This window comes from Aromatoleum toluolicum (assembly GCF_012911005.2).
GTDB lineage: Bacteria > Pseudomonadota > Gammaproteobacteria > Burkholderiales > Rhodocyclaceae > Aromatoleum > Aromatoleum toluolicum.
Map to the genome: position 1 here is coordinate 1 of NZ_WTVS01000002.1, position 111,346 is coordinate 111,346.

Sequence of the window (111,346 nt, forward strand, 5' to 3'; positions counted from 1 at the left end):
GTCCCTGGCCGCCCCACTCGACAGAAGGCTCAGGCGTTGTCCTTGATTGTCGCAGTCGCCCCGTTTTCCTTCACGCTGGCGATGCCGGCGTCGCGGGAGGCTGCGGACGGATACATCTGGCTCGTACCGATGACCTGGCTATTGGCCGCCTTCAGATTGAAGAACTCCTTCCCGGCAGACGACGTCTTCCGTTCATAGCGCTCATCGTTCCCGCAGTTGGCCTGCACCGATGCGATTCCGTTCTCCGCAGAACCCTTGGCCTTATACAGCTCGCTAGTGAGAATCGTCTCGCCGTTACCTGCCTTGAGAACAAAGCGAAACTGCCCATCGCTACTCTTGCTCAGTTCGAACCAACCCGCCATTCGGATGCTCCCCTTGTTGAACAAAGAATATGCACTATTACGCAGTGATCACGCGGCAAAGACCAAACGTTCAAAGCCGTAACATTTGGCTACAGCAGCTCGCGCGGAATATTTCCGCCGTTGTCCGCCAAGCGCTGCAGGACAGTCTTGTGCAGCCAGATGTTCATCTGCGCGGAGTCACCCATCTTGTCTGCCGGGCAGCCAAGCTCGGTTGCGAGCTCCTTCCGTGCGGCAAGACTGCTGTCCAGGCCAAGCAGCTTCATGAGGTCGACGATCGAGACCTTCCAGTTGAGCGCCTGAGGATTCGCGGCTGAAAGTGCCTCAAGCTTCGCTACGACGTCGACCTGTGATATCGCAGCAGGGGTTGCGGACGCTGAAGGCGCGGGCTGCGCTCCAGCGCTTGTCGAGGCCGGGGCGGCCGAACCTGCGGGGGTTGGTGCGTCATCGCCGAACCCCAACTTCGCGAGGATGCTGCTGAAAAGTCCCATGACGACTCCTTTAGGATGACCCGCCGACCGCGGGATGCCGTCGGCAACACTTCACCATACCGCAAATTCGATACGCATTGTTCATCCGCGCCGTCCGATGCTCACGGTGAGAAGCCGGGGCAAGCGTATGAAATTTGGTGACGGACCAGGATTCGCACGCATCATTGCTTTCCTTCAATGTCGGCCTCGTACCTCTCCAGCCGGTCCATCACCACACGGTTGCCCCTGTATTTCGCTTTCAAATCTCGAAGGGCCTGATCCGAGCCCTTGCAGTAATGAAGCAACTGGGCGGCAATGAAATCTCGCCGTTCCAACTCTTCGCTCGAGGCCCCCTCGGGCCAAGGCTCCGCGCGGAAATGCTCACACGCGTCGCGGCGCCCGATGTACTCGGAGACCTCCGTTGGGAATATCTCGCTCGCGAGTGCGCTCCTGCCAAAAGGACACTGATCGCCACAGGAAATTGTTTCGTCATGTTTCACCTCACGTGAAACCGATCCGACTACACCGCTTCCCCCACAGGACGAAGATCAGTGACGGCCACAACATGGTGAGCTCCAGCCGGAGAACGACGAACAGACTATTCAACTGCTCGACTGCTCGGCTGGCGCGACGCTTCAACGACTTCCTGCGGAACCGGCTCGACCAGCAATGCTCGCAGACCGCGAACCAATGCTGCCAGTTCAGGAGAGAGCGCTGCATGTGGAGATGAAAGAAGTTGGCGAAGGACTTCGGCAACATCCTGGCCGAGACGAGCGTTGTCGGTAAAGATTAACTTGAAAAGGGTTGAATTCAGCTGGAGTTGAGCAGATACCATTTTTTCCAGATAGGCAACGCGGCCTTCGAGTGATTCTGCCATTCTCTTATCCTTTAAAAGAAGCGTACGCGGGAAGACATTCTGATTCGAATGCGTCGCGCTAATTTACGGACGACCAACGTTTGCGCCCACGCGAAGGCCCGCACGGGCGGGCCACATCCAGTTCATGATTACGCGGAGCTATTTACCAACCTCATATCGCAGCTCAACCATGCCAACCCCCATCTGGCGAACTGAGACAAGGCGCAGGATTGGGCTGAGAACTCGGCGCGGAAACACTTGCTTGCCTCTGCCCAGGGTCACTGAGCCGATCTGGATGATCAGCTCATCCAGAAGCCCTGCATCATGAAACTGTCCCGCCAAGTCTCCACCCCCACAATCCAGATATTTTTTTCCCCGGCGGCCACGCGCATCTCATTGTGAATCTCGCGCACATCACCTTTCACAAATCTAATGTCTGAACCTTCAACTGCCGGCATAACGCGACTGGTGAACACCCAGACAGGCTGGGTGTACGGCCAAGGTGATCCAGTCTCGGCTGCAACCTTGTCGGCATTGCGGACGATCCATTCGTAGGTGGCGGCCCCCATTGCCAGTGCGCCGACTTCCGCAATGAAACTCGGGTAGCTGGAGTCATTCAGATCCGCAAGAGGGAACAGCCACTCCAACGAGTCATCCTCGGTGGCGATAAATCCATCAAGACTTGATGCGGTGTAGTACTGGGTCTTCATGACATCGATAACCTCTCGTAAGGTGTCGACTGCCTATGGTTTGCACTCTCCGGACGGCGCAGCGTTTCGCGTAGGCTGCAATAGCTTGTCTGGAAGCACGCTGTTCTTGATCAAGATTCAACCCTTCTCGAAAGAAAAGCAACGACTACAAGAAAAACCGCAAGGCCCCAAAGGACGTAAGCCTGTCATTGCAGCACGAGGTACGTGAATGCAATCTCGTATGCTCAGGACAGACGGCCGCGGTATGGCGGAATGTCTGGAGAGAACCATTGAACGACCCCGAGCGGCAAGAAGACCAGAGCGAGCCCTAGGGCCTGTTTATCATTACGACTCACCCTCTGACATGCAGGTGATGAACTTGTATGTGAGATAGCCGGGAATGCCCATTAGCACAGCCAGCGAATAGCGACCAAACGGCCCTGTCAAACCGAACAGATAAGACAGTTGGCCAGCGATAAGCCATGCGGCGATTGCAAGACCAAGCCATTCATTTCGAGTGAAAGGTGAGGAATTTGAAGGCGACATTTCCTACGGTCTCACGTCAGAATTCACCGTCCTGACGCGCCTTGCCGCGCCAGTTCCAGTGGGATGATGGGTTGAGGCTCATTTGGTTACGAGTTCTACTGCCCGCTGTAGTAGCTGAGTCGCCTTAGATAGGACTGGCCCCGCCATAGCATCTTGTTGCAGAACGGCGAATGGCCCCTCGCCGAAATAGAGGCCGTCAGAAACGAGAAATGTGATTCGGACGTTTCCCGCCCTCGGTGGTGGAAGCCGTTGCCTATCCCAAGGTCCGATCTTGTTGACGATCGGTTGAGAGACAGAAAGCAACTCTTTCGCCATACCCTCGACCGGGTTTCCCTGGCCTTCGAAGATTGCCAGTTTTCCGGATTGATTTAGATAACGCACACCGCCTTCCGAAAAGGCTGCCAGTACGTCGAGACCCTGCTGAAGAGGAACCTCTACGATTACCCCGAGCAAACGCTTGGGTGGTACGGTCTCACCCAATGCGCGCAACCGATTGTAGGCGACGGCGCGAACTCTACCTTCGTTGGCTTCATCATCGGCTACTTTGCGAAGTGCCGTCTTGTCTGGCCGTTCTGCCAGCAGAGTGCCCCAGAGACCAACACTCTTTTCGGCGCCATGCGTCTTGAAGAGATTGATGTCATCGCAGAAGAGAAGATTGTAGAGGAAGTTTACGTGCGATTCGGCATACGGTTTGTAGAGTTCTGCGCCGGCCGTCGAACCGCTCGCTGCCAACGTAATGCCGATTGCGGCTAGGAGTTTCTTCAGCATCTTTATTAGCCCCAACGCCGGAAATCACCGGACCTGCGCAACTCTTCGCGCAGGTCCGGTTGATTGAAAGGTTCGACCGCGTAACACTAGTATTCGAACCCCAAGAACCTGCCTTCTTTTCCCTCGCCATCGGTGAGAACCAACAAATCCTTCTCCCGCTTGAATTTGTAACTAATTGGCGGCTGGTTACGTGGTGTGATGATAAGAGTGTCGTAGGTCGTGCGATACGTTCCCATGAGCGTCTGAAATGGAACGCTTAGCTGTACAACGCCAGTGCGGGAATATCGCATCAGGGCCGGGCCGCCCGTGTAATGTTTAAAAGTCCACTCACCTACGATTGGATGCGCACCTTTGTATGGCCTGCCGGTGCGCTTCATAATTTGCTTTCGATCCGGCGTTTTGGGATTCTGAGTCAGAGTGTCACCATCAACTGAGAATTCCTGGATCGACACTTCCCCTGTGAGAGAGCCATCCGGGGCAAGCAGCGTCATCTTGATTCGATTTCCATCGATCTCGTACAAGAAGTCAACCAATGCGCCGAATGCATGGGTTACGTTTCCATCCTTCGAAAATATCCATTGTGGTCCGAGACCGCCCTTGGTGCGTGACGATGACGACCAGATTCCCGCGACATCATCTTCCGCGATAGCCGGGAAGACGCCAAGAAATGCCAAACAGCTCAGCAAGAGGGCTCGTGCAGGTGCGTTCATTAGATTAGCGATCTACGTTTGAGCTCAGGCCGCGGCGCGTCAGGGCCGTCGAGCCAGCAGCGAATGGTTAGAGCGCCCCCGGTATATGAGAAGCGCCCAGATACAGATTGCCAGCTCCACTGCAAACGACCAGTGCAGGATAAAGCTCAGCCACCATGGTTTGAACCCCGCGGCCACCGTGAACATGGCGTACGGTTGGTCAATGAATGGGGCAAACCACCATATGTCTCCTACAAAGGAGTCGAGGACTACGTGCAACACACCGCCCACGCAAAGAACCAGCGACAGGATGGCGGCCTTCGACTGTCTGGCGTACCCGAACCACAATGCAGAGGCTGTGGCCAACGTTAGCCAAATGATTGGCCAATGTGACAGGTACTTGTGATGGTGGGTCTGCCTATTGTCGATAACGTGGAAATACACCATGTCGAAGTCTGGCGCCAACGCGCCAACGATTCCGGCTGCAACAATTGCCTTTGCGGAGACCGCAACGCTGGCGACCCGCCCCATGATCGAAGTTGCCAGAATGTAACCGGAAGGAGCGTGGGCGATGATCATTGGGTGCTCTAACGAATTGAGTTCCGCGGACGGACGTAAACAGTGCAAAGCGCCGCTCGTGGCCCGCCCACTGCAACGATTGGTTGGGCCTCACGATGCCTCGCGTGGAGGTTGTCTGGTGAAATTGAACCCTTCCTCCCTCCAAAATTGCAGATCATGAAAATTGGGAAATATAATGGGAAATAGGGGACAGACCATGGGAAATAGGGGACAGACCACGGTTTCGGAAACAACAAATAGCAAAACCGTGGTCTGTCCCCTATTTTCTAAACCCGGAAACAACAAATAGCAAAACCGTGGTCTGTCCCCTATTTTCTAAACCCGGCTTTATGCGCAAGGGGAAGTTCCCACGAAAAAGTGAGCACCCGCTAGTCATGCGAATTGAAACTCGAATTCGACGGGTGATTGGTAACCCAAGGCTGAGTGTAGCCTCCGGTGATTGTAGTAATCCACGTAATCGCGAATGGCGCGATGAAGTTCGTGATCAGAGTTGAAACGATGGCGGTGGTACATGTCGGATTTCATCGATTTATTCCATGATTCCATGTGCGCATTGTCGGTCATGCGGCGCGGCCGATTGACGGATTGATCGAGGCCTGCGCGCTGCAGTGCACGCTTGAAGCCGGCAGCAAGGAATTCGACGCCTCGATCGCTATGGAACGTGACGCCCGGGGCGGGATTGCGCGACCTCACGGCCGCAGCCAGCGCTCGACGCGTTAAGGCAGCGGTCTTGTCGGGACCAAGAGACCATCCGAGCAAGCGCCTCGAATGGCGATCCATCACTGTGGCGAGATAACGCCACTGATTGCGTACTTTTAAATACGTGACGTCACCGACCCAGACCTGATCGGGACGCTCGACGTCGATCCTGTGTGCCTTGCTCTCAACACTGTCGAAGAACTGCGCAAGGCGAGGCATACGACGGTAAAGCGTCGCAGAACAGGCGCGAACACCGTGCTCACGCATCAGGCGCTCTACGCGTCGCTTACCGACACCTTCGCCGGCCTTTCTCAATGCCGCATGCACGCGCGGACTGCCGTAGGTCTCGCGACTGGCCTGATGGACCGCTTGAATCTTGTCCAGAAGACGGGTGTCCTCATTGGCACGAGCGCAGGCCGGGCGCTGTCGCCAAGCATAATAGCCAGAGGGGCTGACACCGTAGAGCCGGCACATCGTTCTCACCTGGAACGCTTCCTTGCAGTGCTCGATGAAGGCGAAGACGTCCCCTTTCGAGCGGAAGTGAACGCGATGGCTTTTTTTAACAGATCGTGCTCCAGCTTCAGGCGCTCGTAGTCCTTCTTGAGCTTGCGCAACTCCTTGAGCTCGGCCGCCACGTCCTTATCGATTTCGACTGTCTTGGTCAGGATCAACCCCTCACGCGCCTGCTTGCGCCATCGCGACAGCATAAACGGATGAATGGAAAGCGAGGCCGCGACATCATTCACCCTTACCCCCGGCAACTGGCTCAGCCGTACTGCCGTTGCCTTGAAATGAGCACTATATCGGTTGGTCGTCCTGGGTCCTGGTTTGGGCATTGCACACACTCCTGAACAGTTTGTTCAGGGTGTCCACCAAACCGTAGGAACCGCCCGGTCCGGTTGACCGAGAGGTTATGCGTCGCCACTATTGCTGCTCAACTTTTCGTTCCTTGATGGATTTGATTTTCGTGTCCTTCACGATGCAAACCGCAGCTCTAGTCTTCTCTAGATCAGGTTCGTCTTCTAGCAACTTCCCTTTGGATTAAGACGCATAACGCGTAAATCAACGGACGTCAAAAGCGCAGCTTTTGGCGGTCCGATGCATTGATGGGTTAGAGGTCATTGTGCGCCCTTAAAAAAAGACCTCTGGCTCGACTCGTAAGTACTTCGCGAACCTGAGTCAGTTTTGGAGGCAGTCAGTGCAGAGCCCGCCGGTTCTTGAGGTCGTGATGATTTTGTTCCCTCTTGAACACAAAGGTATCTCGCGCTTCCGTTTGCAAACTGCATAGTCACGGTTCGGACCATCTTGAGATTTGCGTAGGCTGGATCATCGCAATAGAAAAGACCCGCACCACCGACCAAGCGGATTGAGTCTCCTTCTCCTATTTCAAGCACTAGGTCTTTTTTTTGAGCGCAGGCCATTAGAAATATGGTGATCGCAAATAGTGTCAACAGCTTTATCTTATTCTTCATCGGAATGAAATGCTGACGACAAGTTCTCTAACGTGGAGATCACCGGACCTGCGCGGCTTGCCGCGCAGGTCCGGTGGATTGCAGGGTTAAAGCTCATAGGCCGCCCATCAAACCGAGAACAAGAGTTGCGGCAAGCGCCAGAACAAGCGGGGATAGCAGAAGCGCTAGTTGGACGCGGCCGAGTTTTCGGCGCCCAACGCATGCCAGTACAGGCAAACCGAGCCAAGCCGGGAAACCATAAATCAGCCCGAGACCGAAACCAATGCCGAATTCATTGCGGAGCGGGTTGTGTGGCTGCACCGCCCACTGCGCCGCGTAGTACGCCATGATCGAAGCCGCGAGACCACCCCAGGCAAACGCGCCCCATCGGAGGATGTTCATGAGCTTTAACGTGGTTCTTCAGCGGACGGAAAAAGCGCAGCTTTTGACGGTCCGCTGCAAGGGGGGGTTAGCCATACACATTAGAAGCTCACCACCCGGTAGTTGAACTTCGTATTAGGGAAGCCACAGTCTTTTCGCATCGCCGCTATGGCGGAAGCGTAGGCGATTTGCAGCGTTTCCTCCGTGACTGAACCGCGCGAAGCAGTATTTGTCTTGATGAGGTCGAGCAGATGGCCGACGGAGTTCATCACTTCATCAGGAGCCCATAGGGCCGCCTCGTCGTATGCCTCGAGGAAGCGCTTCTGATCGTCGACGTTGCTCCGCGTGCTTGCGTTCAGGAAGACGCGCAGTGATACGGAGAGCTTGGTGTATACGTTGCGCCGCCTGACTAATAGCTCTTGCTCCCGAGCGCCTGCGAGTCGTTCATTCTCAAGAATGCGCGCAGCCCACACGCCACCAAGCCACTTGGCGAGCGCGAACACAATGGCCGCACCACCGCCAAGAGCCAAGAGTACAGAGCCAGCAATTGATAGAAGTTGGGAAAAATCCATGGTGGCGAGACTGCAGGGCTAACGTTGGAATTCATCCGCGGCCGTAGGCCGTCGGTTGCAATGACTTGTTAGGCTGTTTTCCAACATCAGCGTGAGCACTCGAATGCACCTTCAGGTTGTACGTGGCGACTTTCACCGAATCTTCCGAGAAACCTGAGAAGACGCTACAGGCAGGACCGCCGGCATCTGTTTTTAGCGACACGTGATAGAAGCCCTTTCCGCCAAACCTTGAAATGATGTGTTCGTTCAACAAGTCAACCACCTTGTGTGACCAAGCAATTACCTCATCGTACTCAGACTTGGCCAAGGCTTGTTCGGATTCGATCGTGCGAATTGTTCCTCTATGTAGAACCTCTCCGCATTTGTTGTACAGCGTCTTGAATTCAGAGAATGTAAGTGCGTTGGGTTTTGAGTTTGCAACCAAGCTCCAACCGTCGGCCGTCTTGGTGCGGACCAGGCTCTGTGGGAATGCGTGGGGGTGACTTCGCTGGAGAAGTTTCATGATTCGCTCTGCATGCCATTCCGTTTTGGCCGACCCTACTCTGGCAGCCGGCATGTCACCATGCAACTGAAGGCACCCTAGCGCGACCAGCTCGCAGATTCTCCGAAACTGCAAGAAGCAATACTCCCTCGCGAACGGAGGCGATAGATTGAGCGCTCCAGTGCATGCACGAGCGACGAGGTCAATTCGGATCTCAAGCTCGTGCATGAGCCGAAGATATTCTCGAACGGCTGATTCTTCATCAAACGCCTGCGCCGAGTTGAGCATCATTTGAGAAGCCTAACGTTGGCCTTCAGCGGACGGCAAGAAGCGCCAGCTTCTTGACGGTCCGCTGCAAGCACTTGTTAGCGCGACGGGCGTGAATCAAATTGCTCGTGTAAGGCATCATATTTAAAAGATTTCAACGGATTCGAAGAGAAGGCCGCCGAATCGAGCAACTGGGGTTCTCGGACTTGTCCATCCGCGAATAGGGCGAGTAACTGCAGTACTTTGAATTTCCTCGGCCGCGAAGAGCTTTGCGTCTCGCTCGGGGAATTTATGTGCGACGTCGAAGCGTTGAAAGTGTGGCGAGACCAAAGTTCTCGTAGTTCCGTGACGTTCCACTCCCAGTATTCGATATACAACGTGAACCAGATCACTGACAATTACGGCAACGACGTCAATTTGCGGTTTGCCGTCCGCATGAAAGTCGTATCTCGAATTTGACGGCTGAACAAGCGTGTACTCCTCAATTGTTCCACCTGCATTGAGAAGTGCTGGAAGTAACGTGTTGCTGTGACGCAGAAGCATTATGTGCTCTGGCCCAACGTTCAATTCGCGGGAAATTAACTTGCCGAGGTTCATGAATACTTCCTAATCGCTAACGTGTTGTAGACAGCAGCGCTGCTGCATATGCACGGTGTGTGCTGCATAAGTCGGTGCGCATGTCACTCATCATTGCCATTGTAATCATATCCTTATTGGCTATACTGTACTTATGAACAGTACAGCTAACGTACCCAAACCCGCCGCGCGCCCTGCAGTCGATCCCCAACGGGCCGTGAGACTGCTCGACCAAGTGCGCGAGCGCATCCGCTACAAGCACTACAGCATACGAACCGAGCAGGCGTATGTCTATTGGGTCCGTCTTTTCGTTCGGCATCAAGGCCTGCGCCATCCGCGCGAGATGGGAGCGCCCGAAGTGGAGAATTTTCTGAGGTGGCTGGCGAGCGAGCGCGCGGTTGCTCCTTCCACGCACACTCAGGCCCTTTCTGCGCTCCTGTTCCTCTATCGGGAGGTGCTCGGGATCGACTTGCCGTGGCTTAACGAGATTGGCCGGCCCAAACAGCGGGAACGGGTTCCGGTGGTCCTGTCGCGCGGCGAAGTGTCGCGATTGTTGGTCGCAATGGATGGCGAGGCGCATGACCTGGCGCGACTCCTGTACGGCACGGGCATGCGACTCATGGAGGCGCTGCGCTTGCGCGTCAAGGATGTGGACTTTGATCGCAGCGAGATTACGGTGCGCGAAGGAAAGGGAGGCAAGGACAGGCGGGTGATGCTGCCAGCGATGCTGGCACCCGCATTGGTCGCCCAGTTGGAGCGCGCACGTGAAGTGTGGAGGCAGGACCGGTTGACGGGTGTCGCCGGCGTTTGGATGCCTGATGCGCTGGCGCGGAAGTATCCACGCGCCGCCGAGTCATGGCCGTGGTTCTGGGTGTGGCCATCCGACAGGCTTGCGACGGACCCGCAATCGGGGGCCGTGCGCCGCCACCATCTGTATGAACAGCGTCTCCAGCGTGCCGTGCGTCGGGCGGTGGGCGAGGCGAAGATAAACAAGCCGGTGAGCGTGCACACGCTGCGCCACTCCTTCGCGACGCATTTGCTCGAGGGCGGGTACGACATTCGCACGGTTCAGGAATTACTTGGTCACGCGGACGTTTCGACGACGATGATCTACACGCATGTGCTCAATCGCGGCGCGCACGGCGTTGTCAGCCCCCTCGACAACCTGTAACCGCCGCACGGAGCGGACGCCGGAGCGCCCGCCTCCGCCCTGTCAGGCCGCGTGCGGCCTCTCCGTCGCGAGCGCCGCGCCGCCGGCGCGGTTCAGCGCGCTCACCATCGCCTTGATCGACGCGGTGACGATGTTCTCGTCGATGCCGACGCCGTAGCAATCACCGCCCGCACCGGGCTTCGCCACTTCGATCAGCGCGTAGGCGCGGGCGTCGCCGCACTGGGCGCTGCTGCCGAAGGAGCGTTCTTCATAGCTGCGCACCTGCAGGTCGATGCCGAGGCTGTGGAGCGCGCGCACCGCGGCGTCGATGGGGCCGTTGCCTTCGGCGACGAGGGTGTGTTCCTGGCCATTGACGTCGAGCGTGAGGCGGATGCCCTGGGCGTCGCCGTGCTCGAAGAGGTGGTGCTCGACGTAGCGCACCGACGTGTCGTTGGCGAGGTAGGTGTCGGAGAACAGGCGCCAGATGTCGGCGGCCATGACTTCGCCCTTGTGCGTGTCGGCGTGCTTCTGCACGACGGCGGCGAACTCGACCTGCAGGCGCCGCGGCAGGACCATGCCGTATTCGGTTTCGAGCAGGTAGGCGATCCCGCCCTTGCCGGACTGGCTATTGACGCGGATCACCGAGTCGTAGCTGCGTCCGACGTCCGCCGGGTCGATGGGGAGATAGGGCACGTTCCACTGCTGATCCGCCTTGTGAGCGGCAAAGCCCTTCTTGATGGCGTCCTGGTGGGAGCCGGAGAAGGCAGTGAAGACGAGGTCCCCGACGTAGGGGTGGCGCGGGGAGATGGGGAGCTGGGTACAGTGCTCGACTGTTCTGGCGACGGCGTTGATGTCCGAGAAGTCGAGGCCCGGATTGACGCCCTGGGTGTAGAGGTTGAGCGCAAGCGTGACGATGTCGACGTTGCCGGTGCGCTCGCCGTTGCCGAAGAGGCAGCCTTCGACGCGGTCGGCGCCGGCCATGAGGGCGAGCTCGGCGGCGGCGACGGCGGTGCCGCGGTCGTTGTGCGGATGCACGCTGATGAGGACGCTGTCGCGGCGGGCGACGTTGCGGTGCATCCACTCGATCTGGTCGGCGTGGATGTTGGGCGTGGCGACCTCGACGGTCGCGGGGAGGTTGAGGATGACCTTGTTGTCGGGGGTCGCGCCCCAGGCCTCGGTGACCGCGTTGCAGACTTCGAGCGCGAAATCGAGCTCGGTGGCGGTGAAGGTCTCGGGGCTGTACTGGAGGCGGATCTCGGTCTCGGGCTGTTCTGCGGCGAGCTGCTTGATGAGCTTCACGGTCGACACGGCCAAGTCGACGATCTGCGGCTTGGTCATGCCGAAGACGGTGTCGCGGAAGGTCTCGGAGGTGGCGTTATAGACGTGCACGATGGCGCGCTTCGCGCCGCGGATCGATTCCAGCGTGCGGCGGACGAGCTCTTCGCGCGCCTGGGTGAGGACCTCGATGGTGACGTCGTCCGGGATGTGATTGCCGTCGATGAGCTCACGCACGAAGTCGAACTCGATCTGCGATGCCGACGGGAAGGCGACTTCGATCTCCTTGAAGCCGATGTCGCACAGCGTGTGGAAGAGCTGCATCTTCTTCGCGGCGTCCATCGGCTCGAAGATCGACTGGTTGCCGTCGCGCAGGTCCGTGCTCATCCAAATCGGATGCTTGTCGATGACGCGGCCGGGCCACTGGCGGTCCGGGAGGTTCACCGGCGGGAAGGGGCGGTACTTGCGGGACGGGTCGGTCAACATGATGGGGATCCGGGGCTGAATTTCGTTGTCGATGGGAAGCATGTTACGCAAAAGGCGTTGGCAGAGGCTTGCGTTCTTGCAGTGCATCACGGAAATTTTTGGCAGCTTATTGCGCACTTGACGTGTTTACGAATATATATACGCACACTCACCAACAATCCGGCAATCCCATGGAACTCGACCGCTACGACCGCGAGATCCTGCGCGTGCTGCAGCAGGACGGACGCATCAGCAACCAGGATCTGGCCGACCGCATCGGCCTGTCGCCTTCGCCTTGCCTGCGGCGCGTGCGCGCGCTGGAGGAATCCGGCCTGATCGCGGGCTACCGGGCGCAGGTGAATGCGAAGGCGCTGGGCCTGACGCTGATGGCGCTGATCCAGATCTCGATGGACCGGCACACGCAGGAGCGCTTCACGGACTTCGATGCGGCGGTGCTGGACATCCCGGAGGTGCTGGAGTGTCTGCTGATCACCGGGCAGGCGTCGGACTACCAACTGAAGGTGGTGGTGCGCGACATGGACGCCTACCAGGAGCTGCTGCTCAACCGCATCACGCGCATTCCGGGCGTGACGGGGGTGCATTCGAGCTTCGTGCTGCGACGGGTGGTGGATCGGCAGGCGCTGCCGGTGGGGGATGCGTAGGGCGGACGCGCGAACGGAAGCACTGCTTCGGCGGACTAACTGCGCAGGTAGCACTTCAGGAGGCTGAATGCTCAGGATCGCCATTGTCGATGACCACCAGATCGTGCGCGCGGGGTTTCGCGAGATGCTCGCGGACGAGCTGGACCTGGAGGTCGCCTTCGAGGCGGCCTCGGGCGAGGATGCGCTCGACGCGCTGCGCGAGACGGGGTGCGACGTCGTGCTGCTGGACCTCGCCCTGCCCGGCCAGAGCGGGGTCGACGTGCTGCGCGCGATCCGCCAGCGCTTCGAGGGCGTGCGCGTGCTGGTGCTGTCGGGCTTCCCCGAGGAGCGCTATGCGATGGCGATGATCCGCAACGGCGCCGACGGCTACCTGTGCAAGGACTGCGAGCGCGACGAGCTGATCCGCGCAATCCGCACCGTGGCGGAGGGTCGGCGCTACGTGTCGGCGCGCACTGCGGAGCTGCTCGCGGAGGAACTGGCGGGCGGCGCTACGGCGCCGCCGCACGAGTCGCTGTCCGACCGCGAGCTGCAGGTGTTCCTGCGTCTGGCGCGCGGCGAGTCGGTGACGGACATCGCGGACTCGCTCACGCTGAGCGTGAAGACCGTGAGCACCTACCGGTCGCGCCTGCTGGAGAAGCTGGAGGTCGCGAGCAATGCCGAGCTCGCGGCTTACGCGATCCGGCACGGGCTGCTGGTGGAGTGAGGGCGGCAGGACGATGACGCCGCACACGCCCCCTCCGCTGAGAATCCTGCTGATCGAGGATTCGCCGCTCCTCGGCAGCCTGCTGAGCGCGATGCTGGACGAGCTGGAGGGCGTCGCGGTCGTCGCCGTCGCGGGCGACGAGGCCGCGGCGCTGGCGGCGCTGGAGGAGCGGCGCCCGGATCTGGCGATCGTCGATCTCAACCTGCGCGAAGGGAGCGGACTCGGGGTGCTGAGCGCGCTGCGGGCGAAACCCGAACGCTACGGCCGGCCGGCGACGGCGGTGTTCACCAACCACGCCCACGCGCACCTGCGCGAGCGCTGCCGCACGCTGGGGGTGGATCGCTTCTTCGACAAGGCGCTGGAGATGGACGCCCTGCTCGACTACGTCGAGTTCCTGCGCCGAGCGGCCACCGAAATTCACTGAGCGGCGTCGGCGGCCGGCTCTGCCTGCACGACGCGCTCGTACGGCAGGCTCGTGCGGATCTGCGTGCCCTCGCCCGGGCGGCTGTCGATCGCGAACTCGCCGGCGAACATTTGCACGCGGTGGCGCATCCCCGCCAGGCCGTGCCGGCCGTGCGCCGCGTCCGCGTCGAAACCTGCACCGTCGTCTGCCACGACGAGTTGCAGGCGCTCGGGTGTGATCCGCAGCGACAGCTCGACGTGGCTGGCATGCGCATGGCGGCGCACGTTGGTGAGCGCTTCCTGCGCGATGCGGAAGAGCGCGAGCGAGGTTTCGGGCGGCAGGGGAAGGTCGCCGTCGGGGAGGTCGAGCGCGACGTGGATGCCGGTATTTTTCGCGAACTCCTCGCCCAGCGTGCGCAGCGCGGCGACGAGACCCAGTTCCTGCAGCAGCGGCGGGCGCAGGTCGTCGATGATGCGGCGCTTGAGCGCGATGCCGCTGTCGAGCGTGTGCAGCAGGCGGTCGAAGCGCTCGCGGTGCGGTGCGAGGGCGGCCGGGTCGAGCTTGCGGGCGATCCACGCGACGTCCATGCGCACCGCGGTGAGCAAGGCGCCCAGCTCGTCGTGGAGTTCGCGCGCGAGCCGCGCCTTTTCGGCCTCGCGCGTGTTGGTGAGGTAGCTGGCGAGGTCGGAAAGCTCGGCCGTGCGGGCGCGCACCTGCCTTTCGAGGCGGACGTTTTCCTGTGCGAGCAGCCTCGTGATCTGTTCGCGCAGGCGCACCTGGGCGCGCAACGCGAGGAACAGGACGACCAGCAGCGCGAGCGCACCGCCAGCCAGCGTCGCGACGACCCAGCGCGTGCGATCGACGTGGGCGATCGACTCGTCGAAGGACTGCTGGCCCTGCACGCGGGTGCGGCGCTTGATCTCGCCCAGCGTCCTGCGGATCTCGTCCATGTAGCGCCGGCCGTCCGCGGAGGCCGAGCGGTCGATGAGCTGGCCGCGCTCGACTTCGTCGGAGAGGATGCGCATGCGCAGCGTGATGAGCCCGGTGAGCTGGGCGAGGATCTGCTCGTGCTCCGGCCCCTTGCCGAGGTCGAGGTGGATGTCGTCCAGCGTGTAGGTGACCGTGGCGAGGCTGTTGAGATAGGGCTCGAGATAGGCACGGTTGCGCGTAAGCAGGTAGCCGCGCACGCCGTTCTCCGCTTCGACGAGCTGGATCATCAGGCTGTCGACGCGCCCGGTGCGCTCGGCGTGCCGTTGCAGGTCCCCGAGCGCCCGCAGGCTGGTGCCGGCCTGCCAGAAGCTCGAACCGAAGAGCGACAGCACCAGCACGCAGCCCAGCGCCAGCAGGCCAATGCGGCCGAAGCGCGCGATGCGCTCGGCGCGCATGTACGCGCGAAGGGACGTACCAAGGGACGCACGAAGGGACGCATGTAAGGGCGTGATCAGTTTCATGGCAAATCTCCACGGCGGGCCGCGTGCGCCCCGTGTCTTGCAGGAATCGTCCTACACGCGATTCCGCCTCGTCCGACAGACCCTCTCCTGCGCGATCCCTAACATGGGTCTTGCTCGCAGCGAGCCCCGCACAAGGCGCGAAGCAGCACCGCCGGGCGAGGCCGCGAACGAACGATAGCCCCACAACTGCAGGAGAAGAGCGATGAAAAACATTCTTACCGTGCTCGCACTGGCAGTCGCCGGCTCGATGCCGGTTGCGGTGACGGCTGCAGACCCGGCCCAACCCGCGACACCGGCCCAGCGTGCAACGCCGGCACAGCCCGCGACACCGGCAGGCGCCGCGAAGACGCCGCCGCAGGGCGTGGCGCCCGAGGCCGGCCGCACCGAGCTGCCGCCGATGTTCAAGGAGCTGGACCAGGACAAGGACGGGCAGATCTCGAAGGACGAGAGCAAGCGTTCCGCCGAAACCCAGTCGAGCTTCGATTCGATGGACACCGACCGCAACGGAAAGATCTCGCTGGTCGAGTGGAGCGCGGCCGACAAGTCGAAACAGCGCTCGAAACAGTAAGCACGGCCCGCGTCGGCTGAACCTCGCCAGGCGCCGCGCGGAGGGGGCACGACTCGCACGAGTCCGCACTCCGCCACCGCCCGGCCGAATCGGCCGCACGACCGCCGTCCATTGCAAGGAGACCTTCCATGCTTCGACAACTGAGAATCTGTCTCGTCTGGATGCCGCTGATGCTGGCGCCCGTGGCGCTTCATGCGCAGGAAAGCACCCCCGATACGCTAGTGAAGGGCGTCACCGAGGACGTGCTGACCGTGCTGCGCGAGGACAAGGCGCTGCAGGCCGGCGACCAGCGCAAGGCGATGACGCTGATCGAGGAGAAGATCGGCCCCCATTTCGACTTCCCGCGCATGACCAGCCTGGCAGTCGGCCAGGGGTGGCGCCAGGCGGCACCCGAGCAGCGCGAGGCGCTGACGCGCGAGTTCCGCACGCTACTGGTACGCACCTACGCGAACGCGCTGACTTCGTACAAGAACCAGACGGTGAGCTATAAGCCGGCGGCCCCGGCGCGCGAGGACGGCACGGCGATGGTGCGCACGCAGATCAACCAGCCGGGCGGCCAGCCGATAGCGGTGGATTACCGGCTCGCGAAAAACGCCGGCCAGTGGAAGGTGTTCGACGTCAGCATCGACAACGTGAGCCTGGTGACGAACTACCGCGGCAGCTTCTCGACCGAGCTGTCCAAGGGCGGCCCGGATGGGCTGATCCGCACGCTCCAGGAGAAGAACCGCGGCGCGGCGCCGCAGCCCGGCAAGGGCGGCAGTACCTGATCGCAGATAACAAGGAGGACTCATCATGCAACGCATCATTGCCAGAACGACCCTGCTCTTCGCCCTGCTGACCGCGCTGTCGGCCTGCAGCGGCTCGCCGACCCGCGAAAGCACGGGCGAATACCTCGACGACAGCGTGATCACGACCAAGGTCAAGGCGGCCTTCGTCGAAGACAAGGCGGTCAATGCCCTGGACATCAAGGTCGTGACCTTCAAGGGCGCCGTGCAGCTCTCGGGCTTCGCGAACAACCCGCAGGAGATCGACCGTGCCGTGCAGCTCGCCCGCACCGTGAAAGGCGTGACGTCGGTGAAGAACGACATCCGCCTGAAGTGATACGCGCATAAACAGGAGAACACCATGAGCACCAGGAATTCATCCCGCAAACTTGCCCGGCCACTGCTGATCGCGGCCCTGATGGCGCCGCTGCTGCTCGCGGCCTGCGACAAGAAGGAAGCGCAAACGCCGATGCCGCCCAGCACGACGGCGCCACCCGCGTCCCCGCCGATGAGTTCGCCGCCGCCGGCAACGCCGAGCGAGCCGACGCCACCGGCAACATCGGCACCGCCGGCCGCCCCGGCGACCGGCAGCGAACCGGCGAAGTAAGCGCGGCAACTCCGGCCCCACCGGTGGATCCGGCGGGCCGGCCTTCCGCAAGGAGCACATCATGAAAAGCCAAAGCCTGAAATCGATTCTCGTCGCCGTGGCCGCTGCCTTCAGCCTGTCGGCCTGCACGCACACCGGCGGTACCGTTCTCGGCGCCGCGGTCGGCGCAGGGGTGGGCCACGCCGTCACGGGTTCAACCGCCGGCGCAGTGGGCGGTGCGGCCGTCGGCGGCATCATCGGCCACGAAATCACCCATTGATCCCGCCCCCGGCACTCCGCCGGGGGCTTTTCATTTCCGGCGCGCCCTTGCCGGCAGGCATCCGATACTTCAAGTATCGACAGAAAGGACCCCCGCTCCAATTCATTCCGACAGCGTTCCTCCCTATCCTGCATCCAACGTCAATCAGCGGCATCAAGCCGAAATCAGGAACAGGAGGAGACAACCATGGCCCGCATGAGAGCAGTCGACGCCGCCGCAGCGGTGTTGCGCAAGGAAGGGATCACGACGCTGTTCGGCATTCCCGGCGCGGCGATCAACCCGCTGTACTCGGCCATCCGCAAGGACGGCAACTTCAAGCACTACCTCGCCCGCCACGTCGAGGGCGCCTCGCACATGGCCGAGGGCTACACCCGCACGAAGGCCGGCAACATCGGCGTGTGCATCGGCACCTCGGGCCCGGCGGGCACCGACATGATCACGGGCCTGTACTCCGCATCGGCCGATTCGATACCTATCCTCTGCATCACCGGCCAGGCGCCGCGCGCCCGCCTGTACAAGGAAGACTTCCAGGCAGTCGATATCGAGTCGATTGCGAAGCCGGTGACGAAGTGGGCGGTGACGGTGCGCGAGCCGGCGCAGGTGCCGCGCGTGTTCCAGCAGGCCTTCCATCTGATGCGCTCCGGGCGCCCCGGCCCGGTGCTGATCGACCTGCCCTTCGACGTGCAGATGGCCGAGATCGAATTCGACATCGACACCTACGAGCCGCTGCCGGTGTATAAGCCCGCCGCGACCCGCGCCCAGGCGGAGAAGGCGATCGCGATGATGAACGCCGCCGAGCGCCCGCTGATCGTCTCCGGCGGCGGCGTGATCAACGCCGATGCGGCCGCCAAGCTGCAGCAGTTCGCCGAGATCATGGGCGTGCCGGTGATCCCGACGCTGATGGGCTGGGGCAGCATCCCCGACGACCATCCGCTGATGGTCGGCATGGTCGGCCTGCAGACTGCCCACCGCTACGGCAACGCGACGATGCTCGCGTCCGACTTCGTGATGGGCATCGGCAACCGCTGGGCGAACCGCCACACCGGCTCGGTCGAGGTCTACACGGAAGGGCGCAAGTTCGTGCATATCGACATCGAGCCGACCCAGATCGGCCGCGTGTTCGGGCCGGACTACGGCATCGTCTCGGACGCCGGTCTGGCGCTCGACCGCCTGATCGAAGTCGCCCGCGAGATGAAGGCGGCCGGCGACCTGCCCGACCGTCGCCAGTGGGTCGAGGAATGCCAGGGCCGCAAGCGCACGATGCTGCGCAAGACGCACTTCGACGAGGTGCCGATGAAGCCGCAGCGGGTGTACGAGGAGATGAACAAGTCCTTCGGCCGCGACACCTGCTACGTGACGACGATCGGCCTGTCGCAGATCGCCGCCGCGCAGTTCCTGCATGTGTACAAGGAGCGCCACTGGATCAACTGTGGCCAGGCCGGCCCCCTCGGCTGGACCGTGCCGGCAGCGCTCGGCGTGTGCGCCGCGGACCCGAAGCGCAAGGTCGTCGCGATCTCGGGCGACTACGACTTCCAGTTCATGATCGAGGAATTGGCGGTGGGCGCGCAGTTCAAGCTGCCCTACATCCACGTGGTCGTGAATAACGCCTACCTCGGCCTGATCCGCCAGTCGCAGCGCGGCTTCGACATGGACTACTGCGTGCAGCTCGCGTTCGAGAACATCAACGCGCCGGAGACCGAAGGCTACGGCGTCGATCACATCGGCGTGGTCGAAGGGCTGGGCTGCAAGGCGATCCGGGTGCGCACGCCCGAGGACATCCAGCCCGCGTTCGCCCAGGCCAAGGCGTGGATGGAGGAGTTCCGCGTGCCGGTCGTGGTCGAGATCATCCTCGAACGCGTCACTAACATCGCGATGGGCACCGAGATCAACGCGATCAACGAATTCGAGCCGCTCGCCGAAGGCCGCGCCGATGCGCCGACCGCGATCGCGCTGCTCGACTGAAATCAAGGGAGAAACGGAAAATGCCCAAATTCGCTGCCAACCTGACGATGCTCTTCAACGAGGTCGGCTTCCTCGACCGCTTCGAGGCGGCTGCCGATGCCGGCTTCAAGGGCGTCGAGTACCTCTTCCCCTACGCGTTCCGCAAGGATGAGCTGGCCGAGAAGCTCGAGCGCTTCGGCCTCACCCAGGTGCTGCACAACCTGCCGGCAGGCAACTGGGACTCCGGCGAGCGCGGCATCGCCTGCGATCCGTCGCGCGTCGGCGAATTCCAGGACGGTGTCGGCCGCGCGATCGAGTACGCACAGGCGCTCGGCTGCAAGCAGGTGAACTGCCTCGCCGGCAAGACGCCGGCCGGGGTCGACGCGGGGCGCCTCCGCGAGACCTTCATCGAGAACCTGCGCTTCGCCGCGGGCGAGCTGAAGGCGGCGGGCATCCGCCTGCTGGTCGAGCCGATCAACACCTGGGACATCCCCGGCTTCTACCTCAACCGCACCGCGCAGGCGGCCGAGATCCTGGAAGCGGTCGGCTCGGACAACCTCTTCATCCAGTACGACATCTACCACGCGCAGCGCATGGAAGGCGAACTGGCGAACACGATCAAGCACTACCTGCCGCAGATCGCCCACATCCAACTCGCCGACAACCCGGGCCGCAACGAACCGGGCACCGGCGAGATCAACTACCGCTACCTGTTCGACTTCATCGACCGCAGCGGCTACGACGGCTGGATCGGCTGCGAATACAAGCCGGCCGCGACGACGCGCGAAGGCCTGGGCTGGATCGAGGCGCTGACGCGCTGAGCCCCCTGCCCCACAGAGACCACACCTACATACGGATAAAGGAGCAGCAATCATGGCGAATATCGGATTCATCGGACTCGGCATCATGGGCACCCCGATGGCCCAGCACCTCATCGACGGCGGCCACACGCTGTTCGTCAATACCCACGGCAAGATGCCGCGCACGATCATCGACGCCGGCGCGACCGCCTGCGAGACCGCACGCGAAGTCGCACACAAGTCGGAGTTCATCATCCTGATGGTGCCCGACACGCCCAACGTCGAAGAGGCGCTGTTCGCCGCGAACGGTGTCGCCGAGGGCCTGTCGCCCGGCAAGATCGTCATCGACATGAGCTCGATCAGCCCGGTCGCGACCAAAGTTTTCGCCCAGCGCATCAACGACCTCGGCTGCGAGTACCTCGACGCGCCGGTGTCGGGCGGACAGGTCGGCGCGAAGGCCGGCACGCTGTCGATCATGGTCGGCGGCAAGCACGCCACCTTCGAGAAGGCGCTGCCGCTGTTCCAGCTGATGGGCAAGAACATCACGCTCGTTGGCAAGAACGGCGACGGCCAGACCTGCAAGGTCGCGAACCAGATCATCGTCGCGCTGAACATCGAGGCGGTTGCCGAGGCGCTGCTGTTCGCGGCGAAGAACGGTGCCGACCCGGCCCGCGTGCGCGAGGCGCTGATGGGCGGCTTCGCCTCGTCGCGCATCCTCGAGGTGCACGGCGAACGCATGATCAAGCGCACCTTCGACCCGGGCTTCCGCATCGAGTTGCACCAGAAGGACCTGAACCTCGCACTGACCGTGGCGCGCCAGATCGGCATGTCGCTGCCGAACACGGCGACCGCGCAGGAACTGTTCAACGCCTGCGCCGCGCATGGCGGCGCGGGCCGTGATCATTCAGCGATGGTGCAGGCGCTGGAGAAGATGGCCAACTTCGAGATTGGGCAATGAGCGTCCAGTGAGCAGCCGGCAAGGCGCCGGCGGCGCATACGCGTAATACCGGATGTTCGCCCGCACCCTGCGCGGGCGAACATCCGGTCGCGGCTTGCCGACGAACTCGAAAACGCACTGTCGAATGCGCTGAGCGTCCTGCCGCCCTTGCCTTCCTTACCCCGATACGGATCCCGCCATGAGCACTGAAACCGACATCCGCGCCCTGCTGCGAGAGATGTTCACCGCGGCCGTGCAGGCCGCCCAGCCCGAGCGCTGCATCCCGCGCCACCTGCCTGCGCCGCCGAAGGGCCGCACCGTCGTCATCGGCGCCGGCAAGGCTTCGGCCGCGATGGCACAGGCGCTGGAACGCAGCTGGCCGGGTCCGCTCTCCGGCCTCGTCGTCACCCGCTACGGCTACGCCGTGCCGTGCGAGCGCATCACCATTGTCGAAGCGGCCCACCCGGTGCCCGACGCCGCGGGGCTCGCCGCCGCGCGCGGCATGCTTGAAACCGTGAAGGGCCTCAGCGAGGACGACCTCGTGATCTGCCTGATCTCGGGCGGCGGCTCGGCACTGATGCCGCTGCCGGCCGAAGGCATCACGCTGGAGGACAAGCAGGCGATCAACCGCGCGCTGCTGAAATCCGGTGCGACGATCTCCGAGATGAACTGCGTGCGTCGCCACCTCTCCGCGATCAAGGGCGGGCGCCTCGCCGCGGCCTGCCATCCGGCACGCGTCGTGAACCTGCTGATCTCCGACGTGCCCGGCGACAACCCGATCGACATCGCCTCCGGCCCCACCGTCGGCGACCCGACGAACTGTGCCGACGCGCTGGAGATCGTCGCACGCTACGGCATCGACCTGCCTGCGGCCGCGCGCGCGCAGCTTGAGAGCGGCGCCGGCGAATCGATCAAGCCGGGTGACCCGCGCCTCGCGCGCGTGACCACCACCCTCATCGCCACGCCGCAGATGGCGCTCGAAGCTGCCGCGAAGGTCGCCGCCTGCGCCGGCTACACGCCCGTGCTGCTGGGCGACAGCATCGAGGGCGAGGCGCGCGACGTCGGCAAGGTCATGGCCGCCATCGCGCTGCAGGCGCGCCGCCACCGCCAGCCGGTCGCGACCCCCTGCGTGCTGCTGTCCGGTGGCGAGACGACGGTCACCGTGCGCGGCCAGGGGCGCGGCGGACGCAACGTCGAGTTCCTGCTCTCGCTCGCGGTCGCCCTCGATGGCGAACCGGGCGTATATGCGGTCGCGGGCGACACCGACGGCGTGGACGGCCTCGAAGAGATCGCCGGCGCCTTCGTCACCCCCGACACCCTCTCGCGCGCCTGGGCGCAGGGCATCCGCCCACGCGATGTGCTCGCGAACAACGACGGCCACGGTTTCTTCGAGGCGCTGGGCGACTCGCTCGTGACCGGCCCGACGCTCACCAACGTGAATGATTTCCGCGCGATCGTCGTGCTGTAACGCCGACGCCGCACCATTACACATCAGGAGAAAACTGCAATGAAGACCATCAAGGCCCTCACCCTCGACGACGTCAAGCGCATCGCCGCCGCGGCCGAATCCGAGGCACTCAGGAACAGCTGGGCCGTGACGATCGCCGTGTGCGACGCCGGCGGTCACGCGCTGTGGCTGCAGCGCCTGGACGGCGCGCCGCTGTCGAGCGCGCTGATCGCCCCCGAAAAAGCGCGCACCAGCGTGATGGCAGGCAAGCCCAGCAAGGCGCTGGAGGATATGATCAACGGTGGCCGCTTCGCGGCGCTGGCGATGCCGGTGGTGCCGCTGGAAGGCGGCGAGCCCATCGTCGTCGATGGCGTAGTGATCGGCGCAGTCGGCGTGTCGGGCGTCAAGGCCTCGGACGACGCGCAGATCGCGCGCGCGGGTATCGCCGCGCTGAACCAGTAAGACACAAGAACAAGGAGGAGACACCCATGAGACGCCACCGCCAGTCGCGCATCCTCGCGACGCTCGGGCCGTCGAGTTCCAGCCCCGAGCGCATCCGCGCGCTGGTCGAGGCAGGCGCCGACGTGTTCCGCCTGAACTTCAGCCACGGCGCCCACGCCGACCATGCCGAACGGTTGCGCCAGATCCGCGACATCGAGCGCGAGGTCGGCCGCCCGATCGGCGTCCTGATGGACCTGCAGGGACCGAAGCTGCGCATCGGCAAGCTCGCCGACGGCAAGGTCATGCTCGCCGCCGGCAGCCGCTTCCGTCTCGACCTCGACGCGACGGAGGGCGACGCGACGCGCGCCAACCTGCCCCACCCCGAAATCTTCGCCGCACTTGAAACCGGCACCGAGCTGCTGCTCGACGACGGCAAGCTGCGCCTGCGCGTCGAGGCCTTCGGCCCCGACTTCGCCGACACCACGGTGCTCGTCGGCGGACCGCTCTCCGACCGCAAGGGCGTCAATGTGCCCGGCGTCGTGCTGCCAATCTCGCCGCTCACGCCCAAGGACCTTGCCGACCTCGATTACGGCCTGTCGCTGGGTGTGGACTGGGTCGCGCTGTCCTTCGTGCAGCGCCCCGAGGATGTCCGCGAGGCGCGCGAGCTCATCGGCGACCGCGCTTGGATCATGGCCAAGCTGGAAAAGCCGGCCGCGATCGAGCGCCTCGACGAGATCGTCGCGCTCGCCGACGGCATCATGGTGGCGCGCGGCGACCTCGGCGTCGAGCTGCCGCCGCAGCAGGTGCCCATCCTGCAGAAGCGCATCGTCCGCGCTGCCCGCGCCGCGGGCAAGCCGGTCGTCGTCGCGACGCAGATGCTCGAATCGATGATCAGCGCCCCGGTGCCGACGCGCGCCGAAGCCTCCGACGTTGCCACTGCGATCTACGACGGAGCCGACGCGGTGATGCTGTCGGCCGAATCCGCTTCGGGCCAGTACCCGGTCGAGGCGGTGACGATCATGGACCGCATCATCACCGAGGTCGAGCAGGATCCCGAATGGCGCGCGGGCCTCGAGGCGAGCCACACGCCGGCTGCCGCGAACACCCCCGAAGCGATCTGCTGCGCACTACGCCGCGTGACCGCGCTGCTGAACCCCGCCGCGACCGTCGCTTACAGCGCCAGCGGCTTCAGCTGCCTGCGTGCAAGCCGCGAACGCCCGAGCACGCCGATCCTGGGCCTCACGCCGCAACTCGCGACCGCCCGCCGTCTCGCCCTCGTGTGGGGCGTGCATCCGGTACCCTTCGAGGACGTGCACGACGTCGCGGAGATGGTCGAGCACGCGAGCGCTGCGGTCGTCACGCATGGTTTCGCGCAACCCGGCGACGACGTCGTGATCATTGCCGGGCTGCCCTTCGGGCGCAGCGGCAGCACCAACCTGCTGCATGTCGTGAAGATCCCGCAGTAATCCCTGCCGGCCGCGCCTCCGCAGGCCGTTCCGCACCGGGACGGCCTGCAAATGCCGCGCATTTCGACTACATCCATAGGAGGGCGACATGCCCGATCCCGAAAGGAGAAGTCGATGAAAGACGCAACGGCGCTGGTCGCGCGCATTCTTCTCGCATTCATCTTCATCGTCGCCGGCTGGGGCAAACTCGGCGCCGGCTATGCGGGCACCCAGCAATACATGGCCTCGATGGGCGTCAGCGGCGCCCTGCTGCCGCTCGTGATCTTCGCCGAGCTCGGTGGCGGTCTCGGCGTGCTGTTCGGTGCGCTCACCCGGCTCGCGGCCGCGGGGCTTGCCGCGTTCTGCATCCTCAGCGCATTGTTGTTCCACACCGATTTCGCGAACCAGACGCAGTCCATCATGTTCATGAAGAACCTCGCGATCGCGGGCGGCATGCTGATGCTGGCCGTGCATGGCGCGGGCGCGTGGAGCCTCGATGCGTGGTGGCAGGCACGCAGGAAATGAACTGCCGGGGCGCTCTCCGATCGTAGGTGAATATTCGACCGACTCACGACCACCACCTCAGGAGACGCCCCGATGTCTTCCGTCCAACTCCTCGCCATGCCCGGCAGCGCCCGCCGGGATTCGTGGAACCGCCGCCTGCTTGCCGTGCTCGTGCGCGGCGCCCGGGAGGCCGGCGCCGAGGTCACGCTATACGAGCCGCGCGACCACGTGATGCCGCTCTACGACGGCGACCTCGAAACCGCCGAAGGCATCCCGCCCGCGGCCGCGCGCCTGCAGGCGATGTTCGCCGAGCACCACGGCCTGCTGCTCGCGACGCCGGAATACAACGGCTTCTTCCCGCCCCTGGTGAAGAACACCTTCGACTGGCTGTCGCGCCCCCTGCCCGACGGCTCCGGCAAACCCGGCACGGTGCATGTGCGCGGCAAGCCCGCAGGGATCGTCGCGGCCTCGCCCGGCGCGCTCGGCGGCATCCGCTCGCTGCAGCACACGCGGCAATACCTCTCCAACCTCGGCTTCCTCGTCGTCCCCGATCAGGTCGGGGTGCCCAAGGCGGACACCGCCTTCGACGCGGAAGGCCAGCTGCATGATGCGCGCGTGCGGACCTCGGTCGAGGCCGTCGGCGCGGCGGTCGCGCGGCTCGCGCTGAAGATCGCCACCGGCTGATCGTGCGCGGTCGGGACAGTAGCTCCCCGATTGCGACGTCAGTTGAAACCGGGCGCGAAATCCGCCTGCGCGGCCTCGCCCTCGCCGACCGGCGGGCGCGCGCGCACCGCGGCCAGTATCCCCGCAAGGAGCTCCGCCGGGGGCGGCGGACAGCCCGGCACGGTGACGTCGACCGGGATCACGTTCGCCACGCCGCCGCAGCTCGCATAGCTCTCGCCGAAGATGCCGCCGTTGCGGCCGCAGTCCCCGACCGCGACGACCAGCTTCGGCGCCGGCGTCGCGTCGTAAGTGCGCCGCAGCGCGACCTCCATGTGGCGCGACACCGGTCCGGTGACGAGCAGCATGTCGGCATGGCGCGGGCTGGCGACGAAGCGGATGCCGAGGCCCTCGATGTTGTAGTAGGGGTTGTTCAGCGCATTGATCTCGAGCTCGCAGCCGTTGCACGACCCGGCATCGACGTGCCGGATTGCCAGCGCGCGGCCGAGGATGGCGAGGAGCTCGTCATGGATCAGGTGCGCGGGGCGGCGCGCGCCCACCAGCGGTTCGGGCGGCGGCTCGGTCACACGGCCGCGGCGCGCGACGTATTTCAGGATGTGCCACATTACAGATCCTGCCCCGAATAGCTGAGATTGAAGGACTTGTTGATCAGCGGGAAGTCCGGAACGATGTTGCCGATGATCGCGTGCTCGAGCACCGGCCAGTTCTGCCACGACGGATCGTGGCAGTGGCAGCGCGCGATGCGCCCCTGCGCGTTGGTTTCCAGTGCGACGAACACTTCGCCCCGCCAGCCCTCGACCCAGCCGGCGCCGACGCCGTCCCGCGTCGCGAGGGCCGGCTCGTGGAACGCGCCGCCCGGCAGCCCGGCGACCAGCGCGTCGATCATCCGCAGCGACGCGAAGCACTCCTCGAAGCGCATCGCCACGCGCGCCGCGACGTCGCCGTTGCGATGCGTGCAGGCCGTGACCGCGAGGCCGTCGTAGGGCGGCCACGGGAAGTCCGCGCGCAGGTCGGCCGACTGCCCGCTCGCCCGTCCGGCAAGCCCGGTCAGCCCCAGGCGCTGGGCGAGTTCCGGCGTGACCCGGCCGGTCGTTACGAGACGGTCCTGCAGCCCGGCGTGCTCGTCGTAGATGTCCTTCAGCTCGGCGACTTCGCGCGCGATGTCTTCGACCTGGCGGCGCAGTTTCGTGCAGGCGTCCGCGTCGAGATCGCGCGCGACCCCGCCGGGACGGACGCCGTCCATCATCAGGCGGTGGCCGAAGCATTCGCGGTTCAGGCGCAGCCAGTCCTCGCGCAGGCGCGAGAACTGCGCGAGGGCGAAGCCGAACGCGGCGTCGTTGCCGAGCGCGCCGAGGTCGCCGAGGTGATTCGCGACACGCTCGCGCTCGAGCATCAGCGCGCGCAGCCACACCGCGCGCTCGGGGGCCTTCGCCCCGACCAGCGATTCCGCCGCCATCGCGTAGGCCCACGCGTACGCGACGGTGCTGTCGCCCGACACCCGCCCGGCGAGGCGCGCGCCCTCGTCGGTGTCCATTCCCATGAAGCGGCGCTCGATGCCCTTGTGCTTGTAGCCGAGCCGCTCCTCGAGCCGCAGCACCTTCTCGCCGACCACCGAGAAGCGGAAATGCCCCGGTTCGATCGTGCCGGCATGCACCGGCCCGACCGGGATCTCGTGCACGCCGTCGCCTTCGACGGTAACGAAGGGGTAGGCATCGGCCTGCGCCTCGAAGCGTTCCTGGCCGGTGTTGTCGAGGCGCAGCGGGAAATAGTCCGCCGGCCACGCGCCGTGACGCAGCCACGGACGGCCGTCGCCCGCATCCTCGGCCTCGATCCCGACCAGATCGCGCGCGGCGCGCTGCATGCGGATCGCGGCGGGGAAGAAGCGCGAGATGTCCGGGTAGGCCGGCTTGCCCGCATCCAGGCCCAGCTTTGCCCACAGCAGTCCGTCCGCGCTCGCGTACGCCGCCGACACCGAGAAGCCGTCACCCGCGGCGCGCTCGTCGCTGCCCCACAGGCTCACGAGCCGCCCCTTCGCCTCCGCCACGGCCAGCGCCAGCGCGCTCCACTGCGCGCCATGCACCCGTGCGGCGAAGATCGGCACGGGGGCGTCGAGCCGTTCGAAGCGGCAATCCAGTCCGAAAACGTCCATCGTCAGCCTCCGATCATCAGGGCCGCCTGCCGGTACCAGCCGTCGAGGTAGGGCGGGATGTAAAGCCCGAGCATCAGGGCGAGCCCGAGATGGACGAACACCGGCAGCAGCGCCGGCGGGTGGGCGAGCGGGCGCAGCGAGGTCTCGCCGAACACCATCGGCTGCACGCGGCCGAAGATCGCCGCGAACGCGACGCCCAGCGCGACCAGCAGGAAGGGCGTGGCCCACGGCGCTTCGCGCATCGCGGTCGTCAGGATCAGGAACTCGCTCGCAAACACGCCGAAGGGCGGCATGCCGAGGATCGCCAGCGAGCCGAGCATCAGGCCCCAGCCGACCGTCGGACTCACTTTCAGCAGACCGCGGATGTCCTCCATCGCCTGCGAACCGGCCTTCTGCGCGGCGTGGCCGACGGCGAAGAAGATCGCCGACTTCACCAGCGCATGCACGGTCATGTGCAGCAGCCCGGCGAAGTTCGCGATCGGGCCGCCCAGGCCGAAGGCGAAGGTCATCAGGCCCATGTGCTCGATCGACGAATACGCGAACATGCGCTTGACGTCGCGCTGGCGCGACAGGAAGAAGGCCGCGACGACGACCGTGACGAGGCCGAAGCCGATCATCATGCGCCCCGGCAGACCGTTCGCGAGCGCCCCGTCGGCGAGCACCTTGCAACGCAGCACCGCGTACAGCGCGACGTTCAGCAGCAGGCCCGACAGCACCGCCGAGATCGGCGTCGGGCCTTCCGCGTGCGCGTCCGGCAGCCAGTTATGCACCGGCACCAGGCCCACCTTCGTGCCGTAGCCGAGGAGCAGGAAGACGAAGGCGAGCGACAGGATCTCGGGGTCGAGCAGATGCTTGGACTGGGCCAGGTGCGTCCACAGCAGCGCCTCGTCGCCGCCGCCGATCGCGCGCTCGGCGGCGAGGTAGAGCAGGATCGTGCCGAACAGCGCCTGCGCGATGCCCACGCCGCACAGGATGAAGTACTTCCACGCCGCCTCCAGGCTCGCCGGCGTGCGATACACCGACACCAGCAGCACGGTCGTGAGCGTCGCCGCCTCCATCGCCACCCACAGGATGCCGAGGTTGTTGGTCGTCAGCGCGACCAGCATCATGCCGTTGAACAGCTGGTACATGCTGTGGAACAGCCGCATGCGACCGGGGGTCATCTTGCCGTGGTCGCGCTCGATGCGCATGTAGGGGCGCGAGAACAGCGAAGTCGTGAAGCCGACGAAGGCGGTCAGCGTGACGAGGAAGACGTTGAGCGGATCGACGAAGAACCACTCGCCCCACGCCGTGAGCGGCCCGTCGCGCACGACGATCGCCGTGAGCCAGACGGACGCGGCGAGGGTGAGCAGGCTCATCGCGGCGTTGAGGTCTCCCGCCCGCTCGCGGTCGCCCCACAGCGCGAGCAGCACGCCGCCGAGCAGCGGAAACGCGAGGACGAAGAGGAGCGGATCCATCAGTCTTCCTTCAGCTTTTCGAGGTGGCGGATGTCCAGGCTGTCGAACTGCTCGCGGATCTGGAACATGAACACGCCGAGGATCAGGATGCCGACCAGCACGTCGAACGCGATGCCCAGCTCGACGATCATCGGCATACCGCTGGTCGCCGCGGTGGCCGCGAAAAACAGGCCGTTCTCCATCGACAGGAAGCCGATCACCTGCGGCACCGCCTTCGCGCGCACGATCATCATCAGGAAGGACAGCAGCACGCACGCGAGCGCGATGCCGAGCGTGCCGCGCGCGATCGAGGTCGACAGCCCCGCGATCGGCGCCGCCAGATTGAACGCGAAGATCACCAGCACGATGCCGATCAGCATCGTCGTCGGGATGTTGAACAGGGTCTCGACGTCCCAGCGCACGTTGAGGCGCAGGATCACGCGGTGCAGCAGGATGGGGATCAGCACCACCTTGAGCACGAAGGTCAGCGCCGCGGAGAAGTACAGGTGGTGCTGGCCGGTGAGATAGCCGACGATCAACGTCGCCGCGGCCAGCGCCGCCCCCTGCAGCGTGAACAGGTGGATCAGCGTCAGGATGCGGCGCTGCGCGATCATCGCGAACGCGAGCACGAGCAGCACGACCGCGAAGAGGTTGATCGACTGGGAAAGCAAACTCGTCATCTCAGGCCCCCAGCAGCACATGCACCAGCAACGCGATCACCGCGAGCAGGAAGGCCGTCGCGAGGAACTCCGGCACGCGGAACAGGCGCATCTTCGCGTTGATCGTCTCGATCAGCGCGAGCAGCACGCCGCCGACCGCGAGCTTCACCACCAGCATCGGGATCGCGAACAGGATCGCAATCGGCGTCCCCGCCTCGGCCACGCCCCACGGCACGAACAGTGCGAGGCCGATGCACGAATACGCGAACAGCTTCAGCGACGCGGCCCATTCGACCAGTGCCAGATGGCGCCCCGAGTATTCGAGGATCAGCGCCTCGTGGATCATCGTCAGCTCAAGGTGGGTGGCCGGGTTGTCCACCGGCACGCGCGCGTTCTCCGCCAGCGACACCATCGTGAACGCGACGCCCGCCACCGCCAGGCTCGGATAGATCGCGAACGGCTGGTGCGCGAGCGTTTCGACGATCATCGCGAGCGAAGTCGACTGCGTGATCAGCGAGGCCGAGAACAGCACCATCAGCAGCGCCGGCTCGGCGAGGAAGCCGATCAGCATCTCGCGCCGCGCGCCGAGCGTGCCGAACGAGGTGCCGATGTCCATCGCCGCGAGCGAGATGAATACGCGCGCGAGCGCGAACAGGCCGACCAGCGCGATCGCGTCGGCCGCGGGCGCCAGCGGCAGGTCGGTCGACAGCGTCGGCGCGATGCCGCACGCGAGCGCCATGCAGCCGAACATGATGTAGGGCGCGACGCGGAAGATCGGCGTTGCGTGCTCGGCGACGACCGATTCCTTGTTGAACAGCTTGTGCAGCACGCGATAGGGCTGCAGCAGGCCCGGCGCGCGCCGCCCCTGCAGCCACGCCCGCCACTGGTTCACCCACCCCGTCAGCAAGGGCGCCAGCGCCAGCGCGAGGGCAATGGCGAGGAGTTGCGCGAACAGGCCGACGATGCTCATGATTTCACCACCAGCAGCAGGACCATCAGGGTCACGAAGCTGTACAGCAGGTAGATCGCGATGCGCCCCTGCTGCAGCCGCCCGACGCCGCGCGCGATGAGGGACGTGAGGCGCGCGACCGGCAGGTACAGCCAGTGCCAGAAATGGTCCTCGATCGTGACGCGGTAGTGCGGTTTCGCGTCGAACGGCGACGGCAGCTCGCGGCGCATGCGGAAGAAGGGCTCGAAGATCTGGCGGATCGGCTGGCCGAAGCCCTCGGCCGTATCCTGCATGCGCGCGGTCTGCGCCGGAAAGCCGCAGTCCCACGCCGGGGCGCGGCGCAGGCGCCCGTGATAGAGCTTGCGCACGAGCACCGCCGTGAGCAGCACCGCGAGGCTCACGACGCCGAGGAACACCAGCGGACCGTAACTCGCGCGGTCGATGGAGCTCGGCGACAACAGCAGCCAGCCGTTCGCGCGCACCGTGTCGGCAATGCCGCCGCCGACCAGCAGCCGCGTGACCCGGTCGATCAGGCCGATGACCTGCACCGGGAAGAGCCCCAGCAGCACGCAGCCCGCGCCGAGCCACACGAGACCAGCACGTTCGAGCGGGGACGCCGGGTGCGCGTCGGCGAGCTTCGGCTCGCGCGGCTGGCCGAGGAAGATCACGCCGAAGAACTTCACCATCGTGTAGCCGGCCAGCGCAGCCACCAGCGCAATACCCGCCGCGAGCACCGGCACCAGCATGTTGAGGAAGGAGTCCGGCAGCCCCGTCGTGAACAGGAAGCTCTGCAGCAGCAGCCATTCCGACACGAAGCCGGAGAACGGCGGCAGGCCCGAACTCGCCAGCACGCCGACGAGCGACAGCCACGCCACCCACGGCATGCGCCGCATCAGGCCGCCGAGCTTGCCGAGGCTGCGCTCGCCGGTCGCGTGCAGCACCGAGCCGGTCGCGAGGAACAGCAGGCTCTTGAAGAAGGCATGGCCGAGGACGTGGTACAGCGCCGCTGTCAGCGCCAGCGCGGACAGCGCCTTCATCCCGTAGGCGTTGAACAGCACGCCGAGGCCGATGCCGACGAAGAGCAGGCCGATGTTCTCGATCGACGAATACGCGAGCAGGCGCTTCATGTCCGTCTGCACCGCGCTGAACACCACGCCGTACAGCGCGGTCGCGAGGCCCACCGCCATGAGCAGCACGCCCCACCACCACTGCTGCGCGCCGAGCAGGTCGAAGCTCACGCGCAGCAGGCCGTAGATCGCCGTTTTCAGCATCACGGCGCTCATCAGCGCGGACACCGGCGACGGCGCCGCCGGATGGGCCTCCGGCAGCCACACATGCAGCGGCAGGATGCCGGCCTTCGCGCCGAAGCCCACGGTCGCAAGCAGGAAGGCCGCTGAGGCCCACAGCGGCGACAGCGACTGCGCGCGCATGTTGGCGAAGGTGTAGTCGCCGGTGTTGGCCTGCAGCACGCCGAAGCACAGCAGGATCCCAAGCGCGCCGATATGGGCGATGAGCAGGTACAGGAAACCCGCCTCGCGGATCGCCGGCACGCGATGGTTCGCGGTGACGAGGAAGAACGAGGACAGCGCCATCGTCTCCCACATCACCATGAAGGCGTAGGCGTCGTCGGCCAGCACGACCAGCGCCATGCTGGCGAGGAAGAGATGGTACTCGAGGCACATCAGCCCGGGCGGCGTGCCCTCGCCGTGACGGAAATAGCCCGCGGCGAAGATCGAGATGCCGAAGGCGATCGCGCCGATCACGAGCAGGAAGAAGGCCGACAGCCCGTCGAGCCGCAGGTGGAAAGGCAGGTCCGGCAGGCCCAGCGCGAGCACCGCGGTTTCCGGGGTGCCGAGCAGCCCGGCGACGGCGAACCCCGCAAGCGCCACCGCCAGCACGGCCCCGGCCGGAAACAGCACGCGGGCGACGAACGCGGTGTTGCGCAGTGCGCCGATCCCGGCGACCCCCAGCGCGAGCCAGCCCGCGATGACGATCAGGATCCAGTCGAGAACCAGCACGCGCCCTCCCCCGAGGAGTGTGTCATTGCATTCGTATTTGTTGCACACTACATTAATACCAATACTGCTTTCAATGTTAATTTAATGTTAATTGCCGCAGTCGCCAACGCGTGATGAAAGAGAATCGAACCGCCCGCCTGACCTTGCTGATCGACCCGGAGAAGAAGAAGCTCTTCGAGGAAATCTGCGCCAGCAAGGACCTGACGCCGTCGCAGGTCGTGCGCCGTCTGATCCGTCAGTACGTGCAGGAGAATGCCGGCAACCGGACGCTGCCGGAGTGGCTGAAGGACAACGACTGAGGGGTGTCGGCCGGCACCGACGCTCGGGACGCCGGACGCACCCCAGTGATCCGTATCCGTGCCCGTGGATGGGGACGCCGCAGGGCGGATGAGCCGCGCAGCGGCGTTATCCGCCGAATGCGAGGCGTGCGAGCATGGCGGAAGGCGCTGCGCTTTTCCGCCCTACGATCCGTTCATGCAACTGGTCTGATCAGGGCACCCGCCGACGCATGTCGCCCGCCGCCGCCGGGTCGGCCACGCGCGCCGTCACCAGGCCCGGCAACTCCCCCCGGTCGAACACCGGCTGTGGCGCAGCGTATGCGCGCGGCAAGCCCCAGCGCACCACTTCCATGCGCCCGTCGAGGTGCTCGACGATCGCGGTGCAGCTGTCCACCCAGTCGCCGCAGTTCAGGTAACGCACGCCCTCGACCTCGCTGTCCGCCGCCCAGTGGATGTGGCCACAGATCACGCCGTCCAGCCCCTTGCGCCGCGTCGCGTGGGCGATCGACGCCTCGAAGTCGAAGATGAAATTCACCGCGCGCTTCACCTTCTGCTTCGCGTAGCCCGCCAGCGACCAGTAGCCGGGGCGGCGCAACAGTCGGCGCACGCGCGACAGCCACAGGTTGATGCGCACCAGCGTGTTGTACGCAACGTCGCCCAGCAGCGCGACCCAGCGGTGATGACGCGTGACCTGGTCGTACTCGTCGCCATGCACGACCCAGTAGCGGCGGCCGTCGGCGGCCTCATGCACCCACTCGGATTCGACGCGGATGTCGCCGAACGCGATCCCGGCGTACTCGCGCAGCGCCTCGTCGTGGTTGCCCGGAACGAGGAACACCTTGCACCCCTGGCGCGCGCGCCGCAGCACCTTCTGCACCACGGTGTTCTGCATCACGTCCCACTGGATGCCGCGGTTCATGGCCCAGAAGTCGATGATATCGCCGACCATGTAGAGGTAGTCCGACGGATGCTCGCGCAGGAAATCGAGCAGCGGCCCCGCCTGGCACGCGCGGGTGCCGAGATGGACGTCGGAGATGAAGACGGAACGTACCTGCGGCATCGCTAGCGCACCGTGGCCTTGGCGGGAATGAAGGCGGGAAGCGCGGCCTGCGCCTCGTCCACCACGTGCTGCAGCAAGGTCGCGAAGCGGTCGTGGATGCGCTCCCAGTCGAGCGATTCGCTGCGCCGGCGGGCCGCTTCGGCGATGCGCGCGCGCAGATCCCGATCGGACGCGGCGACCACCGACTCGGCCACAAAGGCCGCCGCCGCACCGGGCCGCACGAGCAGTCCGTCGCCGCCGCACGAGATCACCTCGGCGGCCGCGGCGCAGTCGTAGGCCACGACGCACAGTCCGCTCGCCATCGCCTCCAGCGTGACGTTGCCCCAGGTTTCCGACAGGCTGGGGAACAGGAACAGGTCGCCCGACGCGTAGTGCGCGGCCAGATCCTCGCCGCGGCGCGCGCCGGCGAACACCACATCGGGGTTGTCCGCCTGCAGGGACTTGCGCAGCGGCCCGTCGCCCACGATCACCAGCCGCGCGTTCGGCGTCCGGCGGCGGATCGCGGCGAAGGCCTCCAGCACCAGCGGCAGGTTCTTCTCCGGCGCGACGCGCCCCACCCACACCACCGCCAGCGCGTCCGCAGCGACACCCCACGCTGCGCGCAGGGCTGCGCTACGGCGCGCCGGGTCGAACAGTTGCGTATCCACGCCGCGCGCGACCACCTCCACGGAGCGGTAGCCGCACGCGCGCAGGTCCTGCGCCATCGCGCGCGTCGGCACGAAGGTCACGGCCGTGCGGTTGTGCATGCGCTTGAGCCACGCGGCGACCGGCCGCTCCAGCCAGCCGACGCCGTAGTGCGCGCTGTAGCTGTCGAAGTTGGTGTGGAAGTCCGACGTCACCGGAATGCCGAGGCGGAGCGACGCCGACACCGCCGACCAACCCAGCGGCCCCTCGGTCGCCACATGCACGAGGTCCGGCCGCTGGCGCGACCACAGGCGAAAAAGCCGCGTGCGGGCGGGCAGCCCGAAGCGCAGCCCGTCGTACTTCGGGATCTTCATCCCGCGCGCGAGCACCTCCTCGAAACCCGGGCCGGACGCCGCCCGGTCCGACAGGGCCTGGCGTGGGCGCACGAGCTGCACGCGGTGCCCGCGCGCGATCAGGCCATCGACCATCCGCCCCAGCGTCATCGCCACGCCGTTGATCTCCGGCGCCCACGTCTCGGTGACCAGCGCGATGCGCAAGCTGGGCCGCAGACAACGTTCTTCGGTCACGAAATCTACGTCTTTCATGAACCCGAACGCTAACGGCCGGAAACGAAAAACTCGTGACCGATGGATTAAGCTTCGGTTACATGCCCCCTTTTACTACCGGACACACGATCCACATGAAACGTACCGCGCTCCTCGGCCTCGCCACCCTCGCCCTCCTGCTGGGGGCCTGCAGCAAGCTCACCGTCGAGAACTACGACAAGCTCAAGATGGGCATGACCTATAACGAGGTGAAGCAGTTGCTCGGCGCGCCGGACAAATGCAGCGACCTGCTCGCGGTGAAAAGCTGCACCAGGGGCGACGACGCCCGCTACGTGCAGGTGAATTTCGTCGCCGACCAGGTCGTGCTGTTCAACTCCGCGAACCTGCGCTGAGATCGGTTCCGCCTGGCCGACCGCGAGCGGCACCCGGGCGGGGGACGCAATCAGTTACATTTGCACAAATTCATCTTTCTAAAATAGTATTAATTCTCTTGATGCCTCTCCACCCTTCCGGATAAATCGCTCCCCCACCACTGTCGGAGGGAGATAGAACACCATACCGGCTTCGGAGGACTCCCCTTGATGGACCTGCTGATCTGGCCGGACTGGCCACTGGCGCTTGGCGCCCTTTTCCCCGTTGCAATCGCCCTCGTGCTCACTGCCCTCGTCGGCGAAGCCGGCGGGCGCTTCGGCCTGCCGCGCGTGAGCGGCTACGCCCTTGCCGGCCTCGTGCTGGGGCCGCTCGTGCTGGGCTGGTTCGACGCCAACGACCTCGCCGGCCACCGCCTGGTCATCGACTTCACGATCGCGCTGGTGCTGTTCGAGCTCGGCATCCGCCTCGACCTGCGCTGGCTGGCGGCGAACCGCTGGGTCGTCGCGACCAGCGCGGGCGAAATCGCCCTCACCTTCGCCCTCACCTTCGGCACGCTGTGGGCCGTCGGCACCGGCACCGGTATCGCGCTCGCCGTGGCCGCGATCGCGGTCGGCACCTCGCCGGTGATCCTCATGCACGTCACCAACGAGCTGCGCGCCGCCGGCCAGACCACCGACCGCCTGCTCGCGCTGTGCGCGCTCAACGCCGCGGTGTCGGTGATCCTGCTGAAGCTCCTTGTCGGCGCCCTGCACGGTGTGCACTCGGGCTGGCAACTCGCGCTGCTCCACCCCCTGTACCTGCTGATCGGCTCTGTGCTCGCCGGCGCCATCATCGCCGCCGCCTATCTCGGCCTGCGCAAGCTCGTCGACCCGGCCACCGAACAAGGCCTCGCCGCGATGATCGCGCTGCTGCTCGCCGCCATCGCGCTCCTGTCCGCGCTGCGCCTGCCCACCGTACTCGCACCGCTGTTCGCCGGCGCCCTCATCAAGTGGCGCGACCCGCGGCCCCACCTGTGGCCGCAGCAGTTCGGCAGCCTGGGCGGCGTGCTGGTCATCGTCACCTTCATGCTCGCGGGTGCGGCCGTCACCGCGGGCGAACTCTTCGCCGGCGCCGGCGTCGGAATCCTCGCGATCGTCGCCCGCGCTGCGGGTAAGCTCGGCGGGGCGGTGGCGTTCGGCCCGCCCAGCGGTCTCGACCTGCGCAAGAGCGTCGCCCTCGGCCTGGCACTGCTGCCGCTGTCCGCATTGGCGCTGTTGCAGGCCGTGGACGTGCGCCTGCTGTATCCGGAATTCGGCGACCGCCTGATGCCGATCGTGATCGCAATGACGGTGGTGCTCGGGCTGCTCGGCCCGATCGCCACCCGGCGGGCACTGATCCACGTCCGCGAAACCCGTCGCGGAGAAACGTCATGAGCCTGGAAAACTTTGCCTCCTCGCGCGCCCTGTCCCTCGGCGTCGAACTCGAACTGCAGCTCGTCAGCACGCACGACTACGACCTCGTCTCCTCCGCGGAGGACCTGCTGCGCGAAATGGCGCGCAAGGACGTGCCGGGCGAGGTCAAGCCCGAGATGACCTGCTCGATGATCGAGGTGTCGACCGGTATCTGCAGCGACTACGCCCGCGTCGCCGAAGAGCTCGAAGCGCTGCGCGCCGCACTCACCGACGCGGCCCGCAAGCTCAACATCGGCATCTGCGGCGGCGGCACGCATGCCTTCCAGGACTGGGGCGAGCGCCGCATCTTCGACAAGCCGCGCTTCCACTACCTCTCGGATCTGTACGGCTACCTCGCCAAGCAGTTCACCGTGTTCGGGCAGCACGTGCACATCGGCTGCCCGGGCCCCGACGCCGCGCTCTACCTGCTGCACGGCATGTCGCGCTACATCCCGCACCTGATCGCGCTGTCGGCGTCCTCGCCCTACGTGCAGGGCAAGGACACCGGCTTCCAGTCCGCCCGCCTCAACTCAGTGTTCGCCTTCCCGCTGTCGGGACGCGCGCCCTTCGTCGAGACCTGGCAGGACTTCGAGGCCTATTTCAACAAGATGAGCGACACCGGCGTCGTCCAGAGCATGAAGGACTTCTACTGGGACATCCGTCCCAAGCCGGAATACGGCACGATCGAAGTCCGCGTGATGGACACGCCGCTCACCGTCGGCCGCGCCGCCGCGATCGCCGCCTACATCCAGGCGATCGCCCGCTACCTGATGATCGAGCGCCCCATCCGGCTCTCCGAGGACGATTATCTCGTCTACACCTTCAACCGCTTCCAGGCCTGCCGCTTCGGCTTTTCAGGCAACTACGTGCATCCGGAAACACACGAACACCGCTCGGTCGCCGAGGAAATCGAGGACAGCTTCGCGCGCATCGAACAGCACGCCATCGAGCTCGGCTGCGACGGCCCGCTCGGCGAACTGCTGCGCCAGGTACGCGAAGGGCGCAACGACGCGGCCTGGCTGCGCGAGCGCCACACCGGCGGCGAATCGCTGCCCGAAGTCGTGATGGATCAGTGTGGGCGCTGGATGGGGGGAGACGCGATGTGAGCAGGACACCGCTGCGCATCGGCCTCTCGGCCCGCCTGCTGCACACGCCGCCGGCGGAACTCGGCTTTCCGGGCAAGACCCTGCAGTACCTGGAACAGTCGATGGCCCACTGGATCATGTCGCACGGCGGGCTCGTCCTCATGGTGCCCACGATCGGCCAGCACCTCGGGCTGCGGCGCGCGCAGATCTCGGTGCACGACTACGTCAGCGTGCTCGACGGGCTCGTGCTGCAGGGCGGCGCGGACGTCAGCCCCACCACCTACCGCCAGGAACCGCTGCGCCCCGAATGGACCGGCGACCGCGTCCGCGATCTCTACGAGATCGAGCTGCTGTGGGAATTCGTCATCCAGGGCAAACCCGTGCTGGGCGTGTGCCGCGGCGCGCAGCTCATCAACGTCGCGTGCGGCGGCACGCTGTGGCAGGACATCTCCGAATACGTGCCCGGCGCCGCCGCGCACCGCGATGTCGACCTCTACGACAAGCACCACCACGAGATCGACCTCGTCCCCGGCAGCCGCCTCACCACGCTGTACGGCGGCATCTCCAGCGGGCTGGTGAACAGCATCCACCACCAGGCCGTGCGCGATCTCGGCTCCGATCTGCGCATCGAGGCCTACTCGCGCGGCGACAACGTCGTCGAGGCGATCCGCTGGCAAGGCAACGGCTATCTCTTCGGCTGCCAGTGGCACCCGGAATTCCACGGCGGCGCGGGCGGCCTGCTCGACGGCAGCCCTATCCTGCAGGACTTCCTCGACGCCGCCGACCGCGCCCGCGGCTAGCCGCCGGCTCCCGCATCCGCGCATGCCGGCCGCGCATTGCGCCCGCGCATCGCGACCGCGCTGATTCCCAGCAGCGCCACGCCGATGCACACCATGCCCCACGACTCCATCGCGGTCGGCCGCTCGCCGAGCTCCACCCAGCCGCTCAGCACCCCCACCGCCGGAATGACCAGCGACGACAATCCCGCCAGCCCGGCCGGCAGGCGGTCGAGGATGAACAGCCACATCAGCCACGCCAGGCCGGTCGCGAACAGCGCGTTGTACACCAGCGCACCGACGAAATAAGGCGTGATGCGCGGCGGCTCGGACGGCAGCAGCCACGCGATCACGCACAGCACCAGCGAACCGAGCAGCATCTGCCATGCCGTCAGCGACAACAGGTCGATCTGCACATTGCCGCGCAGGCGCTTCGCCCACACCGCACTCGCCGCCCACACCAAGCCCGCCAGCACCGCCAGCAGCGTGCTCTGCAGGTCGCCGCGCAAGGTCCACGGCTCCACGATCAGCACCAGGCCGGCGAACGCCAGCCCCACCGCAACCCACTGCAAACCGCGCATCCGCTCGCCGAGGAAGGTGCGCGCCAGCATCAGCAGCCAGAACGGCATCGTATACACCAGCACCGCCGTCTTGCCCGCACCGCCGCTCACCAGCGCCCATTGGATCAGGCCCGTAAACGCCGCCGTCTGCAGCAAACCCAGCCACAAGGTCCCGCCCAGCGCCACGGGCCGCAGCGGGCGCCTGCGCAAGGCGAGCACGATGAACAGGGAGAGCGCGCCGAAGAAGGTGCGCAGCGCGGAGAAGTCGAAGGGATCGACGTCGCGCAGCACCTTCTTCATCACCACCCAGTTGTAGCCCCAGATCAGGGAGAGGAGAAGAAGCACCCCCGCCGCGACCAGCAGCCTGCGATCACGAATCATCAGCGAATCCCGGAGTCGGGGCACCGTATGCACGGAACCCGAAATTTTGTCTGCAATTTGCTTATTTATTGTACACGACCAACGACCGGTGCAGCCCGCCCCATTTTGTTGCGGGATGCGCACCACGACAAACCGGCCACCCGACAGCATGCCCCAGTTTCGTGCGCATTTTCGTGTCGACGCACCACATCAGGGCTGCCGGCGCGTCAATTTCGTGCGCATCGTCAGCAAACCCTTGTTTTGCCGCAATAACGCGCACGGCACACGATTTGCTTCAGGGGGCCATCCTCGCCATCCGGAGCACACAAATGGAGCAGTTCAAGACATCCGCCGATGTCCTCTTCGTTCTTCTGGGCGCCATCATGGTGCTTGCGATGCACGCCGGCTTCGCCTTCCTCGAACTGGGCACCGTGCGCAAGAAGAACCAGGTCAACGCCCTCGTGAAGATCCTCAGCGACTTCGCGATGTCGACGCTGGCCTACTTCCTGATCGGCTACTCGCTGGCCTACGGCAACGGCTTCTTCGTCAACGCCGAGCAGCTCGCCGCCAACTCCGGCTACGAGCTGGTGAAGTTCTTCTTCCTGCTGACCTTCGCGGCCGCGATTCCCGCGATCATCTCCGGCGGCATCGCCGAGCGCGCCCGCTTCGTGCCGCAACTCATCGCCACCTTCCTGATCGTCGGCATCCTCTACCCCTTCTTCGAAGGCATCGTGTGGAACGGCAACTTCGGCTTGCAGGACTGGCTCGAAGGCGCGTTCGGCGCGAAGTTCCACGACTTCGCCGGTAGCGTCGTCGTGCACGCCTTCGGCGGCTGGGTCGCGCTCCCCGCCGTGCTGCTGCTCGGCGCCCGCCGCGGCCGCTACCACAAGAACGGCCAGATCTCGGCGCACCCGCCCTCCAGCATTCCTTTCCTCGCGCTGGGGGCGTGGATCCTCGCCGTCGGCTGGTTCGGCTTCAACGTCATGAGCGCCCAGCGCCTCGACGCCATCAACGGCCTCGTCGCGCTGAACTCCCTCATGGCCATGATCGGCGGCACCCTCGCCGCCCTCGCTGCCGGCAAGAACGACCCCGGCTTCGTGCATAACGGCCCCCTCGCCGGCCTCGTCGCCGTGTGCGCGGGCTCCGACCTCATGCACCCGCTCGGGGCGCTCGCCGTCGGCACCATCGCCGGCGTGCTCTTCGTGCAGCTCTTCACCATCGCCCAGAACCGCTGGAAGATCGACGACGTTCTCGGCGTGTGGCCCCTGCACGGCCTGTGCGGCGCCTGGGGCGGCATCGCCGCCGGCATCTTCGGCACCAAGGCCCTCGGCGGCATCGGCGGCGTCAGCTTCGCCGCCCAGCTCGTCGGCACCCTCGGCGGCATCGCCATCGCGCTCGCCGGCGGCGTCGTGGTGTATGGCCTGATCCGCGCAACCTTGGGCCTGCGCCTCGACCCGGAAGAGGAATTCGCCGGTGCCGACCTCTCGATCCACAAGATCTCGGCGACCGCGGAGAACGAGACCTCGTGGTGAGGTGGAAAGAGAAAATCAGCTTGCCCGGAGCGGATTGAAACCTGCCGGGCCGGCCTGATGAAGATGGCGCGACTAGGTCGCGCCATTTTTCATGACGCCACGATGACTACCTGCGGCTGCGCTCGCACTTCACCTCTTCCTTGAACTCGTCGCGCTTGACATCCTGCTTGACGAGGCATGGCCCGTCACGGAACTCCGACTTCCACTCGCCACTCCAGTCTGCGCCAATTCCGTCTTTGCATTTGATTTCACGCTTGAACTCGCCGCGTTTTGACTCGGATTTCACTTGGCAGGGACCATCCCGGTACTCCTCTTTCCATTCACCTTGCCACCAGCGTCTGTCTGCGGGAGAGCGCAAGTCATCGGCATGAACTGCAGCTGGCATGACAAGCAGCGCAGCCAGCAAGACGCGAATCAGAGCAGTTATCGAAGGCATGACGGAACTCGCAAATGTCGATAGTCCGGGTGATGGTATCTCCGGCCCGGTTTTGTCTGACAGCCCGAAGTGCGAGGGGTTGTAACGCCGACTTCACGGCGAGCAGTCGTACGGGAGCGTCGAGAGGAGACAAACCCGAGCGTCAATATTTCTTGTGACTGTCTATGCGGAGTCCTGCCGTTCAACTACGGTGGAAGCAGCGGCGACAACAGCCGCGGATCCATCCCCCGACGAAAGGAGAGATCATGCCTACCGGTACCGTCCGCCTGCACCGCGTGCTGCGCGCAAAACCCGAGAAGATCTACCGTGCCTTCCTCGATGCGGAGGCCCTCGCCCGCTGGCTGCCGCCCAACGGCTTCACCTGCAAGGTCGACCACCTGGATGCCACCGTGGGCGGCACCTTCAGGATGACGTTCAGGAATTTCAGCACGGGCAACGCGCAGTCGTTCGGCGGCAAGTATCTCGAACTCGTGCCGCACGAGCGCATCCGCTACACGGACCAGTTCGATGACGCCAACCTGCCCGGCGTGATGACGACGACGGTCACGCTGCGCGCGGTGGTGTGCGGGTGCGAATTGAACGTCGTGCAGGACGACATCCCGGAAGCCGTTCCGGTGGAGTTCTGCTACCTCGGCTGGCAGGAGTCGCTCGAGCACCTGGCGCGCCTCGTCGAGCCCGAAATTCCGGATTGAAGCCCCTGCGCGCGCGCCCACTTCGGGACGGGCGCGCGCGACGCGCTACCGGACACCTGATTGTTGCAATTTCAGCAATCTAATATTTGAAATTGTTGTCTTTTTGGCTGAGATGGACGCACGTAAAGTTCATCCAACGCCGCAAGCCCTTCAGCGGCCGAAAGAAGCCTCAACTTCAGCCAAATCGATCAGGAGTCCTCAAATGCACAACTTCGCCAAACTCTTCGCCGCCATCGCCCTCTCGACCGCCGCAGCCGCTCCCGCACTGGCCGCGCCGGAAACCTACACGGTCGACGGCACGCATACCTTCCCGCGCTTCTCGTACAGCCACTTCGGCATGTCGACGCAGTTGAGCCGCTTCAACTCGACGACCGGCACCGTGGTGCTCGACAAGGCGGCGAAAACCGGCGCGGTTGACGTCGTGATCGACATGAAGTCGGTCGACACCGGTTACGCGACCTTCAACGGCCACATCCAGGGCGAGGACTTCCTCGACACCGCGAAGTACCCGACCGCGACCTTCAAGTCGACGAAGGTGACTTTCCAGGGTGACAAGCCGGTGAGCATCGACGGCAACCTGACGATCAAGGGCGTGACCAAGCCGGTGACGCTGAAGGTGACGAACTACATCAACATGCCGCACCCGATGCTGAAGACGGACGCGATCGGCGCCGATGCCAGCGTCGTGATCAAGCGCTCCGAGTTCAACGCAGGCAAGTTCGCCCCCCACGTCGGCGACGACGTGACGGTCACGATCTCGCTCGAAGCGGTCAAGGGCTGAGCGAAACCTTCGCCGGATGCGGGCGCCCTTCGCGGTGCCCGCTGCCCGCAGGCGGGGGACGACCGCCTTGCTGCAACAGGGGAAATCGATGAATGACGCATTCCGGTACCTCCCCGAGTTGCACGGCGCGATCATCGGCGCCGAAGCGTCCGGGCTGCGCATCTCGAACGAGTTGCTCGCCGCCTGGGATGTCCAGGCGCACGCCCGCGGCCTCGGCGCGAATTGGCGGATGTCCGACGAAGCGCTCGAGGCATCCCGCCGCGCCACGCTCTCAGCCATCGCCGAGTCGCAGGATCTGTGGATCTTCGCCTACGGATCGCTGATGTGGGATCCGGGCTTTCACTTTGCCGAGGTGCGTCGCGCCTCGCTGCCCGGCTATGAGCGCCGCTTCACGCACAAGACCACGATCGGACGCGGCTCTCCCGAACACCCCGGGCTGGTCCTGTCGCTGGAACCGCGGACGGGCCGCTGCGACGGCCTGGCCTTCAGGATCGAACGCTCGCTGCTCGAGCGGGAATCCCTCATCTTCTGGCGCCGGGAAATGATCCTGGGCGGCTATCAACCCCGCATCCTGCCGGTATCGACGCCCCAGGGCGCGCTCGACGCCCTGGTGCTGGTGTCGGACCCCGCGGACGAAACCGGGGCACCGGAGATGCCGCTCGATGAAGTGGCGAACGTGATCATGCACGCCTGTGGCAATCGCGGCACCAATCTCGATTACCTCCGCCAGGTCGTGGCGCAGCTCGACCGCCTGTGCGTGACGGACGACTATGTCAGGCGCCTTGCGTGCCTGGTCGGCATCGACCCGCGTACCGGATGCGTGACGACGCTGGCTAGCTGAAGAGGCGCGCGGGAACCAGCCGCCGCATCTGCGCACCGACGACGGTGCGGAACCGCGGGCTGTGCAGGCAGATACCGCCCGCGAACCCGACCAGGCAGCCGAGCAGGGTGTCGAGGAAGCGCGCCTGGATCAGTTCGGTGGCCGAGCCGTGACCCAGCGTCGCGGCCTCCGCGAGTAGGATGGTCAGCGGCGTGATGAAGATCGCGGCGAAGCCGTAGTGGCGCACCACGGCGGTTTCGACGACGAAGGCCAGCCCGATCATCACCAGCGAGATGGACCACTTGTCCAGCGGCAGGCTCAGCAGCCCCCACGACACGAGCATGCCGATGGCGGTGCCGAGCAGGCGATGCAGCTGCTTGTCCCACACGGCGCGCAGGTTCATGCCCTGCATCACCGCGAGGCAGCTCACGGGCACCCAGTAGGCCCGTTCGAGTTGCAGCAGCTGCGCGAGCGCGAGCGACACGCCGACGCTCAGGCCGATCACGACCGAGTCGAACACCACGAAATCGAAGCTCGGCGCGGGCAGCGGCTCGACCGGACTGGGATCGCGCCGGCGCAGGATGTACACGCTGTAGAAGAACGCGATCAGGCTCGCCAGCAGGCAGCCCATCGCGAACAGCCCGACCTTGAGCGGCACCTCCAGGAGGTCGCCGGGCGAATACGCGCCGATCGACGCCGCCATGATGAAGAACAGGCTCCCCGGCGGCCCGACGCGGTAGAAGCGGCACACCATCGTGACGAGGATCGCGGTGAAGGTCAGCACCATCATCATGACCGGCGGCACGAGGTGGCTCATCACCCCCAGCGCGTAGCTGGCCGTCATCGCGAACGCGCTCGCCATCAGTGCGACCATGCGGTGATGCAGCGGCGTTTCCGGCAGATACAGGAAGACCAGCCCGCCCAGCGACGAGATCAGGCCATAGTCCATGCGGTCGAACCAGGCGCCCACCAGCAGCGGCAAACCCGTGGCGAGCGCGGCGGCGAACGGCATCTGCCAGGGGCGGTCGCTCGGCTTGATCGTCATGAGCTGGCGCAGTTCGTCACGGAGCAGCGCCGCGAGCCTGCTCCACCTACCGGGGACTGTCATGAGTCGGATCTTTCGAGTTAGGACGCAAGGGTGCAAGGGTGCAAGGGTGCAAGGGTGCAAGGGTGCAAGGGTAGCGCACTTCCGCTGCGGGGCCGCGCAACGCCGCCATCGGCCGGGCAGGCGACGTGTCGCGGGCTCGATCGGTACGGCATAGGTGCGTGCCGCGAACCGATCGGAAAGAATTCCATCTAAATGTTTCCACCAACCCCAGGAAGGAGGAATTCATGCACAACACGAAGAAGACGGTGAGGATTCTGGCGGGAGCCCTGGTCATGTTGGGCGCGTCGCTGCCTGCCACGGCGGTCGACATGTCCTTCTTCATCACCAGCGCGGGCCCCGGCAACGGCGCGAATCTCGGTGGACTCGAAGGCGCCGACCGACATTGCGAGACGCTCGCCGCGACGGCTGGTGCCGGCAAGCGCACCTGGCGCGCCTATCTCAGCACGCAGGCGGCTGCGCTCAATGACACCAATGTCGTGCACGCGCGCGACCGCATCGGCACCGGCCCCTGGTTCAATGCCAAAGGCGTGCTGATCGCGCGCAATGTCGACGAACTGCACTCGCCGCACTCCAACCTGACCAAGGCCACCCTGCTGGACGAGAAGGGGCAGATGGTGAACGGCCGCACCGAGAAGCCGAACCGGCATGACATCCTCACCGGCTCGCGCCCTGACGGGACGGCCTTCCCGCCCAGCCCGCCGTTCCATGACATGACGTGCGGAAACTGGACGAAGGGCGGCGACGAGGGCATGGCGATGACCGGCCACCACGACCGCGCCGGCCCGACCGGCGATGCGTGGGCGACATCGTGGAACTCGGCCCACCCGACGCGCGGCGGTTGCAGCCAGAAGGCGCTGCAAAGCACGGGCGGCGACGGGCTGTTCTACTGCTTCGCGGAGAAGTGAGCGCCGCGGCAGGCTGACGGCCTGCGCCTACGGGCACAGGCAACCGGGGATGATCTGCTCTTCGTAAGTGCAGCATCCCCGGTCGGTCGTCCCGTCTGCCGACAGGCAGAAACGCCCGCCAAAGCCGATTCTTGCCCGCAGCCGGGCATTGTCGGCGTTGCCACCGCAGCCCACGGCCGACAGCCTGCCCGCCGCGATGTCCGCCGGCGAGCCGTCGCCGTTCACGCACGCGCGGTTGGCAATGACGGCGCTCACGGCACATTGTTCCCACGACGGCCGCTCCGACGCTGCCGCCACCAACGCACACCCGCGAAGTTCCTCGCGCCGCATCACGTCGACGTCGTCGCGCTCGGCGCGGGTCGCCTGCGAGCACCATTCCCGGTGCACGGCGGGATTGCCCTGCCAGTGCGCCCCCGAGAAGCCGCAATTGCGCGCGGCCATCTCGTTGTATCGGGCAACGGCCTCCTCGGCATAACGGTCGCACGCCCCGCCGAGCGTGCGCGCGCGCGTTTCGTACGCGCGATTGTCGGCACCGGCCTGCTCCCGCTCCGCCGGCTCGACGCACACATGGTCGGTTGGCGAGGCTTCGCGCCACACGTACCCGGGCAGGCAGGCGCGGCTGCCACGCGTGTTCGCGGCGTTGGCGTTCTCCTCGCGCACGCGCTGCCGCGCGGCAGGATCGACGCACACGAAATCCGTCGGCGACGCCTCGCGCCACACGAAACCCGCGAGGCAGGTGTCCAGGCCGTCGGGGCCGCCGGTGCGGTTGCGGCGCCTGTCGACCAGTTCGTTCTCACGGCGCGCCCTTTCGCGCCCGGACGGCGTGACGCAGGTGGTGTCGCCGGCATAGGCCTCGCGCGTGACGAAGCCCGGACTGCAGGCCCCCGGATTCAGGCTCCCCGGCGCCCACCGCGAGGTCGCGAGGTCGTTGTCGCGCCTTACCCTGTCGCGCACGTCTGGCGTCACGCACACGTAGTCGCCGGGGAAGGCATCGCGCCATACGTAGCCGGCATCGCATTGCCAATCGGCCGCAGCCGCCGTCGGGACGGCAACCGGGCACAGTGCCAGGCACGCCGCGATGCGCACCGCCAAGCGCAGGCTCGCCAAGGAATCCCCTCCTCGTAGTCGCACAGATGTCGCGGCGGGGCGTACGCGTCACGCCGCCGTCGGATCCATATCGAAGAATAGACGACTGGCATGAAATGTAATCCGCCCAGCCGGATAAATCCCGGCACCGCGCCACGAAGCGTGCGTGTGTCGCCGGCGATGAACCCGCACGGCGCCAGCGCCGCGCGCCTATCGCCCGGCGCGGACCTCGGCGATGGCCGCAACGCCGTTTTCCTGCAGCAAACTGAGCGCCAGCGCGAACATGACCAGCGCCATCAGGGCATCGAGCACGCGCCACGCCAGCGCACGGTCGAAGAGCGGCGCCAGCACGCGCGCACCGTAGGCCAGCGCGAAGAACCACAGCAGGCTGGCGGCGGCCGAGCCGGCACCGAAAACCCAGCGCCCGTGCTCGCCGTGCTGGTTCGCGAGGCCGCCGAGGAGAACCACCGTGTCGAGATACACGTGGGGATTCAGGAAGGTGAAGCCGAGGCAGGTGACCACGGCGGTCGCGAGCGGAACGGGCGCCCCCGCCTCGACGTGCAGGCGCTCGCCGTGCCAGGCGCGCCGGGCGGCGAGCGCGCCATAGATGAACAGGAAGATCGCACCGCCATAGCGCACAAGGCTCAGGACGACCGGGCTGGACTGGATCAGGGCGCCCAGGCCAGCAATCCCGGCGCCGATCAGCAGCGCATCGGACAGCGCGCAGATCAGCGTGACCGGCAGCAGGTGCTCGCGCCGGATGCCCTGCTGCAGCACGAAGGAATTCTGCGCGCCGATCGCGACGATGAGGGCCATGCAGGCGAGGAATCCGGCCAGAAATTGGGTTTCCATGAAACGGGCTCGACGAAGGTTGTCGAGGCCACTCTAGCGGGCGAGAATCGATCAGAAAAACTAAACTTACTAAGTTATCGTTAATTTTTTTGAATCATGAAGATCGACAACGCCCAGCTCGCGGCCTTCGCCATGGTGGTACGCGAAGGCTCGTTCGAAGCGGCCGCGCGCAAGCTGCACGTCACGCCCTCGGCGGTGAGCCAGCGCATCAAGCTGCTGGAGGAGCGTCTCGGGCAGGTGCTGATCCGGCGCGCCAACCCGTGCCAAGCGACGGATGCCGGAAAAACGCTAGTGCGCTACACGGAAGAACTGGCGCTGCTCGAGTCGGAAATGCTCGGCATGCTGGGCGGCACGGACACCACAATGCAGGCGGCCCTGCGGATGCCCATCGCGGTCAACGCCGACTCGCTCGAAAGCTGGTTTTTCGCGGTCTTCGACGCGATGCCTGCCGAGCCGCCGATCAGCTTCGACCTGCGCGTCGAGGACCAGGACCACTCCGCCGCGCTGCTGCGCGACGGCACCGTGATGGCGGCCGTGAGCGCGAGCCCGGCGCCGATCCAGGGCTGCACGGTCGAGCCCCTCGGCGTGATGCGCTACCTCGCGGTGAGCTCGCCGGCATACGTTGTCCGCCATTTCCCGGCCGGTGTCGATGCTGCCACCCTCGGCAGCGCGCCGATGCTGCGTTTCAACCTGAAGGACGCGCTGCAGCAGCAGTTCATCGAACTCTTCACGGCGGAGACGCTGCAGCCGCCGACCCACATGGTGCAGTCGGTACATGGCTTCGTCGCGCTGGCGAAGCGCGGGCTGGGCTGGGGCATGGTGCCCGAGCATTTTGCGCAGTCGGCCATCGCGGCGGGCGAACTCGCCGAGATCGCGCCCGGCCACTACCTCGACGTGCCGCTCCATTGGCACCGCTGGCGCCTCGGCTCGCAGGCCCTGAATGCGTTGAGCGCCGCGGTGCGGGTGGTCGCCCGGAATGCCTTGCGCCAGCATGCGCGCGAGATCACGGAATGCGTGCTGTCACCCGACGGAGGCCGGCCGTCACCGTCGTCGTAACCAATCCGGCACGGGCGGCGTCAGGTCATCCTTAGCGTTGGAAATAACCGACTCCGACCAGTTTTCCATCCACGGTGCGGAAGTAGCTGTGCTTCTTTTCGATCTTGCCCGTGGTCGGGTTTCGCCAACTGTAGTCGAGTTCGCCCTCGCCCTTCTTCGCTGCGAGCCTGACCATCTCGGTGCCGACAGGCTTGCCGTTCGGGTCGCGCACCTCGAAGCCGTTGCTGCCAACCAGCGCAGGGGTGGCGCCGTGCGCAAGAAAGCGGCCATCCGCCGTGTCGATGACGAAGACGTACAGGTCGTCATGGACGAATGGTCCGTCGAGACGCTGGAACTGAGCCAGCGCGCCCTTCACATCCGCCGTCATCGCCTTGACCGCATCCTTGAGCATGGCCCTGGCCTGCACCGGCGTGGCACGAGGCGGGTAGAAACCGACGGCGACGACGATCTCGCCGACCTTGCGGAACATTGTCACCTTCGGCTCGCCGCGGCTGTCGGCGGGATTGAACCAGCGGTACTCGACCTGTCCGCTCCCCTTCGCTTTCGCCAGTTCGATCATCTCGCGGAAGAACGCCTTGCCTTCGATGTCCGTGTAGTCGAGCACGTTGTCGCCAATCAGCGCAGCCGACGATCCACCGCTTGCAAGGAAGCGGCCATCCATGCGCACGGCGTAGGCGTAAAGGTCGCGATCGACAAATGCCGCCTGGCGACTGAAGTCGGCGGCACCTTTTTCGCCCGTTTGCTCGATGTGCCTGACCGCGCGTTCCAGCAGCGCGGTGGCACGCTTGCCGAGTTCGCTGTCGAACAGGCGGATCGATTCGGCGTCGGCCGCGCATGCGGCTGACGGCAGAACGCCCGTACCCAGGGCAAGGCCCAGCGTGAGAACGAGTACGCGGACGGGAGCAGACATCGTCGAACCTCTTGAGAATTCTGTTTCGGTTGTTGTGTGCGCCCGGCAACGCAGGAGTGCGCGATGCACTCCTGCGTTGCCGGGCGGGAGGGACTCGCTCAGTAGCCGAGCATCTGCGGCAGCCACAGCGAGAGTTGCGGCACGAAGGCAATCAGGAAGATCGCAGCCGTCGAGGCGAGTACGAAGGGATGGATGCGCCCGACGATTTCTTCCACTGTCGAGCCGCCGATACCGGATGCGACGAACAGGTTCTCGCCCAGCGGCGGGGTCTGGAAGCCGACCGACAGCGTGCAGATCACGACGATGCCGACGTGGGTGGGGTCTGCGCCCATCATGTACATCACCGGCAGCAGCACCGGCACCAGGATCATGATCGCGGCGAGCGTTTCCATGAACATGCCGACGAAGAGCAGGAACACGATGATCAGCGTCCAGATCATGTAGACGTTGTCGGTGACACTCAACAGCGACTCCGCGATCGTCGCCGGGATGCGCTGTTCGACCAGCAGACGCCCGAACACCACTGCCGCGAACAGGATCAGCAACACCCGCCCGGTGATCCACGTCGTAGTCTTCAGCGAGTTCAGGATCGCGGCGAACTTGAGCTCGCGATGCAGCACGAGACCGACGAAGAGCGTGTAGAAGATCGCGACGATGGCCGACTCGGTCGGCGTGAACAGGCCGGTATAGATGCCGCCAAGAATGATCACCGGTGCAAGCACCGACCATATCCCCCTGCGCAGCGCCTGGCCGATGTCACCGTACGACCATTTCTCGGTCAAGCCGCGATAGCCGCGCTTGTTCGAGATCAGGTAGTTCGTGACCAGGAGTGCGGCGGCCATGATGATGCCCGGGATGACGCCGGCAATGAACAGCTTGGGAATCGACAGCGACGCGAACTCGCCGTACTTCTCGACGGCATCGGACGGTGGCGCCATGCCGAGCGCCGAGATGCCGAAGATCACCATCGGGATCGACGGCGGGATGATGATGCCCAGACCGCCCGAAGCGGCCGTGACCGCCGAGGCGTAGCTGCGTTCGTACTTGCGGTTGACCATCGCGGGGATCATCAGCATGCCGACCGCGGCGGTGGTCGCCGGCCCGGAGCCCGAGATCGCGCCGAAGAACAGGCAGGCGAGCACCGTCGCCGCACCGAGGCCGCCGGTGATCGGCCCGGCCAGGGTTTCGGCGATGTCCACCAGCCGCTTCGATATGCCGGCGGCCTCCATCAGCGCACCGGCGAGCACGAAGGCCGGCAGCGCCATCAGCGGGAAACTGCCCACCGACGTGAAGGCGATCTGCACGAAGGCGATGGGATTCTTCCCCAGCACCAGGAAGGCGACCATCGCCGCGCCGGCCAGCGACACCGTGATCGGCGCACCCAGCAGCAACAACGCAAAGAAGCCGCCGAACAGGATTTCTACCACATATGCTTCCATCGTTTTTCTCCGCGGACGATCCGTGTCAGGCATTCGCCGCGGCGGCGGCACGCTTCAGGCTCTCGAGTTCCTCGGCTTCCGGATCGAGAATTTCGACGCCCTTGAACAGCGACAGGTAGTTGTTCCACACGATGCGGATCGACATCAGCGTGAAGGCGATCGGCAGGATCATGTAGAAGTACTTCATCGGCAGCCCGATGGTCTGCGACTTCCAGAACAGGTTCATGCGATTGAAGACGAAGTCGTAGCTCAGGAAGGCGAAATAGAGGTTGAAGCCGACCCACAGCAGGTCGGCGATCGCCTCGCTGACTTTCTTCACGATCGGCGGAAAGAACTTGAAGTGGAAGGCCACGCGGTTGTGCGCCGACATCTTGGCCGCCACGCAGGCACCAAGGTAGGCAAACCAGACGAAGAGATAGGTTGCGAGTTCTTCACCCCAGGGCAGCGAGTACTGGAAGAACTGGCGCAGCAGGATCTGAACGAAAAGCAGCACGACGAAGAACGCGAGCAGCGCCTCGCACAGATACTCTTCGATGTTGCTGATGAATTTGAGGAAGATGCGCCCTACGGCCATGACAAACTCCAGAAGATCCGGTGCGCCCGATTACGCCGGGACGGCCCCTGCCGCCAGCTGGAGTCGTCCGGAATCGTAGCGACGTGTTGTGCGCGCGATCGGCGGACGTCGCGGCTCAGGCGTCGGCATGCGGCATGAGCCGTGGCTCGTGCACCGCATGCCTTGCTGCCGGAAGCCGCCTCCGCCCGCGGTGGTTCAGCGGCCGAGCACCTTCTGCGCGCGGTCGAGCTTTTCCTTGCCGCCAATGCTCTTGTAGAACTTCGGCCACACTGCGGTGGTCGCCTTCGCGATCCACTCCTTCTCGCCGTTGGCCGGGTCGGTGATCTGCATGCCGCGCGCCGCGAGATCCTTCTTGATCTTGTCTTCGGTTTCGAGCAGATACTTGAAGCTGTGCTCGGTGGCTTCCTGGCCGGCTTCAAGGATCGCTTTCTGCACCTCGGGCTTCTGCGACTTGAAGACCGACTCGCTGACCACCAGCGGCTCGAGCGAGAAGATGTAGCGGATGTTGGTGATGTACTTCTGCACCTCGTAGAACTTCATCGCCGAGACGGTGATGTAGGGGTTGTCCTGCCCGTCCACGACGCGTTGCTGCAGGCCGGTGAAGGTTTCCGACCACGACATCGGGGTCGGGTTGATGCCCCACGCCTGATAGGCCGAGATCATGATCTCGTTCTTCGGTACGCGGATCACCAGGCCCTTGAGATCTTCCAGCGTCTTGACCGGCCGCTTCGAATTGGTGAGCACGCGGAAGCCCGAGTAGGCCCAGCCGACGATGCGTACGCCGGCATCGCGCACCGTGTTGTCGGTCAGCTCCTTGCCGACTTCACCCAGGGTCAGCTTCTTCGCTTCATCGGCGCTCTGGATCAGGTAGGGCATCGTCAGCAGGCCGACCGTCGGCGAGAACGGGGTGATGTTGTTCACCGCCAGGATCGAGAAATCCAGCGTGCCCATCGCGGCGTTGTTGATCGTGTCTTCCTCGCTGCCGAGTTGCCCGTTGGGGAACAGGTCCACCTTGTGCTTGCCGCCGGTCTTCTGCTGGAACAGCTTGGCGAAAGTCGTGCCGAGCTCCCACTGGGTGCCGCCGGCGGCGTCACCCACGGCCATCTTGAAAGTCTCGGCGACCGCTACAGGCGCGGCCACCAGCAGGCTGGCGGCAGTGACGAGCGGCATCAGTACGTTCTTGCTGAATTTCATTTCTGTCTCCTCGATCTCATTATGTTTTGGCAGGTCTTGCTGCCGAGGGGTATCAAGGTGCTGCTTCTTACAACGGCTTGTTACAGGACTTCGTCCTTGAAGTGGTACCAGCGGTACAGCCACCACTGGCCGAAGCGGCGGAAGGGCGCGAACATCTCCGCTTCGACCATCTCGCGCACGTTCGGGAAGGGCAGTTTCGAGCGGAAGATCGGCAGCTCCGGCGTACGGATGCCGGCGATGTTCTCCGCCAGCCGCCGGCCGGCCTGCGCCGAGTACATGACGCCGTTGCCGCCGTAGCCGAGCGCGTAGTAGATGGTTTCCTTCGGGTCCGGCTGGTAGATGCGCGGCATCATGTCGTGGCTCACATCCACCCAGCCCCACCACGAGTAGTCGATCTGGATGCCTTCGAGCGCCGGGAACTTGCGGTGCAGGTCGCGGATCAGGAACTGCTTGTACTTGTCCTCGGGCGCGTCGCGGCCGGTGATCGCACTGCGGCTGCCGATCTGCACGCGGCCGTCGGGCATCAGGCGGTAGTAGTGGCGCAGGATTCGGGTGTCGGTGATGACCTGGGTCGTGCGGAAATTGCACGCGTCGATTTCGGCCTTGGTCAGCGGGCGGGTGACGATGGAGTTCGACAGGATCGGCAGCAGGCGATTCTTCAGCTCACGGTGGAGGCCGTTCGACGTGTAGCCGCCGGTCGCGATGCCGACCGCGCGGGCGCGTACGATGCCGCCGGGGGTGCGCAGGTAATGCACGCCGTTCTTCGTCTCCCAGCCCATCACCGGGCTCGCGGGGTGCACCTTCACGCCCATCGCGCGCGCCTTCTTCAGGTAGCCGAAGGCGAGCTTGCCGGCATGGATGCCGATGCCCTCGGGCTCGTGCATCGCGCCCGCGGCTTCCTTGTCGTCGACGTATTCGCGCTTCACGGTGTCGGCGTCGAGGATGCGCGCGTCGTACTTGAAGACCTCGCGCAGGAGCTTCGCTTCCTTCTCCAGCACCGGCATCACGCGCGGCTTGTGCGCGATGTAGAGATGGCCACCGGTCTGCGGCTCGCAGTCGATGTCGCGGATCATGTCCTTGAAGTACGCCATCGCGTCGCACACTTCCTCGTGCAGGCGCAGCGCGGTGTCGAGGCCGTAGCGCTCGATCCACTGCGAGCGCTTGAGCCGCCCCGAGGCGCACTGGGCCTGGCCGCCGTTGCGGGTGCTGCAACCCCAGGCCGTGCGGTTGGCCTCCAGCACCGTCGCCTTGATGCCGTGCTTCTCGGCAAGCGCGATCGCCGCGGTGAGCCCGGTGAAGCCGGAGCCGATGATCGCGACGTCGACGTCGATGTCGTGCGTCACCGGGCCGTCGTCGGCGGGCGGCTCGCCGGCGGTGCCGATCCAGTAGGTCGGCGCGTAGTCGCGCCCCTGCCCCGGCGTCACCGCTACGAGCGGGTCGTACGCCGGATCGTAGGCCTGCACCGGCGCGGTGGCGCGTCCGCTGGTTACGATCCGCTTCTCTGCAATGGCTTCCATGTCCCGACTCCTGATGTCCCGGCGGATCCGCTTAGCTGCCGACCTTGGCGACCGGCGGGCGGTCCTTGCGGTAGGCGTTCTTGACCGCGATCTTGCCGTCGCGGAAGGTGAAGACATCGACCATGCGCGCCTCGATGCGGGTGCCGTCGGCCTTGGTGCCGCTGAAGGTCGATTCCGATACGCCGCGGTCGCCGCAGACGAAATGGTCGCCGTCGAGCCAGGCCGCATCGGGGAAGGTCTGCCACGCGAGCTGGAAGCCCGCGCGTACCGCTTCGCGGCCTTCGAAACTCTTGCCGAGGAGGTCGGGGCCGGCGACCGCATGGAATACGCAATCCTCGGCCATGAAACTCATCAGGGCCTCGATGTCGTGACGGTTCCAGGCGTCGGCGAAGGCCTTCAGCGTGTCGACGGTGGCTTCGCTGCGGATCGGGGTGGCGGTGAGGCTGCTCATGAAAGTCGGTCTCCGAAGATCTGATTTTTGGTTAATACGAAACGTTTTGTACCGTTTTTCGAAACTTGATTTACATTAGGACTGCGCCGATACGCTGTCAAGCAATATTTCGAATATCGGTACATTTTTCTATATTTTTTGAAATTCAACCCACTTTGCGCGCAGCGCTCACGCGATGCGACCGGCCATCGGCGACGACGGCGAGGCGGCAAAGCGGCGCGGCATGCGGCCCGCGAGGAAGGCCTCGCGCCCGGCCTGCACTGCCAGGCACATCGCCCGCGCCATGCGCACCGGCTCGCGCGCGTGGGCGATCGCGGTGTTCATCAGCACCCCGTCGCACCCGAGCTCCATCGCGATCGCGGCATCGGACGCGGTGCCCACGCCGGCATCGACGATCACCGGCACCCGCGCCTGCTCGATGATGAGCGACAGGTTCCACGGATTGAGGATGCCCATGCCCGATCCGATCAGGCTCGCCAGCGGCATCACCGCGACGCAGCCGATGTCCTCCAGGATGCGCGCCTGGATCGGGTCGTCGCTGCAATACACCATCACCTCGAAGCCGTCCTTCACCAGCGCCTCGGCCGCCTTGAGCGTCTCGGGCATGTTCGGGAACAGCGTCTTCTCATCGCCGAGCACCTCGAGCTTGCACAGCGGATGGCCGTCCAGCAGCTCGCGCGCGAGCTGCAGGGTGTACACCGCGTCCTTCGCGTTGAAGCAGCCGCCGGTGTTGGGCAGGATCGTGAAGCGGTCGGGCGGCACAGCGTCGAGCAGGCTCGGCTCGTGGGCGTGCTGGCCGATGTTCACGCGGCGGATCGTCACCGTGACGATCTCGGTGCCGCTCGCATCGACCGCGGCGCGGGTCTCGTCGAAATCGCGGTACTTGCCGGTGCCCACCAGCAAGCGCGACGCGTAGGTGCGCCCTGCGATCGTGAGCCCCGCCTCGGACGCGGCCGGCCGGACTTCATCGGGGGAGTCGTTCAAGTTCATTCCGTTCGCTCCTCATCTATTTGTTTTTAGCCGCCGCCGATCGCGACGACGACCTCGACGCGATCGTCCGGCTTCAGGATCCGGCCCGGCCAGCGTGGCGACGGGATCACCTCGCGGTTGATCGCTACGGCGACGCGCTTGCCCAGCAGGTCGAGGCTCGCGATGAGGTCGTGCAGCGTGCGGCCGGCGCGCAGCACATGCGCAGCGCCGTTCACTTCTATCGTTACGCTTACCACGGTCCGTCCTCCGTCATTGCGCCGCGATCAGGCGGGCGGCGAAGACCACTGCCAGCATGTAGGTGGCGACGAACAGCGCTTCGCCCGACAGCAGCACGATCGGCTTCCAGCCCAGTTCCGCGAGCTTCTCGAGCGACGTCTTCACGCCCAGTGCGGCGATCGAGATCACGAGGCACCAGCGCGACAGCGTCGAACTCGCCTCGACCACCGCGTGCGACAGCAGGCCCAGGCTGTTGAGCGTCGCCAGCGCGGCGAAGGCGACGAGGAAGAGCGGCAGGATGGGGGTCTTCTTGCCGCTGCTGCCATTGACCTTGCTGCGCTCGCTGTGAAACACCAGCGCAAGCACGACGACCACCGGCATCAGCATCGCAACGCGGAACATCTTCGCGAGCGTCGCCGCGTCACCGACCTCGGGCGAGATGATCAGGCCCGCCCCGACGACCTGCGCGACGTCGTGGATCGAGCCGCCGAGGAAGAGACCCGCCTCGCTCACCGACAGCCCGGTGGCCTTCACGACCAGCGGGTACAGCACCATCGCAACGGTGGAGAAGATCGCCACACCGATCGCGGTGAGCAGCGTGTAGCGCTCGGTCTCGCGCGTGGCGGGCAGCGTCGAGGAGATCGCGAGCGTCGCCGAGATGCCGCAGATCCCCGTGCCGCCGCCCGACAGCAGGCCCAGCAGGGGTGGCAGGCCGAGCACACGGGCGAGCAGCAGGCCGAAGCCGATGGTCAGCACCACCGCGCCGACCAGCGCGCCGACGCCGATCAGGCCCAGGTCGCTGACGTCGCTGGCGACAATGCGCGCCCCGAGCAGCGCGACGCCAAAGCGCACGAGCTTCTTCGCGGAAGCCTCGATGCCCGGGATGCACTTGTCGCTGTCGGACAGGAAGTGGAACGCGATGCCCAGCAGCAGCGCGTAGAGAAACTGCGGTCCGCCGTAATGCTCGGACACGAAGGTCGCCGCGACGGCAATCACCGCGCACAGCATGAAGCCCGGCATCAGCACGCGCACTTCGCTGAACATCGCGGGCGGCGCAACGGTCGTTTCAGTGGTCATTGGATCGGGGTCCGGTCGGGATGTCGGGCAGCGACGGGGTGACCTTGTGGGTCACCCCGCCTACTTCAGGCGCTACGGATCAGACGTAGTCCTTGTACTTATCGAGGAAGCGCACCGGCTTCGAGAGCGCGTCGCGGCGGAACGGGTCGCCCAGTTCGCGCGTGCACATGATCTCGATGATGCAGGTCTTGCCGTGGTTCATCTGCAGGTCGATGGCCTTCTTCAGCGCCGGGCCCACGTCCTCCAGCCGATCCACGGTGATGCCCTCGGCGCCCATCGCGCGCGCAATCTCCGCAAAGCTCTGGTTATCCAGCTCGCCCGCGACGAAGCGGCGGTTGTAGAAGTCCACCTGGTTCTTCTTCTCCGCGCCCCACTGGCGGTTGTGGAACACCACCGCCGTCACCGGGATGTTGTGCCGCACGCAGGTCATCGTCTCCATCAGGCTCATGCCCCAGGCGCCGTCACCGGCGTAGGACACCGCAGGACGGTGCGGCGCAGCCACTTTGGCGCCGATGATCGTCGGGAAGGCGTAGCCGCAGTTGCCGAAGCTCATCGCGGCGAAGAAGCTGCGCGGCTTCTCGAAGCGCAGGTAGCTGTTGGCGACCGAGTTGATGTTGCCGATGTCGGTCGACACCATCACGTCGGGCGGCATCGCCTTCTCGAGCTCGCGCAGCACCTGGCGCGGGTGCAGGTATTCGCCGCCGTTGAAGGTCTTTTCCTTGGCGTTCTCCTCGATCATGTCGAGGCTGAACGGGTCGCGCTCGTGCGTCCATTCGTCGAGTTCGCGCTCCCACGCGTCCTTCTCGGCCTGCACCTTGGCGAAGCGCTGCTCGCGCGTCGCGTCGCATTCCAGCGTGCGGCCGGTCAGGCGCGACACCAGCGCCTTGGCCGCGGCCTTGGCGTCGCCGCAGATGCCAACCGAAATCTTCTTCACCAGGCCCAACATCTTGTTGTCGGCGTCGATCTGGATGATCTTGGCAGTCTTCGGCCAGTAGTCCATGCCGTGCTGCGGCAGCGTGCCGAAGGGGCCGAGGCGCGAACCCAGCGCGATCACGACGTCGGCTTGCGCCATCAGCTTCATCGCCGCCTTCGAGCCCTGGTAGCCGAGCGGGCCGCACCACAGCGGATGGCTCGCGGGGAAGGAGTCGTTGTGCAGGTAGCTATTCACGACCGGCGCGCCCAGGCGCTCGGCAAGCGCCTTGCACTCCTCGACCGCATCGGCCATCACGACGCCGCCGCCCGAGATGATCACCGGGAACTTGGCGGTTGCCAGCAGCTCGGCCGCTTCGTTGAGGCTCGCTTCGCCGCCGGCCCCGCGGTCCAGCCGGCTGGGCTTGGGGATCTCGCAGGTGATCTCGCCGTAGAAGTAGTCGCGCGGGATGTTGAGCTGGGTCGGGCCCATCTCGCTCATCGCGCGGTCGAAGCAGCGGCCGGTGTATTCGGCCATGCGCGCGGGGTGGGTGACGTGGCCCTGGTACTTGGTGAATTCCTGGAACATCGGCAGCTGCTTGCATTCCTGGAAGCCGCCGAGGCCCATCGTCATCGTGCCGGTCTCGGGGGTCACGATCACGACCGGGCTGTGCGCCCAGTAGGCCGCCGCGATCGAGGTCACGCAGTTGGAGATGCCCGGGCCGTTCTGGCCGATCACCACGCCGTGGCGGCCCGACACGCGCGAGAAGCCGTCGGCCATGTGGCCGGCGCCCTGCTCATGCACCACGGGAATCAGGCGGATGCCGGCCGGCGCGAAGATGTCCATCGCGTCCATGAAGGCCGAGCCCATGATCCCGAACATGTCGGTCACGCCGTTGGCCACCATGGTTTCCACGAAGGCTTCGGACGGGGTCATCTTGTGCGGGCCGCTGACGACGGTGCGGCGGTCTTGTTCGCTCATTGCTGCTGTCTCCTTGTCGAGTATTCGCGAGGGCAAGATATCGTTTTCGGTACTTTTTGTTCCGATTTTCGATACTTGAGTTCAATGTACGTCGACATTTTCGAGACGTCAATACGAATTTCGTTTTTCTGAACTTTTTGTCTCTTTTTTTGAACTTCACTCGATCGCAGCACAATCTGCGTGGCGCAGACGTGAAAACGGCATCCGTGCCGATCGGCGCCGGATGCCGTTTTCCGCGGGTGCGGCGACGTGAGGCCGGTGGCGGCCCCTGCCCCGCCTGCGAGGGGATCAGGACTTCTCGAAGGCCTGGGAATCGATCATCACCGGTGCGAGGTCTGGTTTCGCCCTCCACAGGCTTTTCATGCCGTACAGGGCGAGCAGGATGGCCAGGCTCACGACGCCCAGCAGCAGCGGTGTGCGCTGCTCGGGGATGAAGGCCATCGCGACGACGATCGCGAGCATGCCGACGATCGCAACCCAGGTGAGGTAGGGGTAGCACCACATCTTCACGCGCAGCCGGCTCGGGTCTTCCTTCTCCAGTCGCGCGCGCAGGCGCAGCTGCGAGATGGCGATCGACACGTAGACGAAGATCGCGACCGTCCCGTAGGAATTGACGAGGAATGCGAATACCGTGTCGGGCGAGACGTAGGACATCACGACCGCCCCGTACCCGAACAGCGTGCCGAGGAGGATCGCACGCACCGGTACGCCGTTGCGGCTCACCGTCGCGAGGCCCTTGGGCGCGTCGCCGCGGCGCGTCAGCGCGAAGAGCATGCGCGAGGAAGCGTAGAGGCCGGAATTCAGCGCCGAGAGCACGGCGGTCAGGACGATTGCGTTCATGATCTGCGCAGCTGCCGGGATGCCGATCGCATTGAGCGCGCTGACATACGGCGTCGCCATCGCGGCGGAGTTCCACGGTACGAGACATACGACCAGCAACACCGAGCCGACGTAGAAGAACAGCACGCGCGTGATCACGGAGTTCGTCGCCTTCGCCACGGCACGTTCGGGCTCGGCCGTTTCGGCCGCTGCGACCGTGACGATCTCGGCGCCGAAGTAGAAGCCCGTCGCTGCAACCGCACCGGTCAGCACCGGTACGATGCCGTTCGGCATGAAGCCGCCGTGCTCGGTCAGGTTGGCGACGCTGGCCGTGGCGTCCGGCCACATCCCCAGCACGTACAGGCCGCCGAGGAACAGGAACACGACGATCGCCGCGACCTTGATCGACGCGAACCAGAACTCGAACTCGCCGAAGGACTTCACCGATCTCAGGTTGGTCATCGTGAGGGTCACGAGCAGCACCAGGCTGATGATCCAGGCGGGCACATCGGGCAGCCAGTAGCGCACCAGGTCCGCGCCGGCAACGGCTTCGAGCGCGACGACGATGACCCAGAAGTACCAGTACATCCAGCCCGTGAGGAAGCCGGCGAGATCGCCGACGGCCGGCCTGTCCGCCCAGGCGGTGCGCGCGAACTCATAGAAGGCACCGACCGCGGGCGTCGCGACGGCCATCTCGCCAAGCATGCGCATCACCAGCACCACCAGCCCGCCAGTGATCAGGAAGGACAACACTGCGGCCGGCCCGGCCGACTTGATCACGACGCCGCTGCCGACGAAGAGGCCCGCGCCGATCACGCCGCCCAGCGCAATCATCGTCATGTGCCGCTGCTTTAGGCCGTGCTGCAGCCCGCCCGAATTTCCAGATTCCGGTTTCACGTCCGTCTCCTCCGTTGGCGCGGCCATTTCGGCCACGGCAGGTGCTTGTCGTCTTGTTGTGCGTCCGGTTGCGGCCCAACCCATCCAGGCTGATGCACCGATTCGCTGTTTTGATCTGAATTTAGGATCAAGTCCCGACGACGTCAAGCTTTATTTCTTTTTTCGGAACGTCTTGTATCTTTAACCGGAACATGTCTATCATGGGATCGCATAGAACCCAAGGAGACTGCCGTGACGGAACTCGCGCTCGACACCCCGGACCAGCTGGTCTCGGTCCGCTCGCTGTTCGGAATCGATTCCGACCTGAAGGTGCCCGCCTTCGGCACCCGCGACGACCACGTGCCCGAGATCGACACGGCCTACCGCTTCAATCCGGACGTGACGCTGGCGATCCTCGCCGGCTTCACGCGCGACCGGCGCGTGATGGTCCAGGGCCTGCACGGCACCGGCAAATCGACCCACATCGAACAGGTCGCCGCGCGCCTGAACTGGCCCTGCGTGCGCGTGAACCTCGACGGCCACATCAGCCGGCTGGACCTCGTGGGCAAGGACGCGATCGTCGTGCGCGACGGCCGCCAGGTCACCGAATTCCAGGAAGGCATCGTTCCGTGGGCGCTGCAGCGCCCGGTCGCGCTGATCTTCGACGAGTACGACGCCGGCCGCCCCGACGTGATGTTCGTGATCCAGCGCATCCTCGAGCGCGATGGCAAGTTCACGCTGCTCGACCAGAACCGCGTGATCCGCCCGCATCCGTATTTCCGCCTGTTCGCGACCTCGAACACGGTGGGTCTGGGCAATCTCACCGGCATGTACCACGGCACCCAGGTGCTCAACCACGCACAGATCGACCGCTGGAACATCGTCGCGACGCTGAACTACCTGCCGCGCGACGAGGAAGTGGCGATCGTGCTCGCGCGCGTGCCGGCCAAGGACTACGACAAGGGCCGCCAGCTCGTCGCGTCGATGGTCGCGGTAGCGGATCTCACGCGCAAGGGCTTCGCCGCGGGCGACCTGTCGACGCTGATGTCGCCGCGCACCGTGATCACCTGGGCGGAAAACTGCGAGATCTTCCGCAATCCGGCGCTCGCGTTCCGGCTGTCCTTCCTCAACAAGTGCGACGAGGCCGAGCGCCCCATCGTCGCCGAGTACTACCAGCGCTGCTTCGGCGAGGAGCTCGACGAATCCTGGATGCGCGAGGCGGCGGCGTGAGCAGCGCGGGCAGCGCCCAGCAGCAGGCGCGACGCCAGCAGAAGGTCGAGGAACTGTGCGCGGCGACGCTGCGCGCGCTCAGCGGCCGCCCCGCCCTGCACTACCGCGGACGCCGCCTGTATGCGGGCGAGCGGCCGCTGCCCGTAAATGCGCCCCACTTGCGCGTCGACGCGGGCGTCGATGCCTTCGCCGACTGCCGCGCCTCGGCCGACGGCATCGCGCTGCGCCTGCTGCATTCGGACCCTGCGCTGCACGCGCGCCTATGTCCCGCCGACCCGGTCGAGCGCCTGGTGTTCGAACTGCTCGAACAGTTGCGCGTCGAGACCCTCGCGCCCGCCGACATGCCGGGCATGGTGCGCAACCTGCACGACCGCTTCCACAGCTGGTCGCGCGCCTTCTACCGCTCGGGGCTCACCGAAGGCAGCGTCGGCATCCTGCTCTACACCGTCGCCCAGATGTGCTGGTCGCGCCTGAGCGCGCGGCCGGTCCTGGAAGACACCGAGGACTACATCGAAAGCACGCGCATGGGCCTCGTCTCGGCCCTGGGCACGTCGCTCGCGGGCATCCGCCGTCATCGCGACGACCAGGCGGCCTTCGCCCCGCATGCGCTGGCGATCGCGCGTGTGGTCGGCGAACGCGTGCGCGCCGAGCAGGCGGCCGCCGCGGAGGACGAGGCCGACGCGCAGGATGAGGACCGCAAATCCGGTTTCGCGCTGCTGCTCGACTTCGACGACGCGGGCGAGGACAGCGACGGCATCGCCGCCGCGACGACGGGAACGAGCAAGGTGTTCGCCGACGCCGCCCTCGCCTACCGCGTCTACACCACGCGCTTCGATAGCGAGGTCGCCGCGGGCAGCCTGGTGCGCCGCGCGCTGCTGCGCGAATACCGCGAACGGCTCGACCGCCGCGTGGCCGAACAGGGCGCGAACGTGCCACGCCTCGCGCGCCAGCTCGCCGCCATCCTCGCTCGCCCGGCGCGCGACGGGTGGCGCTTCGGCGAGGAAGAAGGCCACATCGACGGCCGCCGCCTCGCGCAGCTCATCAGCTCGCCCGCCGAGCGCCGCGTCTTCCGCCAGGAAAGGCAGGTGCCGCAGGCCGACTGCGTCGTGAGCTTCCTGCTCGACTGCTCGGGCTCGATGAAGACGCACATCGAGGCGGTCGCCGTCCTGCTCGACGTCCTGCTCCGCGCCCTCGACATGATCGGCGTCACCACCGAACTGCTGGGCTTCACGACCGGCGCGTGGAACGGCGGGCGCGCCTGGCGCGACTGGATGAGCCGCGGCCGCCCGCCCCATCCCGGCCGCCTCAACGAGGTCTGCCACATGGTGTTCAAGGACGCGGAGCGCAACTGGCGCCGCGCGCGCACCGACATCGCGGCCCTGTTCAAGGCCGACCTCTTCCGCGAAGGCATCGACGGCGAGGCGGTCGACTGGGCGTGCAACCGCCTGCTCGCGCGCAGCGAGGCGCGCCGCATCCTGATCGTCGTCTCCGACGGCTGCCCCTCCGATGGTGCCACCGGACTCGCCAACGACCCCTTCTATCTGGACAATCACCTCAAGGAGGTCGTCGCGCGGCGCGAACGCGAGGGCGCGGTCGAGATCCTGGCGCTGGGCGTCGGGCTCGACCTGAGCCCCTTCTACCGCCGCAGTCTCGCCACCGACATGACGCAGGGGCTGGAGAACTCACTATTCACCGAAATCGTGCAGCTCATCGGCGGCACCTGGTTCCTCCCCCTTCAAGGGGGAGGGAGCAAACGTACATGACTCAACCTGACATCGCGTAATTGATTGTCGGGCTAATAATTCCGCCAATTTCGACAGGAGGAACACACGCAATGGCCAAGACCCGCATGGCCGTGCAGTTCGGCATGGGGACCTCGATCCGCAGCCAGGACTACACGCAGGCCGCCGCGCGCGCGATCCGCGACGCGCTGTGGCACAACTCGCTCAACGTGGCGAGCGCCTTCGGCTTCCCGAAGGAGGAAATGCTGATCGACGTCGAGATCGGCGTGCAGAAGCCGGAGGCGGTAGACACGGCCGAACTCGTCGGCGTCTTCCCCTACGGCAAACCCTCGATCAGGGTCGTGCCCGGCGGGCTGGACATCCCCAAGGCCGACGGCAGCGGCGTCACCGTGATCGCCAATGCCGCCGTCGTCGTGTCCTTCGACCTGGAGCGCAGCCATGCCTGAAAAGCGCCTGATTCTGGAAATGGGCACCGGCAACGACATCCTCGGGGGCGACTACACCAAGGCCGCCTGCCGCGCGGTGCACGACGCGCTGCACCACTCCGTGCTGTCGCTGTTCCGCTCGCTCGGCTACGACACGCAGGACATGCGCGTACAGGTCACGATCGGTGTGCAGCAACCGGACAAGGTCGACGCGGAGGTCGTGCGCGCCGAACTGCCACGCGGCAAACCCGAGGTGAAGGTGGTCTTCGGCGGCCTCGACGTGCATGACCCTCAGCAGGACACGACCCACGTCATCGCCACCGCCGCGATCGAAGCATGGCTGCCGATCGAACCCGACACCTGGCGGCTCGTCGCCCCCGCGGCGCAGGCTTGACCCGCGGTCCGGCGGCAACAGCACGAACTTCGTAGGGCGGGAGCAGCGCAGCGTATCCCGCCAAGATGCCGTGCGGTCAGCCTCCTGACGACCAGCGCGGCCGGCGGCCGTCCCACGCGCTCAGCGGTAACGCAGGCGTGCCAGCGCGTCGCAATCCTGCGTCGACAGCCGCAATCCCAGCGGTTCGAGGCGGCGCAGCGTCTCGTCGATGTCCCACGGCGCCGCGACCATGCGCTTGCGGCCGTCGCGGAACTCCGCATGCAGCCAGTAGGCATCGACGTCCGCGGCGTGCCGCAGGTAAAGCCGGGCGACGTCCTGCGGCCGGCTTTCCAGCCACGCGAGGCCTTCCTGCTTGCGCAGGCGCCCAAACATGCAGGCCGCCAATACGAAGCTGAGCACGGCAGCAACAACGACAACGAGTTCGGACATAGGGGCCTCCATCCACGCGCGACGAAACATCGAAGTGGAGGATACCGCGCATACAAGTTATTAGAGCCCCATATCGTTATTGCAAATTGCCATATAGCCACCGCAAGACGAGGCCGCAGCCTCACCCCGGCGCTCACACCACCATCAGTTTCTCGAATGCGTCGACGCCGAGCGGGCGATGGAACAGGTAGCCCTGGCCCATCTCGCAGCGCCGCTCCCTCAGGAAGGCGAGCTGCGACTCGGTCTCGATGCCCTCGGCGAGCACCTCGATGCCGAGCGCGTGGGCCATCTCGACGATCGCCACGATGATCGAGCGCTTGCCCGCCTCGCTCGCAATGCCCTGCACGAAGCTCTGGTCGACCTTGAGCTCATGTACCGGCAGGCGGTTGAGGTAGGACAAGGAGGAGTAGCCGGTACCGAAATCGTCGATGCTTACCGCGATGCCATGCCGGGCGAGCCGCTCGAACATCCGCGCCGTCCCGTCGATGTCTTCGAGCAGCGTCCCTTCGGTCAACTCGAGGCAGATCGCACCGGCCGGCACGGCCCGCTCGTCGAGCCGACGGCACAGCTGTTCGACGAAGCCCGGCTCGCGCAGCTGCTGCGCGGCGACGTTGATCGAAATGCGCGGGGGCGCCAGGCCGCGCATCCGCCACAGCGCGATCTGCGCCAACACCTTGGCCATCACGATGTCGTTGATCGACACGATCAGCCCGGCCTCCTCCGCTGCCGGAATGAAGCGCGACGGCGGCACGTCGCCCAGCTCGGGATCGTGCCAGCGCACCAGCGCCTCGGCGCCGACAAGGCGGCCCGCGTCGAGGCGATACTGCGGCTGATAGACGACGCGGAAGCGGTCGCCCTCGATCGCGGCCCGCAAGCCCGTGCCAATGCTCATGCGGGCACGCACCAGATCCTGCATTCCGGCGGCGAAGAAACGGAAGCGATTGCGACCGAGCGCCTTTGCCTCGTGCAGGGCGGTATCCGCGTGCGTCAGCAGCGCCGAGGTGGTGTCGCCGTCGGTCGGGGAGACGGCGATACCGATCGAAGCCGCTGCGAACACGTCGTGCCCCTCGATGCAGAACGACGCGCCCAGATAGTCCAGCGTGCGCGCGACCAGGGCGCGCAGGTCCTCCACGCTGCGTCCCTTGACGATCACGGCGAACTCGTCGCCGCCGATCCGGGCGAGCGTGTGTGCGTCGGCCAGACAGCGTCGCAGCCGGTCGGCCACCTGTTCGAGCAGCAGGTCGCCGAAATCGTGGCCGAGGGTGTCGTTGATGTCCTTGAAGTTGTCGAGGTTGATCAGCAGCACTGCGACGTCCGCCGGCGGACTGCGGTCCTGCGCGAGCGCGTCGGCGAGCCGCTGCGTGAGCAGCTTGCGGTTCGCCAAGCCGGTGAGACCGTCGTGCGTCGTCAGGAAGGCGAGCCGGCGCTGCAAATCGCCCACCGCGTCGCGGTCGCCGAAGATGCCGGTGTAGCCCTGCACGTCGCCCCCGACGCCCTTGACGACATGGATCGTCAGCCAGCTCGGACGGATCCCGCCATCCCTGCAGAGGTTCTCGATCTCGCCCTCCCAGCATCCCTCCTCGAGCAGGTTGCGCCACATGCGCTGGAAGAACGCGCGCGAGTGGCGACCGGAATTCAGCACGCTTGCCGGCTTGCCGACGAGATCCTCTGCGCCGTAACCGGTCATCGCCGAAAAGGCTTCGTTGACGGTCACGATACGTCCGCGCACGTCGGTGACCATCACCGCCTCACCGGCCCGCCCGCCGGTCCCGCCCATCGTGCGGGCCGCGGCCGCCTCCGCGACGACGATCGTCGGCGACGGGGAAAGCGCCCGGACCGCGGCAGCGACTTCGTCGATAACCGGCGCACGCACCGCCGGCTCGGGCAGCGACACGACGTAGCCCAGCAGGCGCCGCCCGCGGAACACCGGCTCGACCCGGTCGGCGAGCAGCCGCGCCGGCAGGAAGCGATCGGCCTCGACGTCCGCTGCCGCACGCCCGGCGACCGGGATGCGGGTTTCGGCGGTAAGGACGACCCCCTCCGCGGCAAGCAGCGGCGCCGCGCGCTCGTTGACCTTCACGAGCCGGCCGCGCGCATCGAAGAGCGCCACGCCGCACGCCGCGGAAAGCGCCGCGACACCCGCCTCGAGCAGCTGGAAACGCTCCTCCAGCTCCATCTGCGCAAGCCGGTTCTCGATGCTGTTCGCCGTCGTGACGACGAGCGGCAGCGAATGCGCCGAGTAATCCCGGCTCATCCCCGAGATGTCGAGCGCGCCGACGATCGAGCCGTCGACCGGATCGCGAATCACCGAAGCGGAACAGGTCCAGCGCTGTATCGGTTCGCAGAAATGCTCCGCACCGTGAACCTGTATCGGCTGCGCCAGCGCGAGCGCGGTGCCGATCGCGTTCGTGCCGATGCCGGATTCGCTCCAGTTATTCCCGGGCGTCATGCCGAATTCGCCGATCGCCTTGCGCAGATGCGGGTCGCCCTCGACGTCGAGGATGACGCCCTGGGGGTCGGTGAGGACCATCACCGTACCCGTCTGCGCGAGCTGGTCACGCGACTGCATCAGGAAAGGCGCGCTCGCGGCAATCAGCCGCTCGTTCGCGGCGCGCAGCGTTTCGAGATCATCGTGTTCCACGCGCGCCGGCGCCTCGCCGCGCGCCGGATCGACCCGCCCCAGCAGACAGCGCCGCCACGACTCGCCGATGACGTCCCGCAGCGCCCCGTTGCCGGCATGATGCGTTCCGACCAGCAAATCATGCCAGGCAGTCTTCACCTGCGGATTGTTCTCCGGCCGGGATAACCCAGTCCCTCGCACACTCGTCTCCTAGTGACTCGCGGACTCGACGGCCCGCTTCCCCCTCGCTCTCGGTTTAGCACCGGCCATGCCGGCCCGAAACCCTGTTGCGATCAGAAAGCGCGTCATCGCACGCGTAAGCCGGGAGGTGGGTGCGCCGCGCTAAGAGATCGGCACGATCGCCGGCAGGGCCGACATCACCAGATAAGCGCCGATCGCCATCAACAGCATGAAGACGACGCGGCGCATCGTACGGGTGGCGAGCGGCGGCGGATAACGGCGACCGATTGCGGTCGCGAGCGCCACGACGGGCACCGCCACGGCGAACAGCGTCCAGATTTCCGCATCGAGCCGCCCCTGCACGCCGAGGTAGAGCGAACGCGCGGCCGAGGTGATCGTGAACAGCAGCAGCAGGATGTTGCGCACGGCGACCGGGTCCATCGGCTGGCGATAGAACTGGAAGATCAGCGGCGGGCCGGCAACGCCGAAGAGTCCGCCGCTCAGGCCGGAAAAGAAGCCGCTCGCGGCGAAGCTGATGTCCGACGAACGTTCGTCGAGCTGCACCGGACGCAGCGCGAACCCCACGCTGCCCTGCACGATCACGATGCCGAGGATCAGCTGCAGCACCCCGGCCGCCGCACTGCTGAGGTATTCCAGCAGCAGCACCCCGCCGACGATGGCCGGCAGGCTGCCGAGCGTCGCCGCCCGCGCCGCGCGCCAGTCGATGCCGTGCATGCGCCCGGGCAGCGCGACGGCACTGTTGGCGAGCGTCACCAGGCTCACAATCGCGGCGACGGTCGCCACCGGCAGGAGGTTCATACCGCTGGTCGCTCCCATGACGATCATGCCCAGACCGAAACCCGTCACCGTCTGGAAATAGGTCGCCGCCGCCAGCACCACGATCAACGGCAGGGCCTCGGCGCTCATGTCACACCGACACCGCAGAAGCAGCCAGGTGGGCCTCGGCGGCGGCCTGCGCCTGCACCACCGTCACCGCGATCACGTAGAACACATCCTCGGCGCTGCAGCCGCGCGACAGGTCGTTCGCCGGCTTGTCCAGCCCCTGCAGCAGCGGCCCGATCGCGACCGCGCCGCCGACGCGCTCGGCCAGCTTGTAGCCGATGTTGCCCGCCTCGAGGTTCGGAAACACCAGCACGTTCGCCCGCCCCTTCACCTGCGAATCCGGCAGCTTGCGGTTCGCGATCTCCGCGACGATCGCCGCGTCGAGCTGCACGTCGCCGTCGATCGCGAGCTCGGGTCGCATCTCGCGCACGCGCTGCGCGGCGGCCACCACCTTGTCCACGGCCGCATGCTTCGCGCTGCCGCGCGTCGAGAACGACAGCATCGCGACGCGCGGCTCCTCCATCAGCAGGCTGCGCGCGCTGTCGGCCGCCGCCATCGCAATCTCGGACAGCTCCTCGGCATCCGGGTCGACCACGAGTCCGCAGTCCGAGAAGATCAGCCCGCCCTTCAGGCTGTGGAAGGGTTCGCACAGCATCATCAGGAAGAAGCTCGACACGAGCTTGAACGCCTTGTTCGGGCCGATGATCTGGATCGCGGTGCGCACCACGTCGGCGGTCGTGCGCACGGCGCCCGACACCGATCCGTCGGCGTGCCCCAGGCGCACCATCAGGTTCGCGAAGCACAGCGGGTCGAGCACGTCGCGCTGCGCCTGCTCCAGCGTCATGCCCTTGTGCGCGCGCAGGCGCAGCAGCACCCGCACGAAACCCTCGGTGAGATGCGAGCGCGCCGGATCGACGAGCTCGACGCCCGCCAGATCCAGCCCCTCACGGAAGGCGCACGCCTCGATCGCGGCGCAGCTGCCGACGAGGATGATCTTCGCCGTGCCTTCGCGCGTCGCACGTACCGCGGCCTGCAGTACGCGCGGGTCGTCGCCCTCGCTGAGCACGATCCGTCGGGGTTCCGCACGTGCGGTCTCGATGATGCGGTTGATCGCTTTCATTGCATTCACCAAAAAGATGCCGGAACCGCAGGGGTTGGGGGAAGACGCGGTTCCGGCCAGGTAACGGCCCCGTCCGGGTAAGCGGGGCCGTGGAGGGAAATACCAAGATGAAGCACCGCCAGCGGAGCGACGCAGGTCACGCGCCCGCCGACGTCGCCGCCCTCATGCCGGTCAGGCGCGGGGGCGGCAACACGCATCACAAACTTCAAATACAAACGTTTTCGATACGATTAGTTCCGTTATTCGAAACTTGATCGAACTTTAGATGCAAATTCGGGGGCAGTCAACTAACATTCTTATAAACCGGTACGTGGTGTATTATTTATCGAAACTCATCACAGCGAGGTCACCATGAAGATCACCCGCAACTCCGGTTCGGAGCCCGCCCGCATCGACGGCGACACCCCGACCATGCGGCTTTTCAGCCTGCTGGAAGTCATCGCGGCCAAGGACCAGACCTTCTCGCTGCAGGGCCTCGTCGAGGAAACGGGATTGCCCAAGCCCACGCTGCACCGCATGCTGCAGCAGCTCGAGTCCGAGGGCCTGCTGCACCGCGAAGGCGACGGCCGGCATTACAGCACCGGCGTGCGCCTGCGCCGCCTCGCGGAGAACCTGCTGCTCAACAGCACCACCCACGGCGCGCGCCACGTCGTGCTGCGGCAGCTGGTCGAAGAGGTCGGCGAGAGCTGCAACATCACGGCCTTCTCGGGCAGCGAAGTGATGTACCTCGACCGCCTCGAATCGACCGCGCCGCTGCGCTTCTACCTGCATCCGGGTTCGCGCGTGCCGGCCCACTGCTCCGCCACCGGCAAGCTCTTCCTCGCCCAGATGACGCCCGCCCAGCGCCGGCGCCTGCTGGCCTACGCGCCGCTGGAAAAGTTCACGCCCAACACGATCACGGATCTCGACGCGCTCGAACGCGAGATCGAGGAGGTCAAGCGCAACGGTTACGCGCTCGACAACGAGGAATTCCTGCCCGGCCTGCTGTGCATCGGCGTGCTCGTGCCGACGCAGCGCAAGCAGTCCAACATGGGTCTCGCAATCCAGGCACCGATCATGCGGCTCACGCGCGAAAAGGCCCTGCAGTTTCTCCCCGCCCTGCAGCGCGCCGCAACGGCACTCGCCAGCATCGAAGGAAACGAACCGGACGCGCAGGAGGCCGAAGCCTGAGGCCTCCCGCGGGCCGGACGGTCAGGATCGCGCAGCGCGACGACGTCGCACCTGCACCGCCCGTCGGCCCCAAACGAGCACGTAGTGCGTGCCCGACCACACGATGGTGACGAAGGTCGCCAGCGTCAGCACGGTGACCCACATCCCGCCGTCCACGAAGCCCGCACCGATCGCGAGGACGCTCGCGAGCAGCAGGAACTCCAGCGCCGTATTGAGCTTCGACACCGTGCTCGGCGCCATCTCCACCGTCCCGATCAGGTAGTGATACGCCAGCGCCCCGCCGACGATCACGACGTCGCGCGTGACGACGGCAGCGGCGAGCCACCACGGCAGCCGCCCGTCGAAGGCCAGCAGCAGCGTCACCGTGAGCATGGTCAGCTTGTCGGCGACCGGATCGGCGATCGCGCCGAAACGCGTGCGCAGGTTCCAGCGGCGCGCGATCAGGCCGTCGGCGAGATCCGACAGCGCCGAGACGATGAACAGCGCCAGCGCGATCCCGAACTCGCCCTGCCGCAGCAGCGCGGCAAGCGGCAAAATCAGCGCGACACGCAGCAGCGTGATGGTGTTGGGGACGTTGGGCATCTGGCCGGACCACCGTGGGCTCGTCGCCCACATTATGCATGGGTCGGCCGACGCTCGCGCCGGATGCAGCGGCACGCTCCCCGGTACTAACGCACGAAGCGCCTGCTCTCGCGCACCACGTCGTCGAGCAGCGCCTGCTTGTCCGCCAGCACCTGCCTGCCTTCCTCGCGCGCGACCGGGTGGTCCTGGGCGTCGAACACGCTGTAGCGGAAGAAGGTGCTGCGCGTGTAGGGGAATGAGATCTTGTGCTCGCCGTCGAAGATGCCCATGAAGTCGTACTCGCCCAGCACGAGGTTGTCCGCGGTGTGATCGAGCGTATCCGCGGAGCTGTAGCTGCGCGAGGGCGCCGTGACGCCGAGGTATTCGAGCAGCGTCGGCGAGATCTGCAGATGCGAGCTGCGATGCGTGACGACCTGCGGCTGCTGGCCCGGCATGCGGATCACCAGCGGCACGCGGATCTGCTCCTCGGGGAAGGTGTTGCCGTGGCCGTGGCCCCAATGACCCTTTTCCATGAACTCCTCGCCGTGGTCGCCGGTGAACAGGATCACCGTGTTGTCGAGTTCGCCCTGCGCCCGCAGGTGGTCCAGCAGGCGTCCGATCTGCGCGTCGACGTGATGCGCGGCGTTGATATAGCGCGCGTGGATCGCGTCGATGTTGTCGCGCAGGTCGAGCTTCATGTAGTCGAGCTGGCGCAGGTAGTCCTTTCGCAGCGCGGTCTCCTCCGGGAAGGCGTAGGGCGCGTGGGTGGACTCGAAGAACATGAAACCGTAGAACGGCTTGTCGGCATTGCGGTGGTCGAACTTGCCGATCAGGTCGTCGATGTTCTGCGCGTCGCGCCGCCACGGCTCGCCCTTCTGCAGCTCCTGCAGGTTCGCCTCGGGCACGCCGGTGAATACCGTGTGGCGCAGCTCCGGGTAGTCGAAGCTCTGGCTGGTGTGGATCGCGAGCTGGTAGTCGTGGTCGCGCAGGAAGTTCATCAGGGCGGGGGCGACGCGCTGGCGCTCGAAGCTGTACCAGTACGGCGCATACAGGCCGTAGAACATCGAAAACAGGCCCATGCGCGTGCGGTTGCCGCCACTGTAGTGCTGCTCGTAGCGCGTCCCCTGCTGCGAGAGCTTCCACAGGTTGGGCGTGATCTCCGGGCTCAGCAGATCCCAGCGGAAGGATTCGCCGACCAGCATGACGAGGTTCGGCCGCTTCGCGACCGCCTTCGCGGGGAGATCGTGGCCGGGATAGTCGACGGTGCCGCCCGCGAGACGCAGCTCCTTCACGGCGGCCTGTTCGATGCCCATGCGCTTGAACACCTTGCGCGCGCCGGTGTGCAGGTGGAAGGGGATCGCCTCGGCCGCCTGCAGGTAATCCTCCTTGCCGACGTGCTCGCTGTAGGCATACACCACCTCCTCCACCGAGAGCACCGAGAACAGCACCATCATGGACGCGACCAGGGTGCGCGGCGACGGCGCCCAGCCATGCGTCGCGTGACGGTACAGCAGCACCAGCGCGACGCCGCACAGGACCGGGAAGACGGATACCTGCATCGCCAGCGAGCGCGTCGTCGCCTCGGTCGCGCCCAGCGCCTCGATGCCGCCCGGCGTCGTGAGCAGGTTCCACACGAAGGCGTTGAAATGGAACTGGTACAGGTCGTACAGGCGGTAGTCGGCAAAGATCGCCAGCAGCACGGCGCTGCCGCCGACGAAGGCCAGCGCGTAGGGCACCTGCACCCGCCAGCCGGGGACGCTGCGCAGCAGCCGGCCCAGCACCGAGCTGAGGATCCACAGCGGCGCAACGTACAGGGCCGCGTAGCCGGCCGTCGCCGCGACGAGGAACATGCGGGCGCCGGCCGACGCCACTTCGGCATGCGGCCAGAAGAGCGCGATCATCGCGAAAACCGCGGCGTAGAGCAGCGCATAGTAGCGTCGCAGCACGAGCTGGGTCTGGGTGAAGGACATGTAGGGTTTCCCGGTGCGAGGTTCGGACGGTTTCACAATCGCGGCAGGATGACGCCGGGGCCGTCAAACACCCGTCGAGCACATGTCAAGACATCGTGAAACCCGCCCGCCCCGCACCGGCGGGCCGCACCCTATCCCGCGCGTGCCGCCAGCAAGGTCAGCGCATGCAGCAACAAGCCGATCGCCCCGCCCACCAGCGTGCCGTTCAGGCGGATGAACTGCAGGTCGCGGCCCACGCTCAGCTCCAGCTCGCGCACCAGGTCCTCGTCCTTCCAGCCGCGGATCGTCGACGCGATGTGATCGGCCAGCCCGTCGCGGAAATCGTCCGCGAGCGCAACGACGGCCGACTGCAGGTGGTCGTCGAGCGAATCGTGCAACGCCGGATTGGTCGCGAGCGTCGCCCCGAAGGCCATCGCGGCGCCGCGCAGCCGGGTCGCGAGATGCGAGTCGGCGCGCTGCAGGTCGCTGCGCAGCCAGGTCTTCATGTCGTCCCACAAGCCGTTCAGGTACTCGCCCATCGCCGGGTGCGCGAGCATGTCGCGCTTGGCGGACTCGATGCGCGCCGCCAGGTCCGCGTCCGTCTTCAGGCGCCCGATGAACTCCGCGACCGATTCGTCGAACGCCTGCCGGCGCGGATGCCGCGGGTCGTCGCCGATGTCGTGCAGCCAGCCGTTGATGCCGCGCACGATGCTCCCGGCGATGCGGCGCGAGAATTCCTCGGTGTCGGTCACGAGGCCCACCGTCCGCAGCACCTTCGGATATTCCTTGCCCGCCACCTCGACGATCATCGCCGCGAACGCCGCCTGCACGTCCGGGTCGTCCAGCCATCGCGCCAGACGCGCGAGCGCGGCGTCCAGCACCTCCTGATGGCGATCGTCGGCCGTCAGCGCGTCGAGGATCTTCCCCGACATCGCCGACAGGTCGAGGTCCTTCAGCCGCCCACGGATCGCCGCGGCGAGAAAGCGCCGCACGCGCGCATCGTCGATGAAGTCCAGCCAGCCCGCCAGCGCCGACGCGAGCTTGCCGGCCATCAGCGCCGCATTGTCCGGCTGCTGCAGCCAGAGCGCGAGGCGGCCGGCCGGATCGAAGGCGCGCAGCTTGCGCACGATGGTGTCGGTGGCGAGGAACTTGTCGCGGATGAAGGTCGCCAGGTTGCCGGCGATGCGGTCCTTGTTGGCCGGAATGATCGCGGTGTGCGGGATCGGCAAGCCGAGCGGATGGCGGAACAGCGCAACGACGGCGAACCAGTCGGCGAGCGCGCCGATCATCGCCGCCTCGGCGAAGGCCGCGACCCAGGCCCAGATCCCCGCGCCGTGCTGCAGGCGCGCGAGCACGAACAGCAGCGTCACCGTCACGAGCAGCGCCAGCGCCACGCGCTTCATCTTCGCCAGCTCGCGGGCCTTGACCACGGCCGCAGACGCGCTCATTCCGCCCACTCCGGCCCGAACCCGGAACAAATTTTCACAGTCGAGGAAAGCACGCCTGCCATACTTCCGCGCTCCATGCTCCGCACCATGCATTCAGCTTACACGCGCAAGCGCCGCACCGGACAGCAGCGCGGCTGCGCGGCCCCGCAGCGGATCACGCCGCCCCCCTTCCGTGCGTCGCGCGCCGCGCGCCATTCGTCAGCGGTGTAGTTGTAACAGGAGTCCCTTCACGCTACATAGCGAAGGCCGCAGGCCGCGCCCAACATGCTTATCGGGTCAGCGTCGCCGACACCGGGGCGGCAACCCCGGGGTTGCCGAAGCTCGGAAACATTTGCTTGCATTCTCGCCTTTACCCCCTCCGAATGAGGATTACACTAGCACTTGCAAATACGCGGGAATTTTTACCACGCAGATGTGTTCACAGTATGGGGCCCGACCATTCGCCCCGTGGCAGAAACGAACAGACTGCGTAACGGTGAGCATTTCCTGCATCGACGCAACGACGTCCCGAATTTCCCTGTAGAAGCCTGTTAGGAGACTGCACATGGCAACGATCACCCTCGCCCCCACCGTATCGACCGACCACGCCGACGATTTGGCGGGCGACATCAGCTCCACTACCGTCCTTTCGTCCTCGACGACGCAGATCACCCTCGGCCTGACCTATGAGGGCGACGACCTGCCGCATGCGAGCACCCTCGTCATCACCGGCACTTTCCCCGCCAGCGACCTGAGCGCGGGCACGATCACCAGCCTCGACTTCCGCGATGCCGGCAGCGCTTCGCTGATGCTGGTCAGTGACCTGTCGCTGTCGACGACGAACTTCAACGCCCTGCTTCTGAATGAGGAACTCTTCGAGGACTTCGTCGAGGACATCGTGCACGCGCAGTTCGGCACGGACTTCGACGACCACGGCGGCCACAAGGACAACGACACCTACAACGGCACCGGCAGCGACGACACCGTGCACTACGATGACTCCTCCAAGAAGGTGACCGTCAATCTCACCAACGGCACGTCCCGCGGCCAGGGCACCGACACGCTTACCGGCATCGAGAACATCGTCGGCTCGCGCGGCAGCGACAACATCACCGGCAGTGATCTCGACAACGTGCTCGACGGCAACGACGGCAACGACAAACTGTTCGGTCTCGCCGGCGATGACGAACTCCTCGGCGGCAAGGGTAACGATCACCTCACCGGCGGCGATGGCGACGACGACTTGCTCGGCGACAAAGGCAACGACCACCTCGACGGCGGCGCTGGCAACGACTTCCTCGACGGTGACGACGGCAACGACAAGCTGACCGGCGGCGAGGGCGATGACGAGATCCACGGCGGCAGCGGCAACGACAACATCATCGCCGGGAACGGTTTCAATATCGTCGATGCCGGCAGCGGCAACGACAAGGTCACCGCCGGTGACAACGACGACATCATCGACGCTGGCTCGGGCAACGACACGATCATGGCCGGCGCGGGCAACGATGACATCTTCGGCGGCGCCGGCAAGGACAACATCAAGGCCGGCGACGGCGACGACTTCATCGACGGCGGCGCCGATGCGGACAACATGGCCGGTGGCGCAGGCAATGACACCTACGTCGTCGACAACGCCAAGGACAAGATCGTCGAGCAGGCCGGCCAGGGCAATGACACCGTGATGGCGTCGTCCGACTTCAGCCTCGCGAAACTCGCCAACGTCGAGAACATCGAGCTCACGGGTACCGGCGCGTTCAGCGCAACCGGCAACGCCGGCGCCAACATCCTGGATGGCAACGCCGGCTCCAACGTCCTGACCGGCGGCGCAGGCGCAGACGTGTTCGTGTTCGACGACCTCACCGGCACCGACACGATCACCGACTTCGTCCACGGCACCGACGAGATCTGGATCGACAACAGCGTGTTCACCGCCCTCACCACCGATGGCGCACTCGCGGCCGGCAACTTCGTCACCGGTGCAGGTGCCGTCGCCCTCGACGCCGACGACTTCCTCGTCTTCGACAGCACCAGCGGCGCGCTGTACTACGACGCGGACGGCAACGCCGCCGGCGCAGCGGTGCACATCGCCAACGTCAACGTCGGTTCGGGCCTCGCCTTCGACGACGTCACCGTCATCTAAGCCGCATCAGGCTCACCCCGGGGCAAGCCCTCCCGCCGCATCCGGCGAGGCGCTTGCCCCGTTTCCGTTCACGCCGGCGCCGTCCTCAGGTCCCGCGCCCCTCGGTTGCAGTCTTCGCCGCTGCCGCGCCGCGGCGCAGCGACAGCACGATCGCGCCGCCGATGATCGCCGCCACGACGGCGAGCGACACCGCCGCCGGGATCTTGATCACGTCGATGAGCAGCATCTTCGTGCCGATGAACACCAGCACCAGCGCCAGGCCATATTTCAGCAGCGAGAAGCGGTCGGCCATGCCCGCCAGCAGGAAGTACATCGCCCGCAGGCCCAGGATCGCGAACACGTTCGACGTCAGCACGATGAAGGGGTCGGTCGTGATCGCGAAGATCGCGGGGATCGAGTCGACCGCGAAGATCACGTCGGAGACTTCCACCAGCACCAGCGCGAGGAACAGCGGCGTCGCGTAACGCACGAGGCGCCCGCCTTCGTGCCGCATGACGAAGAAACGCTCGCCCTCGAGATGCTCGGTGATGCGCATGTGCCCGCGCAGCCAGCGGATCAGCGGATTGTTCGCGAGGTCCGGCTGCGCCTCCGCGAACCACCACATCTTCACGCCGGTGAACAGCAGGAAGGCGCCGAAGACGTACAGGATCCAGTGGAACTTCGCGATCAGCCACACACCGGCGAAGATCATCACCGTGCGCAGCACGATCGCGCCGATCACGCCGTAGGCCAGCACGCGCTTCTGCAGTTCCAGCGGCACGGCAAAGAAGCCGAACAGCATCAGCCACACGAACACGTTGTCGACGGCGAGCGATTTCTCGATCAGGTAGCCGGTCAGGAACTCCAGCGTCTTCTGGTTCGCCACCTCGCGCCCGAGCGAACCGTCGAGATAGCCCCACAGGCCGGCCGCAAACGCGAGGGAAACGGCCACCCAGACTGCCGACCACGTCCCTGCCTCGCGAAAACTCACCCGATGCTGCCGGCCGCCGCCGACGACGAACAGGTCCACCGCGAGCATCGCCAACACGATGCCGAAGAAGCCCGCCCACATCCACCATGTACCAATCGTTTCCATGAGGTTCCCTCCTAGTCGGATCCGCCAGTCCGTCCTGTCGCGCCGCAGGCGCACAAAACAGAACGGCCCTTTGTCCAGCGAGGATGAAGGGCCGTGGATCTGACAAGGGGACCTCCGCCATCGCGGCAAAGGTCTTGCTCGCAGCCGTCAGGAACCGACTGCCCGGGCGCCGGGCAACCCCCGTGCGGGGACTGCCGAATTGACGACGCCGCGGCGGAGAGCTACTCCCCCTTGGGACGAAAGAAAAATAGAACGTCCGGCGCCATCAGTCAAGGGGCGCCGGCCGCGCTCCGCCGACGGGGAGCTCCAGCTCGACGGCGAGGCCCGGACTGGCATTGCGCGCCGACACGTGCCCGCCGTGGGCTTCGACGATGCCCCTGACCAGCGCCAGCCCGACCCCAGCCCCGTCGGCCGCGCTGCGGCTCTCGTCGAGGCGGAAGAAGCGCTCGAACAGCCGCGGCAACGCGGCGTCGGGAACCCCCGCGCCATGATCGCGCACGCTCAGCACGACGACGTCATCTCCCGCCGCAACATCCAGGGCGATCGTCCCCGCGCCGTGCTTGAGCGCATTCTCGATCAGGTTCTGCAACACCTGGAACAGCAGGTCGGGATCGCCACGCATGCTTGCCGGCGCGAGCGTACCGACAAGCGTCCTGCCCTCGGCCGCGGCGAGCGGTTCATAGAGTTCGAGGGCGTCGGCCGCGAGCGCGGCGAGATCCACCGGCTGCCACTTCGGTCCGAGCGCGCCGACCTCGATGCGCGCCAGACTCAGCAGCGCCGCGAAGGTGCGCAGCAACGCATCCGTCTGCGCCCCCAGCCCCTCGAGTCTTTCGTGCAGGATCCGGTCGGCGGCGGCGGCCTCGCGCGCCTCGTCGATCGCCCGCCGCAACGCGATCAGGGGCCGGCGCATGTCATGCGCGATCGCGCTGGAGACGTGCCGCGACGCGTCGACGAGTCGCTCGATCTCGTCGAAGGCGCGGTTGAAGCGCCGCGCCAGCGCGTCCAGCTCGTCGTTGCGCGCACTGAGGCTCAGGCGCTGCGCGAGGTGGCCTTCCTGGATGCGGGCCGCCTCGCGCGCCAGCGTCTCGAGCCGGCGGTGCAGATGCTGCATGAAGAACCAGCCGATCGCAGCCGCCACGACGATGATCAGCACTGCCGAACCCCACAGGCGGGTGGTCATGTGCGCCTGGTAGGACTCCAGCGGCGAGTGGCGCCCGACCAGCAGGCGGTCACCGCCGAACAGCACGAACACCTGCCCTTCCAGCGTGCTGCCGTCGGCCACGCCGACGTGGAACCAGGCCTCGTCGGCCACCGGCACGCCGTCGGGCCAGCCGGCCAGGTTGCCGACCACGACCCGCCCGTCGCGCTCGGTCAGCAGATACACGGCGTCGCGATCCGCTGCGGCATCGACGCGGCGCTGCAGGGCGTCGCGCAGCCCCGCCAACCCGCGCTCGTGAAAGTGCTCGTCCAGGCCATTGATCTCGAGCGCGATCGCCGCGCGCACCTCGTTGCGGATATGCCCTTCGGCCTCGCGGAACAGCGGGTAGAACAGCGCCCCGACGATCAGCGCGATCGCGGCCGGCAGGGCGATGGCGAAGCGGTAGAACGGGCTACCGAGCCAGGCGCGCAGCCCGCCCGGCCGGGTCTCACGCGACATCGGTACTCAGGCGGTAGCCGGCACCACGCACCGTATGGATCAGGGGCGGCAGCCCCGGCAGGTCGATCTTCGCGCGCAGGTTGGAGATATGCACGTCGATGACATTGGTCTGGGGGTCGAAATGGTAGTTCCACACGGCCTCGAGCAGCATCGCGCGCGTGACGACCTGCTCCGAATGGCGCAGCAGGAATTCCAGCAACTGGAACTCCTTCGGCTTGAGGTCGATCTTCCGTCCGCCGCGCGTGACGCCGCGGCGCAGGAGATCCATCTCCAGGTCGGCGACGGCGAGCCGCGTGTTCGGCGCGCCTTCCCGGGACACCGCCCCCCTGCGCGCCAGCGCCTCCAGACGGGCGACGAGTTCGATCAGCGAGAACGGTTTCACGAGGTAGTCGTCGCCGCCCGCGCGCAGGCCGGCGACCCGGTCATCGACTTCGCCCAGCGCGCTGAGGATCACGACCGGCGTCGCGACGTTCGACGCACGCAGCGTGCGCAACACCGTGAGGCCGTCCACACGCGGCAGCATGCGGTCGAGCACGAGGACGTCGTAGCTTTCCGTGGTGGCGAGGAACAGCCCGTCACGGCCATCGGCGGTGACGTCGACGATGTGCCCCGCTTCCTGCAGGCCCTTGCGGATGTATGCGGCCTGCTGCGGATCGTCTTCGACCAGGAGTATCTTCATTTGCTTCTGCGCGGTCCGGCGTCGTGGATCAGGCGGACGACCACGCCACCGTCCGGGGTGATCGCACTCGCGCGCAGTTTATGCCGGTCGGCGCGCGACAGGCTATCGATCGCGCACTCGGCCGCGGGGAAAACCGTCCGGTTTCAGGGGCACCTGCCTGACGCACGTGCGCCCCCGGCAGGGCAAGCCTCGACGAGGCGGCCGCAAGGCGCTCATGATCCGGACGGCGGCACTCACTGCCGCCGGACCATCTCGCGGATGATCGCGGAAAACTGCTCGGCGGTCTCGTGCCGCACGAAAGACGGGCCGAGCAGCGGCGGCAACCAGAAATCCGGCAGCACTTCGGCGTGATAGCGCAGCAGCGTGCCGCCCGGTTCGGCCTCGAGCCGCATCAGGCTCTCCATGCGCTTCACGTTGCCGCCAACGCCCTGCGCACGGATCTCGTTCGGCGGGGAGAAGCGGATTTCGCGCACCGATTCGAAACTCGTCCAGAACACGCCGTAGCGCGCGACTCCGGTCTGGTGCACGCGCATGAAGGATTCACCGCGCTCGGTCACCCGGCTCGTATGCAGGTTCGGCACGAAATCCGCCATGTGGTCGAAGTCGGTCAGAACCTCCCACGCCAGCGCCGGGCTGACCGGCGCGTGGGCGAGCATATCGACGGTGAAGCCGCCCGCATTGCGCTCTACCCGCACGTCCTTGTCCGCGACCGCGGCCGCGTCATCGATCGCCGGCGCACTCGGCACCCAGGACAAGGCCAGCATGAGCGGCAGGCCGCGACGGAGAAGACGGAACATGGCGGACATCCGGTCGGAAGGTGGGCGGCCCATGACAACAGGCAGGAGGGGACACGGGCAAGCGTAGTGGAGTGCCGCGGTGTGCGGCAGTGCAATCGCTTAGAATAGTCCAAAAGCGCCCGCCGCCCTTGTTCGCGACCATGAGACTGCTGCTGATCGAAGACGACCCGATGATCGGTGCCGGCGTGCAGCAGGCGCTGCGCCAGGACGGCTATGCCGTCGACTGGGTGCGCGATGGCGTCGCCGGCGAACTCGCTGCGCGCGACACCCCCTACGATCTGCTGCTGCTCGACATCGGCCTGCCGCGCCGTGACGGCATCGAGTTGCTGCAGCGCCTGCGCACGGCCGGCCACGCGATGCCGGTGCTCGTGCTCACGGCCCGCGATGCCGTCGCCGACCGCATCCGCGGACTGGATGCCGGCGCGGACGACTACCTCGTCAAACCCTTCGACCTCGACGAACTCTCGGCGCGCGTGCGCGCGCTGCTGCGCCGCCAGCGCGGCCAGGCCAGCCCCGTCCAGACGCTGGGCGCGCTGCAGGTCGATCCCGCCAGCCACGCGGTGACGCTCGCGGGCGAATCGATACGGCTCTCGGCGCGCGAATTCGCACTGCTGTCGGCGCTGCTGGAACACCCCGGCCGACCACTGTCGCGCAGCCAGATCGAGGAGCGCATCTACGGCTGGGACGAAGAGGTCGACAGCAATGCCGTCGAGGTGCATATCCACTCGCTGCGCCGCAAGCTGGGCGCCGACTGGATCCGCAACCTGCGCGGCGTCGGCTATTACGTGCCGGAGCGGCCATGAACTCGCTGCGCCGCACGCTGCTGTTCTCGCTCCTCGGTGCGCTGGTGCTGGTGTTCGCGATTGGCGGCATCGCGACCTACCGCATGGCGCACAACGAGATCGACGCGCTGATGGACTACAACCTGCGCCAGTTCGCGCTCTCGCTGCGCGACCGGCGCCTGGCGGGCCCGAACGTCGGCCCCCTCGCGCCGCCCGAGGAGTCGCTGGATCTGGTGATCCAGATCTGGGACGACACCGGCGTGCGCCTCTACCTCTCGCACCCGCACACGGCCCTGCCCGCCCGCGCGCAGCTCGGCTACACCACCGTCACGACTGCGGAGGGCGACTGGCGCGTGTATTCCATTCCGCTGCTCGACCACGTGATCCAGATTGCCCAGCCGATGGCCGTGCGCAGCCGCCTCGCCGCCCATGCGGCACTGCGCACGCTGATCCCGCTGGTGGCGCTGATGCCGCTACTGGGCGCGCTGATCTGGTACCTGGTCGGCCGCGGCCTGCGCCCGCTGGAACGGCTCGCCCAGGAGGTGGCCACGCGCCGCGCCGATTCGCTCGACGCCCTGCCGCTGAAGGGCATCCCCGACGAGGCGCAGCCGCTGGTGCGAGCGCTGAACGAGCTGCTGGAACAGCTGCGGCAGGCGCTCAGCGTGCAGCGCGCCTTCGTCGCCGACGCCGCGCACGAGCTGCGCACGCCGCTGGCGGCGCTGCAGATCCAGCTGCAGCTGTGCGAACGGGCCCGCGATGAAACGGCACGCGCCGCGGCGCTCGGGGAGCTGCGCACCGGGCTGGCGCGCGCGGCGCACCTGGTGCAGCAGCTGCTGACGCTCGCCCGCCAGGAACCCGGAGAGGGCGCGGCAGCGCAGCACGAACGCGTCGTGCTCGCCGACATCGCGCGCAAGTCGCTCGCCGACTACACCGTCCAGGCGCACGAGCGGGGCATCGATCTCGGCGCCGACCTGCTCGACGACGACCTCGCGGCGCGGGGCGACCCGGCCGCGCTGCGCACCTTGGCAGGCAACCTGATCGACAACGCGATCCGCTACACGCCCCCCGGGGGGCGTGTGGACGTGTCGGTGGGCAAGGGCGAAGGCCGGTGCTGGCTGCGCGTCGACGACAGCGGACCGGGCATCCCGCCCGAGGAGCGCGACCGCGTGCTGGACCGTTTCTACCGCCCGGCCGGCCAGCAGGAATCGGGCAGCGGCCTCGGGCTGGCGATCGTCGACAGCATCGCCCGGCGCCATGATGCGCGCGTCATCCTGAACGCCTCGCCGCTCGGCGGCCTGCGCATCGCGGTGGGATTCCCGCCCGCGTGACGCGCGGCAATTTAAGCGCTTTCTTAAGTTTGATTTAAGTCAGACGCCCTTAGAGTGACAACATCGTCCTGCTTCGTGCATGCGGGATGGGAGGAACCGGATCATGTCATTGCAGGCGCTCAAGTTACCCGTCATTACCGCGGCGATCGCCGCGACGCTGTGGGGCGGCTACGAAATCGGCCGCTCCGTCGACCAGTCCCCTGCTGCGGCCACCCCCACGGTCGTACGCAAGGCGGGCCAGCCGTACGCGACGGCGTCGCTGCCGGATTTCGGCAGCATCGTCGAATCCTACGGTCCCGCGGTCGTGAACATCAGCGTCGAGGGCACCGTGAAGACCGCCGCGCGCGGGCGCACGCCCTTCGGCCAGCTCGACCCGGACGACCCGTTTGCGGAGTTCTTCCGCCGCTTCGCGCCACGCGGTCAGGGCAAGCCGGGCGAGCAGATCACGCACGGCCAGGGCTCGGGCTTCATCGTCAGCACCGACGGCATCGTGCTCACCAACGCGCACGTCGTCGCCAACGCCGACAATGTCACGGTGAAGCTCACCGACAAGCGCGAGTTCACCGCCAAGGTCATCGGCATCGACAAGCCGACCGACATCGCGGTGCTGCGCATCGACGCTCAGGACCTGCCGACCGTGCCGCTCGGCGACCCCACGGACATCCGCGTCGGCGACTGGGTGCTGGCGATCGGCTCGCCCTTCGGCTTCGAGAACAGCGTCACCGCGGGCATCGTGTCGGCGAAATCGCGCTCGCTGCCCGACGAAGGCTACGTGCCCTTCATCCAGACCGACGTCGCGATCAACCCCGGCAACTCGGGCGGGCCGCTGCTCAACCTGAAAGGCGAGGTCGTCGGCATCAATTCGCAGATCTACAGCCAGTCCGGTGGCTACCAGGGGCTGTCCTTCGCGATTCCGATCAGCGTCGCGGCGCACGTGAAGGACCAGCTGCTCGCCCAGGGCAAGGTCACGCGCGGGCGTCTGGGCATCGCGATCCAGGATCTGAACCAGGGCCTGGCCGATTCGTTCGGGCTGAGCGTCGCGCGCGGCGCACTCGTGAGCCATGTGGAGCCGGGGAGCCCGGCGGCGGCGGCGGGGATCGAGCCGGGTGACGTCGTGCTGAAATTCAACGGCGAGGCAATCGCGTCGTCGGCCGAACTGCCGCCGCGCGTCGCCCTCATCACCCCGGGCAAGCCGGCGAAACTGGAGATCTGGCGCAAACGCAAGGCACAGGAGATCACCGTCACGGTGGGCGAGCAGCAACCCGAGAAGGTGGCGGTCGAAGAAGCCCCGCCCGACGACGGCGGCCGCCTCGGGGTATCGGTGCGCCCGCTGACGGCGGAAGAACAGAAGGAGGCGGAAACGCGGGGCGGACTTCTGGTGCTAGACTCGTATGGTCCGGCAGCCCGCGCCGGCATCGAGGAAGGCGACGTGATCCTCGCGGTGAACGGCAAGCACGTGAATCGCGTGGACGATCTGCGCAAGCAGCTCACCGACGCCGGCAAGCACGTCGCGCTACTGATCCAACGCGGCGACGCGCGCATCTTCGTGCCGATCGAACTGGGCTGATCCGCCACGATTGCCGACTGTCGCCCTGCGTCAGTGCCCCGGGGGACGACAGGTTGTCAGCCTGAGGGGCACCGCATGGACGGCCGGGCAGGCGTCGCCCCCCCTGACGCCTGCCCGGCCGAGTCCTGCCGGACGCGAGCGGACGGTGCGGGCAAGGCGCCGGCATGGCGAACCACCTTGCTCCCCCCACCCTGCTCCCGCCCGATTTCTCCGCATGTTCCTCGCCCGCATCGAAGCCCTGATATATCGCATCCTGCGCTTCGCCGAGGCCGGGCATCGCCTGCTGCTCGCCTGCGTCGCGCTGTCCTTCCTCGGCACGCTGACGGCGGCCTGGCCGGTGACGGCCGTGGTCGTGCCGGCAACGCTGATGGCTGCGGGGCGCTGGCGCGCGATCACCGGGGTGTCGGCGCTGGGCAGCGCGATCGGCGCGACCGTGCTGATGCTGGTGTTTCACCACCTCGGCTGGACGCAGCTCTACGAACGCTTCCCGGAGCTTGCGACGGATTCGTCCTGGGCGCAGGTCGTCGCCTGGGGACAGCGCTATGGCACCGCCGCGCTGTTCCTGATCGCCGCGTCGCCACTGCCGCAGACGCCCGCGCTGATGTTCTTCGGCGCGATGCGCCCGGACTATGCCGGCGTGTTCGCCGCGATGTTCGCCGGCAAACTGCTGAAGTACGGCGCCTTCGCGTGGGTGTCCAGCCATTTCCCGGAGCGCGTCGGCAAGTCGCTCGGCGCCCTGCTGCGGCGCGGCCGCAAACAGGGCACGGACAACGGCGACGTATAGCCCGCCTCAGGACTTCACGCCCGCCTGCGGATCCTCGATCTCCTCCCAGCCAGTGATCATCGCCTTGAGGTGGCTGCTCCAGGTGTGGCCGGTGGTGATCACATACACATGCACGACGAGGAAGGCGAGCATCAGGAAGGCGCCGACCGTATGCACGAGCGCGACGCCGCCCAGATCCAGCCCGAAGCCGGCGGCGTTGATCTCGTTGTAATACAGATACGCGAGCCCGCTCAGCCAGATCAGCGGGTTGATCAGCAGCTTCACGCCGAGGTAGGCGAGGCGCTGCAGCGGGTTGTGCTTCCGCAGCTGCGTCTGGCGGAACGGGTGCGGCGCGTGCGTGAAGATGCCGCTAAGGTAGTAGCGCAGCATCGCGACGAGGTTCTCGGTCGTCGGGACGTACTGCCGCCATTCGCCGGTCGTGAAGTGCCAGAAGATCGCGAACACCCACAGCGCGATCAGCGCCCACGCCGCGCTGGTGTGCAGTTCGCTGGCGTCGCCGTAGCCCAGCAGGGTGTAGGTGCCGTGGATCTCGAAGCCGGTGACCATCATCAGGATGATCAGCAGCGCCTGCGACCAGTGCCAGAAGCGTTCGAAGCGCTTGAAGATGTAGATGCGTTCCATGGTGATCTCTCCCTGCCTGGGTTCAGCCGTTGCGCCGCACGATGCGCAGCCCGCCATGCACCAGCGCGCCCAGCAGCGCGCCGCCTGCCATCAGCCAGCCGAAAAGGTCGATGAGGGGGTTGGCGTCACGGCCCGGGATGTACACGCCCCCGATCGCCTCGAGGCGTCCGCCCTGCATGTGGCATTCGCCGCAGCGCACGGCGTTTTCCTTCGGCGCGACCATGTGCGTGATCGGCCACGACATCTCGGTGCGGACGAAGTCCACCTGGCCCGAGAACGCCGCGCCCGACACCTGCATGCCGGTCTTGATGGCCCTCTCCCAACCGAAGTTCTTCCAGTAGGCGGTGTCGTCGTTGCCCGCGGTGTGCGGCGTCACCAGCGTGCGGTTCACCGGGTCGTAGGGCTGCACGCCGACGAACACCTTCATCGGCCAGATCAGCGACTTTCCGTCCGTCGCGCTGCCGCCGAGGCGGTTGATGCGCGTCACGCCCTCGCGATTGTCGACCGTGTCGCCGAGCAGCGTGTAGGTGACCTCGCCGTTGAACCAGCGGTATTCGGGCACGACATTCTCGCCGAGCACGAAGTCGCCCTTCTTCGAATCGTAGATCACCCGCCCCGCCTCGTCCTTCTTCAGCATCGGCTTGCCGTCGGGTCCCATCTGCCCGGCGGTCGACCAGTCCCAGCTCATCTTGGTCGCGACCCCGCCGCGCGCGATCTGCGGGATATGACAGGTCTGGCACGCGACGACGTCGGTATGGTCGTTGAGCTTCGCCGCATGCCCGCCGCCCCTGTGCGGCGCCTGGCCGTGGCACGCGGGACAGGTCGCCGGCAGCGAATCGTCCTCACGGCCGGGGATGTGCGCACCTTCGGTGTCGCGCGCGACCGGCGTGTAGCGGCTGCCCGGCACGTCGTGGCTGGAGGTGCGGTGGCAGGTGCCGCAGGTGAAGTCGAGGCCGGTGGCGTCCATGTGCACGTCCAGTTCCCTGTCCGGCGCGGCGAGCGACGAATCCATGTCGCCATGCTTGACGCCGTCGCCGCCGCCGCCGAAGAAGTGGCACGCGCCGCAGGTGTCGCGGCTGGTCCGGCCGACCTTCTGCGCGACCTTGGTCAGGTCCACCGCCTTCGCGAACTTGCCCGATCCCGGCGGGATCTCGGTGTCCTGGTAGGGCGGATGGCCGGCAAGGCCCGGCAGCTTGCGATAGCTCCCCGTCGTGTCGTGGCATACCAGGCAATCGACGTTTTCCTCGGCCGTGAAGTCGAAGCTCGCGTCCTTCCAGCCGTAGCCGACGTGGCAGCTGGTGCAGAAGGGGTAGTTCGACGGCACCGAGATGCAGAAGTTGTTGATGACGTTCTTCTTGCCGAGCGTCTGGTCGGTGGCGGGATTGAGGAATTCCCAGCTCCAGTGTTTGGTCTGGTGTACCTGCTGCGCGGCTTCGGTGTGGCAGATCAGGCAGGCCTTGGTGACCTCGGGTCCGGACGCGAAGCTCTGCTGCAGCTCCTTGAACTTGGCGTGATCGGCGGTGCTGGCCGTCGTCGCAGCGAGCGCCGCGCTCCCCGCGAGGGCACCGCCGGCGAGCGCGGCGGCGAGCAGTGTGGCCCGCCAATAGCGGGCAAGTCGATTCGGTCGATTCGTCTTCATGGCGATTCCCTGGTGGCTATTAACCCAGCAATGAATACGTGATGTCAGGTTCAGTGCTGCACGGTCGCTCCCTCCCCTTCAAGGGGGCGGAGGTGGGGTTTCGCGGAGCACCGCTCTGCGCCGCCGCAGCGGCGGAGCGAAGCGGAGACTCCCGGGCTGGGGATGGGTTATGCAGACGTGACCGAAACCCATCCCCCTCCTAACCTCCCCCTTGAAGGGGGAGGAACAAGGTGCCGCTGCAGACTGCATACACTTATTGCCGCGTTATCAGTTCTCCTCGACGATCGTGTAACTGCCGTCGCGCGCCCACTTGATGTCGGCGTTGAGGAAGAAGGTCTTCAGCGCCGGCTTGTACAGCTGCACCATGTCGTGCGCCTCGCCGCTGCGCCCGCCGGCGCCGCAGAAGAACACGATGGGCTTGTCCGCCGGCAGCTCGTCGATGCGCTTTTCGAGCGTATTGACCGGGACGTTGACCGCGCCCTTGAACGTGCCCGCCGCGAACTCGTTCGGTTCGCGCACGTCGATCAGCTGGATCGTGGCGGGCGCATCCCTGTAGATCTGCTCGAAGGACGCGACGGTGATCGTGCCGCTCTCCTTGCCGGCCTGGATGGCCGGCTTCGCGGCGCCGCCTGCCGCGGTCGCCCCGGCGCCGTACAGGCGCTCCCATTCCGGATAGCCTTCGGGCACCACCTTCACCTGCGTGTAGCCCAGCTTCACCGCCTTCACGGCCGAATCCGAACTCAGCTTGCAGCTCAGGCCTTCGCAGTAGAAGTACAGCGGGCTCGCCTTGTCGGCCGGCAGGCGGTCGACGAGCTTGTCGAACTGCGAGTCGGGCAGGCTGATCGCGCCGGGGATGTGGCCCTTGTCGTACTTGCGCTCCTTCGGGCGCGAGTCGACCAGCGTCAGCGGTGCGCCCTCGTCCATCAGCTTCTTCAGCTGGGGCACCGAGATCGCCGCCATGTGGCCGGCCTTGACCCAGTCCGGGAAGCCCGCCGCATACACGCGGATGTTCGTGTAGCCGAGCTTCTCGGCGCGGAACGCCGAGTTGTGGCTCAACATGCATTCCAGCCCGTCGCAATAGAATATCAGCAGCGTGGCCTTGTCCTGCGGCAGCTTGTCGACGAGCTTGTCGAACTGGCTGTCGGGGATGCTGAGCGCCGTCGGGATGTGGCCCGGATCGTATTTGCGCGCGGTCGGGCGCGAGTCGATGATCTGCACCCCTTCCGGCTTGGGCAGCACGGCATGGCGGGCGACGAACTCGGCATCGACGATCTGGCCGTACCAGCCGGCCTTCGCCTCGACGGCGGCCGGCGCATCGGCGGCGATCGCAGCGCCGCTCGGGAACGGGATCGGGGCGGCGCCCAGCGCCGCAAGCAGGGCCGCGAGGGCCAAGGTGCGTTGGAGTTTCATGATGGCTCCCTGAACGATGACAGGCGCCTGCCGCGGCGACTGCGGGCGGGCGTCCGAAGATGCTTCCAAGCGGGTGATCAGCTGCAGCTGGCCGGCGCGTCGCCGTCCTTCGCGCCCTTGATGACGAAGGCCTTGACGTCCTCGAGCAGCTCGGCGTCGGGCACGTCGGCGAACTTGTCGGCCGCCTTGTTCTGCGAGCGGATGCCGGCGCGGTAGTCCTTGCCGACGTACCTCCTGAGCGAGTCCTTGCCGGCGGCGTGCTTGTCGGCCTTGAGGTAGCTCTCCCACTGCGCCATCGTCATGGTGCTGGGGGCGATGGAGCCGCCTGTCTGGGCGGCGTGGCAGGCCGTGCACACGCTGCGGTAGTAGATGCGGCCGCGCTTCCAGTCGGCGTCGTAGGCGGCGGCGCCGAAACTCGCGCCGAGGAGGCCTGCAGCGAGGGCCGTGAGCAACAGTTGACGGGTTTTCATGACATGACACTCCGGTTTGCGGAAACTGTCTTCGCCTGCCCGTCGGCCCGCTTCCAGGTCGCAGCCCGGGGAACCCAAGGGCATACGAAATCTGGAGCCATTCTATCAGCATTAAATTCGAATTTAATTATTCTCTTATTTAACTGTGACCCAGGTCACTTCGCGGCGCGTTTTCCCGGCAAGCCCCCGGGATCGGGTGTAAACTGCAAAGTTTTTGTGCGCCGCAACGAAACCGCCCTCCCGGGCACCCCGGCGCAGCCTCGTCCGACCCGATTCATCCGCGCCAGCCAGCGTGCCGCGTGCCGTTCCTCCATGCGTATCGAACAACTCCGCCAGCGACTGCGCGACCTCGGCGCCAAGCCCTGCCACGAACAGGCGATCCTGCGCGCGTGGGCCCAGGCGCGAGCGCTCGACAGCGGCCGCAAGCGCGCCGACGGCTTCCTCTCGCCGCGCATCCTCGGCGCCCTGCCGGCGCTGGGCGACGAGCTGCACGGGCTGGCACGGGTGCTCTCGGAACACCCCGGCGAGGACGGCTCGGCACGCCTGCTGGTGCAGCTTGCCGACGGCCAGTCGGTCGAGAGCGTCCTGCTGCTGCGTGACGGCGTGTGCGTGTCCTCGCAGGTCGGCTGCGCGGTGGGCTGCACCTTCTGCATGACCGGCCGCGACGGCCTCATCCGCCAGCTCGGCAGTGCCGAGATCGTCGCCCAGGTGGTGCTCGCGCGCGCCCGCCGCTTCGTCAAGAAGGTCGTGTTCATGGGCATGGGCGAGCCGGCGCACAACATCGACAACGTGCTCGAAGCGATCGACTTCCTCGGCACCGAGGGCGGCATCGGGCACAAGAACCTGGTGTTCTCGACGGTGGGCGACCATCGCGTGTTCGAGCGCCTGCCGCAGGGGCGCGTGAAGCCCGCGCTCGCGCTGTCGCTGCACACGACGCGGCCCGATCTGCGCGCAGAGCTGCTGCCGCGCGCCCCGCGCATCACGCCCGAAGAGCTCGTCGCGCGCGGCGAAGAATACGCCCGCGCGACCGGCTATCCGATCCAGTACCAGTGGACGCTGCTCGCCGGCATCAACGACACCGACGAGGAGATCGACGGCATCGTGCGCCTGCTCGCCGGCAAGTACGCGATCATGAACATGATCCCGTGGAACAGCGTCGAAGGCTTCGGCTTCGCGCGCCCGGCACGCGCGCACGCAGAGGCGATCGCCCGCCGGCTGCACGAACGCGGCGTGCTCACCAAGCTGCGCCAGTCCGCCGGGCAGGACGTCGACGGCGGCTGCGGTCAGCTGCGCGCACGCAAGGTCGTGCCGCGCACGCCGGCCGTGCTGCGGCGCTTTTCCGCAACCGACGCGGATCTGCGGACGGACTGATCCGCGCTCAGTGCTCCTTGCCGTCGACGCGCGGCGCGAGCAGGAAGGGGATGTAGCGCCAGCCGAGGATCGCGAAGCACGCGGCCCACGCCAGGGCGGCGAGATGGATCCAGCCCGTGTAGGCGGCAGGCACGAGCTGCGGCAGCACGACGCGTGCGATGAAGGCGCCAATCATGATCCACAGCATCAGCTTGTCGCCCGCGTCGAACACGACCTTGCGCCCGGTATGCCCCTTCGAGATGCGCACCAGCATCGCGGGGATGATCAGCCCCATCACACCGAACGTGAACACGTGCACCGACAGGCTCCCGACCCAGGCCGGCGTCGCGCGCAAGGCCGCGAATTCGAGTAGCAGCTGCATGACGATCGCCGCATAACCGAGGTACATCACCGCCAGCTCGAGCCGGCGCATCGCGAGCTGCGGCTTCCAGAAGACCAGGCGCGCGACGAGCAGGAAGGCGAGCACGACCAGCAGCGCCCCGGCCATGGGCTTGGGCATCCAGGCGACAAAGACCAGCGACAGCGCGGTCAGCTTGATCGGATTGTCCAGCAGCGGATGGCGCAGGATCTCAACCTGGAACACGCCCTTCATGAACTGCGTCAGCGTGCGTTCGAGCATCACGAGGAATGCGACGCGAAAGAGCCCGATCGCCATCGTCACGCCGGACTGGAAGCTGTCGCCTCCCAGCATCAACAGCTTCGCGGCGATGAAGAGCGGCAGCGCGACGAGGAAGAAGTAGTTGTCGCGGAAGCTGTCCCGGCTGCGGTAGCGGATCAGCGTCCATAGCAGCATCGCGACGATGCTGCCGAGAAAGGCCGTGTTCGACAGCCAGAACAGCGCCGCGGGCCACGCGCCGCCCCAGGCCATGCCGATGCGCTCGAACAGCCACGCCGCAACCAGCCACATCAGCGCCGGGCCGTGATAGCCGCGGATCTGCACCCAGTTCTTCGACGCCGTCAGCAGGAAACCACCCATCACGGCCCAGCCGAACCCGAAGAACATCTCGTGCGCGTGCCACTGCACCGGTGTAAACCGCCCCGCGGGCGCCGGCAGGACGCCGCTGAACATCAACGCCCACAGGAGCGGCAGGCTCAGCCCCGCCAGGCACGCGAGGCTGAAGAAGGGGCGAAAACCGACGAGCCAGAGGGGGTGGGCGATAAACGTCATGTTCGGGACGAACGGCTCGAAAAATGCCAGCCGCGGGGTTGATGGACAGCCGATCTTAGGCAGGGGTCGCGCGCGCATCCTTGATCTCGGACATTTCCCGCCCAACGTCATTTTCCCGATCCGTTCGGCATGCCAGAATGCCGGCATCGGATTCGCCCCGGTACCGGACCATGAAAGACGCCTCATCCGCGCCAACCCCGGCCGCGGCCCGACCGAAGCTGCCGGCCGCGATCTGGATGCTCGGCTTCGTCAGCCTGCTGATGGACGTGTCGTCCGAGCTCATCCACAGCCTGCTTCCGGTGTTCCTCGTCACCTCGCTCGGCGCCGGCGCACTCGCGGTCGGCCTCATCGAAGGTGCGGCGGAAGCGACGGCGCTGATCGTCAAGGTCTTCTCCGGCGCGCTCTCGGACTACTGGGGCAAGCGCAAGCCGCTCGCGGTGCTCGGCTACGGGCTGGGCGCGATCTCCAAGCCGCTGTTCGCGCTCGCGACGAGCTCCGGCATGGTGCTCGGGGCACGCCTGATCGACCGCGTCGGCAAGGGCATTCGCGGCGCGCCGCGCGATGCACTGGTCGCCGACATCGCCCCGCCGCAGATGCGCGGCGCGGCCTTCGGCCTGCGCCAGTCGCTCGACACGGTCGGTGCCTTCCTCGGCCCGCTGCTCGCGATGGGGCTGATGCTGCTGTGGGCGAACGACTTCCGCGCGGTGTTCTGGGTCGCGATCATTCCGGGCTTCCTCTCGGTCGCGCTGCTGTTCTTCGGCGTGCGCGAACCGGAACGGCCGCCCGGAATCCCGGTCCTCAACCCGATCCAGCGCGAGAACCTGCGCCTGCTGCCGCGCGCCTACTGGTGGGTCGTCGGCATTGGCGCGCTGTTCGCGCTGGCGCGGTTCTCGGAGGCCTTCCTCGTCCTGCGCGCGCTCGATGCCGGCCTGCCGGTCGCCTACACGCCGCTGGTGCTGATCGGCATGAACGTCGTCTATTCGCTGACCGCCTATCCCTTCGGGCGCCTCGCCGACGGCATGAGCCACGCGCGCCTACTCGCGCTCGGACTGGTCGTGCTGATCGGCGCCGACCTCGCGCTCGCACGCGGCGCCGACTGGCCCTGGCTCGTCGCCGGCATCGTGCTGTGGGGCCTGCACATGGGCATGAGCCAGGGCCTGCTCGCGACGATGATCGCCGACACCGCACCGGCCGCGCTGCGCGGCACCGCGTATGGTGTCTTCAACCTCGTCAGCGGCATCGGCCTGCTGGTCGCGAGCGCGTTCGCCGGCCTGTTGTGGGAAAGCCTCGGCGCCTCCTGGACCTTCCACGCCGGCGCCGCGCTGGCGGGCGCGACGCTGCTCGCCGTGCTCATGCGAACGCGCTGAAACATCTGCGCAGATCCGCATCCGGCCTGCGTCTCCGAGGGGCCGGAATTTGGCCCCCGCGCGCCCTTGACGACCATCAATATCCCTTTCCGAACAAGCCCCTACAGTTGCCGCACGACCTGCCGTTAATGCAGGAGTCGCAGCCTTCACGGTGCGACGTTTCGCGCGTCAAGGGCACACCCGTCGAAAGGCGGGGCCGCAAATCCTCCGGGCTAAATCCTCCACGGACATGCTAGCGGGGTTGCCGTAACGATCACCGGATCGAGCGCTCTTGGCGTTTCACGCAGCACCAGGAGACGCGCATCATGCGACACTACCCCACCCTTCTCGCGATCGCGCTGGCGACCGCCTTCCCCCTGTCGGCGCTTGCCGAGGACGCCGTCCGGCAGGGGGCGCCGCTCACGTCGGGCGAGATCGCCTGGAACCGGGTCCATGTGCAGGTGAAATCGGATCTCGCCCACGCCGCCGGCTACACCGGCCGCGGTGCGACGGTCGCGGTCCTCGACACCGGCGTGCAGGGCAACCACATCGAACTCGACACCCAGCTCTCCGGCACCCGCATGTACGACGCGACGATCCGCAAGTGGATCGCGCCGACCGACGGCGGCGGGCATGGCACCCACGTCGCCGGCATCATCGCCGGCTCGACCGGGACCGGCTACAGCTACGGGATCGCCCCCGATGCGAAGATCCTGCCGATCAAGGTGTTCGCCAGCGACACCGGGACGGCCAGCAGCACCTCCCTCGCGGCCGGCCTCAAGACCGCGGCGGGCACGCGCGCCGTGGCGGTGATCAACCTGAGCCTGGGCGCGGGCGGTCCGCTCGGCGGCAGCGTCGAGAACGCATTGCGCTCGGCGATCACTGCCGACAAGCTGATCGTCGCGGCGGCCGGCAACGAGGGCGGTGACGCCCCGATCTGGCCCGCGCGCTATGCCAAGGAGAGCTGGGCGAAGGGCCAGATCATCGCCGTCGGCGCCGTCGACGCGAACAACCAGCTCGCGAGCTTCTCCAACCGCGCCGGCGACACCGCGAACTGGTACCTCGTCGCGCCGGGCGTGAGCGTGCTGTCGTCCTACAACAACGGCGGCTACGCGTTCATGAGCGGCACCTCGATGGCGACACCGGTCGTCGCCGGCGCTGCTGCGCTGCTCGAAGGCAGCTGGCCGCAGCTCAAGGCCGGCCAGGTCGCCTCCATCCTGTTCCAGACCGCGACCGACCTCGGCGATCCGGGCGTCGACGCGACCTATGGCCGGGGCCTGCTCAACGTCGAGCGCGCGATGCAGCCGGTCGGCACGCTCGCCGTGCCGCTGGGGACGTCGCCGAAGAAGGTCCGGCGCTCGAGCGCCGCCCTGCGCAGCTCGGTCGCGTCGTGGAGCGGCCTGCGCGCCGCGGTCGTCGACGGCCGCTTCCGCGGCATCGCGGTCGACGACTTCAACCGCGACTTCGCGACCGACTTCGGCACCGGTATCCGCGCACCGGCCGTGGAGCGCATCTCGGACGCGCTCGACATGGCCGGCCGCTCGCTGCAGTTCACCGAGCAGGTGCACGCCGACGGTTCGCGTTTCGTCGCCGCAGTCGAGGAGCGACGTCCCCAGGGGCTGCGCGCGGCGCACGACGCCCACCGCAGCCTGATCGCCAGCAGCGCGGTGTTCAGCCTTGCCGGCGGGCAGGAGCTGGCCTTCGCGACCGGCAGCCTTGCCGGCAGCTATTTCGGGCTCGCCGGCACCGACCACAACCTGGCGAATCCCTACCTCGGCCTCGCACGCACGTCCGCGCAACTGGCCTTCGGCCTCACCCGCGATGCGCTGAGCTTCAAGGCGGGCGTCCTCGACGCGGGACTCAACGCCGCAATGGTCCGCCAGCACGAATGGTCCGAAGTCGGCGGCGGCCGCGCAGCGATCACCGAGCTGAACTACGCCCTCGGACGCGACAGCCTGATCGGCCTCCAGTACGCCGACGTCGCCGAACGGGAATCGTGGCTCGGCAGCGTCGCCGGCGATGCCCTGGCGCTGGAGCGGGCCGGTACGCGCACCATCACAGCGCACGCGCGCTACCATGTCGGCCGGGACACACTGCTCGCCGCACGCTACTCGGCCGGCCGCACCGCCGACACGCACGGCAAGGCCCTGCTCGGCTCGGCGGAGGGCGTCCGTTCCGAATCCTTCGCGCTCGGCCTGATCGGCCATCATGGACTGACGCGCGGCGACCGCTTCGCCCTCACGCTGTCGAGCCCGCTGCGCCTCACTGCCGGTACCGCGAGGATTTCGATGCCGGTCGCGATCACCGCAGCCGGCGACACGGTGTTCGAATCGCGGCGCATCGCGCTTGCCGCCACCAGCCGCGAATTGAAGCTGGGCCTCGACTACGCGCGTCCGCTGTCGGCCGCGTCAAGCCTGTCGGTGCTCCTGGCGACCCGCCACAACGCAAATCACGTCGCCGGCGAGCGCGACATGCAGTCCGGCGTCGTGTATCGCACGGCGTTCTGACGCACGGCGTCCTGTCAGCGGAGCGCGGGATACGGCCGGCCCCCGACCGGTTCGTGTCCCGCGCCCCGCGGACTGGCGGCGCGCATCCGCTGGCTCGCCCGCGTTGCGGACATATCGGGGGCGACGGGCTTGTCGCTACAATCGCGGCCTGAATTCACGAGCCCCCCGACCGATGCATCCGCCCGCCCTGCTCCTCCTCGGCCCCACCGCCAGCGGCAAGACCGCATCGGCGCTCGCGCTCGCACGCATGCTTCCGGTCGAGATCGTCAGCGTCGATTCGGCCCTCGTCTATCGCGACATGGACATCGGCACGGCCAAGCCGACACCAGAGGAACGGGCGGCCTGCCCGCATCACCTGATCGACGTCGTCAGTCCGGAAGAAAGCTATTCAGCCGCGCAGTTCCGCGCCGACGCGCTGCGCCTGATGGACGAGATCACCGCGCGCGGCCGCATCCCGCTGCTCGCGGGCGGCACGATGCTGTACTTCAAGGCGCTGCGCGACGGGCTGTCCGACCTCCCCGCCGCCGACGCCACCCTGCGTGCGGAGATCGACGCGACGGCGGCGAAACACGGCTGGCCCGCGCTGCACGCGGAACTCGCGCACCTCGACCCTGAAGCCGCCGCGCGGCTCGAACCGACCGACTCCCAGCGCATCCAGCGCGCGCTCGAGATCGTCCGCCTCACGGGACGACCGCTCGCCGACAGCTACGCAAAGCGCGAGATGGCGCCACCCCCCTTCCGCCTGCTGCCGATCGCGCTCGCGCCCTCCGAGCGCGCGGTGCTGCACGCGCGCATCGAGCAGCGCTTCGACGCGATGCTCGCCGCCGGACTCATCGACGAGGTGCGCCGCCTGCGCGAACGCTACCGGCTCGCTCTGTCGATGCCCTCGATGCGCTGCGTGGGTTACCGCCAGGCGTGGGAATACCTCGACGGCACGGACGACTACGCCACGATGCGCTTCAAGGGCATCGCCGCGACGCGCCAGCTCGCGAAGCGCCAGCTCACCTGGCAACGCCAGTTCCGCGAGACCTGGCCGGAACTGGTCGAACTCGACTGCCTGCGCCCGGACCTGGCCGATGCGGTCACGACAACCGTGCAGCGCCTGCTCGCAAGCGCATAGCACTGCGCTGTCGTAGGGCGGGAGCAGCGCAGCGTATCCCGCCGAAACGGCGTATGGCGCTACCCGACCTGCGTTTGCCGGTATCCGCGGAGGCCCTCTACGACCGGCATGCTCAAAGCAGCCCGCGCCACGCCCCCACGGCGATCAGCCACAGCGACGCCAGTACGTAGCTCGCCAGGCAATAGCGCAGATTTCCCCGCGCCAGCCCCAGCGCCGACAGCCCGAAGCGTCCCTGCAGCGACAGATGCACGCCCGCCATCGGATTCAGCGCGAGGCCGATGCTCCACGCCATCAGGAAGATCTGCGCGAGCAGCATCGGGTCGGGCGACAGCGGCGCGAGCCAGGTCGCCGCGATCACGATCGTGATCACCGTATGCACGCCGATCGCCGCGAGCGCCACCATCGCGCCCAGCACCAGCGCCGCCTCCACCGGACCGAAGCGGTCAAACGGCGTCCAGCCCGAGTCGCCCTGCATCAGCGCCTGCAAGCCGGTCGCGAACACGCCCGCGGCGAGGAACAGCATCAGCTCGCCCGACATCGCGGGCAGGCGGCGCAGCGCGTGGGCGGACAGGCGTTCGACGCCATCGACCGGCCCGCTCCTCACGAACACCGACACGATGCTGATCGCGAGCGCCGAGCCGCTGATCACCGCCAGCGACGACCAACCGGGCAGCCAGACGAGCCCCGCCGACACCATCGCCGTCAGCACCAGCGGCAGCCACAGCGAGGACGCGCGCATCGGGAAGCCGACGAAGTCGCGCTCGTCCCCGTCCGCCGCCACCGGAAGGGTCCGCGTGATGAGCCACAGCAGCATCGCCGCGAGGGGCAGGCCGGCCAGCACGAGATCTTCCAGGCGCGCGCCCGGCGCGTAGGTCAGGGCCACCGCCATCGCGCCGAAGAACGGCGACCACAGCGCCGCGAGGAGGAAGCCGCGCGCGAGCAGCGCCGCCTGCGCCGCACTCAGGCGCCCGCCCTGGGCGATGCGCTCGGCGATGATGAACACGACGGACATGTTGATGACCGCGCCGAGCACATGCACGCCCGCGAGCGTTTGCCACAGCGCGCGCCGCCCGCGCGGCAGGGGCCGGTCGCCGTCCCTGCCGAATCCCACCAGCTGCAGGAAGCTGACCGCGGCCAGCATCCCGAGCAAGGCGGTGTTCTGCGTCAGCAGCGCACCCCATGCCGGCGCGGCGCCGCGCCACACCGCCGCGAGCAGGGCCAGCCCGCCCAGTCCGCACAGGATCAGCGCGAAGCGTCGTTGCTTGCCGTCGAGCCGCGGCCACAGCGCGACGCCCGCCCCCCACGCGGCGAGCCCCGCCGGCCACGCCGGCAGGCCCGTGCGCGCGCCGTGCGCCAAGGACAGCAGCACGAGCCCCGCCATCAGCCAGGCGGCGACGACCGTGCGCGGGCGGGAAAGCGTGTGGAGATGCGCGTCGGACACGTCGCGGACGATCAGGCCGAAGCGGGTGCGCCGTCCTCGACCGCGAGCCGGTTGCGTTCGCGCCGGGCGAGCAGGGTATAGACGGTCGGCACCACGAACAGCGTGAAGAAGGTCCCCAGCAGCAGCCCGCCGACGATCACCCAGCCGATCTGCTGGCGGCTCTCCGCCCCGGCGCCGGTTGCGAGCGCGAGCGGGATCGAGCCCAGCACCATCGCGCCGGTGGTCATCAGGATGGGACGCAGGCGCAGCACCGACGCCTCGACGACCGCGTCGCGCAGGGCCGCCCCCTGGTCGCGCAACTGGTTCGCGAACTCCACGATCAGGATGCCGTGCTTCGTGATCAGGCCGACCAGCGTCACCAGCCCGATCTGGCTATACACGTTGAGCGTGCCCCCGGCGAAGTACAGCGCCGCCAGCGCCCCGGTCATCGATAGCGGCACCGTCAGCATGATGATGAAGGGGTCGCGGAAGCTCTCGAACTGCGCCGCCAGCACGAGGTAGATGAAGGCCAGCGCGAGCACGAAGGTCAGCGCGAGGCTCGCCGAGCTGGTCCTGAATTCGCGCGACTGGCCGTCGTAATCGACCGCGTAGCCCGCCGGCAGCACGCGCGCGGCGGTTGCGTCGAGCCACGCCAGCGCCTCGCCCATCGCGAACTCGGGCGCGAGGTTCGCCGAGATCGTCACCGAGCGCCGCTGGCCGAAGTGATTCAGTTCGCGCGGGCTGACGCGGTCGTGCACCGTGACGAGGTTCGCCAGCGGCACCATCTCGCCGTTCCTGGCGCGCACGTAGATCTCGCGGATGTCGCGTGCGACCGCCCGGCTCGGCGCCGCCACCTGCACGATCACGTCGTACTGCTCCGCATCCTGCTTGTAGCGCGTCACCTGCCGCCCGCCCAGCATCGTCTCCAGCGTGCGCCCGATCACATCGACGGGGATGCCGAGATCGGCCGCCTTTTCGCGATCGACGTCGACCGCCAGTTCCGGCTTGGTCAGCTTCAGGTCGGTATCCGGCGACACGAAGCCCGGCTGCTTGCGCATCTCGTCGAGGATCAGGTCGGTGTAGCGGGCCAGCTCGTCGTACGACGCCGAGGTCGTGATGACGAAGCTGATCGGCCGCGTGCGCGGACTCTGGCCGAAGGACGCCGGCAGGACCGGGAAGGCCTGCAGGCCGGGAATCGCCACGAGCTTCGGTCGCATCTCTGCGGCAATGGCGCTCGAATTGCGCTGGCGCTCCTTCCAGTCCGTGAAACCGGCGAACGAGATGCCCTGCGACACCGTCGGATTGCCCGAGATCACGAGATAGCGGTCGACCTCGGCGGTTTGCGCGTAGATCGCCTCCAGTTGCGTCGCGTAGCGCGCCATGAAGTCGATCGTCGCCCCTTCCGGGCCGGAGAAGATGCCCACGACGCGCCCGCGATCCTCGACCGGGGCGAGCTCGGTCTTCAGCGCCTTCAGCAGCACCAGCGACGTGCCCGCGACCAGCGCGAAGGCGAGCATCACGAGCCAGCGCCGGTTCAGCGCGATCCCGAGCGCGCGCCGATACCCCGCCGTCAGCCAGCCGAGGAAATCCTCGATGGCGTTATACACGCGCCCGTGCTTCTTCTCGTGGCGCAGGAGCTTCGAGCACATCATCGGCGACAGCGTCAGCGCGACGAAGCCCGACACGATCACGGCCCCCGCGAGGGTCAGCGCGAACTCGGTGAACAGCTTACCCGTGCGCCCGGTCATGAACGCGACCGGCGCATACACCGCCGCCAGCGTGATCGTCATCGCCACCACCGCGAAGCCGATCTCGCGCGCGCCGCGGAAGGCCGCCTGCAGCGGTTCCATGCCCTCCTCGACGTGACGGTAGATGTTCTCCAGCACGACGATCGCGTCATCGACGACGAGGCCGATCGCCAGCACCAGCGCGAGCAGCGTCAGCGTGTTGATCGAGAAGCCGAACACGAGCATCAGCGCGAACGCCCCCACCAGCGACACCGGGATCGTCACCAGAGGAATCAGCATCGCGCGCCAGTTGCGCAGGAAGAAGAAGCAGATCACCGCGACCAGCAGCACCGCTTCCCAGATCGTGCTGAACACCGATGCGATCGAGCGGTCGATGAACACCGTCGTGTCGTTGGCGATGTTCATGCGCATGCCTTCGGGCAGCTCCGCCTCCAGCACCGGCAGCATCTCCACGAGGCCGCGCTTGAGATCCAGCGGATTCGCCACCGACTGCTTGATCAGCCCGATCGACACCGCCGGCTTGCCCATGAAGCGCACCAGCGTGCGCTCGTTCTGCGCCGCCACCTCAACGCGGCCGACGTCGCGAATGCGCACGGCGTAGCCGCCGGCCGCCTGCGGCTGGCGCACGACGATGGTCTCGAACTCCTGCGGCGTGGCGAGATCGGTCTGCGCCACCACCGCGAATTCGCGCTCGCGGCTCTCGATGCGCCCCGCCGGCAGCTCCACGTTCTGCCGCCGGATCGCGTCCTCGACGTCCTGCGGCGTCAGGCGGAAGGCCGCCAGCCGGTCGCGGTCCAGCCAGATGCGCATCGAATAACGGCGCTCGCCGAACATACGCGCGTCCGCCGCCCCCGACAGCGTCTGCAGGCGCGGCTTCACCACGCGGCTGGCGAAATCGGAGAGTTCCAGCGACGAGTGGCGGTCCGACGAGAATGCGATCCAGATGATGGGGTTGGCATCCGCCTCGACCTTCGAGATCACCGGCTCCTCGACGTCGTCCGGCAGCCGCCGGCGCACGCGCGACACGCGGTCGCGCACGTCCGCGGCGGCGCTGTCGGCGCTGCGCTCGATGCGGAAGCGCACCGTGATCTGGCTGCGCTCCTGGCGGCTGATCGACTGCAGCACATCGACGCCCTCGATGCCCGCGAGCGAATCCTCCAGCGGCTTGGTCACCTGCGACTCGACGATCTCCGCGCTCGCACCCGTATAGGTCGTGTCCACGGTCACGACCGGTTCGTCGATGTTCGGGTACTCGCGCACGGTCAGGCGCGAATACGACATCAGGCCGATCAGCAGCACCAGCAGCGACAGCACCGTCGCAAACACCGGGCGCTTGATGCAGATTTCAGACAGGACCATCGCCCGCCCCTCAGCTTGCCGGTTTTGCCGATCCGGCTGCGGGGGCGATCTGCGCCGCGCCCGCACCCACGATCCGCACGGCCGCACCGTCGCGCAGCTTCAGTTGCCCGGCGGTAACGACGACATCGCCCGCCTGCACCCCCTTGACGATCTCCACGCGGGCGCCGCGCCGCGCCCCGGTCTTCACCTCGACACGCTGCGCCTTGCCGTCGACCACGCGATACACGAACTGCACGTCGCCCGGCGCCGCCACCAGCGCCTCCTCGGGAACCACCGCGACGTTGGCGCGCTCCTCGAGGATCAGCCGCACGCGCGCGAACATCCCCGGTCGCAGGCGCAGCCCCTCGTTCTGCAGCGTCGCGCGCATCACCACCGCCCGCCCCTGCTCGTCGACGAGCGGATCGATCGCGCTCACCACCGCCGCGAACTGCCGACCCGCGACGGCATCGGACGCGAGTTCCAGCTTCTGTCCCGGCCGGATCTGCGCGAGGTAGGTCTCGGGAAGCCGGAAATCCACCTTCAGCGTCGCGATGTCCTCCAGATTGACGAGCTCCTCGCCTTCCTTGACGTAGTCGCCGACGCTCACGTTGCGGATGCCGACGATGCCGGCGAAGGGCGCGCGGATACGCATCTTGTCCAGCCGCGCCTCGGCGAGCGCCATGTTCGCGCGCGCCACCTCCAGCCGCGACGCCGCCTCGTCGCGCGCGCTCTGGCTCAGGAATTTGCGGTTGAAGAGATCTTCGGTGCGGCCGAAATTGGCCTGCGCCAGCGCGAGGTTCGCCTTCGCCTGCTGCACCTCGGCCCGCTGCACGGCGGCATCGAAGTCGACCAGCACATCGCCGCGACGGACGGGGCCGCCCTCACTGAAGCGGATCGCAGCGATGCGCCCCGCAACCTCCGGGCGCAGGACGACGGACTCGTTCGAGCGCAGCGTTCCCACCGCCGTCACATCGTCCGCCATCGCCTCGGCCAGCACCGTCACCGTTTCGACCTCGGCAGGCCCCTGCGCCGCCGCATTGGCGCCCGCCGCCGGCCTCACGCCGCCCGCCGGCTGCACCGTGCCGACACTGCGGTTCGCGTAGTACGCATAGCCCGCAAGGGCGGCGAGTCCGGCAAGGCTGACGGCGGCAATCAGGCGGCGACGGGCGGGCATTTTCGGCGAGCACTCAAACTGGAACGGGATCCGGAAAAAAAACGAGCGCACCCTCTTCGGTGCGCTCCCTGCATCCTGCTGACAACCCGCCCGGCAACAAAGTTGCACGGACGGCCGGGCCCCGCATCGCGCGCGGCCCCGGAAAGACTCAGGCGACCGTCGTCTGCGCCACGCCTTCCGCGCGCGCCTCGATGCGGCCGAGGCGATACACCGTCTCGCCCGCTGCCTCGAGATTCGCGACGGCCGCGTCGGCCTGCTCGGCCGACACGATCACGACCATGCCGACGCCGCAGTTGAACACGCGGTACATCTCCTGGTCGGCGACATTGCCTTCCTGCTTCAGCCACTGGAACAGCGGCGGCAGCATCCACGACGACGCGTCGAGGCGCGCGGTCAGGTTGTCGGCGAGGATGCGCGGCACGTTCTCCAGCAGGCCGCCGCCGGTGATGTGCGCCATGCCCTTCACGACGCCCGGGATCGCGCGCATCAGGCCCAGCATCGACTTCACGTACAGCCGGGTCGGCTCCAGCACCACGTCGCGGAACGGGCGGCCGTGGAAGTCAGCATCCAGATCCGGGTTCGCACGCTCGATGATCTTGCGGATCAGCGAATAACCGTTCGAATGCGCGCCGCTCGACGCCAGCCCCAGCACCACGTCACCCGGCACGATGCGCGAGCCGTCGATGATCTCGGACTTCTCCACCGCACCGACCGCGAAGCCGGCGAGATCGTACTCGCCGTCCGGGTACATGCCCGGCATCTCCGCGGTCTCGCCGCCGATCAGCGCGCAACCCGACAGCTCGCAGCCACGCGCGATGCCGCCCACGACCGCTGCCGCGGTATCCACATCCAGCTTGCCGCAGGCGAAGTAGTCGAGGAAGAACAGCGGCTCGGCGCCCTGCACGAGGATGTCGTTCACGCTCATCGCGACCAGATCCTGGCCCACCGTGTCGTGCTTGTTGAGCTGGAACGCGAGCTTCAGCTTCGTGCCGACACCGTCGGTGCCGGACACCAGCACCGGCTCGCGGTACTTCTTCGACAGCTCGAACAGCGCGCCGAAGCCGCCGATGCCGCCCAGCACCTCGGGGCGCATGGTGCGTTTTGCGAGCGGCTTGATGCGGTCGACGAGGGCGTCGCCGGCATCGATATCGACACCGGCATCACGGTAGGAAAGCGAAGGTTTTGCGGAGCTCAAGATCGTTCCTCAGGCTTGCGGAATGCGCGTTGGGGCCGGCCCGGCTGACGGCCGAACTTGAGACCGCAACGCCAAGTGGCTACATTTACGGGTTTCGCAGCCGCCCTGCGGCCGCGCCAAGTGCTCGATTTTACTCGAAATGAACCCATCCCGCGCCGACCGTCTGCAAACCGCCGCCTGGGCCGGCGTCGCCCTGGCGCTGGGGGCGCTGTTCTACGCCCTGTCGCCCATCCTCGCGCCCTTCGCGATCGCTGCCGTCTTCGCCTACATCTGCGATCCGGCGGTCAACTGGATGGTCGCGCGCCGCATCCCGCGCCCGGCCGCCGTGCTGCTCGTGATCCTCGGCGCCGGCCTGCTGCTCGTGCTGCTGTTCCTGATCCTCGCGCCGATGATCTGGCGCGAGGCGATCGCGCTGATCCGCCGCCTGCCCGATCTCATCGAACTCCTCAATGCCCGCGTCGCCCCGGTGCTGCAGGCGCGCTTCGACGTCGACTTCCAGCTCGACGCCGCCCTCGTGCGCACCTGGATCGCCGAACACTGGGACAGCGCGCAGGACCTCATCCCCGTGATCCTCGGCCAGCTGCGCCAGGGCGGCCTCGCGCTGCTGGGCGCCGCCGCCAGCGTCTTCCTCGTGCCGGTCGTGATGTTCTACCTGCTGCAGGAATGGCCGCGCATCCTCGACAGCCTGCAGACCGTGATCCCGCGCCCGATGCTCGAACGCACGATGCGCATCATCAACGACATCGACCGCGTGCTCTCGGAATTCCTGCGCGGCCAGCTCTCGGTGATGCTGCTGCTGGCCGTCTACTACAGCATCGGCCTGTGGATCGCCGGCCTCAAGTTCGCGCTGCCCGTCGGCGTCATCACCGGCCTGCTCGTCTTCATCCCCTACGTCGGCTTCGGCGGCGGCCTGCTGCTCGCGATCCTCGCCGCCCTGCTGCAAGCCGAAGGCTGGTCGCCGCTGATCGGCGTCGCAATAGTCTTCGGCCTCGGCCAGCTCATCGAAAGCTTCGTGCTCACCCCCTACCTCGTCGGCGAGCGCATCGGCCTGCACCCGCTCGCCGTCATCTTCGCGCTGATGGCCTTCGGCCAGCTCTTCGGCTTCGTCGGCATCCTCGTCGCCCTGCCCGCCAGCGCCGCGATCCTCGTCGGCCTGCGCGAAGTGCGCACGGCCTGGCTCGCGAGCCGCCTCTATCTCGGCGACACCCCCGCCGACGGCCCACCGCAATGAAACAGCTCGTCCTCGACATCCGCCCCGACGCGCCGCCCACCCTCGACAACTTCGTCGTCGGCGGCAACGAAGAACTCGTCGCCACGCTGGGCGCCATCGCCGCGCCCTCGGCTGCCCCCTCGGTTGCCACCACAGGCGCCCCCCTGCCCGGCCACGTCTACCTGTGGGGCCCGGGGGGCAGCGGCCGCAGCCACCTGCTGCGCGGCACCCTCGCCGCCGCGACCGGTCGGCCGACGGCCTGCATCGCCGCCGCCGAGGTCGGCCGCGAACTGCCGCAGACGCAAGACCTGCTCCTCGCCATCGACGACGTCGACCGCCTCGGCGACGACGCCCAGATCGCCCTCTTCAACGCCTTCAACCGCTCGCGCAGCCTCGGCCAGACGCTGCTCCTCGCGGGCAAGGAAGCACCGCGCCAGCTCGCGCTGCGCGAGGACCTGCGCACCCGCATCGGCCAATGCCTGATCTACGAGGTGCGCCCGCTCGACGACGAATCGCGCGCGGCCATCCTCGCAACGCTGGCCGCGCGCCGCGGCCTGCGCCTCGCCGACGAAGTGATCGACTTCCTGATGCGACACGGCCGTCGCGACCTCCCCAGCCTGCTCGCGGTGCTCGACGCCCTCGACAACGCCTCCCTCGAGCGCAAGCGCGCGGTCACGCTGCCGTTGCTGCGCGAAATGATGCAGGCCGGCCTCGACATCTGAGCCGGCCGCACGCCCACCCCCAAGGAAACACCCGTGGATCTCGTCCTCTTCGACCTCGACAACACCCTGCTCAATGGCGACTCCGACTTCGCCTGGGCCCAGTTCCTCATCGCCAAGGGCGTCCTCGACCGCGAGGTGCAGGAAGCGAAGAACATCCGGTTCTACGAGCAGTACAAGGCCGGCACGCTCGACATCTTCGAGTTCCTCGACTTCCAGCTCGCCCCGCTCGCGCGCCATCCGCGCGACCAGCTCGACGCCTGGCACCGCGAGTTCATGGCCGCCTCCATCGCCCCGATGATCACCGACAAGGCGCGCGCGCTGGTGCGCCAGCACCTCGACAGCGGCGCGCTGGTCGCCGTCGTCACCGCCACCAACAGCTTCGTCACCGGCCCCATCGTGCGCGAATTCGGCATCCCGCACCTCGTCGCGACCATCCCCGCGCAGGAAAACGGCGCCTTCACCGGCAAGCCGCGCGGCATGCCCGCCTTCAAGGCCGGCAAGATCGAACGCGTCGACACCTGGCTCGAATCGCTCGGCCTCTATGCCGGCAGCTTCGCCCGTTCATGGTTCTACAGCGACTCGCACAACGACCTGCCGCTCATGTCACGCGTCACCGACCCCGTCGCCGTCGACCCCGACGACACCCTGCGCATCCATGCACAGAACGCCGGCTGGCCGGTCATCTCGCTACGCTGAACGCACCTCGCCCGCCGCCGTGGCTGCGGGCGGACGCCGCATCGGTTATGATTCACGGCTTATGTTGACCGCCCCCCCTTCCATCCAATGATCCGCAAGCTGCTGCGCAAGGTCTTCCGCCGCGCCGCCTCGCCCATCAACACCGAACCTGCGCTGGTCCCCGTCACCCAGCACGGCATCCGTCGCGAACAGATCTCGCCCGCCGCCCGCAAGGTGTGCACCGTGCTGCAGGAAAGCGGCCACAAGGCCTTCGTTGTCGGCGGCGCCGTGCGCGACCTGCTGGTCGGCCATCCGCCCAAGGACTACGACGTCGCCACGAGCGCCACGCCCGAGGAGGTGCGCGCGCTGTTCCGCCGCTCGCGCATCATCGGCCGGCGCTTCAAGATCGTGCACGTCATGAGCGGCCCGGAAACGATCGAAGTGTCGACCTTCCGCGCCAGCCAGACCGCCGAGGACGCCGACACCGACGAGCACGGCCGCGTGCTGCGCGACAACGTGTACGGTTCGCAGGCCGAGGACGCCACGCGCCGCGACTTCACCGTCAACGCGCTGTACTACGACCCGACCACCGAACAGATCCTCGACTACCACCACGGTGTCGCCGACCTCAAGCAGAAGACGCTGCGCATCATCGGTGATCCGCGCGCACGCTACCGCGAGGACCCGGTGCGCATGCTGCGCGGCGTGCGCCTCGGCGCCAAGCTCGGCCTCACGCTCGACCCGGCCGCGCGCAACCCCATCCGCGAGATGGCCGAACTCCTCGAGAACGTCCCCGCGGCGCGCCTCTTCGACGAGATGCTCAAACTGCTGTTCTCCGGCTACGCGGTCAAGTGCCTGAAACAGCTGCGCGAGGAAGGCCTGCACCACGGCCTGCTGCCGCTCCTCGACGTGATCCTCGAACAGCCGCTGGGCGAGCGCTTCGTGTGGCTGTCGCTGGAAAACACCGACGATCGCGTGCGCGCCGACAAGCCCGTATCCCCCGGCTTCCTGTTCGCGACCCTGCTCTGGCACGAAGTGCTCGCCAACTGGGAAGCACGCAAGGCGAACGGCGAACACACCCAGCCCGCGCTCTTCGCCGCGATGGACGAAGTGCTCGACAGGCAGGCCGGCAAGCTCGCGATCACCAAGCGCATCGTCGGCGACATCAAGGAAATCTGGGCCCTGCAGCCGCGCTTCGAGAAGTGCAGCGGCAAGGCACCGTACCGCCTCATCGAACAGCCGCGCTACCGCGCCGCGTGGGACTTCCTGCGCCTGCGCGCCCAGTCCGGCGAGCTCGACGCCGCACTGCCCGACTGGTGGGACCGCTTCGCCCACGCCGGCCACGACGCACGCGAAGCGCTCCTCGCGGAGACGCCGACCGCCGGCGAGGCCACCGAGCGCAAGCGCCGCCGTCGCCGCCGCAAGCCCGCCGCGGCCGCAGCCGAGGCCACGGCAAGCAGCGACGCATCATGACTGAGCACCGCCCGCCACCGGGCCCCGGCCCGGTGCGCGCGTTCGTCGCCCTCGGCGCCAACCTGGGAGACGCCGCTGCGGCACTCGACAGCGCCTTCGCCGCGCTCGACGCCCTGCCCGCCACACGCCTCGTCGGGCGCTCCAGCCTCTACCGCACCGCGCCGGTCGGCGTCACCGGCCATCCCGACTACCTCAACGCCGTCGCCGCGATCGACACCGCGTTGGCCGCGCCGGACCTGCTCAAGGCGCTGCTCGACCTCGAAAGCTCGCACGGGCGCCGGCGCGAGACCGAACTCGCCCCACGCACGCTGGACCTCGACCTGCTCCTCTACGGCGACGCGACCATCGCCCTGCCCGGCCTCGAGGTCCCGCACCCGCGCATGCACCAGCGCGCCTTCGTGCTGGCCCCGCTCGCGGAGATCGCCCCCGACGCCGACATCCCAGGCCGCGGCCGCGTGGCGGACCTGCTCGACGCCGTGCGCGACCAGCGCATCGAGCGCCTTCCCTGATCCGTCCGCACCGCCGAATTTCCCATGACCGCCTGGATGCAGACCCTGCCCGCCTGGGTGCAGACCGCGATGCTGCTCACCGCATCGAACGTCTTCATGACCTTCGCGTGGTACGGCCATCTCAAGAACATGCAGTCCAAGGCCTGGTTCGTCGCCGCCATCGTCAGCTGGGGCATCGCGCTGTTCGAATACCTGCTGCAGGTGCCGGCCAACCGCATCGGCGCGACCGAGCTGAGCCTCGCCCAGCTCAAGATCATGCAGGAAGTGATCACCCTGCTCGTTTTCGTGCCCTTCGTCGTGCTGTACATGAAGCAGCCGATCAAGCTTGACTATCTTTGGGCCGCCCTGTGTATGCTTGGTGCGGTATATTTCATTTTCAGAAACTAGAGGCGACGTTCCTGCATGTTGGACAAGGCACGCTACATCGTGGTCGAAGGCCCCATCGGCGCGGGCAAGACCTCGCTCGCCCGGCGGCTTGCGGAACGCCTCGACGCGCGGGCGCTGTTCGAGCAACCGGAACTGAACCCCTTCCTCGGCCGTTTCTACCAGGACGCCGAGCGCTGGGCGATGTCCACCCAGCTGCACTTCCTGTTCCAGCGCTTCGACCAGCTCGGCATCGTCGCCGAGGCAATGGAACAGCAGCAGCGCGTGGTATCCGACTTCGTGCTGGACAAGGATCCGCTGTTCGCCGCGCTGAACCTCGCGCCCGACGAACTCGCGCTCTACCAGCGCGTATTCGACGCGATGAAACCCGTTTCGCCACCCAAGCCGGACCTCATCATTTATCTGCAGGCCAAGCCCGAAACGCTGGTCGAACGCGTCCGCCGGCGCGGCCTCGACACCGAGCGGCGCATCACCGAGCAATATCTCGAACGCGTCGCCGAGCGTTACGCGCGCTTCTTCTACCAGTACGATGCCGCGCCGCTGTTCATCGTCGATGCCGAAGTCCTCAACCCGATCGACCACGATGACGACTTCGAACTCCTCCTCGATCGCCTGCGCAACATGCGCAGCTATCGCGAATTCTTCGGTTACGCCGCCTGAGCGAGCGCCCGGCGGACCACGAAACGGCTTGTACCTGCGCGGCATTCAAGAATAAACGCGCCTCTCCCGAGGAACCCCGATGAGCTACCTCCAGGACGAAAAACCCGTCACCCTGTCCGAGCTTGCCAAGATGCGCACCGAAGGGCGCAAGATTGCCATGCTCACCTGTTACGACGCGAGCTTTGCCGCGCTGCTCGAGCGCGCCGGCGTGGACGTCGCGCTGGTCGGGGATTCCCTCGGCAACGTCGTGCAGGGCCAGAAATCGACCCTGCCGGTGACGCTGGACCAGATGGTCTACCACACCGAATGCGTCGCCCGCGCCAACACCCGCCTCTTCATCGTCGCGGACATGTCCTTCGGCAGCTATCAGGAAAGCCCCGAGCAAGCCCTGCGCAACGCCGCACGCCTGATGGCGGCCGGCGCCCACATGGTCAAGCTCGAAGGCGGCGCCTTCATGGCCGAGACCGTGCGCTTCCTCGTCGAGCGCGGCGTCCCGGTATGCGCGCACATCGGCCTCACGCCGCAGTCCGTGAACCAGCTCGGCGGCTACCGCGTGCAGGGCCGCAGCGAAGCCGGTGCGGCGCAACTCAAGGCGGATGCCCTCGCGCTGGAGCAGGCCGGCGCTGCGCTGATGGTGATGGAGATGGTGCCTGCCGGCCTCGCCGGCGAAGTCACCGCCAGCCTCGCTTCGATGGCGACGATAGGCATCGGTGCCGGCGCCTCCTGCGACGGCCAGGTCCTGGTGCTGCACGACATGATCGGCGTCTATCCCGGCCGCAAGGCGCGCTTCGTCAAGAATTTCATGCCCGGCGCCGCCAGCATCGAGGAAGCCGTCGCCAACTACGTCCGCGCGG

Annotated in this window: 111 protein-coding genes and 1 riboswitch (1 of these 112 cut by a window edge); of the genes, 50 read left to right on the forward strand and 61 right to left on the reverse strand. The window is 66.7% G+C overall.

Going from position 1 to position 111,346, the window contains the following annotated elements:
- Window positions 1–29 precede the first annotated feature (29 nt).
- The 15 genes from GPA27_RS01100 to GPA27_RS01165 form a co-directional block, all read right to left on the reverse strand.
- On the reverse strand, window positions 30–362 hold the full coding sequence (locus GPA27_RS01100; protein ID WP_169136936.1) for a YegP family protein: 333 nt from the start codon (window positions 360–362) through the stop codon (window positions 30–32).
- 89 nt (window positions 363–451) lie between these two features.
- The gene (locus GPA27_RS01105) at window positions 452–850 is read right to left on the reverse strand and encodes a DUF3597 domain-containing protein (protein WP_169136938.1); all 399 of its coding nucleotides are present in this window, start codon (window positions 848–850) and stop codon (window positions 452–454) included.
- A 161-nt stretch (window positions 851–1,011) separates the two neighbouring features.
- Window positions 1,012–1,329 carry a hypothetical protein gene (locus tag GPA27_RS01110; RefSeq protein ID WP_169136940.1) on the reverse strand — a complete coding sequence of 106 codons (318 nt, stop codon included), beginning with the start codon at window positions 1,327–1,329 and terminating at the stop codon, window positions 1,012–1,014.
- Between the two features lie 98 nt (window positions 1,330–1,427).
- Window positions 1,428–1,706: a hypothetical protein gene (locus tag GPA27_RS01115; RefSeq protein ID WP_169136943.1), complete on the reverse strand. Its 279-nt coding sequence runs from the start codon at window positions 1,704–1,706 to the stop codon at window positions 1,428–1,430.
- A gap of 138 nt (window positions 1,707–1,844) precedes the next feature.
- On the reverse strand, window positions 1,845–2,027 hold the full coding sequence (locus tag GPA27_RS29430; RefSeq protein WP_211164770.1) for a dihydrofolate reductase family protein: 183 nt from the start codon (window positions 2,025–2,027) through the stop codon (window positions 1,845–1,847).
- A complete protein-coding gene (locus GPA27_RS01120) occupies window positions 1,985–2,395 on the reverse strand; it encodes a dihydrofolate reductase family protein (RefSeq protein WP_211164771.1) in 411 nt (136 codons plus the stop codon). Before GPA27_RS01120 ends, GPA27_RS29430 begins: the two co-directional genes overlap by 43 nt.
- Before the next feature lie 603 nt (window positions 2,396–2,998).
- Complete coding sequence (locus GPA27_RS01125; RefSeq protein WP_169136946.1) at window positions 2,999–3,688, reverse strand: hypothetical protein; 690 nt, start codon at window positions 3,686–3,688, stop codon at window positions 2,999–3,001.
- A gap of 86 nt (window positions 3,689–3,774) precedes the next feature.
- Entirely contained in the window at window positions 3,775–4,374 is a 600-nt protein-coding gene (locus GPA27_RS01130; protein ID WP_256222728.1) for a hypothetical protein, read from the reverse strand.
- 63 nt (window positions 4,375–4,437) lie between these two features.
- The gene (locus GPA27_RS01135; protein WP_169136951.1) at window positions 4,438–4,956 is read right to left on the reverse strand and encodes a metal-dependent hydrolase; all 519 of its coding nucleotides are present in this window, start codon (window positions 4,954–4,956) and stop codon (window positions 4,438–4,440) included.
- A gap of 372 nt (window positions 4,957–5,328) precedes the next feature.
- Window positions 5,329–6,165, reverse strand: a complete 837-nt coding sequence (locus GPA27_RS01140; protein WP_256222740.1) for an IS3 family transposase — start codon at window positions 6,163–6,165, stop codon at window positions 5,329–5,331.
- Window positions 6,135–6,491: a transposase gene (locus GPA27_RS01145; protein ID WP_169136953.1), complete on the reverse strand. Its 357-nt coding sequence runs from the start codon at window positions 6,489–6,491 to the stop codon at window positions 6,135–6,137. The genes GPA27_RS01140 and GPA27_RS01145 overlap by 31 nt, the downstream gene beginning before the upstream one ends.
- Window positions 6,492–7,220: 729 nt before the next feature.
- Window positions 7,221–7,508, reverse strand: a complete 288-nt coding sequence (locus GPA27_RS01150; RefSeq protein ID WP_169136955.1) for a hypothetical protein — start codon at window positions 7,506–7,508, stop codon at window positions 7,221–7,223.
- 80 nt (window positions 7,509–7,588) lie between these two features.
- Complete coding sequence (locus tag GPA27_RS01155) at window positions 7,589–8,059, reverse strand: hypothetical protein (protein ID WP_169136957.1); 471 nt, start codon at window positions 8,057–8,059, stop codon at window positions 7,589–7,591.
- Window positions 8,060–8,090: 31 nt separating this feature from the next.
- Window positions 8,091–8,561, reverse strand: coding sequence for a hypothetical protein (locus GPA27_RS01160; protein ID WP_169136959.1), 471 nt, complete (start codon window positions 8,559–8,561; stop codon window positions 8,091–8,093).
- Window positions 8,562–8,951: 390 nt separating this feature from the next.
- Entirely contained in the window at window positions 8,952–9,404 is a 453-nt protein-coding gene (locus GPA27_RS01165) for a hypothetical protein (protein WP_169136962.1), read from the reverse strand.
- Window positions 9,405–9,537: 133 nt separating this feature from the next.
- On the opposite strand from GPA27_RS01165, the gene GPA27_RS01170 reads away from it, so the two are divergent.
- Window positions 9,538–10,554 (forward strand): integron integrase, encoded by a 1,017-nt coding sequence (locus tag GPA27_RS01170; protein ID WP_169136965.1) that lies wholly within the window; start codon window positions 9,538–9,540, stop codon window positions 10,552–10,554.
- A gap of 42 nt (window positions 10,555–10,596) precedes the next feature.
- Here the strand turns inward: GPA27_RS01170 and leuA are convergent, their stop codons facing one another.
- Window positions 10,597–12,294 carry a 2-isopropylmalate synthase gene (leuA, locus tag GPA27_RS01175; RefSeq protein WP_211164772.1) on the reverse strand — a complete coding sequence of 566 codons (1,698 nt, stop codon included), beginning with the start codon at window positions 12,292–12,294 and terminating at the stop codon, window positions 10,597–10,599.
- 170 nt (window positions 12,295–12,464) lie between these two features.
- Here leuA and GPA27_RS01180 point away from each other — a divergent pair, with 170 nt between their 5' ends.
- The 3 genes from GPA27_RS01180 (at window position 12,465) to GPA27_RS01190 (ending at window position 14,062) form a co-directional block, all read left to right on the forward strand.
- Window positions 12,465–12,935 (forward strand): Lrp/AsnC family transcriptional regulator, encoded by a 471-nt coding sequence (locus GPA27_RS01180; protein ID WP_169136967.1) that lies wholly within the window; start codon window positions 12,465–12,467, stop codon window positions 12,933–12,935.
- Between the two features lie 67 nt (window positions 12,936–13,002).
- Complete coding sequence (locus tag GPA27_RS01185; protein WP_169136969.1) at window positions 13,003–13,638, forward strand: response regulator; 636 nt, start codon at window positions 13,003–13,005, stop codon at window positions 13,636–13,638.
- Between the two features lie 13 nt (window positions 13,639–13,651).
- Window positions 13,652–14,062: a response regulator gene (locus tag GPA27_RS01190; protein WP_169136971.1), complete on the forward strand. Its 411-nt coding sequence runs from the start codon at window positions 13,652–13,654 to the stop codon at window positions 14,060–14,062.
- On the opposite strand, the gene GPA27_RS01195 is transcribed toward GPA27_RS01190, so the two are convergent.
- Entirely contained in the window at window positions 14,056–15,492 is a 1,437-nt protein-coding gene (locus GPA27_RS01195) for a CHASE3 domain-containing protein (RefSeq protein ID WP_169136973.1), read from the reverse strand. The genes GPA27_RS01190 and GPA27_RS01195 overlap by 7 nt on opposite strands.
- 202 nt (window positions 15,493–15,694) lie before the next feature.
- Between GPA27_RS01195 and GPA27_RS01200 the strand changes: the two genes are divergently transcribed.
- From GPA27_RS01200 to GPA27_RS01260, 13 genes are all read left to right on the forward strand, one after another.
- Complete coding sequence (locus GPA27_RS01200; protein ID WP_169137315.1) at window positions 15,695–16,060, forward strand: EF-hand domain-containing protein; 366 nt, start codon at window positions 15,695–15,697, stop codon at window positions 16,058–16,060.
- A gap of 128 nt (window positions 16,061–16,188) precedes the next feature.
- Window positions 16,189–16,827 carry an MlaC/ttg2D family ABC transporter substrate-binding protein gene (locus GPA27_RS01205; RefSeq protein WP_169136975.1) on the forward strand — a complete coding sequence of 213 codons (639 nt, stop codon included), beginning with the start codon at window positions 16,189–16,191 and terminating at the stop codon, window positions 16,825–16,827.
- A 25-nt stretch (window positions 16,828–16,852) separates the two neighbouring features.
- Window positions 16,853–17,161, forward strand: a complete 309-nt coding sequence (locus tag GPA27_RS01210) for a BON domain-containing protein (RefSeq protein WP_169136977.1) — start codon at window positions 16,853–16,855, stop codon at window positions 17,159–17,161.
- A gap of 24 nt (window positions 17,162–17,185) precedes the next feature.
- Window positions 17,186–17,431, forward strand: coding sequence for a hypothetical protein (locus tag GPA27_RS01215; protein ID WP_211164773.1), 246 nt, complete (start codon window positions 17,186–17,188; stop codon window positions 17,429–17,431).
- A 61-nt stretch (window positions 17,432–17,492) separates the two neighbouring features.
- Window positions 17,493–17,690 carry a YMGG-like glycine zipper-containing protein gene (locus GPA27_RS01220; protein ID WP_169136979.1) on the forward strand — a complete coding sequence of 66 codons (198 nt, stop codon included), beginning with the start codon at window positions 17,493–17,495 and terminating at the stop codon, window positions 17,688–17,690.
- 186 nt (window positions 17,691–17,876) lie between these two features.
- Complete coding sequence (gene gcl, locus GPA27_RS01225; RefSeq protein ID WP_169136981.1) at window positions 17,877–19,652, forward strand: glyoxylate carboligase; 1,776 nt, start codon at window positions 17,877–17,879, stop codon at window positions 19,650–19,652.
- Between the two features lie 20 nt (window positions 19,653–19,672).
- Window positions 19,673–20,452, forward strand: a complete 780-nt coding sequence (gene hyi / locus GPA27_RS01230) for a hydroxypyruvate isomerase (protein WP_169136983.1) — start codon at window positions 19,673–19,675, stop codon at window positions 20,450–20,452.
- 52 nt (window positions 20,453–20,504) lie between these two features.
- Window positions 20,505–21,389: a 2-hydroxy-3-oxopropionate reductase gene (glxR, locus tag GPA27_RS01235; RefSeq protein ID WP_169136985.1), complete on the forward strand. Its 885-nt coding sequence runs from the start codon at window positions 20,505–20,507 to the stop codon at window positions 21,387–21,389.
- Between the two features lie 178 nt (window positions 21,390–21,567).
- Window positions 21,568–22,836: a glycerate kinase type-2 family protein gene (locus GPA27_RS01240; protein WP_169136987.1), complete on the forward strand. Its 1,269-nt coding sequence runs from the start codon at window positions 21,568–21,570 to the stop codon at window positions 22,834–22,836.
- A 39-nt stretch (window positions 22,837–22,875) separates the two neighbouring features.
- Window positions 22,876–23,277, forward strand: a complete 402-nt coding sequence (locus GPA27_RS01245) for a GlcG/HbpS family heme-binding protein (RefSeq protein ID WP_169136989.1) — start codon at window positions 22,876–22,878, stop codon at window positions 23,275–23,277.
- Between the two features lie 26 nt (window positions 23,278–23,303).
- Entirely contained in the window at window positions 23,304–24,722 is a 1,419-nt protein-coding gene (pyk, locus tag GPA27_RS01250) for a pyruvate kinase (RefSeq protein ID WP_169136991.1), read from the forward strand.
- Window positions 24,723–24,836: 114 nt separating this feature from the next.
- Window positions 24,837–25,226, forward strand: coding sequence for a DoxX family protein (locus tag GPA27_RS01255; RefSeq protein WP_169136993.1), 390 nt, complete (start codon window positions 24,837–24,839; stop codon window positions 25,224–25,226).
- Between the two features lie 72 nt (window positions 25,227–25,298).
- Window positions 25,299–25,889 (forward strand): NADPH-dependent FMN reductase, encoded by a 591-nt coding sequence (locus tag GPA27_RS01260; RefSeq protein ID WP_169136995.1) that lies wholly within the window; start codon window positions 25,299–25,301, stop codon window positions 25,887–25,889.
- A 38-nt stretch (window positions 25,890–25,927) separates the two neighbouring features.
- On the opposite strand, the gene GPA27_RS01265 is transcribed toward GPA27_RS01260, so the two are convergent.
- From GPA27_RS01265 to hyfB, 6 genes are read right to left on the reverse strand one after another with little or no spacing between them, the layout of a single operon-like run.
- Window positions 25,928–26,491, reverse strand: a complete 564-nt coding sequence (locus GPA27_RS01265) for an NADH-quinone oxidoreductase subunit B family protein (protein WP_169136997.1) — start codon at window positions 26,489–26,491, stop codon at window positions 25,928–25,930.
- On the reverse strand, window positions 26,491–28,035 hold the full coding sequence (locus GPA27_RS01270; RefSeq protein WP_169136999.1) for a hydrogenase large subunit: 1,545 nt from the start codon (window positions 28,033–28,035) through the stop codon (window positions 26,491–26,493). The genes GPA27_RS01265 and GPA27_RS01270 overlap by 1 nt, the downstream gene beginning before the upstream one ends.
- Before the next feature lie 2 nt (window positions 28,036–28,037).
- Entirely contained in the window at window positions 28,038–29,492 is a 1,455-nt protein-coding gene (locus GPA27_RS01275) for a hydrogenase 4 subunit F (RefSeq protein ID WP_169137001.1), read from the reverse strand.
- A complete protein-coding gene (locus GPA27_RS01280; RefSeq protein WP_169137003.1) occupies window positions 29,492–30,151 on the reverse strand; it encodes a formate hydrogenlyase in 660 nt (219 codons plus the stop codon). Before GPA27_RS01280 ends, GPA27_RS01275 begins: the two co-directional genes overlap by 1 nt.
- Window position 30,152: 1 nt before the next feature.
- Window positions 30,153–31,100, reverse strand: a complete 948-nt coding sequence (locus GPA27_RS01285; RefSeq protein WP_169137005.1) for a respiratory chain complex I subunit 1 family protein — start codon at window positions 31,098–31,100, stop codon at window positions 30,153–30,155.
- Window positions 31,097–33,097, reverse strand: a complete 2,001-nt coding sequence (gene hyfB / locus GPA27_RS01290; RefSeq protein WP_169137007.1) for a hydrogenase 4 subunit B — start codon at window positions 33,095–33,097, stop codon at window positions 31,097–31,099. The genes GPA27_RS01285 and hyfB overlap by 4 nt, the downstream gene beginning before the upstream one ends.
- Before the next feature lie 113 nt (window positions 33,098–33,210).
- Here hyfB and GPA27_RS01295 point away from each other — a divergent pair, with 113 nt between their 5' ends.
- Window positions 33,211–33,396 (forward strand): ribbon-helix-helix protein, encoded by a 186-nt coding sequence (locus GPA27_RS01295; RefSeq protein ID WP_076604437.1) that lies wholly within the window; start codon window positions 33,211–33,213, stop codon window positions 33,394–33,396.
- 190 nt (window positions 33,397–33,586) lie between these two features.
- On the opposite strand, the gene GPA27_RS01300 is transcribed toward GPA27_RS01295, so the two are convergent.
- Both GPA27_RS01300 and GPA27_RS01305 read right to left on the reverse strand, forming a co-directional pair.
- Entirely contained in the window at window positions 33,587–34,435 is an 849-nt protein-coding gene (locus tag GPA27_RS01300; RefSeq protein WP_169137009.1) for a UDP-2,3-diacylglucosamine diphosphatase, read from the reverse strand.
- A 2-nt stretch (window positions 34,436–34,437) separates the two neighbouring features.
- Window positions 34,438–35,664: a glycosyltransferase family 4 protein gene (locus tag GPA27_RS01305; RefSeq protein WP_169137011.1), complete on the reverse strand. Its 1,227-nt coding sequence runs from the start codon at window positions 35,662–35,664 to the stop codon at window positions 34,438–34,440.
- A gap of 95 nt (window positions 35,665–35,759) precedes the next feature.
- On the opposite strand from GPA27_RS01305, the gene GPA27_RS01310 reads away from it, so the two are divergent.
- From GPA27_RS01310 to GPA27_RS01325, 4 genes are all read left to right on the forward strand, one after another.
- On the forward strand, window positions 35,760–36,017 hold the full coding sequence (locus GPA27_RS01310) for a DUF3862 domain-containing protein (RefSeq protein WP_169137013.1): 258 nt from the start codon (window positions 35,760–35,762) through the stop codon (window positions 36,015–36,017).
- 189 nt (window positions 36,018–36,206) lie between these two features.
- Window positions 36,207–37,409, forward strand: coding sequence for a cation:proton antiporter (locus tag GPA27_RS01315; protein ID WP_169137015.1), 1,203 nt, complete (start codon window positions 36,207–36,209; stop codon window positions 37,407–37,409).
- The gene (locus GPA27_RS01320; protein WP_169137017.1) at window positions 37,406–38,533 is read left to right on the forward strand and encodes a YbdK family carboxylate-amine ligase; all 1,128 of its coding nucleotides are present in this window, start codon (window positions 37,406–37,408) and stop codon (window positions 38,531–38,533) included. The genes GPA27_RS01315 and GPA27_RS01320 overlap by 4 nt, the downstream gene beginning before the upstream one ends.
- Complete coding sequence (locus GPA27_RS01325; protein WP_169137019.1) at window positions 38,530–39,312, forward strand: gamma-glutamyl-gamma-aminobutyrate hydrolase family protein; 783 nt, start codon at window positions 38,530–38,532, stop codon at window positions 39,310–39,312. Before GPA27_RS01320 ends, GPA27_RS01325 begins: the two co-directional genes overlap by 4 nt.
- Here GPA27_RS01325 and GPA27_RS01330 read toward each other — a convergent pair.
- Window positions 39,309–40,229, reverse strand: coding sequence for a DMT family transporter (locus GPA27_RS01330; protein WP_169137021.1), 921 nt, complete (start codon window positions 40,227–40,229; stop codon window positions 39,309–39,311). The genes GPA27_RS01325 and GPA27_RS01330 overlap by 4 nt on opposite strands.
- Before the next feature lie 308 nt (window positions 40,230–40,537).
- Between GPA27_RS01330 and GPA27_RS01335 the strand changes: the two genes are divergently transcribed.
- Window positions 40,538–41,740 carry an ammonium transporter gene (locus tag GPA27_RS01335; protein ID WP_169137023.1) on the forward strand — a complete coding sequence of 401 codons (1,203 nt, stop codon included), beginning with the start codon at window positions 40,538–40,540 and terminating at the stop codon, window positions 41,738–41,740.
- 106 nt (window positions 41,741–41,846) lie between these two features.
- On the opposite strand, the gene GPA27_RS01340 is transcribed toward GPA27_RS01335, so the two are convergent.
- The gene (locus tag GPA27_RS01340) at window positions 41,847–42,176 is read right to left on the reverse strand and encodes a hypothetical protein (RefSeq protein ID WP_169137025.1); all 330 of its coding nucleotides are present in this window, start codon (window positions 42,174–42,176) and stop codon (window positions 41,847–41,849) included.
- Window positions 42,177–42,421: 245 nt separating this feature from the next.
- On the opposite strand from GPA27_RS01340, the gene GPA27_RS01345 reads away from it, so the two are divergent.
- The 3 genes from GPA27_RS01345 (at window position 42,422) to GPA27_RS01355 (ending at window position 44,490) form a co-directional block, all read left to right on the forward strand.
- Window positions 42,422–42,868, forward strand: a complete 447-nt coding sequence (locus tag GPA27_RS01345) for an SRPBCC family protein (RefSeq protein ID WP_169137027.1) — start codon at window positions 42,422–42,424, stop codon at window positions 42,866–42,868.
- Between the two features lie 202 nt (window positions 42,869–43,070).
- Window positions 43,071–43,649 (forward strand): YceI family protein, encoded by a 579-nt coding sequence (locus GPA27_RS01350; RefSeq protein ID WP_169137029.1) that lies wholly within the window; start codon window positions 43,071–43,073, stop codon window positions 43,647–43,649.
- A gap of 88 nt (window positions 43,650–43,737) precedes the next feature.
- Entirely contained in the window at window positions 43,738–44,490 is a 753-nt protein-coding gene (locus GPA27_RS01355) for a gamma-glutamylcyclotransferase (protein ID WP_169137031.1), read from the forward strand.
- Here GPA27_RS01355 and GPA27_RS01360 read toward each other — a convergent pair.
- On the reverse strand, window positions 44,483–45,577 hold the full coding sequence (locus tag GPA27_RS01360; RefSeq protein WP_169137033.1) for an FUSC family protein: 1,095 nt from the start codon (window positions 45,575–45,577) through the stop codon (window positions 44,483–44,485). The genes GPA27_RS01355 and GPA27_RS01360 overlap by 8 nt on opposite strands.
- A 224-nt stretch (window positions 45,578–45,801) precedes the next feature.
- Here GPA27_RS01360 and GPA27_RS01365 point away from each other — a divergent pair, with 224 nt between their 5' ends.
- Window positions 45,802–46,482 carry a hypothetical protein gene (locus GPA27_RS01365; protein ID WP_169137035.1) on the forward strand — a complete coding sequence of 227 codons (681 nt, stop codon included), beginning with the start codon at window positions 45,802–45,804 and terminating at the stop codon, window positions 46,480–46,482.
- Between the two features lie 27 nt (window positions 46,483–46,509).
- Here GPA27_RS01365 and GPA27_RS01370 read toward each other — a convergent pair whose 3' ends face one another.
- The gene (locus tag GPA27_RS01370) at window positions 46,510–47,589 is read right to left on the reverse strand and encodes a hypothetical protein (protein WP_169137037.1); all 1,080 of its coding nucleotides are present in this window, start codon (window positions 47,587–47,589) and stop codon (window positions 46,510–46,512) included.
- Window positions 47,590–47,778: 189 nt separating this feature from the next.
- Window positions 47,779–48,420 carry a LysE/ArgO family amino acid transporter gene (locus GPA27_RS01375; RefSeq protein ID WP_169137039.1) on the reverse strand — a complete coding sequence of 214 codons (642 nt, stop codon included), beginning with the start codon at window positions 48,418–48,420 and terminating at the stop codon, window positions 47,779–47,781.
- Window positions 48,421–48,516: 96 nt separating this feature from the next.
- On the opposite strand from GPA27_RS01375, the gene GPA27_RS01380 reads away from it, so the two are divergent.
- The gene (locus GPA27_RS01380; protein WP_169137041.1) at window positions 48,517–49,476 is read left to right on the forward strand and encodes a LysR family transcriptional regulator ArgP; all 960 of its coding nucleotides are present in this window, start codon (window positions 48,517–48,519) and stop codon (window positions 49,474–49,476) included.
- Between the two features lie 31 nt (window positions 49,477–49,507).
- Here GPA27_RS01380 and GPA27_RS01385 read toward each other — a convergent pair whose 3' ends face one another.
- The 11 genes from GPA27_RS01385 to GPA27_RS01435 all read right to left on the reverse strand — a co-directional run bounded on the left by GPA27_RS01385 (window position 49,508) and on the right by GPA27_RS01435 (window position 61,451).
- Window positions 49,508–50,386, reverse strand: coding sequence for a cache domain-containing protein (locus tag GPA27_RS01385; protein WP_169137043.1), 879 nt, complete (start codon window positions 50,384–50,386; stop codon window positions 49,508–49,510).
- Window positions 50,387–50,484: 98 nt separating this feature from the next.
- Complete coding sequence (locus GPA27_RS01390; RefSeq protein WP_169137045.1) at window positions 50,485–51,825, reverse strand: TRAP transporter large permease; 1,341 nt, start codon at window positions 51,823–51,825, stop codon at window positions 50,485–50,487.
- A gap of 25 nt (window positions 51,826–51,850) precedes the next feature.
- Window positions 51,851–52,399 (reverse strand): TRAP transporter small permease, encoded by a 549-nt coding sequence (locus GPA27_RS01395; protein ID WP_169137047.1) that lies wholly within the window; start codon window positions 52,397–52,399, stop codon window positions 51,851–51,853.
- Window positions 52,400–52,594: 195 nt separating this feature from the next.
- Complete coding sequence (locus GPA27_RS01400; protein ID WP_169137049.1) at window positions 52,595–53,593, reverse strand: TRAP transporter substrate-binding protein; 999 nt, start codon at window positions 53,591–53,593, stop codon at window positions 52,595–52,597.
- Window positions 53,594–53,673: 80 nt separating this feature from the next.
- On the reverse strand, window positions 53,674–55,110 hold the full coding sequence (locus GPA27_RS01405; RefSeq protein WP_169137050.1) for an NAD(P)/FAD-dependent oxidoreductase: 1,437 nt from the start codon (window positions 55,108–55,110) through the stop codon (window positions 53,674–53,676).
- Window positions 55,111–55,141: 31 nt separating this feature from the next.
- Window positions 55,142–55,561, reverse strand: coding sequence for a nuclear transport factor 2 family protein (locus tag GPA27_RS01410; RefSeq protein ID WP_169137052.1), 420 nt, complete (start codon window positions 55,559–55,561; stop codon window positions 55,142–55,144).
- 168 nt (window positions 55,562–55,729) lie between these two features.
- Window positions 55,730–56,551, reverse strand: a complete 822-nt coding sequence (locus tag GPA27_RS01415) for a thiazole synthase (RefSeq protein WP_169137054.1) — start codon at window positions 56,549–56,551, stop codon at window positions 55,730–55,732.
- A gap of 26 nt (window positions 56,552–56,577) precedes the next feature.
- Entirely contained in the window at window positions 56,578–56,787 is a 210-nt protein-coding gene (thiS, locus tag GPA27_RS01420; RefSeq protein WP_169137056.1) for a sulfur carrier protein ThiS, read from the reverse strand.
- Between the two features lie 13 nt (window positions 56,788–56,800).
- Window positions 56,801–57,811: a YeiH family protein gene (locus GPA27_RS01425; RefSeq protein WP_211164783.1), complete on the reverse strand. Its 1,011-nt coding sequence runs from the start codon at window positions 57,809–57,811 to the stop codon at window positions 56,801–56,803.
- A gap of 112 nt (window positions 57,812–57,923) precedes the next feature.
- Window positions 57,924–59,735, reverse strand: coding sequence for a sulfoacetaldehyde acetyltransferase (gene xsc / locus GPA27_RS01430; RefSeq protein ID WP_169137060.1), 1,812 nt, complete (start codon window positions 59,733–59,735; stop codon window positions 57,924–57,926).
- Window positions 59,736–60,023: 288 nt separating this feature from the next.
- Complete coding sequence (locus tag GPA27_RS01435; protein ID WP_256222731.1) at window positions 60,024–61,451, reverse strand: amino acid permease; 1,428 nt, start codon at window positions 61,449–61,451, stop codon at window positions 60,024–60,026.
- Between the two features lie 231 nt (window positions 61,452–61,682).
- Between GPA27_RS01435 and GPA27_RS01440 the strand changes: the two genes are divergently transcribed.
- From GPA27_RS01440 to GPA27_RS01455, 4 genes are all read left to right on the forward strand, one after another.
- Window positions 61,683–62,660 (forward strand): AAA family ATPase, encoded by a 978-nt coding sequence (locus GPA27_RS01440; protein WP_169137064.1) that lies wholly within the window; start codon window positions 61,683–61,685, stop codon window positions 62,658–62,660.
- Complete coding sequence (locus tag GPA27_RS01445) at window positions 62,657–64,423, forward strand: cobaltochelatase CobT-related protein (RefSeq protein WP_169137066.1); 1,767 nt, start codon at window positions 62,657–62,659, stop codon at window positions 64,421–64,423. The genes GPA27_RS01440 and GPA27_RS01445 overlap by 4 nt, the downstream gene beginning before the upstream one ends.
- 71 nt (window positions 64,424–64,494) lie before the next feature.
- Window positions 64,495–64,848 (forward strand): Lin0512 family protein, encoded by a 354-nt coding sequence (locus GPA27_RS01450; protein ID WP_169137068.1) that lies wholly within the window; start codon window positions 64,495–64,497, stop codon window positions 64,846–64,848.
- Window positions 64,841–65,221 carry a Lin0512 family protein gene (locus tag GPA27_RS01455; RefSeq protein WP_169137070.1) on the forward strand — a complete coding sequence of 127 codons (381 nt, stop codon included), beginning with the start codon at window positions 64,841–64,843 and terminating at the stop codon, window positions 65,219–65,221. The genes GPA27_RS01450 and GPA27_RS01455 overlap by 8 nt, the downstream gene beginning before the upstream one ends.
- A 120-nt stretch (window positions 65,222–65,341) precedes the next feature.
- Here GPA27_RS01455 and GPA27_RS01460 read toward each other — a convergent pair whose 3' ends face one another.
- The 4 genes from GPA27_RS01460 to pta all read right to left on the reverse strand — a co-directional run bounded on the left by GPA27_RS01460 (window position 65,342) and on the right by pta (window position 70,413).
- Window positions 65,342–65,650 carry a hypothetical protein gene (locus tag GPA27_RS01460; protein WP_169137072.1) on the reverse strand — a complete coding sequence of 103 codons (309 nt, stop codon included), beginning with the start codon at window positions 65,648–65,650 and terminating at the stop codon, window positions 65,342–65,344.
- Between the two features lie 133 nt (window positions 65,651–65,783).
- Window positions 65,784–68,429, reverse strand: a complete 2,646-nt coding sequence (locus GPA27_RS01465; RefSeq protein WP_169137074.1) for an EAL domain-containing protein — start codon at window positions 68,427–68,429, stop codon at window positions 65,784–65,786.
- Between the two features lie 183 nt (window positions 68,430–68,612).
- Window positions 68,613–69,377 (reverse strand): sulfite exporter TauE/SafE family protein, encoded by a 765-nt coding sequence (locus GPA27_RS01470; protein WP_169137076.1) that lies wholly within the window; start codon window positions 69,375–69,377, stop codon window positions 68,613–68,615.
- Between the two features lies 1 nt (window position 69,378).
- A complete protein-coding gene (gene pta / locus GPA27_RS01475; protein WP_169137078.1) occupies window positions 69,379–70,413 on the reverse strand; it encodes a phosphate acetyltransferase in 1,035 nt (344 codons plus the stop codon).
- A 351-nt stretch (window positions 70,414–70,764) separates the two neighbouring features.
- Here pta and GPA27_RS01480 point away from each other — a divergent pair, with 351 nt between their 5' ends.
- Window positions 70,765–71,583: an IclR family transcriptional regulator gene (locus GPA27_RS01480; RefSeq protein ID WP_169137080.1), complete on the forward strand. Its 819-nt coding sequence runs from the start codon at window positions 70,765–70,767 to the stop codon at window positions 71,581–71,583.
- Window positions 71,584–71,604: 21 nt separating this feature from the next.
- Here GPA27_RS01480 and GPA27_RS01485 read toward each other — a convergent pair whose 3' ends face one another.
- The 3 genes from GPA27_RS01485 to GPA27_RS01495 all read right to left on the reverse strand — a co-directional run bounded on the left by GPA27_RS01485 (window position 71,605) and on the right by GPA27_RS01495 (window position 75,541).
- Window positions 71,605–72,165: a CDP-alcohol phosphatidyltransferase family protein gene (locus tag GPA27_RS01485; RefSeq protein ID WP_169137082.1), complete on the reverse strand. Its 561-nt coding sequence runs from the start codon at window positions 72,163–72,165 to the stop codon at window positions 71,605–71,607.
- Window positions 72,166–72,251: 86 nt separating this feature from the next.
- Window positions 72,252–74,114: a sulfatase-like hydrolase/transferase gene (locus GPA27_RS01490; protein ID WP_169137084.1), complete on the reverse strand. Its 1,863-nt coding sequence runs from the start codon at window positions 74,112–74,114 to the stop codon at window positions 72,252–72,254.
- Window positions 74,115–74,245: 131 nt separating this feature from the next.
- On the reverse strand, window positions 74,246–75,541 hold the full coding sequence (locus GPA27_RS01495) for a DUF445 domain-containing protein (RefSeq protein WP_169137087.1): 1,296 nt from the start codon (window positions 75,539–75,541) through the stop codon (window positions 74,246–74,248).
- 544 nt (window positions 75,542–76,085) lie between these two features.
- On the opposite strand from GPA27_RS01495, the gene GPA27_RS01500 reads away from it, so the two are divergent.
- Complete coding sequence (locus GPA27_RS01500; protein ID WP_169137089.1) at window positions 76,086–77,663, forward strand: calcium-binding protein; 1,578 nt, start codon at window positions 76,086–76,088, stop codon at window positions 77,661–77,663.
- Between the two features lie 85 nt (window positions 77,664–77,748).
- Here the strand turns inward: GPA27_RS01500 and GPA27_RS01505 are convergent, their stop codons facing one another.
- The 4 genes from GPA27_RS01505 to GPA27_RS01520 all read right to left on the reverse strand — a co-directional run bounded on the left by GPA27_RS01505 (window position 77,749) and on the right by GPA27_RS01520 (window position 81,871).
- Window positions 77,749–78,738, reverse strand: a complete 990-nt coding sequence (locus GPA27_RS01505; protein ID WP_169137091.1) for a TerC family protein — start codon at window positions 78,736–78,738, stop codon at window positions 77,749–77,751.
- 265 nt (window positions 78,739–79,003) lie between these two features.
- Window positions 79,004–80,395, reverse strand: a complete 1,392-nt coding sequence (locus GPA27_RS01510) for a sensor histidine kinase (protein ID WP_169137093.1) — start codon at window positions 80,393–80,395, stop codon at window positions 79,004–79,006.
- Entirely contained in the window at window positions 80,385–81,074 is a 690-nt protein-coding gene (locus GPA27_RS01515; protein ID WP_169137095.1) for a winged helix-turn-helix domain-containing protein, read from the reverse strand. The genes GPA27_RS01510 and GPA27_RS01515 overlap by 11 nt, the downstream gene beginning before the upstream one ends.
- Window positions 81,075–81,307: 233 nt before the next feature.
- A complete protein-coding gene (locus GPA27_RS01520; protein ID WP_169137097.1) occupies window positions 81,308–81,871 on the reverse strand; it encodes an SRPBCC family protein in 564 nt (187 codons plus the stop codon).
- 140 nt (window positions 81,872–82,011) lie between these two features.
- Here GPA27_RS01520 and GPA27_RS01525 point away from each other — a divergent pair, with 140 nt between their 5' ends.
- The 4 genes from GPA27_RS01525 to GPA27_RS01540 all read left to right on the forward strand — a co-directional run bounded on the left by GPA27_RS01525 (window position 82,012) and on the right by GPA27_RS01540 (window position 86,332).
- Complete coding sequence (locus tag GPA27_RS01525) at window positions 82,012–82,674, forward strand: response regulator (protein WP_169137099.1); 663 nt, start codon at window positions 82,012–82,014, stop codon at window positions 82,672–82,674.
- The gene (locus tag GPA27_RS01530; RefSeq protein WP_169137101.1) at window positions 82,671–83,981 is read left to right on the forward strand and encodes an ATP-binding protein; all 1,311 of its coding nucleotides are present in this window, start codon (window positions 82,671–82,673) and stop codon (window positions 83,979–83,981) included. The genes GPA27_RS01525 and GPA27_RS01530 overlap by 4 nt, the downstream gene beginning before the upstream one ends.
- 103 nt (window positions 83,982–84,084) lie before the next feature.
- Complete coding sequence (locus GPA27_RS01535; RefSeq protein WP_169137103.1) at window positions 84,085–85,548, forward strand: DegQ family serine endoprotease; 1,464 nt, start codon at window positions 84,085–84,087, stop codon at window positions 85,546–85,548.
- A 214-nt stretch (window positions 85,549–85,762) separates the two neighbouring features.
- Window positions 85,763–86,332, forward strand: coding sequence for a VTT domain-containing protein (locus GPA27_RS01540; RefSeq protein WP_169137105.1), 570 nt, complete (start codon window positions 85,763–85,765; stop codon window positions 86,330–86,332).
- A 6-nt stretch (window positions 86,333–86,338) separates the two neighbouring features.
- On the opposite strand, the gene GPA27_RS01545 is transcribed toward GPA27_RS01540, so the two are convergent.
- The 4 genes from GPA27_RS01545 to GPA27_RS01560 all read right to left on the reverse strand — a co-directional run bounded on the left by GPA27_RS01545 (window position 86,339) and on the right by GPA27_RS01560 (window position 90,472).
- Window positions 86,339–86,953 (reverse strand): cytochrome b/b6 domain-containing protein, encoded by a 615-nt coding sequence (locus GPA27_RS01545; protein ID WP_169137107.1) that lies wholly within the window; start codon window positions 86,951–86,953, stop codon window positions 86,339–86,341.
- Between the two features lie 22 nt (window positions 86,954–86,975).
- Window positions 86,976–88,592, reverse strand: coding sequence for a tetrathionate reductase family octaheme c-type cytochrome (locus tag GPA27_RS01550; protein WP_169137109.1), 1,617 nt, complete (start codon window positions 88,590–88,592; stop codon window positions 86,976–86,978).
- Between the two features lie 267 nt (window positions 88,593–88,859).
- On the reverse strand, window positions 88,860–90,002 hold the full coding sequence (locus tag GPA27_RS01555; RefSeq protein WP_169137111.1) for a rhodanese-like domain-containing protein: 1,143 nt from the start codon (window positions 90,000–90,002) through the stop codon (window positions 88,860–88,862).
- 77 nt (window positions 90,003–90,079) lie between these two features.
- Entirely contained in the window at window positions 90,080–90,472 is a 393-nt protein-coding gene (locus tag GPA27_RS01560; protein ID WP_169137113.1) for a hypothetical protein, read from the reverse strand.
- A 312-nt stretch (window positions 90,473–90,784) separates the two neighbouring features.
- Between GPA27_RS01560 and GPA27_RS01565 the strand changes: the two genes are divergently transcribed.
- Window positions 90,785–91,843, forward strand: a complete 1,059-nt coding sequence (locus GPA27_RS01565) for an RNA methyltransferase (RefSeq protein ID WP_169137115.1) — start codon at window positions 90,785–90,787, stop codon at window positions 91,841–91,843.
- A gap of 7 nt (window positions 91,844–91,850) precedes the next feature.
- Here GPA27_RS01565 and GPA27_RS01570 read toward each other — a convergent pair whose 3' ends face one another.
- Window positions 91,851–93,011: an NnrS family protein gene (locus GPA27_RS01570; protein ID WP_169137117.1), complete on the reverse strand. Its 1,161-nt coding sequence runs from the start codon at window positions 93,009–93,011 to the stop codon at window positions 91,851–91,853.
- A 170-nt stretch (window positions 93,012–93,181) separates the two neighbouring features.
- Here GPA27_RS01570 and GPA27_RS01575 point away from each other — a divergent pair, with 170 nt between their 5' ends.
- The 3 genes from GPA27_RS01575 to miaA all read left to right on the forward strand — a co-directional run bounded on the left by GPA27_RS01575 (window position 93,182) and on the right by miaA (window position 97,984).
- A complete protein-coding gene (locus GPA27_RS01575; RefSeq protein ID WP_169137119.1) occupies window positions 93,182–94,378 on the forward strand; it encodes an MFS transporter in 1,197 nt (398 codons plus the stop codon).
- Window positions 94,379–94,541: 163 nt separating this feature from the next.
- Window positions 94,542–94,627, forward strand: a riboswitch (cyclic di-GMP riboswitch).
- Window positions 94,628–94,683: 56 nt separating this feature from the next.
- The gene (locus GPA27_RS01580) at window positions 94,684–96,864 is read left to right on the forward strand and encodes a S8 family peptidase (RefSeq protein WP_169137121.1); all 2,181 of its coding nucleotides are present in this window, start codon (window positions 94,684–94,686) and stop codon (window positions 96,862–96,864) included.
- Between the two features lie 172 nt (window positions 96,865–97,036).
- On the forward strand, window positions 97,037–97,984 hold the full coding sequence (gene miaA, locus GPA27_RS01585) for a tRNA (adenosine(37)-N6)-dimethylallyltransferase MiaA (RefSeq protein ID WP_169137123.1): 948 nt from the start codon (window positions 97,037–97,039) through the stop codon (window positions 97,982–97,984).
- 112 nt (window positions 97,985–98,096) lie between these two features.
- On the opposite strand, the gene GPA27_RS01590 is transcribed toward miaA, so the two are convergent.
- The 4 genes from GPA27_RS01590 to purM form a co-directional block, all read right to left on the reverse strand.
- Window positions 98,097–99,425: a hypothetical protein gene (locus tag GPA27_RS01590; protein ID WP_169137125.1), complete on the reverse strand. Its 1,329-nt coding sequence runs from the start codon at window positions 99,423–99,425 to the stop codon at window positions 98,097–98,099.
- Between the two features lie 11 nt (window positions 99,426–99,436).
- Window positions 99,437–102,511 (reverse strand): efflux RND transporter permease subunit, encoded by a 3,075-nt coding sequence (locus tag GPA27_RS01595; RefSeq protein ID WP_169137127.1) that lies wholly within the window; start codon window positions 102,509–102,511, stop codon window positions 99,437–99,439.
- 10 nt (window positions 102,512–102,521) lie between these two features.
- On the reverse strand, window positions 102,522–103,664 hold the full coding sequence (locus tag GPA27_RS01600) for an efflux RND transporter periplasmic adaptor subunit (protein WP_169137129.1): 1,143 nt from the start codon (window positions 103,662–103,664) through the stop codon (window positions 102,522–102,524).
- A gap of 148 nt (window positions 103,665–103,812) precedes the next feature.
- Window positions 103,813–104,859: a phosphoribosylformylglycinamidine cyclo-ligase gene (gene purM / locus GPA27_RS01605; protein WP_169137131.1), complete on the reverse strand. Its 1,047-nt coding sequence runs from the start codon at window positions 104,857–104,859 to the stop codon at window positions 103,813–103,815.
- Between the two features lie 139 nt (window positions 104,860–104,998).
- Here purM and GPA27_RS01610 point away from each other — a divergent pair, with 139 nt between their 5' ends.
- The 8 genes from GPA27_RS01610 to panB all read left to right on the forward strand — a co-directional run.
- A complete protein-coding gene (locus tag GPA27_RS01610) occupies window positions 104,999–106,090 on the forward strand; it encodes an AI-2E family transporter (RefSeq protein WP_169137133.1) in 1,092 nt (363 codons plus the stop codon).
- Window positions 106,087–106,791 (forward strand): DnaA regulatory inactivator Hda, encoded by a 705-nt coding sequence (gene hda / locus GPA27_RS01615; protein ID WP_169137135.1) that lies wholly within the window; start codon window positions 106,087–106,089, stop codon window positions 106,789–106,791. Before GPA27_RS01610 ends, hda begins: the two co-directional genes overlap by 4 nt.
- A 33-nt stretch (window positions 106,792–106,824) precedes the next feature.
- Entirely contained in the window at window positions 106,825–107,487 is a 663-nt protein-coding gene (locus GPA27_RS01620; RefSeq protein WP_169137137.1) for a histidinol-phosphatase, read from the forward strand.
- A gap of 87 nt (window positions 107,488–107,574) precedes the next feature.
- A complete protein-coding gene (gene pcnB / locus GPA27_RS01625; protein ID WP_169137140.1) occupies window positions 107,575–108,939 on the forward strand; it encodes a polynucleotide adenylyltransferase PcnB in 1,365 nt (454 codons plus the stop codon).
- Window positions 108,936–109,448 carry a 2-amino-4-hydroxy-6-hydroxymethyldihydropteridine diphosphokinase gene (gene folK / locus GPA27_RS01630; protein ID WP_169137142.1) on the forward strand — a complete coding sequence of 171 codons (513 nt, stop codon included), beginning with the start codon at window positions 108,936–108,938 and terminating at the stop codon, window positions 109,446–109,448. Before pcnB ends, folK begins: the two co-directional genes overlap by 4 nt.
- Window positions 109,449–109,472: 24 nt before the next feature.
- Window positions 109,473–109,835 (forward strand): DMT family protein, encoded by a 363-nt coding sequence (locus GPA27_RS01635; protein WP_169137144.1) that lies wholly within the window; start codon window positions 109,473–109,475, stop codon window positions 109,833–109,835.
- 15 nt (window positions 109,836–109,850) lie between these two features.
- Window positions 109,851–110,492, forward strand: a complete 642-nt coding sequence (locus GPA27_RS01640; RefSeq protein WP_169137146.1) for a deoxynucleoside kinase — start codon at window positions 109,851–109,853, stop codon at window positions 110,490–110,492.
- Between the two features lie 79 nt (window positions 110,493–110,571).
- On the forward strand, window positions 110,572–111,346 hold the 5' portion of the coding sequence (gene panB, locus GPA27_RS01645) for a 3-methyl-2-oxobutanoate hydroxymethyltransferase (RefSeq protein ID WP_169137148.1). 41 nt of this gene lie beyond the right edge of the window; 775 of the gene's 816 nt are visible here — the first part of the coding sequence; the start codon lies at window positions 110,572–110,574; its stop codon lies beyond the right edge, outside the window.

What these genes read in the sequence shown, in the direction of transcription:
- GPA27_RS01405 (WP_169137050.1), bottom strand. Translation starts at nt 55,110, where the DNA reads ATGGAAGCCATTGCAGAGAAGCGGATCGTAACCAGCGGACGCGCCACC.
- GPA27_RS01600 (WP_169137129.1), bottom strand. Translation starts at nt 103,664, where the DNA reads ATGCCCGCCCGTCGCCGCCTGATTGCCGCCGTCAGCCTTGCCGGACTC.
- miaA (WP_169137123.1), top strand. Translation starts at nt 97,037, where the DNA reads ATGCATCCGCCCGCCCTGCTCCTCCTCGGCCCCACCGCCAGCGGCAAG.
- GPA27_RS01470 (WP_169137076.1), bottom strand. Translation starts at nt 69,377, where the DNA reads ATGAGCGCCGAGGCCCTGCCGTTGATCGTGGTGCTGGCGGCGGCGACC.
- gcl (WP_169136981.1), top strand. Translation starts at nt 17,877, where the DNA reads ATGGCCCGCATGAGAGCAGTCGACGCCGCCGCAGCGGTGTTGCGCAAG.
- GPA27_RS01390 (WP_169137045.1), bottom strand. Translation starts at nt 51,825, where the DNA reads ATGGAAGCATATGTGGTAGAAATCCTGTTCGGCGGCTTCTTTGCGTTG.
- GPA27_RS01565 (WP_169137115.1), top strand. Translation starts at nt 90,785, where the DNA reads ATGCGTATCGAACAACTCCGCCAGCGACTGCGCGACCTCGGCGCCAAG.
- hyi (WP_169136983.1), top strand. Translation starts at nt 19,673, where the DNA reads ATGCCCAAATTCGCTGCCAACCTGACGATGCTCTTCAACGAGGTCGGC.
- GPA27_RS01545 (WP_169137107.1), bottom strand. Translation starts at nt 86,953, where the DNA reads ATGGAACGCATCTACATCTTCAAGCGCTTCGAACGCTTCTGGCACTGG.
- GPA27_RS01195 (WP_169136973.1), bottom strand. Translation starts at nt 15,492, where the DNA reads ATGAAACTGATCACGCCCTTACATGCGTCCCTTCGTGCGTCCCTTGGT.
- pyk (WP_169136991.1), top strand. Translation starts at nt 23,304, where the DNA reads ATGAGACGCCACCGCCAGTCGCGCATCCTCGCGACGCTCGGGCCGTCG.
- GPA27_RS01555 (WP_169137111.1), bottom strand. Translation starts at nt 90,002, where the DNA reads ATGAAACTCCAACGCACCTTGGCCCTCGCGGCCCTGCTTGCGGCGCTG.
- GPA27_RS01535 (WP_169137103.1), top strand. Translation starts at nt 84,085, where the DNA reads ATGTCATTGCAGGCGCTCAAGTTACCCGTCATTACCGCGGCGATCGCC.
- GPA27_RS01190 (WP_169136971.1), top strand. Translation starts at nt 13,652, where the DNA reads ATGACGCCGCACACGCCCCCTCCGCTGAGAATCCTGCTGATCGAGGAT.
- GPA27_RS01400 (WP_169137049.1), bottom strand. Translation starts at nt 53,593, where the DNA reads ATGAAATTCAGCAAGAACGTACTGATGCCGCTCGTCACTGCCGCCAGC.
- GPA27_RS01170 (WP_169136965.1), top strand. Translation starts at nt 9,538, where the DNA reads ATGAACAGTACAGCTAACGTACCCAAACCCGCCGCGCGCCCTGCAGTC.
- GPA27_RS01410 (WP_169137052.1), bottom strand. Translation starts at nt 55,561, where the DNA reads ATGAGCAGCCTCACCGCCACCCCGATCCGCAGCGAAGCCACCGTCGAC.
- GPA27_RS01395 (WP_169137047.1), bottom strand. Translation starts at nt 52,399, where the DNA reads ATGGCCGTAGGGCGCATCTTCCTCAAATTCATCAGCAACATCGAAGAG.
- GPA27_RS01315 (WP_169137015.1), top strand. Translation starts at nt 36,207, where the DNA reads ATGGACCTGCTGATCTGGCCGGACTGGCCACTGGCGCTTGGCGCCCTT.
- GPA27_RS01425 (WP_211164783.1), bottom strand. Translation starts at nt 57,811, where the DNA reads ATGTTCAGCGAAGTGCGCGTGCTGATGCCGGGCTTCATGCTGTGCGCG.
- GPA27_RS01455 (WP_169137070.1), top strand. Translation starts at nt 64,841, where the DNA reads ATGCCTGAAAAGCGCCTGATTCTGGAAATGGGCACCGGCAACGACATC.
- hda (WP_169137135.1), top strand. Translation starts at nt 106,087, where the DNA reads ATGAAACAGCTCGTCCTCGACATCCGCCCCGACGCGCCGCCCACCCTC.
- GPA27_RS01365 (WP_169137035.1), top strand. Translation starts at nt 45,802, where the DNA reads ATGCACAACACGAAGAAGACGGTGAGGATTCTGGCGGGAGCCCTGGTC.
- GPA27_RS01210 (WP_169136977.1), top strand. Translation starts at nt 16,853, where the DNA reads ATGCAACGCATCATTGCCAGAACGACCCTGCTCTTCGCCCTGCTGACC.
- GPA27_RS01595 (WP_169137127.1), bottom strand. Translation starts at nt 102,511, where the DNA reads ATGGTCCTGTCTGAAATCTGCATCAAGCGCCCGGTGTTTGCGACGGTG.
- folK (WP_169137142.1), top strand. Translation starts at nt 108,936, where the DNA reads ATGACTGAGCACCGCCCGCCACCGGGCCCCGGCCCGGTGCGCGCGTTC.
- GPA27_RS01240 (WP_169136987.1), top strand. Translation starts at nt 21,568, where the DNA reads ATGAGCACTGAAACCGACATCCGCGCCCTGCTGCGAGAGATGTTCACC.
- GPA27_RS01380 (WP_169137041.1), top strand. Translation starts at nt 48,517, where the DNA reads ATGAAGATCGACAACGCCCAGCTCGCGGCCTTCGCCATGGTGGTACGC.
- GPA27_RS01515 (WP_169137095.1), bottom strand. Translation starts at nt 81,074, where the DNA reads ATGAAGATACTCCTGGTCGAAGACGATCCGCAGCAGGCCGCATACATC.
- GPA27_RS01355 (WP_169137031.1), top strand. Translation starts at nt 43,738, where the DNA reads ATGAATGACGCATTCCGGTACCTCCCCGAGTTGCACGGCGCGATCATC.
- pta (WP_169137078.1), bottom strand. Translation starts at nt 70,413, where the DNA reads ATGAAAGCGATCAACCGCATCATCGAGACCGCACGTGCGGAACCCCGA.
- xsc (WP_169137060.1), bottom strand. Translation starts at nt 59,735, where the DNA reads ATGAGCGAACAAGACCGCCGCACCGTCGTCAGCGGCCCGCACAAGATG.
- GPA27_RS01490 (WP_169137084.1), bottom strand. Translation starts at nt 74,114, where the DNA reads ATGTCCTTCACCCAGACCCAGCTCGTGCTGCGACGCTACTATGCGCTG.
- GPA27_RS01550 (WP_169137109.1), bottom strand. Translation starts at nt 88,592, where the DNA reads ATGAAGACGAATCGACCGAATCGACTTGCCCGCTATTGGCGGGCCACA.
- leuA (WP_211164772.1), bottom strand. Translation starts at nt 12,294, where the DNA reads ATGTTGACCGACCCGTCCCGCAAGTACCGCCCCTTCCCGCCGGTGAAC.
- GPA27_RS01360 (WP_169137033.1), bottom strand. Translation starts at nt 45,577, where the DNA reads ATGACAGTCCCCGGTAGGTGGAGCAGGCTCGCGGCGCTGCTCCGTGAC.
- glxR (WP_169136985.1), top strand. Translation starts at nt 20,505, where the DNA reads ATGGCGAATATCGGATTCATCGGACTCGGCATCATGGGCACCCCGATG.
- pcnB (WP_169137140.1), top strand. Translation starts at nt 107,575, where the DNA reads ATGATCCGCAAGCTGCTGCGCAAGGTCTTCCGCCGCGCCGCCTCGCCC.
- GPA27_RS01340 (WP_169137025.1), bottom strand. Translation starts at nt 42,176, where the DNA reads ATGCCTTCGATAACTGCTCTGATTCGCGTCTTGCTGGCTGCGCTGCTT.
- GPA27_RS01115 (WP_169136943.1), bottom strand. Translation starts at nt 1,706, where the DNA reads ATGGCAGAATCACTCGAAGGCCGCGTTGCCTATCTGGAAAAAATGGTA.
- GPA27_RS01570 (WP_169137117.1), bottom strand. Translation starts at nt 93,011, where the DNA reads ATGACGTTTATCGCCCACCCCCTCTGGCTCGTCGGTTTTCGCCCCTTC.
- GPA27_RS01575 (WP_169137119.1), top strand. Translation starts at nt 93,182, where the DNA reads ATGAAAGACGCCTCATCCGCGCCAACCCCGGCCGCGGCCCGACCGAAG.
- GPA27_RS01500 (WP_169137089.1), top strand. Translation starts at nt 76,086, where the DNA reads ATGGCAACGATCACCCTCGCCCCCACCGTATCGACCGACCACGCCGAC.
- GPA27_RS01330 (WP_169137021.1), bottom strand. Translation starts at nt 40,229, where the DNA reads ATGATTCGTGATCGCAGGCTGCTGGTCGCGGCGGGGGTGCTTCTTCTC.
- GPA27_RS01520 (WP_169137097.1), bottom strand. Translation starts at nt 81,871, where the DNA reads ATGTTCCGTCTTCTCCGTCGCGGCCTGCCGCTCATGCTGGCCTTGTCC.
- GPA27_RS01270 (WP_169136999.1), bottom strand. Translation starts at nt 28,035, where the DNA reads ATGGACGTTTTCGGACTGGATTGCCGCTTCGAACGGCTCGACGCCCCC.
- GPA27_RS01245 (WP_169136989.1), top strand. Translation starts at nt 22,876, where the DNA reads ATGAAGACCATCAAGGCCCTCACCCTCGACGACGTCAAGCGCATCGCC.
- GPA27_RS01215 (WP_211164773.1), top strand. Translation starts at nt 17,186, where the DNA reads ATGAGCACCAGGAATTCATCCCGCAAACTTGCCCGGCCACTGCTGATC.
- GPA27_RS01525 (WP_169137099.1), top strand. Translation starts at nt 82,012, where the DNA reads ATGAGACTGCTGCTGATCGAAGACGACCCGATGATCGGTGCCGGCGTG.
- GPA27_RS01495 (WP_169137087.1), bottom strand. Translation starts at nt 75,541, where the DNA reads ATGAGCGCGTCTGCGGCCGTGGTCAAGGCCCGCGAGCTGGCGAAGATG.
- GPA27_RS01300 (WP_169137009.1), bottom strand. Translation starts at nt 34,435, where the DNA reads ATGCCGCAGGTACGTTCCGTCTTCATCTCCGACGTCCATCTCGGCACC.
- GPA27_RS01265 (WP_169136997.1), bottom strand. Translation starts at nt 26,491, where the DNA reads ATGTGGCACATCCTGAAATACGTCGCGCGCCGCGGCCGTGTGACCGAG.
- GPA27_RS01120 (WP_211164771.1), bottom strand. Translation starts at nt 2,395, where the DNA reads ATGAAGACCCAGTACTACACCGCATCAAGTCTTGATGGATTTATCGCC.
- GPA27_RS01510 (WP_169137093.1), bottom strand. Translation starts at nt 80,395, where the DNA reads ATGTCGCGTGAGACCCGGCCGGGCGGGCTGCGCGCCTGGCTCGGTAGC.
- GPA27_RS01200 (WP_169137315.1), top strand. Translation starts at nt 15,695, where the DNA reads ATGAAAAACATTCTTACCGTGCTCGCACTGGCAGTCGCCGGCTCGATG.
- GPA27_RS01180 (WP_169136967.1), top strand. Translation starts at nt 12,465, where the DNA reads ATGGAACTCGACCGCTACGACCGCGAGATCCTGCGCGTGCTGCAGCAG.
- GPA27_RS01150 (WP_169136955.1), bottom strand. Translation starts at nt 7,508, where the DNA reads ATGAACATCCTCCGATGGGGCGCGTTTGCCTGGGGTGGTCTCGCGGCT.
- GPA27_RS01610 (WP_169137133.1), top strand. Translation starts at nt 104,999, where the DNA reads ATGAACCCATCCCGCGCCGACCGTCTGCAAACCGCCGCCTGGGCCGGC.
- GPA27_RS01155 (WP_169136957.1), bottom strand. Translation starts at nt 8,059, where the DNA reads ATGGATTTTTCCCAACTTCTATCAATTGCTGGCTCTGTACTCTTGGCT.
- GPA27_RS01385 (WP_169137043.1), bottom strand. Translation starts at nt 50,386, where the DNA reads ATGTCTGCTCCCGTCCGCGTACTCGTTCTCACGCTGGGCCTTGCCCTG.
- GPA27_RS01335 (WP_169137023.1), top strand. Translation starts at nt 40,538, where the DNA reads ATGGAGCAGTTCAAGACATCCGCCGATGTCCTCTTCGTTCTTCTGGGC.
- GPA27_RS01280 (WP_169137003.1), bottom strand. Translation starts at nt 30,151, where the DNA reads ATGACGAGTTTGCTTTCCCAGTCGATCAACCTCTTCGCGGTCGTGCTG.
- GPA27_RS01220 (WP_169136979.1), top strand. Translation starts at nt 17,493, where the DNA reads ATGAAAAGCCAAAGCCTGAAATCGATTCTCGTCGCCGTGGCCGCTGCC.
- GPA27_RS01295 (WP_076604437.1), top strand. Translation starts at nt 33,211, where the DNA reads ATGAAAGAGAATCGAACCGCCCGCCTGACCTTGCTGATCGACCCGGAG.
- GPA27_RS01205 (WP_169136975.1), top strand. Translation starts at nt 16,189, where the DNA reads ATGCTTCGACAACTGAGAATCTGTCTCGTCTGGATGCCGCTGATGCTG.
- GPA27_RS01530 (WP_169137101.1), top strand. Translation starts at nt 82,671, where the DNA reads ATGAACTCGCTGCGCCGCACGCTGCTGTTCTCGCTCCTCGGTGCGCTG.
- GPA27_RS01580 (WP_169137121.1), top strand. Translation starts at nt 94,684, where the DNA reads ATGCGACACTACCCCACCCTTCTCGCGATCGCGCTGGCGACCGCCTTC.
- GPA27_RS01310 (WP_169137013.1), top strand. Translation starts at nt 35,760, where the DNA reads ATGAAACGTACCGCGCTCCTCGGCCTCGCCACCCTCGCCCTCCTGCTG.
- GPA27_RS01145 (WP_169136953.1), bottom strand. Translation starts at nt 6,491, where the DNA reads ATGCCCAAACCAGGACCCAGGACGACCAACCGATATAGTGCTCATTTC.
- GPA27_RS01460 (WP_169137072.1), bottom strand. Translation starts at nt 65,650, where the DNA reads ATGTCCGAACTCGTTGTCGTTGTTGCTGCCGTGCTCAGCTTCGTATTG.
- GPA27_RS01635 (WP_169137144.1), top strand. Translation starts at nt 109,473, where the DNA reads ATGACCGCCTGGATGCAGACCCTGCCCGCCTGGGTGCAGACCGCGATG.
- GPA27_RS01350 (WP_169137029.1), top strand. Translation starts at nt 43,071, where the DNA reads ATGCACAACTTCGCCAAACTCTTCGCCGCCATCGCCCTCTCGACCGCC.
- GPA27_RS01255 (WP_169136993.1), top strand. Translation starts at nt 24,837, where the DNA reads ATGAAAGACGCAACGGCGCTGGTCGCGCGCATTCTTCTCGCATTCATC.
- GPA27_RS01165 (WP_169136962.1), bottom strand. Translation starts at nt 9,404, where the DNA reads ATGAACCTCGGCAAGTTAATTTCCCGCGAATTGAACGTTGGGCCAGAG.
- GPA27_RS01160 (WP_169136959.1), bottom strand. Translation starts at nt 8,561, where the DNA reads ATGAAACTTCTCCAGCGAAGTCACCCCCACGCATTCCCACAGAGCCTG.
- GPA27_RS01320 (WP_169137017.1), top strand. Translation starts at nt 37,406, where the DNA reads ATGAGCCTGGAAAACTTTGCCTCCTCGCGCGCCCTGTCCCTCGGCGTC.
- GPA27_RS01305 (WP_169137011.1), bottom strand. Translation starts at nt 35,664, where the DNA reads ATGAAAGACGTAGATTTCGTGACCGAAGAACGTTGTCTGCGGCCCAGC.
- GPA27_RS01375 (WP_169137039.1), bottom strand. Translation starts at nt 48,420, where the DNA reads ATGGAAACCCAATTTCTGGCCGGATTCCTCGCCTGCATGGCCCTCATC.
- GPA27_RS01285 (WP_169137005.1), bottom strand. Translation starts at nt 31,100, where the DNA reads ATGAGCATCGTCGGCCTGTTCGCGCAACTCCTCGCCATTGCCCTCGCG.
- GPA27_RS01345 (WP_169137027.1), top strand. Translation starts at nt 42,422, where the DNA reads ATGCCTACCGGTACCGTCCGCCTGCACCGCGTGCTGCGCGCAAAACCC.
- GPA27_RS01640 (WP_169137146.1), top strand. Translation starts at nt 109,851, where the DNA reads ATGTTGGACAAGGCACGCTACATCGTGGTCGAAGGCCCCATCGGCGCG.
- GPA27_RS01450 (WP_169137068.1), top strand. Translation starts at nt 64,495, where the DNA reads ATGGCCAAGACCCGCATGGCCGTGCAGTTCGGCATGGGGACCTCGATC.
- GPA27_RS01505 (WP_169137091.1), bottom strand. Translation starts at nt 78,738, where the DNA reads ATGGAAACGATTGGTACATGGTGGATGTGGGCGGGCTTCTTCGGCATC.
- GPA27_RS01275 (WP_169137001.1), bottom strand. Translation starts at nt 29,492, where the DNA reads ATGGATCCGCTCCTCTTCGTCCTCGCGTTTCCGCTGCTCGGCGGCGTG.
- GPA27_RS01485 (WP_169137082.1), bottom strand. Translation starts at nt 72,165, where the DNA reads ATGCCCAACGTCCCCAACACCATCACGCTGCTGCGTGTCGCGCTGATT.
- GPA27_RS01540 (WP_169137105.1), top strand. Translation starts at nt 85,763, where the DNA reads ATGTTCCTCGCCCGCATCGAAGCCCTGATATATCGCATCCTGCGCTTC.
- GPA27_RS01100 (WP_169136936.1), bottom strand. Translation starts at nt 362, where the DNA reads ATGGCGGGTTGGTTCGAACTGAGCAAGAGTAGCGATGGGCAGTTTCGC.
- GPA27_RS01135 (WP_169136951.1), bottom strand. Translation starts at nt 4,956, where the DNA reads ATGATCATCGCCCACGCTCCTTCCGGTTACATTCTGGCAACTTCGATC.
- GPA27_RS01125 (WP_169136946.1), bottom strand. Translation starts at nt 3,688, where the DNA reads ATGCTGAAGAAACTCCTAGCCGCAATCGGCATTACGTTGGCAGCGAGC.
- GPA27_RS01260 (WP_169136995.1), top strand. Translation starts at nt 25,299, where the DNA reads ATGTCTTCCGTCCAACTCCTCGCCATGCCCGGCAGCGCCCGCCGGGAT.
- GPA27_RS01105 (WP_169136938.1), bottom strand. Translation starts at nt 850, where the DNA reads ATGGGACTTTTCAGCAGCATCCTCGCGAAGTTGGGGTTCGGCGATGAC.
- GPA27_RS01480 (WP_169137080.1), top strand. Translation starts at nt 70,765, where the DNA reads ATGAAGATCACCCGCAACTCCGGTTCGGAGCCCGCCCGCATCGACGGC.
- GPA27_RS01185 (WP_169136969.1), top strand. Translation starts at nt 13,003, where the DNA reads ATGCTCAGGATCGCCATTGTCGATGACCACCAGATCGTGCGCGCGGGG.
- GPA27_RS01560 (WP_169137113.1), bottom strand. Translation starts at nt 90,472, where the DNA reads ATGAAAACCCGTCAACTGTTGCTCACGGCCCTCGCTGCAGGCCTCCTC.
- GPA27_RS01415 (WP_169137054.1), bottom strand. Translation starts at nt 56,551, where the DNA reads ATGAACTTGAACGACTCCCCCGATGAAGTCCGGCCGGCCGCGTCCGAG.